The following is a 115,343-nucleotide window of genomic DNA, read 5'->3' as shown; positions in this document are numbered from 1 at the left end:
ACCGTCAGTACGCCAGGCATGGATCAATGGCTGGCGCGAAGGACGCGGCGACAACTGGGACGGTATGACCGGCACTGCGGGCATCCACAGACTCAACGAACTTCACGCGGTCGGATGAGGCGATTCAAAGACTTTCAGGCCTCTGTCGGGCCACCCACATGATTGACTGATTCACACCTGTACCATGCACGCCCGACCCGGGCGGCGGGCCAACGCCCAGGGGCTCTCTCGAGGAGCCCCTTTTTTTGCCTTCGATTCAGCGTACGGCCGGTGGCATTGCCGCAATGGCGTCCACCGATTCGCGAATCAGCGCAGGGCCCTTGTAGATGAAACCGGAATAGATCTGCACCAGACTGGCACCTGCGGCTATCTTCTCGGCGGCATGCCGGCCTTCAGTGATACCACCAGCGGCAATGATCGGCAGACGACCTGCCAGCTCACCGGCCAGCACCTTGACGATGTGCGTGCTTTTTTCCCGCACCGGCGCGCCCGACAGACCACCCGCTTCATCGCCATGCGGCAGCCCTTCCACGCCCTGGCGGCTGAGCGTGGTGTTGGTGGCAATCACCGCATCCATGCCCGACTCGATCAGTGCAGAGGCCACCAGCACGGTTTCTTCATCGCTCATGTCCGGGGCAATCTTGATCGCCAACGGCACGCGTTTGCCGTGCCGCTGCGTCAGTTCCTGCTGGCGCAGGCTCAGGGCCTGGAGCAGTTGCTTGAGCGAGTCACCGAACTGCAGACTGCGCAGCCCCGGCGTGTTGGGTGAGCTGACGTTGACGGTGACGTAGCTGGCGTGGGCATAGACCTTGTCCAGGCAGATCAGGTAATCGTCCACCGCACGCTCGACCGGCGTGTCGAAGTTCTTGCCGATATTGATGCCCAGAATGCCGCGATACTTTGCCGCCTGGACTCGGGACACCAGGTTATCGACGCCCAGATTGTTGAAGCCCATGCGATTGATGATCGCCTCGGCATGCGGCAGGCGGAAAATGCGCGGTTTGGGGTTGCCCGGCTGTGGACGTGGCGTCACAGTACCGATCTCGACGAAGCCGAAGCCCAGCTGCGCAAAGCCATCAATGGCTGCACCGTTTTTGTCCAGACCTGCTGCCAGCCCCACAGGGTTGGGAAATTCCAGCCCCATCACACTGACCGGCAACTTCGCCGGGGACTTGCTCAGCAGGCCATTGAGGCCCAGCCGCCCGCCTGCACCGATCAGGTCCAGCGAAAGGTCATGAGAGGTTTCCGGAGAAAGTTTGAACAGTAACTGGCGGGCCAGATTATACATGGCGGGATGGGCTCGTGAGCAGCTGAATTCAGGGTGGCGATTATAGACGCGTGCAGGCCTGTCAGGCGAGGCGCGAGACAAACTTGTTGCTCACTCTTCCCCGGCGATGGCATATGCCTTGCTTGAAACCGCTATCGGCACTCACTCCAACGGCGGAGCGGTGCATGGACAACGGCGTCGCTTCGACACTTGCATTGCAATGGGTCGGACGACGCCTTTTTTCTGGACGGACCTTTGATGAAGCACGCGCGATGAACGAACGAACCGGTAATGCGCTGGACTGGGTGGCCGGTAGTGACGCCCCGGAAATGAACAGCCTGGACGTGGGCTTCATGGCATTGACCGACTGCGCCCCGCTGGTGGTTGCGGCCACTCAGGGTTTCGCCCAGCCATACGGCCTGAGCCTGAACCTCGAGCGTCAGACCTCCTGGGCCGGGCTGCGCGACAGACTGGTCAGCGGGCAGTTGCAGGCGGCACACAGCCTGTATGGTCTGATCTATGCGGTGGAACTGGGCATCAGCGGTGGTCCGGCGACCGACATGGCCATCCTCATGGGACTCAACCAGAACGGCCAGTGCATCAACCTGTCCCGCGAGTTGCAGGAGGCGGGCGTGATCACTCCTGAAGCACTGGACAAACGCGCGCACCAAAGCGGATCAAGGCTGACCTTCGCGCAGACCTTCCCCACCGGCAACCACGCCATGTGGCTCTACTACTGGCTGGCCAGCCAAGGCATTCATCCGCTCGATGATGTGACCAGTGTCGTGGTGCCACCCACGCAAATGGCGCAACACCTGCAGGCTGGGCGCATCGACGGTTTCTGCGTCGGCGAACCCTGGGGCGCCAGCGCCGTTCAGCAGCAACTGGGCTTCACCATGGCGACCAGCCAGTCGATCTGGCCGGATCACCCGGGCAAGGTGCTGGGCTGTACCCGTGAGTTCGTCGAGCAGAACCCCAACACCGCCAGAGCGCTGATCATGGCCGTACTGGAAGCGAGCCGCTTCATCGAGGAAAGCGACCATAATCGGCGCAGCACCGCACAACTGCTCAGCGGTGCGGATTATCTGGATACCTCGCCGGACTGCATCGAGCCGCGCCTGCTTGGCCACTACAGCGACGGCCTCGGCAATCACTGGCAGGATCCGCATGCAGTCAGTTTCCATGATCAGGGGCAGGTCAATTATCCGTGGCTGTCCGACGGCATGTGGTTCATGACTCAGTTCCGGCGCTGGGGCCTGTTGCGTGAAGATCCTGACTACCTCGCTGTCGCCAGCCGTGTCCAGCAACTGGACCTGTATCGCCAGGCAGCTGATGCGCTGGGCATCGACGCCCCCACTGCAACCCTGCGCAGCAGTCAGTTGATCGATGGCAAGGTCTGGGACGGCAGCGACCCCGCAGGCTACGCGCGTAGCTTCAAGCTCCACTCGCTGGCCGACAACGCGCCCGCTGTGGCCAGTCGTTGACGGAGAACGTGACCATGCTGCGTATCCTGCTTATCAATGACACCGCAAAAAAGGTCGGTCGCCTAAAGTCAGCCTTGATAGAGGCCGGTTTCGAAGTGATCGATGAATCCGGCCTGATCATCGACCTGCCCGCACGCGTCGAAGCCGTGCGCCCGGACGTCATCCTGATCGACACCGAATCGCCAGGACGCGATGTAATGGAGCAAGTGGTGCTGGTCAGCCGTGACCAGCCGCGGCCCATCGTGATGTTCACCGACGAGCACGATCCGGGCGTGATGCGCCAGGCAATCAAGTCCGGGGTCAGTGCGTATATCGTCGAGGGTATCCAGGCCCAACGGTTGCAACCGATTCTGGACGTGGCGATGGCCCGTTTCGAGAGCGATCAGGCGCTGCGTGCGCAACTGCATGCCCGCGATCAGCAACTGGCCGAACGCAAGCGCATCGAGCTGGCCAAGGGGCTGCTGATGAAAATGAAGGATTGCAACGAGGAAGACGCGTACACCCTGATGCGGCGTCAGGCGATGAGTCGCCAGCAAAAGCTGATTCAGGTGGCCGAGCAAATTATCGCGATGAGCGAGTTGCTGGGGTAAACGAGCGAAGAACGCCTGCTCGCACAGGCGTTCTTCCGCTATCAGGTTAATGCGTGCAGTCGGTCAGCTCAGCACCACGTTCTTCATCGCGGGGATGTAGCCGTAGTCATACACTTCCTGCACAAACGAGCGATCGCCCTCCAGTAGAATCCTCACCGTCGGTGCCTCGGTACCGCCAATGCGGTAATCCTCGCCAGAGGTGGGTACGCTGTCGATGAACGAGGTCACCAGACCGTTCGGCATCACACAGTGCGAGTAAGTCTGAAATGGCTGTGCAGGCGGATTGCCCAACACCAGGCCGGAAGCGTTCATCGGCCGGTAAGGCCCGAACAAATGCTCGCCGACAAACCCGTAAACACCATCCGGACCCGTAACACCATCGGCATAAGTAAACTTGTGGCTGATGGTGAACAAGTAATACTTGCCGTCCTGAAAGACATAATGCGGGCGTTCAGTCTGATCATTGACGCCCACTGCGGTGACCAGCGGCGGAAGTATTTCCCACTCATCACCACTGAGGTCTTTCGCAACGGCCAGTCCGATACAGCCGACTTGAAATCTGGCACCGCCTGTTTCCTCATGACCTGGCGGAACAGGACCAAGTTCTGCGGTGCCTACTGTATGCGTGCCGCGTTCGCCGGCGACATTGCCTTCAAAAACCATGTACAACTTGCCATCATTGGGATCAATAAACGGACTGGGGTCGCGAAAGTTCCAGGTCGAGTTCTGCGCTTCGGTTTGGTAATATTTGCCGTCGGCCTCGAACAGTGTTTTCACCTCCGTAAAGTCTTTCAATTCCACGCCCTTGTCGGACGTCACAATACGGCCACGTACTTTGGCAATTGCCGCCCCCGGCGTTACACAGGTGTAGTACAGGTCGATATCGCCTTTATCATTCAACAGTACGGGTGTGCCCGCCCACTCCCGGGTGGTTGGCGACACACCTTCGGCCATTACCCGGCCACCGAAGATCCAGTCCTTTCCGGTGCGCGAGTACCAGTAGCACATTCGTGCCCGGCCATGACGATCTTCCCAGTCACGCTTGATGTCATAGCGGCCATTGGCACCGACATACTGCGGATCGTCGGGGTGGCGGTCAGCCGTCAGCGTGACGATCACCGACCAGCCGTTGACTGAAACCACGGTGCCGTCAAGCTCGCGCAACGGCATGGTGTCCCAGATGAATACGGTATCACTCATGACCGGAAAATCCGGGCTTACCAGAGGCTGCGTGGTAGTCGGATCATTTTCATTGACCTTCAGCGCATCAGCTCTGGACCAGATGGTGGGTGCGTAATTGATGTTACTCATGATGATGTCCTTTATTGGCGCCTGCAATGAAGCGCGAAGAGGAAGACAGCCCGGTCGGCGCGGCTGTATTGCCGGGAGGTACCCGGGATCGGTGTTTCAAGCCCTTGGGGGCAACTGAAAACCGGAAAAAGAGCGAGTAGCCGATTACTTTTTAAAAAGTAAACATTTATCGAAATTGACAGGCAATTTGCAATTACAGATCGCCGTAGTGAAGAGTAAATTCATTTCCTGATGGATGAGCCGTGTTAATCACGGTGCAATGAATGCTGTCAGAGATACCGGGCAATGTAAATTAAATATTGAGACTGGTGTTATCGTACAACTTCAATAAACAGAACATTAATAAATATTAACACTTATTGATCATCGCTATTAAGACCGTCATACCAGCACATCAAAACAGCATCACAGTGACAGTACCTAATACCAAAACTAGTGGCACATGAAATAATAATAACGCCATTGAACTTTAATAAAGTCTTCAGTAACCACGCTTGATCTCGCACTGTCAGGCTGCAGGCTGTCGCTCGCGGCGCGCCCTGTTTTACGGCGCTTTGCTGACGAGCGCCCGCTTCAAGGTCACTGACCGGCCCTCGCCTGCTTCCCGGGAATCACCCAAACCCGCTCGCAGCTTGCAGCTAACCGCTTGCAACGCCATTGGCCCATCTCTTGCTTTAGCAATCGCACGGTAGCCAACGGCGGCTATCACCTTTTACGACAAAGACGTCGCTCATCTCTTTCCGCTCACGTGGACAGAGAGGCGACGTTTTTTGCGTTTTGGCCCCGGCGACGGGGCCGGTGGAGTCGCCGTCATTCGGAATACTCCACCACAGCGTCTGGAATACCCGTGTCGCGGTCATGGCCCGACTGACTAACTAGCAGATGATGAGGTGTACACATGGATACAAGCTTCTGGAAGGCAGGCCATAAACCGACCCTGTTTGCGGCGTTTCTCTATTTCGACCTGAGTTTCATGGTCTGGTATCTGCTTGGCCCGCTGGCGGTGCAGATTGCCACTGACCTGCACCTGACCACTCAGCAACGTGGCCTGATGGTCGCCACGCCGATTCTGGCGGGTGCCGTGCTGCGCTTTTTCATGGGCCTGCTGGCGGACCAGCTGTCGCCCAAGACCGCTGGCATCATTGGCCAGGTGATTGTCATCGGCGCACTGCTGGCGGCCTGGCAACTGGGCATTCACACCTACGGTCAGGTACTGCTGCTGGGCCTGTTCCTGGGTATGGCCGGTGCTTCATTCGCCGTCGCGCTGCCCCTGGCGTCGCAATGGTATCCACCGCAGCACCAAGGCAAGGCGATGGGCATAGCCGGTGCGGGCAACTCGGGCACCGTACTGGCAGCATTGATCGCGCCGGTACTGGCCGCCAGTTTCGGCTGGGGCAACGTGTTCGGCCTGGCGCTGATCCCGCTGGTTCTGACCCTGATCGCTTTCACGCTTATGGCGCGCAACGCCCCGGAGCGCAGCAAGCCCAAATCCATGGCGGATTACCTCAAGGCGCTGGGTGATCGTGACAGCTGGTGGTTCATGTTTTTTTACAGCGTGACGTTCGGCGGCTTCATCGGCCTGGCCAGCGCCCTGCCCGGCTATTTCAACGACCAATATGGCTTGAGCCCGATTACTGCCGGTTACTACACCGCTGCCTGTGTCTTCGGCGGCAGCCTGATGCGCCCTCTCGGTGGCGCGCTGGCTGACCGCTTTGGCGGGATTCGCACATTGACCGTGATGTACGCCGTTGCGGCCATCGGTATCGCGGCGGTGGGTTTCAACCTGCCAAGTTCGTGGGCAGCACTGGCTCTGTTCGTTGCCGCGATGCTGGGCCTGGGTGCCGGTAATGGCGCAGTCTTTCAGCTGGTTCCGCAGCGTTTCCGCAAGGAAATCGGGGTCATGACCGGCCTGATCGGCATGGCCGGCGGCATCGGTGGCTTCCTGCTGGCAGCGGGTCTGGGCACCATCAAACAGAACACTGGCGATTACCAGTTGGGCCTGTGGCTGTTCGCAGGCCTGGCAGTGCTGGCCTGGTTCGGCCTGCTGAACGTCAAGCGTCGCTGGAGAACCACCTGGGGTTCGGCGGCTGTGACCGCGGCGCGAGTCTGAACCGCCGATGACGCTGCAACTGCAGTTCGCTCAATTCAGCGCCAGCGGACCGCGCGCAGAAAATCAGGATGCTCTGCGCCTGGTGACTCCGGCCCCGACACTGGCTGCCAGCAAGGGCTATCTGTTCGCCCTTGCCGACGGCGTCAGCCAGTGTGCCGATGGCGCACTGGCTGCGCAGTCCACGCTACAGGCGCTGGCGCTCGACTATTACGCCACGCCGGAAACCTGGGGCGTGGCCCAGTCTCTCGACCGCCTGCTGCTGGCGCAGAATCGCTGGCTGCTGGCCAACGGTTTGCTGACCACCCTCAGCGCTCTGGTGCTGCGCGGACGACGCTTCACCCTTGCCCATGTCGGTGACTGCCGGGCTTATCGCTGGCAGGCCGGTACGCTAAAGCGCATCAGTGAAGACCACGTCTGGGAACAGGCCGACATGCAGCATGTGCTCAAGCGCGCGCTGGGCCTGGACCAATACGTGGTCATGGACTATCTGGACGGCGAGCTGTGTGAAGGTGAGCGGCTGTTGCTGGTCAGCGACGGTATCTGGGCAACCCTTGGCGATGCAAGCATCCGCTCGATTCTGACTGAGCAGGACGACCTCGATTCGGCGGTGAAAACGCTGGTCAGCGCGGCACATCTGGCGGGCAGCCAGGACAATGCCAGCGCCCTGCTGATTCAGGTCGACAGCCTGGGCGAAGACGACCTGGGTGATACGCTGCTGCAATTGCAGCAATGGCCACTGCCACCCGCGCTCAAGGCGGGCCAGATTTTCGAAGGCTGGACGGTTGGCAATATCGCGGCGCAGTCGCGCCAGTCCATCCTTTATCGGGTGACCGATACCCACGGCCAACCGTGGCTGCTGAAAACCCTGCCCGCCAGCCGACATGACGAATCGGGTGCTGGCCAGGGGTTATTGCTTGAAGAGTGGTTTTTGCGCCGGGTTGCCGGGCGCTTCTTTCCCGAGGTCCATCCGTTGGCAGACCGTCAGCACCTGTATTACGTGATGCGCGAGTATTGCGGAAATACACTGGCCGAGGTTTTCACGCGCAACGGGCCGCTGCCGCTGGCTCAATGGCAGGACCTCGCCACCCGACTGTTGCGCGCTGCGGGCCTGCTGCATCGGCGCAACATCATTCATCGCGATATCAAACCGGAAAACCTGCTGCTGGCAGATGATGGCGAACTGCGCCTGCTGGATTTCGGCCTGGCTTACTGCCCGGGATTGTCAACTGGCAACGCTGACGACTTGCCCGGCACCCCGAGCTACATCGCCCCGGAAGCCTTCAACGGCGCTGAGCCGCATCCGCAGCAAGATCTGTATGCGGCAGGCGTCACGCTGTACTACCTGCTGACAGGCCACTACCCCTATGGCGAGATCGAAGCCTTTCAGCATCGCCGCTTCGGCACGCCGATCGCCGCCAGCCGTTATCGACCGGATCTGCCGCAATGGCTGAGCCAGAGTCTGGACAAGGCACTACAAGCCGACCCGCACCAGCGTTACGAAACCGCCGAGCAGTGGTTGCTGGAAATGGAGCAGGCCGAGCATCGCCCGGTGGTAGCAAAACCGCGCCCGTTGCTGGAACGCGAACCGCTCAAAGTCTGGCAAACGCTGGCACTGATCTCGATGCTGCTCAATCTCCTCCTGGTGATCTGGCTCATGAGCCATCACTGAACCAGACCGCCCTGCTTCTGTGCAGCACGCCTCAACGCAGTGCAGAAATAGCCTGAGGCATCGACCGAAATCCCCTTTACGCAAGTGAATGCGAGTTGGCACAGGCGCTGCATGGTCTTGTGCAGATCATTCATAACGCGTAGCCCTCAACGATGAAGGCTGCGCCTCCCGATAGAACGGGACCGGACAAAGGCGTCCCCGTCAGGCAACTGGCGGGACGCCTTTTTTTGTTTGCGCGAAACGTGTCGAGCACGCGCTGCAGTGACTCGGAGGCAAGATGAAAAAACTCAAACTGGTGATGATAGGCAACGGCATGGCCGGCGTGCGCACACTCGAAGAGTTGCTGAAACTGAGCGAAGACCTGTATGACATCACGGTCTTCGGTGCCGAGCCACACCCCAACTACAACCGCATCATGCTGTCCCCAGTGCTGGCAGGAGAACAGAATTTCGAAGACATCGTGCTCAACGATCTGGCCTGGTACGAAAGCAACGGTATCCAGTTGTTGCTGAACCGTCGCGTGGTGAAGATCGACCGCATCAAACGCGTGGTAATCGCCGATGACGGCACCCAGGCCTCTTACGAGCGCCTGCTGATCGCCACCGGCTCACGACCCTTTATTCTGCCGGTTCCCGGCAATACGCTGGAAGGCGTCATCGGCTACCGCGACATCGGCCACACCCGTCAGATGATCGATACCGCCGTCACACACAAACGCGCAGTGGTCATCGGCGGCGGCCTGCTCGGGCTCGAAGCTGCCAACGGCTTGAGCCTGCGCGGCATGCAGGTCACTGTGATTCACAACGGCCAGACGCTGCTGGAGCGCCAACTGGACAAAACCAGCGGGCTGATGCTGCAAGCCGCGCTGGAAAAGCGCGGCCTGGGTTTTCGCCTCAACGAACAGACCGAAGCCTTGCTCGGCGATGATCTGGGCCGCGTACGCGCGGTGCAATTCAAAAGCGGCGAGGTGATCGACACCGATCTGGTGGTCATGGCCGCAGGCATACGCCCCAACACCGAACTGGCCGAACAGGCTGGTCTGCCCTGCAACCGGGGCATTCTGGTCAACGATACCTTGCAGACCTACGACCCGCGCATCTATGCGATTGGCGAATGCGTCAGCCATCGCGGCATCGCTTACGGGCTGGTGGCGCCGCTGTTCGAGCAGGCCCGGGTGTGTGCCAATCACCTTGCCCAGTTGGGCTTTGCCCGTTATCCGGGGTCAGTGACCTCGACCAAGCTGAAAGTCACCGGCATCGACCTGTTTTCCGCCGGGGACTTTCTGGGTGCTGAAGGCACTGAAAGCATCACCCTCTCGGACCCCATCGGCGGTGTCTACAAAAAGCTGGTGATCAAGAACGACGTACTGGTCGGCGCCTGCCTTTATGGCGACACCGCGGACGGAAGCTGGTACTTGCAGCAGATCCGTGATGGCCAGGGCATTGATGCCATACGCAATCACCTGATGTTCGGCAAACCCGCCGCGCCAGAGGCCGCCTGCGCATGACCAACCTCGCCATTCGGACCACTCGGGTGACCGCGTCCACCTGCTGCTATTGCGGCGTTGGCTGCGGCGTGCTGATCGAGCATGACGGGCAGAATATCCTCGGCGTCAGCGGCGACCCGAAGCACCCGGCCAACTTCGGCAAGTTGTGCAGCAAAGGTTCAAGCCTGCACCTGACCGGGGACATCGAAGCGCGCGCACTGTATCCGGAACTACGCCTGAGCAAAGGCCTGGCACGCAGCGTCACCGATTGGGACACCGCGCTGGAGCACGCGGCCAACGTCTTCGCCGACAGCATCCGCGAGCACGGCCCCGACAGCGTCGCATTCTATATTTCCGGCCAGCTGCTGACCGAGGACTATTACGCGTTCAACAAGCTGGCCCGTGCACTGGTCGGCACCAACAATATCGACAGCAACTCACGGCTGTGCATGTCTTCGGCTGTGGCCGGCTACAAGCGCAGCCTGGGCGCCGACGCACCGCCTTGCAGCTATGAAGACATCGAACTGAGCGATTGCGTGATGATCGTCGGCAGCAACATGGCGTACGCGCACCCGATTCTGTTTCGTCGCCTGGAAGAAGCAAAAAGCCGTCGCCCGCAGATGAAACTCATCGTCATCGACCCACGGCGCACCGATACCTGCGAACTGGCGGACCTGCACCTGGCGATTCAGCCTGGCACCGACGTTGCGCTGTTTCACGGCATCCTCCATGTGCTGATCAGTGAAAGCCTGATTGATCCCGAGTTCATTGCCGCACACACACAGGGCTATGAGGCGCTGTCAGTGCTGGTACGAGATTACCCGCCTGAACGCGTAGCAAACCTCTGCGGCATTACCCAGGAACAGCTATACACCTGCGCCAGTTGGGTGGGTGAAGCTCCGGGCTTTCTGTCGCTGTGGTGCATGGGGCTGAATCAATCCACTGCGGGAAGCGCAAAAAACAGCGCACTGATCAACCTGCACCTGGCCACCGGGCAGATCGGCCGACCCGGTGCAGGCCCCTTTTCGCTTACCGGCCAACCCAATGCCATGGGCGGACGTGAAACCGGCAGCCTGTCCAACCTGCTGCCCGGCCATCGCGACGCAGCCAATTCCGAACACCGTGCGCAGGTTGCGCACTACTGGGGTGTCGACAGCCTGCCCGCCAAGCCCGGTTTGTCGGCCATCGAACTGTTCGAACAACTACAAAACGGTACGATCAAGGCTTTGTGGATTGCCTGTACCAACCCGGCACAATCACTGCCCGATCAGAACAGAATCCGACAGGCGCTGGAAACCTGCCCGTTCGTGGTGCTTCAGGAGGCCTTCAAGACCACCGAAACAGCACGCTATGCCGACCTGTTGCTGCCTGCCGCCAGCTGGGGCGAGAAAGAAGGCACGGTGACCAACTCGGAGCGGCGCATCTCCAATGTCCGCAAAGCCATTGCGCCCCCCGGCGAAGCGCGCTCCGACTGGGCAATCACTGTGGACTTCGCCCAGCGCCTGCAAAAGCGCCTGCAACCCGATGCACCTGCGCTGTTCGATTTCCACACACCCAAGGCCTTGTTCGATGAGTTCAAAGGCCTGACGGCCGGGCGGGATCTGGATATGTCCGGAATCGACCGCCAGCTCATCGACCTCCATGGCCCGCAGCAATGGCCCTTCCCTCGCGGTGCAAGCGTGGGCACGCCACGCCTGTATACCGATGGTATTTTCCCCACTGACTCGGGCCGTGCGCAGTTTTTATCCGAGCCTTACATCGCCGCCAAAGAGCTGCGCGATGCTGACTACCCACTGACACTCAACACCGGCAGGCTGCGCGATCAATGGCATGGCATGAGCCGCACCGGCACCGCTGCGCGGCTGTTCGGGCATGTCAGCGAAGCGCTGTTGAGCCTCAACCCTCAAGACATGCAACGTTATGACCTGCAACCTGGCGATCTGGTCAAGCTGATCAGCCGACGCGGCGAGCTGTTGTTGCCCGTCGGCGGCGATGACAGTGTTGCCTGCGGTCAGGCCTTCTTGCCGATGCACTGGGGCGACCGGTTTCTCAAGGGCGGCGTAAACGCTCTGACTCAGCCAGCCTTCGACCCGATCTCGAAACAACCGGAACTCAAGCATTCCGGGGTCAAAATCGAAAAAGCTCATCTGCCCTGGCAGTTTTTCGCCCTTATCGAGGGCAATGTGCAGCAGCAAATGGAAAGGCTGCGTCCCCTGTGCGACGTGTTTACCTACCTGAGCATGGGCCTTGCCGGACGCGAACGTCCTGCATTGATCATACGCGCCGCCAGCGCCGAAGCGCCTGATCCGATGCTGCTGCAGCACATTGACCAGGTACTGGGCCTCGATGAAGGGCCAGTCATGGCTTATGACGACCCCAAGCGCTCAATTGGTAAGCGGGTGCGTATCGACAACGGCCGAATTACTGCCATCCGCCTGGCCGGTGAAACGCTTGCCCGACACTGGCTGCAGGCTCTATGGCTGGAAGAACGCATTGATGCTTCGCTGCGGCGCTGGCTGCTGGCCCCGCTCAGTTGCGAGCCTGGCAAAGACTCGACGCAGGCCTTCGACAAGACCTTGTGCAACTGCATGAACGTCAGCCAGAGCGCAGTAAAGGAAGGTATCGAGCGCGGCCTGGACCTGAATCAACTCAAGACACAACTGGGTTGCGGGACCCAATGCGGTTCCTGCGTGCCTGAAATAAAAAGACTGATCAACACCGTGGCGGTTACCCAATGAGGAGTGCAGCATGAGCGCAAAAGTATGGCTGGTGGGCGCAGGTCCCGGTGACCCGGAACTACTGACCCTCAAGGCAGTGCGTGCCTTGCACGAAGCCGACGTGGTGCTGATAGATGATCTGGTCAATACCGCAGTGCTTGAGCACTGCCCGAATGCGCGAGTGATCGCGGTCGGCAAACGCGGCGGTTGCCGTTCAACGCCACAAGCGTTCATCCATCGCCTGATGCTGCGCTATGTACGTCAGGGCAAATGCGTTGTGCGCCTCAAGGGTGGCGATCCGTGCATCTTTGGCCGTGGCGGTGAAGAGGCGCAGTGGTTGCAGGAACGCGGCGTCGCGGTGGAACTGGTCAACGGGATCACGGCCGGGCTCGCCGGCGCAACACAATGCGGCATTTCGCTGACCCTGCGCGGCATAAGCCGTGGCGTGACACTGGTCACTGCCCATACCCAGGACGACAGCAGCCTCAACTGGCAGGCCCTTGCACAAGGCGGAACTACTCTGGTTGTTTACATGGGCGTGGCAAAGCTGGCGGAAATTCGCGAGAGCCTGCTGGCTGGCGGAATGAGTGGCGAAATGCCGGTGGCGATGATCGAGAATGCTTCGCTGCCCTGGCAGCGCGAGTGCCGCAGCACGTTGAACGCAATGCAGCGCGACGCCAGCGCTTTCGAGCTGAAGAGCCCTGCCATTCTGGTGATCGGCGCGGTTGCTGCGTGCAGCAATGAGCTGCTGAATGAAACGCTGATTGATCACGCACAGCTGAGCGCTGGCTGACCGTGCCTCCTGAGTAGCGTCTGCCTGAGCAAATCGCAGGCAAAGAAAAGCCCGGCCTGAGCCGGGCTTTTCAGTACAAGCGGCTAATTACTTAGCTTGAGCTTCTACTTCTGCTTCTACGCGACGGTTAACTGCGCGGCCAGCTTCAGTTGCGTTGTCAGCAACTGGGCGGGATTCGCCGTAACCAACCGAGTTTACGCGGCTAGCGCCAACACCGTACTGGTTAACCAGAACCTGTTTAACGGCGTTTGCACGACGCTCGGACAGTTTTTGGTTGTAAGCGTCAGGACCGACGGAGTCAGTGTGACCTTCAACAGTGGTGGTGGTCTGTGGGTACTGCTGCATGAAGTCAGCGAGGTTCTTGATGTCGCCGTAGCTGTTAGGCTTGACTACGGATTTGTCGAAATCGAACTTCACGTCCAGCTCAACACGAACGACTTCGGCAACTGCTGGGCAGCCATCAGCGTCAACGGTAACGTTGGCTGGGGTGTCCGGGCACTTGTCGACGTTGTCGCACACGCCGTCGTTGTCGCTGTCGGAGCACACTTCAGCTACTGGAGCTGGTGCTGCTTCGACTTTCTTGCTGCCGCCGCCGAAGTTTACACCGATACCGACGCTAGGCGCCCACTCGGTGTTGCCTTGGTCGATGTTGTACTGAGCTTCAACGCCTGCACGGGCATAGAAGTTGTCAGTGAAGTACAGCTTGGCGCCGCCGCCGATGTTGGCGAAGGTAGAACCGTCACGGCCGTTGCGAGCGTCTTGACCGATGCTTTGGTCAGAGAAACCGGCAGACAGGTAAGGACGCAGCATGTCGCCTGGGTTGTTGAAGTGGTACAGAGCGTCCAGAGCGGTGTTGGCGCCCTTGATGTTCTTGCCACTGTCGCTACGGACGTTGTGGACTTCGTCGTAGCCCAGACGCAGTTCAACATCGTCAGTCAGGAAGTAGCCAACGGAGCCGCCGAACAGGTTGCCGTCGTTTTTGAAGTTACGATCGCTGTCGTAGTATTCTTTCTTGGCGAAGCCTTCGATTTCGACCGCGCCTTGGCCTTGAGCCAGAGCGCCGAACGAAGTTGCGGCAACAATAGTACCAATGGCCAAGCCCAAGGTGTTTTTCAGTTTCATCCGTTAAATCCCCATCTGATGATTATTAAGCAGTCCCACACAGGGGGACAACTCAGCGGCGAGTCTACCAGACCTTGCCAGTTTGTTAGAGATATTTGCACCGTATTAAGTTTCGGCGATTCCCGCAAATTTCTCTCGTAATTTATCTAAAGCCCGCTTGTAACGCATTTTCGTTGCGCTCAAGCCCATGTGCATGATGTCAGCAATCTCCTGGAATTCAAGTTCTGCAACAAAACGCAGGACCAGAATCTCCCGATCGATCGGGTTCACATACACAAGCCAGCGATCAAGTCCGCCCCGCTCTTCAGGTTTGGGCGTCTTTTCTTCCGACGCTTCCTCAAGTGGATCCAGACTCAAAGCGTCCATCAAGCGACGCTTACGCCGTTCCTTTCTGTACTGCGTGATGCATTCATTGTAGGTGATGCTGTAAAGCCAGGTCTTAAATTTAGATTTACCTTCAAAATTTTTCAACCCATACAACACCTTAAGCATCACCTCCTGACAGACATCGTCAGCATCGCGATCGTTCCCTAAATAACGTGCGCAGACGTTAAAAAGTGTTCTCTGGTAACGACGCATCAATTCTTCATAAGCCCGCGTCACATTGAATAGCTCAACATGGGCGCGCGCGACCAGCTCCTCATCAGAGAGCTCGCGGGGATCGTAGCGCGTCGAAAACGGTTGAGGTTTATTCAAAACAAATCTTGCCGACAGTCAGGTCAGTGTCCGCCACGGCCTGTATCGGCAACCTGGCGGCATACATTAGCAGGTTAGCCGCTTAACGGCTGCTTACTCTCTGCTCGAGAAGGATGCGGTTGGAAAACGACACCAGCTCCCCCTCGTCTGTCAGCAACGTTGTCTTGACCGTACCGATTTCCTCGATCTGACCTTCCGTATCGCCCACCCGCACCTGCTGGCCCACCTGAAACAGCTCACGAACGTAAATTCCGGCGATGATCTGCCCGGCAATCTCCCGACTGCCGAGGCCCAGGGCAAGCGCCACTGTCAGACCAACGGTAATCAAGGCAATCACAATAACGTGGTTCAGCAGGTCGGTCTTGACCTCAAGCTGGCTGATCGCAACCGAAATACTGATGATGATGACCAGACCTTGAGCAATTCGTCCCAGGCCGGCGGAGTAGTCGATACCTACGCCTTCGGCTGCGCCGCGTACCAGCCCATTGACCAGTTGCGCCAGCAGCACGCCGACCAGCAAGACCAGCGCCGCACCAAATACCTTGGGCAGGTACAGCGCCAACATGTCCAGCGTAGCTGAAACCCGCTGCAGCCCCAGCGATTCGGCAGCCGAGACGAGGAAAATCAGTAATACAAACCAATACACGATCTTGCCGATCAGCGTTGAGATCGGCACCTTGACGCCGGCGCGGCCGATGATCTTGGTCAGACCTGTACCACCGACCAGACGATCCAGGCCCAGTTTGGCCAGCAGCTTGGAAAGCAGCGCGTCGAGCAGTTTGGCGACGACAAAACCCAGCAGCACCACAACAAGCGCGCCGAACAGGTTAGGGATGAAATTTGCGACTTTGGTCCACAATGCAGTCATTGCAGCAAGAAGGCTCTGGGTCCAGAGATTCAATTCCATGCTCAATCAGCCTTATCGATAGAACGGGCACCCGGAATGGTGCGGCGAGAAACAGGAGAGACGTGGGCAGAGCCGTTGTTCACGGCGATCATCAGTGCCTCTGACCAACGGCCCAGCAACCCGAACAACACACCGGCACCGACCTGGCGATTGGCGGTTTTCAGGACGCGTCCCAGACATGCGTCATCATCCCGGCTGGAGGATGAAGAATTGAGCATGTCGCGTAAAGATTCTTCAAACGGATCGTGCATCAGGCACCTCACGTAATGTCAGTCAAAGACGCGACGCGAAAACAACAAGTCACACACGCCCATCAAAAACCCGGACAAGCCCACGCTTATACCCAGCGCAATCGCTTGAATAGCCACCACTGCCCGACGGCCAGCGCGACAATCAGCGAGCACGCCACCAGAAAGCCGTATGAACTGTCAGAACCGGGTATGCCGCCAACATTGATACCCAGCAAACCGGTGAGAAAACTCATGGGCAGGAAGATACCGGTAATGATCCCGAAACGGTACATGGTGCGGTTCATGTGCTCGCGCAAGCGCCTGTCTTCGGACTCCAGCAACAGCCCTACCCGCTCACGGGTCAGCTCGAGCTCTTCCAGATAACGCGTCAGGCTGTTGTTCAGCTCATTCCAGTAATCGGCGTCGTCATGGGCGAACCACGACAGTTTGATCCGCGAGAGCTGGCCATAAATATCGCGCTGCGGCCCGAGAAACCGGCGCAGACCGGCTGCGCGTCGACGAATATGCAGCAGCTTGCCGTGCTCGGGACTGTACCGTTCGTCGGCGTCGGTCTTTTCTTCCTCTTCATCGACCGATTCGGTGAGTTCGCCGACCAGATCCTGGACCTTGTCGGTCAGGTATTGCGCCAGGTACAGGATCAGCTCCGAGGCACTGGTGGGGCCTTTACCCTGCCCCAGCATCTCGATCAGTTCCTCAGTGGCCCGCAGAGGACGCAGACGCAGCGAGATCACCCGCTGAGCAGCGGCAAAAATGCGCACCGAGACCATGTCTTCCGGTTCGGCACCGGGGTTGAGGTTCACCCCGCGCAGAAACAGCAGCAACTCTTGCTCCGGCAACGGCAGCAGGCGCGGCCGGGTGTTCTCTTCAAGCAGCAGGTCGCAGGCAAATTCGCTCAGACCACTACCGGTACGCAGCCAGGTATGGGTCTGCGGATGACTGCGATCCCAATGCAGCCACAGACTTTCCTGCGGCTGCAGCTCAAGGTCCTGCAACTCGGTTCGAGCGATGAAACGCGCCCCGCCTTTACCGTCCAACACAAGGGCATGAACCAGCCCCCACTGCGCGTTTGCTTCATCGAACATGGATATTTCGCTTATTCCGGCATGGTCAGGGGTGAAGGGGAAATGATGACGCCATTGTTGTCGGCATACAGATACTCTCCCGGACGGAAGGTCACGCCACCGAAGGTGACCAACACATTCAGGTCACCGATTCCGCGTTTCTCGGTTTTTTTCGGATGGCTGGCCAACGCCTGAACACCCAGGTCGGTCTGCGCGATGACGTCAACATCGCGGATGCAACCGTAAATCAACATGCCTTCCCAGCCGCTTCTGGCCGCTTTCTCTGCCAGCATGTCACCGAGCAAGGCACAACGCAGCGACCCACCACCGTCGACCACCAACACCTTGCCCTTGCCGTCGAGCTCGACCTGCTCCTTGACCAGCGAGTTGTCTTCGAAACATTTAACGGTGACGATCTGGCCGCCAAACGAATCGCGACCGCCAAAATTGCTGAACATCGGCTCCACGACCTGAATCAGGTCCGGATAGGCGTCACACAGATCGGGGGTGATGTAGTGCATAAGGTCAACTCCTGTCTCGCGAATGGTACGGATCGGCCTGATGAATCAGGCGCGACCGGCTGACGCTAACCATAGCGACTTTAACCGCTAACTGCCCACCGCCGCCTGAAACTCTACAACCTGTTCAGGAACAGACTGCCCGTTCAGCCACTCGATGACCCGCGGCCAGACTTGTTGCTGCGCGGCCTTGCTGACCAGCATGCGCACATGGTCGAAGTCTTCGTCAAAACCGTGCTCGCGCCCCAGGCAAAGAAACTGTTTGTGCTGCGCTGCGCCGATCTGATCAAACAGCGTGCGACAGGCCCACACCGGGTCCTGATGATCGCCAGCCGCAGCAACGGCCAGCACCGGCACCTGAACCTCCTTCAGCCCGGCCCACCAGTTGTTGTCGCGCTCGCCAAAACGCCCGAACAGCCCGTGCCAGCGCAGGCTTTCCAGCACCAGCCCTATTGGCTCGTCTTCCGGCCCACGCTTGAAACGCGGCCCTGAAACATGTTCGAAGGACCTGAGCAACAGCCGCGCGGACCATTGCAGCGGCGGAATTTTCAGCGGCCAGTACGTGCGGCTGACCTGACTGCCGAATAGCGCCACCGACGCTGCAGTGTGCGGCCCCAGGTACTGGCCGCCCAAGGCCGCCGCCAGGGTTGTGCCGCCCAGCGAGTGCCCCATCCAGTGCGGTATCTGACCACTTTGCTCACAGACAAAAGCGGCAATGGCGGGCACGTCGAAACGGGCATAGTCAGCCACACAATTGGCGCGGTAGTTCTGGTTGCGTGCCGACAAGCCGTGCCCGCGCATTTCCGGGATCCATACGTCATAACCGGCACGCGCGAGATACGGCCCCAGACCGATACCTTTGGGCGAATACCAGAAGCGCCGGTTGGAAAAACTGCCATGCAGCAGAATCACCGGGATGCCGCGCACGTCGGGCTGATCGACCAGCCCCAGTCGGGTCACCACCAGCTCGACGCTGGGGTCGGGGCTGTTGGCCGGCTTGAGACGGTAGACGTCCTCGACAAGGTCGCCGCGACGCTCGGCGCTGATCAAGGCAACGGGAAAAAGCTGGCTACTGCTTTGCATATCACTCTTTATCTGGCTTGACAGACGGTATGAAACAACGCGCTCCGGGGCTATCGCGGCACGCCATAAAAAAGGCGGCTTCCGAAGAAACCGCCTTTTTCAAACACCTGAACCAAATGACGGTTCAGGCCACCCTCGCGTCACACGAAGGCCGTGTCGCCTCAGACAGGTGCCTGCGCCTCGGCGAGGAAGAACCAGGTTTCCAGCACCGAATCAGGGTTGAGCGATACGCTCTCTATCCCTTGATCCATCAGCCAGCGCGCCAGATCCGGATGATCGGAAGGACCTTGTCCGCAGATGCCGATGTACTTGCCCGCCTTGTTGCACGCCTGAATGGCATTGGACAGCAACTTCTTGACCGCAGGGTTACGCTCGTCGAACAGGTGAGCAATCACGCCGGAGTCGCGATCAAGGCCAAGTGTCAGCTGGGTCAGGTCGTTCGAGCCGATGGAGAAACCGTCGAAATACTCGAGGAACTCTTCGGCCAGAATCGCATTGGACGGCAACTCGCACATCATGATGATGCGCAGGCCGTTTTCGCCACGTTTCAGGCCATTGGCGGCCAGCAGGTCGATGACCTGACTCGCCTCACCCAGCGTCCGGACGAATGGCACCATGATCTCGACGTTGGTCAGGCCCATATCTTCACGCACGCGCTTGAGCGCACGGCACTCCAGCTCGAAACAGTCGCGGAAGTTCTCGCTGATATAGCGCGACGCACCTCGAAAGCCCAGCATCGGGTTTTCTTCTTCAGGCTCGTATAGCTTGCCGCCGATCAGGTTGGCGTACTCGTTGGACTTGAAGTCCGAGAGGCGCACGATGACCTTTTTCGGCGTGAACGCGGCAGCCAGGGTGCTGATACCCTCGACCAGTTTGTCGACGTAGAAACCGACCGGGTCATGGTAACCGGCGATGCGCTTGTCGACACTTTCCTTGATTTCCGGTGGCAGCAGCGAATAGTTGAGTAGCGCCTTGGGATGCACGCCGATCATGCGGTTGATGATGAACTCCAGACGCGCAAGACCAACACCGGCGTTGGGTAACTGGGCGAAATCAAACGCACGATCCGGGTTGCCGACGTTCATCATGATCTTGAACGGCAGCTCGGGCATCGCATCGACCGAGTTGGTCTTGATGTCGAAACCCAGCTCGCCTTCAAAGATGTAGCCGGTGTCGCCCTCTGCGCAGGAGACCGTTACGCCCTGGCCATCCTGCAGCGTCTGAGTGGCGTTGCCACAACCGACCACTGCCGGAATGCCCAGCTCGCGCGCGATGATCGCGGCGTGGCAGGTACGACCGCCACGGTTGGTGACAATTGCGCTGGCGCGCTTCATGACCGGTTCCCAGTCAGGGTCGGTCATGTCAGACACCAGCACGTCACCAGGCTGGACCTTGTCCATCTCGGACACGTCCTTGATGATCCGCACCTTGCCCGCGCCGATGCGCTGGCCGATGGCACGACCTTCGACCAGCACCTTGCCGGTCTCCTTGAGCAGGTAACGTTCCATGACGTTGGCCGAGGCGCGGCTTTTCACGGTTTCCGGACGCGCCTGCACGATGTACAGTTTGCCGTCGTCACCGTCCTTGGCCCATTCGATATCCATCGGGCACTTGTAGTGCTTCTCGATGATCATTGCCTGTTTAGCCAGTTCCGAGACTTCGGCATCGGTCAGGCAGAAGCGCGCACGATCAGCAGGCTCTACGTCGATCACCTTGACCGAACGACCGGCCTTGGCTTCTTCGCCGTAAATCATCTTGATGGCCTTGCTGCCCAGATTGCGCCGCAGAATCGCCGGACGGCCGGCAGCCAGCGTGTCTTTATGCACGTAGAACTCGTCCGGGTTGACCGCGCCCTGCACAACCGTCTCGCCCAGGCCGTAGGCACCGGTAATGAACACCACATCGCGGAAACCGGATTCGGTGTCCAGAGTGAACATAACGCCCGCCGTTCCGGTTTCGGAGCGCACCATACGCTGCACTCCAGCCGACAGCGCGACCAGCTTGTGGTCGAAGCCCTGATGCACGCGATAGGAAATGGCACGGTCATTGAACAGCGAAGCGAAGACTTCCTTGGCAGCGCGGATAACGTTCTCGACACCGCGAATGTTCAGGAAAGTTTCCTGCTGGCCTGCGAACGAGGCATCCGGCAGGTCTTCAGCGGTCGCGGAAGAGCGCACCGCCACTGCCAGGTTCGGATTGCCGGCCGACAGCTCGGCAAATGCAGTACGAATCTGGGCGTTGAGCGTCTCGGGAAACTCGGCTTCCATGATCCACTGGCGAATCTGCGCACCGGTGCGGGCCAGGGCGTTGACGTCATCGACATCGAGCGCGTCCAGCGCCGCATGGATCTGATCGTTCAGACCGCTCAGCTCAAGAAAATCACGGTAAGCCTGGGCCGTAGTCGCGAAGCCGCCGGGCACTGAGACGCCAGCACCTGCGAGGTTGCTGATCATCTCGCCGAGGGACGAGTTTTTGCCCCCCACGTGCTCTACATCATGGACGCCGAGCTTATCGAGGGAAACTACGTACTCTACCAAGGTGATCTCTCCACTAACTGTGTTTGTTGTTGGGAAAAGCTCATTCACCCGAGCCACCGTTATGTGACCTCGGGCGTGTCTGGCCGGGCGCAGGCCCATGCCTTGAAACCGTGCCTTCAAAAAAGATGCACCTGCAGGCCCTCAGAGCCGGCAGGCACGCCTATGATAGCCAGAATTCGTCAACTGCTTAAGGCCTGGGTCAAAAATGAAACGATCTGCTTTCTTCATCTCGGACGGCACCGGTATCACCGCCGAAACCCTGGGCCAGAGCCTGTTGGCACAATTTGAAAACATTACATTCAACAAGTTCACCAGGCCCTATATCGACAGCGTCGAGAAAGCGCGGGCGATGGTACAACAAATCAATAATGCCGCCGACAAGGACGATGTGCGCCCGATCATCTTCGACACGATCGTCAATCAGGACATCCGCGAGATTCTGGCGACGTCCAACGGCTTCATGATCGACATCTTTTCGACCTTCCTTGCCCCGCTGGAGCAGGAGCTTAGTTCACACTCCTCCTATTCGGTGGGCAAATCGCACTCCATCGGGCATAACTCCAACTACATGGAGCGCATCGAGGCAGTCAACTTCGCGCTGGACAACGACGACGGCGCGCGGACGCATTATTACGACAAGGCCGACATCATCCTGGTTGGCGTGTCGCGCTGCGGCAAGACCCCGACCTGCCTGTACATGGCCATGCAATTCGGTATCCGGGCCGCCAACTACCCGCTGACCGAAGATGACATGGAGCGTCTGCAACTGCCTGCGGCACTCAAGGAACACCGCAGCAAACTGTTCGGCCTGACCATCGACCCGGACCGCCTCACCGCAATCCGTCACGAGCGCAAGCCAAACAGCCGCTATTCCAGTTACGCGCAGTGTGAATTCGAAGTGCGCGAGGTAGAGAGCCTGTTCCGCCGCGAGAACATTCCCAACATCAACTCCACGCACTTTTCGGTTGAAGAAATCTCTGCCAAGGTGCTGGTCGAAAAAGGTGTGGAGCGCCGCTTCAAATAACCATTGAAAGTAGCCGCATCAACTGATTTTTGCAGCTGACTGTTTCAGCCGTTTTGCTGTGGCACTCGCACCCAGCCTTCCATCAGCACTCTGGCGCTGCGGCTCATGAGGGCTTTGGTGACTTTCCAGTCACCGCCCTCCTGAACAGCCTGCGCGCCGACCCGCAATGTGCCGGAGGGATGACCGAAGCGCACCGCACTGCGCGCCTGTCCGCCAGCTGCCAGACTGACCAGCGTGCCCGGAATGGCGGCGGCAGTGCCGATGGCAACGGCAGCGGTGCCCATCATCGCGTGATGCAACTTGCCCATCGATACGGCACGCACCAGCAGATCGATATCCTTTGCCGCAACAGGTTTGCCACTCGATGACAGGTAATCGGCAGGCGCTGCTACAAAAGCCACCTTGGGTGTGTGCTGGCGCGTCGCGGCTTCAGCAATGCTACGAATCAGGCCCATGCGCACGGCACCGTGGGCGCGAATGGTTTCCAGATGGGCGAGCGCCTGCGGATCACCATTGATATCGCCCTGCAACTCGGTACCGCTGTAGCCGATATCGGCGGCGTTGACGAAAATTGTCGGGATACCCGCGTTGATCATGGTCGCTTTCAGGGTTCCGATACCGGGCACTTCAAGGTCGTCTACCAGGTTGCCGGTGGGAAACATCGAGCCACCTGCGCCCTCTTCGTCCGCTGCCGGATCAAGAAACTCCAGCGCCACCTCTGCGGCCGGAAAAGTCACGCCGTCCAGTTCGAAATCGCCGGTTTCCTGCACCTCGCCGTTGCTGACCGGCACATGGGCGATGATGGTCTTGCCAATATTGGCCTGCCAGATACGCACGATGACGACGCCGTTTTGCGGCACACGGCCAGCATCGAGCAGACCACTGGCAATAGCAAACGAGCCGACGGCCGCCGACAGGTTGCCGCAGTTGCCGCTCCAGTCGATGAAAGGCTTGTCGATGGACACCTGACCGAACAGGTAATCGACATCGTGATCGGCCTTGGTACTACGCGACACAATGACCGTTTTGCTGGTACTCGACGTCGCCCCGCCCATGCCGTCGATCTGCTTTTCATAGGGGTCTGGGCTGCCGATGACTCGCAGCAACAGTGCATCCCTGGCCGGACCGGGCGTTTGCGCGGCTTGTGGCAGATCATTCAGCCTGAAAAATACCCCTTTGCTGGTGCCTCCGCGCATGTACGTGGCGGGGATTCGGATCTGTGGTGGGTGAGCCATGAATTCGTTGTCCTGTTCAAAAAGCGCGCTGAGCGCTCAAAGTCGAACGCAGAGCGTCCAGAACGGCATGCCCACGCGGAGCATGGGCACGATAGTGTTTTTCCGCGCGCTTATCGTTCCTCACGCACCAGTCGTAGCCTCTAGAAAATCCTGGGCAAAGCGCTGCAACACGCCGCCAGCCTCATAGATGGAGAGTTCTTCGGCCGTGTCCAGACGGCACGTTACCGGCACTTCCACACGCTCACCGTTACGGCGCTGGATCACCAGCGTCAAGGTCGCGCGCGGTGTGCGCTGACCGACCACGTCGAATGTTTCGCTGCCGTCGATGCCCAGAGTCAGGCGGCTGGTGCCCGGTTTGAACTCAAGTGGCAGCACGCCCATGCCCACCAGGTTGGTGCGATGGATACGCTCGAAACCTTCTGCGGCAATGGCTTCAACGCCCGCCAGCCTGACGCCTTTGGCGGCCCAGTCACGGGAAGAACCCTGCCCGTAGTCGGCACCGGCAATGATGATCAACGGTTGCTTGCGGGCCATGTAGGTTTCAATGGCTTCCCACATGCGCGTAACCACGCCCTCGGGTTCGATCCGGGTCAGCGAGCCTTTCCTGACCTTGCCGTCGACCACCGCCATCTCATTGACCAGTTGCGGGTTGGCAAAGGTTGCGCGCTGGGCCGTCAAGTGGTCGCCCCGGTGGGTTGCGTAGGAGTTGAAATCCTCCTCCGGCAGGCCCATTTTCGCCAGATATTCGCCCGCAGCACTGTCCAGCATAATGGCGTTGGACGGTGACAAATGATCGGTGGTGATGTTGTCCGGCAGCACGGCCAGTGCGCGCATGCCCTTGAGCGTGCGCTCCCCGGCCAGCGCGCCTTCCCAATAGGGCGGGCGACGGATGTAAGTGCTCATCGGGCGCCAGTCATACAGCGGCTCGACTTTCGGCCCGGTGTGTTCTTCGATGGCGAACATCGGAATGTAGACCTGACGAAACTGCTCCGGCTTGACCGACGCCTGCACCACGGCATCAATCTCTTCATCGCTCGGCCAGATGTCCTTGAGGCGAATCTCTTTGCCATCGGCCATCCCGAGCACATCGTTTTCGATATCGAACCTGATGGTGCCGGCAATGGCATACGCCACCACCAGGGGCGGCGAAGCCAGAAAGGCCTGTTTGGCATAGGGGTGAATACGCCCGTCGAAATTACGGTTACCGGACAAGACCGCCGTGGCGTACAGGTCGCGGTCGATGATTTCCTGCTGGATCAGCGGATCGAGCGCGCCGGACATGCCATTGCAGGTGGTGCAGGCAAAAGCCACGACGCCAAAACCCAGTTGCTCCAGCTCCGAGGTCAGCCCTGCTGCGTCCAGGTATAGCGCCACGGTTTTCGAGCCGGGTGCCAGCGATGATTTCACCCACGGCTTGCGCAGCAGCCCCAGGCGGTTGGCGTTGCGTGCCAGCAGACCGGCGGCAATGACGTTGCGCGGGTTGCTGGTGTTGGTGCAACTGGTGATCGCCGCGATGATCACCGCGCCGTCGGGCATTTGCCCCGGCACCTCGTCCCATTGCCCGGCAATACCTCTGGCCGCCAGATCGGCGGTGGCAACCCGGGCATGAGGGTTGGAGGGCCCGGCCATGTTGCGCACCACACTGGACAGGTCGAAACTCAGCACCCGCTCGTAGTGCACCTCGCTGAGGCTGTCCGACCAAAGGCCAGTGTGCCGGGCATACAGCTCGACCAGTTTGACCTGCTCGTCCTCGCGCCCTGTCAAACGCAGGTAGTCGATGGTTTGCGAGTCAATGGAGAACATCGCCGCCGTCGCGCCGTATTCAGGCGCCATGTTGGAGATCGTCGCCCGGTCGCCCAGGGTCAGGCTCGACGCGCCTGCGCCATAGAACTCCAGGTAAGCGCCAACCACCTTCTGTTGGCGCAGGTATTCGGTCAGCGCGAGCACTACGTCGGTGGCGGTGATGCCTGGCTGGCGGCGCCCGGTCAGTTCGACACCAATGATGTCCGGCAGGCGCATCCACGAGGCGCGCCCCAGCATGACGTTTTCGGCCTCGAGGCCGCCAACGCCGATGGCAATCACGCCCAGCGCGTCGACATGTGGCGTGTGGCTGTCTGTTCCCACCAGCGTGTCGGGAAAGGCTACGCCGTCGAGCACCTGCACCACCGGCGACATTTTCTCCAGGTTGATCTGGTGCATGATGCCGTTGCCCGGCGGGATCACTTCGACGTTCTTGAACGCCTGTTTGGTCCAGTCAATGAAGTGAAAGCGGTCTTCGTTGCGACGGTCTTCGATGGCGCGGTTCTTTGCGAACGCCTGCGGGTCATTACCGTCGGATTCCACTGCCAGCGAATGGTCGACAATTAGCTGCACCGGCACCACCGGGTTTACCTGCGCAGGATCACCGCCCTGCGAGGCAATTGCATCGCGCAGGCCGGCAAGATCGACCAGTGCGGTCTGCCCCAGAATGTCGTGGCAGACCACCCGCGCAGGGAACCACGGAAAGTCCAGATCACGCTTGCGCTCGATGAGCTGGGTCAAAGAAGCACTCAAGGTCGCAGGATCACAGCGGCGCACCAGGTTCTCGGCCAGCACGCGCGAGGTATAGGGCAGCATGGCATAAGCGCCGGGCTTGAGCGCCTCGACCGCTGCGCGCGCATCGAAATAGTCCAGTCGGGTGCCAGGAAGCGTTTTGCGGAATTCACTGTTCATTGCGGGACTCGATCACGGAATGTTCGGAATGCGGGTGGGGAACTCGTCAGCGGTTCCCCTGCCCCCTTTTCAGCGCTGTTCGATGGGCACGAAGCTGCGCTGTTCGACACCGGTGTACTCGGCGCTCGGACGGATGATGCGATTGTTGGCGCGCTGTTCGAAAACGTGGGCGGCCCAGCCGGTCAGGCGCGAGCAGACGAAGATCGGTGTGAACAGCTTGGTCGGGATTCCCATGAAGTGGTACGCCGAGGCATGGTAGAAGTCGGCGTTGGGGAACAGTTTCTTCTGCTCCCACATGACCTTGTCGATGGCCTCGGAAACCGGGAACAGCACCGTATCGCCCACTTCGTCAGCGAGTTTCTTCGACCAGCCCTTGATCACCTCGTTGCGCGGGTCGGACTCCTTGTAGATCGCATGGCCAAAGCCCATGATCTTTTCCTTGCGTTCCAGCATGCCCAGCGTGCCTTTGGTGGCCTCTTCAGCCGAGGCGAAGCGCTGAATCATTTCCATTGCAGCCTCGTTGGCACCACCGTGCAGCGGGCCGCGCAAGGTGCCGATGGCTGCCGTGACGCAGGAATACAGGTCCGACAGCGTCGACGCGCAGACGCGGGCGGTGAAGGTCGAGGCATTGAATTCGTGCTCGGCATACAGAATCAGCGAGACGTCCATGACCTTGCGGTGCAGTTCGCTGGGCGCCTTGTCGAGCAACAGGTGCAGAAAATGCCCGCCGATGGAGTCTTCTGCGGAGGTGCAGTCGATACGCTTGCCGTCATGACTGAAGCGATACCAGTAGCACATGATCGCCGGGAACGCTGCGAGCAGACGGTCGGTTGAGTCGCGCTGCTGATCGAAGCTGCGCTCCGGCTCCAGGGTGCCGAGCATGGAGGCACCCGTGCGCATGACATCCATCGGGTGAGTGTCGGCGGGTATGCGTTCCAGCACTTCCTTCAAGGCCTGCGGCAGATCGCGCAGGCCCTTGAGTTTGTCCATATAGGCAGACAATTCGGCTTTATCAGGCAGTTCGCCGTACAGCAGCAGATAGGCAACTTCTTCAAAGCGAGCTTCGGCGGCCAGATCGCGCACATCATAGCCGCGATAGGTCAGCCCGGCACCGGCCATGCCCACCGTGGACAACGCCGTCTGCCCGGCCACCTGCCCGCGCAGTCCGGCACCACTCAATACTTTTGCTTCAGCCATGGTTCTCTCCAATTTTGTTTTTTTGATGTTGGACTGACTCTGGCTATCGTGCCAACGCCGGAGTGCTCATCGTTGTACACAAATCCGCTTTTGATTCTGGCCGAAGGCTGTGGGAGCGAACTTGTTCGCAAAAGGGCAGGTATGATCGCCAAAAATGCATAGCCTGAAACACCGAATTCGCGAACAAGTTCGCTCCCACGCCCTTCGGGCAGAAGCCTGAAGCCCTGATTAAGGGCTCCCCAATACTTTTTTATAGCGCTGAGCGCTGAAGCGTGGGAACGATAGTCAGATGTGCTTTTACCCTTTCTTCTGCGCAAACAGCGCGTCCAGTTTTTGCTCGAATGTGTGGTAGTCGATGGCGTCGTACAGTTCCATGCGCGTCTGCATGCTGTCGACCACGTTCTTCTGGGTGCCATCGCGACGGATTGCGCCATAAACATTTTCCGCAGCCTTGTTCATGGCACGGAAGGCAGAAAGCGGGTAAAGGACCAGCGACACGTCGGCCGCACGCAACTCATCGACGGTAAACAAGGGCGTAGCGCCAAATTCAGTGATATTGGCCAGGATCGGCACGCCTGCACGGTTGGCAAATTGCTTGTACATCGCCAGTTCGGTGATTGCCTCAGGAAACACCATGTCCGCGCCCGCTTCGATACAGGCCGCAGCACGCTCAAGTGCCGACTCCAGCCCCTCGACCGCCAGTGCATCGGTGCGCGCCATGATCACGAAACTGTCGTCAGTGCGTGCATCTACAGCGGCTTTGATCCGGTCGACCATTTCCTGCTGCGAGACAATTTCCTTGTTCGGGCGATGCCCACAGCGCTTGGCACCCACCTGATCCTCAATGTGAATCGCAGCAGCCCCGGCCTTGATCATCGAGCGCACGGTTCGCGCAACATTGAACGCCGAAGAACCGAAACCGGTGTCGACATCCACCAGCAGCGGCAGGTCGCAGACATCGGTGATACGGCGCACATCAATCAACACGTCTTCAAGACCGGTAATGCCCAGGTCCGGAATACCCAGTGAACCTGCTGCAACGCCGCCGCCAGAAAGGTAGATAGCCTTGAACCCGGCACGTTTTGCGAGCAGCGCATGATTGGCATTGATTGCGCCGACCACTTGCAACGGCTGTTCACTGGCGACCGCATCGCGGAAACGCTGGCCGGGAGTACTGTTGTTGTGACTCATTGTTCACCTCGGTCGGGAGCCGCCTGAAAGTGGCGCTCAATGTTGCGTCTGGATGCACCGATATGGCGGCGCATCAACAATTCAGCCAGCTCACCGTCGCGATCAGCGATGGCATCGAGAATGCGGTGGTGTTCGGCAAAGGCCTGACGAGGCCGGTTGGGCGTTGTGGAATACTGGATGCGGTACATGCGCACCAGTTGGTACAGCTCGCCACACAGCATCTGGCTGAGGGTACGATTGCCGCTGCCCTGAATGATCCGGTAATGGAAATCGAAATCACCCTCCTGCTGGTAATAGCCGATGCCCGCCTGAAATGCAGCATCGCGCTCATGGGTGTCAAGGACGCCCCGCAACTCATCGATCTCGGCCTGGGTCATGCGTTCGGCGGCCAGGCGACAGGCCATGCCTTCCAGAGACTCACGGATCTCATAAAGCTCTATGAGCTCGGCATGGCTGAGCGCGACGACCCGGGCGCCGACGTGCGGCACGCGCACCACCAGTCGCTGCCCTTCGAGCCGGTGAATGGCTTCACGCAACGGCCCACGACTGATGCCGTAGGTGCGAGCCAGTTCCGGTTCGGAGATCTTGCTACCAGGGGCAATCTCGCCTTTCACAATAGCGGATTGAATGCGTCGAAAAACGTTCTCGGAAAGGGTTTCCGAATCATCAACGACTGCCACTGCCTTCTCGACCGCATTCAGCATTGTCGACACCTTTAGTCTGTTAAGACGAAAATCTAGCCATAAACCGCAAATCAGTCAAAATAAAATAGGTGATTGTCGACAATATATCAAATGGACGTAAAAGCCTCCTGCAAGAAAACCTGAACAGACATACAGGTTGATCGCTGGCAGCGCCAAGGCTTCATGCTAGAATGCGCCGCGTCCGCACAGCACGCTCCGCACCGAAGCGGCGACTGCGAACTGCCCGCCCTATCACCCTCAGGTCAACTCTATTTGCGCCCTGACCCTGAAGTTGTTCGCTCATCGCGCCAGGATTTATGAGACTGACTAGACTGCCCACACTGCTCTGCCTGCTGTTCTTTTCCGGCCTGCTGCTGCCCAGCGTCAGCCTGGCCGCCAACAAGACAGTCTATGGCCTCAACGAATACGCCAGCCTCATTGAAATCGACGTCGAGATTGCCGCCAAACTGGATACGGGGGCCAAGACCGCTTCACTGAGCGCCCGCGATATCAAGCATTTCAAACGCAATGGCGAAAGCTGGGTGCGTTTCTATATAGCCAGCGACAGCAAGCATATACACCCCATAGAACGGCCTCTGGCCCGGGTCAGCAAGATCAAGCGTCGCGCCGACGACGTTGACCCGAATGAAGAAAACAAATACTCGTCACGTCCGGTGATCAACCTCGATATCTGTATGGGTGAAGCTTTACGCAACATCGAAGTGAACTTGACTGACCGAAGTGCTTTCCAATATCCGCTTTTGATCGGCTCCGAAGCGTTGAAACGCTTCGATGCGCTGGTCGATCCAAGTCTTAAATATGCGGCAGGGAAGCCCGTCTGCGCTTCCGTCGCTCAAAACGCAGAGTAAACCCATGCGCTCTCTTACACTCCATCTGAAGATCCTGATCACTGCCCTTGTAACCCTGGGCATCGCGATCACGGCCTATCAGATACTGGCGCTCGGCATACCCGTCACCGAAGACGAAACCGATGACCTGTGGAACATCGACGCCAAAGTCGAATTCATCGCCAATCCAAAGGATTCGGTGAAGGTCCAGATGTTCGTGCCGCCACTGGCCCACGACTACATCAGCCTCAATGAAAGCTTCATCTCGAACAATTACGGCGTCAGCGTCAACCGCGCTGACGGCAACCGCAAGGTCACCTGGTCTGCCCGTCGTGCCACCGGCAACCAGACGCTTTATTACCGCCTGGTACTGACCAAGCGCTACAGCGGTGAGAAACCCAAGGTCAAAGGGCCGATCTTTCGCGACAGCATGACCGTCGAAGGCCCCGAAAAAATTGCGGCCGAGGCACTGCTGGCCCCGATTCGCCAGCACTCTGCGGACGTGGAAACCTTCATTACCGAAGCCATCAAACGCGTCAACAACCTGAATGACGACAACGTCAAACTTCTGCTGGCGGGCGATACCTCAGCCTCCAACAAGGCCCGGATTACCGAGTTGCTGCTGTCGATTGCCCACGTACCACTGGAAAAGGCCCACACCATTCGCCTGGATGCCGAGCAGCAGACGCCGGAACTCTGGTTGCGCAGCTTCAATGGCAAGGAATGGCTGTACTTCAACCCGGACACTGGTGAAGCCGGTCTGCCGGATGATCGCCTGTTGTGGTGGACCGGTGAAGACGCCCTGGTCAGTGTCGAAGGGGGCAAGAAAGTGCAAGTCACGTTCAGCCTCAATAACAGTGAAATGAACGCCATGCGTCTCGCCAAACTGACCGACGCCAGCACAGACTCCGACTTCCTTGCCTATTCTCTCTACGGGCTGCCACTGCAAACCCAGCAGACCTTCATGGTCATGGTCATGATCCCGATTGGCGTACTGGTCATCCTGATCCTGCGCAACCTGATCGGCCTGCAGACACTGGGCACTTTCACGCCCGTGCTGATTGCCCTGGCGTTCCGCGAAACCCAACTGGGTTTCGGCATTATTCTGTTTACGGTGATCACCGCTCTGGGCTTGTCATTGCGCTCGTACCTGGAGCACCTGAAGTTGCAAATGCTGCCGCGCCTGTCGGTTGTACTGACCTTCGTTGTGGTGCTGATTGCGGCCATCAGCCTGTTCAGCCACAAGCTGGGGCTCGAACGCGGGCTTTCGGTAGCGCTGTTCCCGATGGTGATCCTGACCATGACCATTGAACGCCTGTCGATTACCTGGGAAGAGCGCGGCGGCAGCCACGCCATGAAAGTCGCGATCGGCACGCTGTTCGCGGCATCCTTGGCACACCTGATCATGAGCGTGCCGGAACTGACCTATTTCGTTTTCACCTTCCCGGCAGTGTTATTGATACTGGTCGGCTTCATGCTGGCGATGGGCAGATACCGTGGCTATCGCCTGACCGAACTGGTGCGCTTCAAGGCTTTTCTGAAAGAGGAAAAGACTAAATGATCGGCTGGTGGAAGACCTGGAAGGCGCTTGAGGCCCGCGGCATCATGGGCATCAATCGGCGTAACGCAGACTATGTACTCAAGTACAACAAGCGCAGCCTTTATCCGGTCGTCGATGACAAGATCATCACCAAGGAGCGGGCCATCGCGGCAGGCATTCACGTGCCGGAAATGTACGGAGTGATTTCCACGGAAAAGGAAATCGACCGGCTTGACGATATCATCGGCGCACACAGCGACTTCGTCATCAAGCCCGCCCAGGGCGCAGGCGGCGACGGCATCCTGGTCATCGCCGACCGTTTCGAGGAGCGTTTTCGCACCGTCTCGGGACGCATCATCAGCCACGCGGAAATCGAGCATCAGGTGTCCAGCATTCTCACTGGCCTTTATTCACTGGGCGGCCACCGTGACCGGGCGCTGATCGAATACCGGGTTGTTCCGGACCCGATCTTCAAAAGCATCAGTTATGAGGGCGTGCCGGACATCCGCGTCATCGTGCTGATGGGCTATCCGGTGATGGCCATGCTACGCCTCCCGACCCGCCAGTCAGGCGGCAAGGCCAACCTGCATCAGGGCGCGATTGGCGTCGGTGTGGACCTGGCCACCGGCGTCACCCTGCAAGGCACCTGGCTGAACAACATCATCAGCAAGCACCCGGACACCACCCATTCGGTAGACGGCGTGCAACTGCCCAACTGGGACGGTTTCATGAAGCTTGCCGCCGAGTGTTACGAGCTGTGTGGTCTGGGCTACATCGGTGTCGATATGGTGCTGGACCAGGACAAGGGCCCGCTGATTCTGGAACTCAATGCCCGTCCCGGCCTGAACATTCAGATCGCCAATGACAGTGGCCTGACCCACCGCACCCAGGCCGTCGAGGCGCGTCTGGAACAACTGGCTCTCGAAGGACGCCAGGAATCTGCGCAGGAGCGGGTCAGCTTTGTCCAGGAACTGTTCGGCCACGTGCCCGGCATCTGAACGGACATACCGCTAGGACTGCCGCATCGGCAAGGCTACAATCGCCAGCCGCGTTTCCAAGACCGATATTCGACGATGCCGATCTGCTCGATACACCCCCTGCCCTACAGCGCCGACCCGATCGCGTTCTTTGCGCGAATCCGCGAAGCGCCGGGCGCGGTGCTGCTCGACAGCGGCAGGCCGACCGCCGAGCGCGGCCGATATGACCTGCTCAGTGCATGGCCGCTGCAGGAACTGACCGTTGTCGATGACGAGAATGGGGCCGCCTATCTCCAGCGGTTGCGCGACAGTCTCAAGGCGCTCGGCACTGCGCAATTGCCTGAAGGGTGCAAACTGCCCTTCGCTGGCGGCCTGATCGGTTATCTGGGTTACGAGTTCGGTCGACGCCTGGAACCGCTGCCGGATCAAGCCGTCGACGACCTGCAACTGCCCGAAGCGCGCCTGGGGCTCTACGCCTGGGCGCTGATCAGTGATCATCAGGAGCAGACCAGTCAGCTGATTTTTCACCCTTCCCTGCACGCAAGCGAGCGCAAACGGCTGACTGATCTGTTCTCTGTCTATATCCCTGAGCCGCACACGGAGTTCCGCCTCAGCCAGCCGTTTCAGGCCAGCATCAGCGCGGATCACTATCGACAGGCTTTCGAACGTATTCAGGCCTACATCCAGGCGGGTGACTGTTATCAGGTCAACTTCGCGCAACGCTTTCAGGCGCAGTGTACGGGCGACCCGTGGGCCGCTTATTGTGCACTGCGAGCGGCTTGCCCGACGCCGTTCGCCGGTTACCTGAGCCTGCCGGGGCACGATGCAATCCTGAGCCTTTCTCCGGAACGCTTCGTGCGGGTCAGCGCCAGACAGGTCGAAACCCGCCCCATCAAAGGCACGCGGCCGCGCAGCCCGGACGCCACAGAGGATGCCGCGTTCGCCAACGAGCTGTTGGCCAGCGAGAAGGACCGCGCTGAAAACCTGATGATTGTCGACCTGCTGCGCAATGACCTGGGCCGCAGCTGTAAAATCGGTTCGGTAAAGGTCCCTGAGCTGTTCAGCCTGGAAAGCTACCCCAATGTGCATCATCTGGTGAGCAGCGTGACCGGGGAGCTGGCCGCTGGCAACGATGCACTGGACCTGATTGCGGGCAGCTTCCCTGGCGGCTCCATAACCGGCGCGCCGAAGATCCGCGCCATGCAGATCATTGACGAACTGGAACCGACCCGACGCAGCCTGTATTGCGGCTCGTTGATGTACCTGGACGTACGCGGCGAAATGGACAGTTCAATCGCCATCCGCAGCCTGCTGGTCAAGGATGGGCGCATTTCCTGTTGGGGCGGCGGCGGCATTGTGGCGGACTCGAGCTGCGAGGCTGAATATCAGGAAACCTTCACCAAGGTCCGCGTGCTGCTGGAAACGCTTGAGGCGCTCTGAGAGGCTGCGCGATACGCCTACCTCGCTCCGACTATGGTGCCAATGCTCCGCGTTGGCATGCCTTTCTGGACGCTCCGCGTCCGATCTTGCGCAGGAACCAGAAGTGTAAGCCCTGCGTCTAGAGCGCCAGATCCCGATTCGACGCCTTGATGAACTCTTTTTTCAGCTCATCAAAGGTATGCACCGCCGGAAACTGCGGAAACTCGCGGATCACGTTGTCGGGGGCATGGAACAGGATACCGGCATCGGCCTCGCCCAGCATGGTGGTGTCGTTGTAGGAGTCGCCCGCCGCAATGATCCGGTAGTACAGGCTTTTGAACGCCAGTACCGACTGACGCTTGGGATCTTTCTGACGCAATTGGTAACTGACGACACGGCCGGTTTCATCGGTGATCAGGCGATGACATAGCAGGGTCGGAAACCCCAATTGGCGCATCAGCGGCTGCGAGAACTCGTAAAAGGTGTCGGACAGAATCACTACTTGAAAACGCTCGCGCAACCAGTTGACGAACTCCACTGCACCTTCCAGCGGCTTGAGGGTGGCGATCACTTCCTGAATGTCCGACAGTTTCAGACCGTGCTCATCGAGAATACGCAGGCGCTGATTCATCAGGACGTCGTAGTCGGGAATGTCCCGAGTGGTTGCGCGCAGTGATTCGATACCGGTTTTTTCGGCAAAGGCGATCCATATTTCCGGGACAAGCACACCTTCCAGGTCCAGACAGGCAATTTCCACAGCGCACTCCTCAAGGCTTTGACTATCAACGCAGGCAGCACTCTAGCCTCTGGTAACGGCCACTGAACAGCGGATTTTGTTACCATTGCCGCCATCACGAGCGCTTAAGCGCCACTCTTGCATTTTAGGAAGCCGCCTGATGAGCCAACCTTTCGACGTCGCTGAACTGGCGACGACCTATGCGAACAAGTCTGCACAAGACATTCTGAAACTGGCCTTCGAACACTTCGGTGATGAACTATGGATCTCCTTCAGCGGCGCCGAAGACGTCGTGCTGGTAGACATGGCCTGGAAACTGAACAAAAACGTCAAGGTCTTCAGTCTCGACACCGGGCGCCTGCACCCGGAAACCTATCGCTTCATTGAACAGGTCCGTGACCACTACAAGATCGAGATCGAAATCATCTCGCCGGACCAGAGCAAGCTCGAACCCTTCGTCAAGGAAAAAGGCCTGTTCAGCTTTTACCGGGATGGTCATGGCGAATGCTGCGGCGTCCGCAAGATCGAACCGCTGCGCCGCAAACTGTCTGGCGTCACAGCCTGGGCCACCGGCCAGCGCCGCGACCAGAGCCCTGGCACACGCAGCGCCGTTGCCGCGCTGGAAATCGACAGCGCGTTCTCGACCGCCGAACGCACGCTGTACAAATTCAACCCGTTGGCGCAGATGAGCAGCGAAGAAATCTGGGGCTACATCCGCATGCTGGAACTGCCCTACAACAGCCTGCACGAGCGTGGTTTCATCAGCATCGGCTGCGAACCCTGCACCCGCCCGGTATTGCCGAACCAGCACGAACGCGAAGGTCGCTGGTGGTGGGAAGAAGCCACACAGAAGGAATGCGGGCTGCATGCAGGCAACCTGATAGCGCGCAACTGACGTTGCGAGCGGCAAGCCTCAAGCTGCGAGCCTCAAGTCAGAGCGCGTAAGGATCTGGCTCCGGCTTGTAGCCAAAAGCTTGCCGCTGCTACTAGTGCACCGGAAGTTCGACGTTGGCAAACAGCTCTTCCATTTCCTGTTTGTTGTGGCACTGAATCGCCTTGGCCATGACTTCGCGGGTCAGGTGCGGGGCGAACTTTTCGATGAAATCGCACATAAAGCCACGCAGGAAGGTGCCACGACGGAAAGCGATCTTGGTCACGCTGGACTCGAACAGGTCGCTGGCGTCCAGTACCACCAGATCGCTGTCGACTTCTTCGTCGACCGCCATCCTTGCAACAATGCCCACGCCCAGATTCAGTCTGACGTAGGTCTTGATCACGTCAGCATCCGCAGCCGTAAACACGACCTTGGGCACCAGTCCCCGATGACTGAACGCTTCATCGAGCTTGGAGCGGCCGGTAAAACCGAATACGTAAGTCACAATCGGGTACTCGGCCAGCAGCTCCAGGGTGAGCTTGGGCACCTTGGTCAACGGGTGGCCCTGTGGCACAACGACGCAACGGTTCCAGCGGTAGCACGGCATCATTACCAGATCGCTGAACTGCTCAAGCGCTTCGGTGGCAATAGCGAAATCGACCGTCCCGTCAGCGGCCATTTCGGCGATCTGCATTGGCGAGCCCTGATGCATGTGCAGGGCCACGTCAGGGTACTGCTTGATAAAATTACTGATAACCGACGGCAACGCATAACGCGCTTGGGTGTGAGTGGTTGCGATCGACAGTGTGCCCTTCTTCTCGTTGGAGAACTCCTGAGCAATCTGCTTGATGCTTTCGACCTTGCGCAGAATCTCGCCTGCGGTGGTGATGATCCGCTCGCCTGCGGGTGTCACGCGCGTCAGGTGCTTGCCGCTACGGGCGAAAACCTCGACGCCCAGCTCGTCTTCAAGCAGACGAATCTGCTTGCTGATGCCTGGCTGGGAGGTGTAAAGGCTCTGGGCCGTCGCAGAAACGTTGAGGTCGTGGTGCGCCACTTCCCAAATGTAGCGCAGTTGTTGGAGCTTCATATGTATCCCTCAAAGCAGATAAACCCTATGGGTATCAGCGACGGTATATAACTGGATTAATGGTGAGGCGAATAATTCTAGAACTTTTTATCACCTTTGTAAGGTGATCGCACGCTCGATTTCACTAAAACCACCAATTGAACCTTCCTTTCCCTACCCTCACTCCTTTTTCAACATCATCGGAACCATGTAGACCGGCACATCGGAAAATTGCAGGACCCTGGCAGCCGTTCGGCCTATCGATGTGCCCTCTTCTATCCTGCGGCTGTGACTGCCCACCACCAGTAAATCCACCTTCAGCTTGTGCGCCTGCTCGATAATCACACTGGCAGGTTCTCCCTGAACGACACGTATCGTACGGATCAGGGAGAGGTCCGCGTGGCCGTCCCCCAGCTCCTCACGAAACCCGTCGAGCACTCGCTGCTCTATGGCGTCCAGAAACGTATTGACCCCCTTGCCACGAAGTTCTTTCAACGCCTCCTCGCCGAGATGACTCTGCAGTACCGACTCGGCGAACAGGCCCATCGGCTCAACGACATGGATTACATACAGCCCTGCGTTGAACGTTCGAGCCAGCGCCAGCGCGTGCTGCGTTACATAAGGCGCGTACAGACCAAGGTCTGTGGCATACAGCATCGAACGAACCATACAACCTCCCGAACAACCGGAATGGCGGAGATTGACTCAGCGTAGCAGCGCATCATCGGCTGCGACGACGGACTTCTCAGCTGCCGTCGGCAAGCGGCGTTAATTCATTGCTGATGCCATGCGGAACATGTCCGGTTGCCACCACTTCACGCGCCTTTTCGCAGTGACCGGGCTGATCGTCGAAAAACACATCGGCGGCAAATGCTTCAAGAAAAGCCGACTTCTGCAAGCCGCCGAGAAACAACGACTCGTCGAGACGAATATCCCATTCGCGCAAGGTGCGGATCACCCGTTCATGTGCGGGTGCAGAGCGGGCCGTGACCAGCGCGGTACGAATCGGGCAGCTCGCGTCGGGAAACTCGCGCTGCAATTGGTAGAGCGCGGCGAGAAACGGCTTGAAGGGGCCGCCACGCAACGGCTCGCGCGCCGACTCACGCTCGCTGGCCTGAAAGGCAGCCAGGCCGCCGCTCTGGTAAACCCGCTCCGATTCGTCGGAAAACAACACGGCGTCACCGTCGAACGCGATACGCAGCTCGGCGCTGGCTGCACGTCGTGCACCGCCTGAAAGGATGGTCGCCGCAGCAAAACCGGCATCCAGTGCGCTGCGCACATCCTCGGCGTGGGTCGACAAAAACAGATGGCAGCCAAACGCCGCCAGATAAGGATAAGGACTGCGTCCGCCTGCAAAGGCAGCACGACTGATGTCCAGGCCGTAATGCTGGATCGAGTTGAAGACCCGCAAGCCGGTATCGGCGCTGTTGCGCGACACCAGCACCACTTCCACGCGCGCCTTGTCCAGGCTGGAATTGAGGCTCAGAAGTTTTTCAACCAATGGGAAAGCGTCGCCCTGTTCGAGAATCTCATCCTCGTGCTCAATCTGATACTTGCGGTAGGCTTCCACGCCGTCGGCCATATACACCTCGTGGCTGTCGCGAAGATCGAACAGCGCCCGCGATGAAATCGCCAGGACCAGCTTATGGCCATCAGCCTCTTTCATGAATCATTCCTCGTTTGCCGAGCGGTTGGCACGGTCAATAAATGCCAGTGCCTGATAAAGCGCCCGCACGCGGGGCATGTCAAACCCTGCGGCAAGCGCGGCTGCGAGGGGCCGGGCGTAAATGGCTTCAAGCTCCAGTGGCCGCTTCTCGACCAGGTCGTGATACATGCTGGGCCTGTAGTCCGGCATGCTCTGGGTCACGGTAAACAGATGCTGCGCGAACCCCGGCGGCAAGGCATGACCACAGGCCTGGGCACCCTGCACCACTTCATCCATCAGCGCCTGGATCAATGCCTGACTGTCAGGGTCGGTCATCAATTGGCTGGTACTGGTATGCAACAAAGCCGACAGACCGTTGTAGGGCACATTCCAGACCAGCTTCTGCCAGCGGGCCTGCTGCAGATTAGCCATGACAGGGGCGTCGATGCCGGCCGTCTTGAACAGCTCCGAGCAGGCTTCGACGACCGCCATGCGGCTCGCTTCGTCGCCTGCCGGGCCGCTGTGATAGCCGATACTGACCGCGCCGAAGGCTTCATGAGCGACGACGCCGGGCGCAACCCGGTTGACGCAGACGAAACATAGCCCGCCCAATATATGCAGGCTGTCGGGCAGCACGCTGCGCAACTGATCTTCGACGGCCAGACCGTTCTGCAGCAGCAACACTTTGGCGTCCGGCGCAGCAGCCTGGCTGATGATCGGACCCAGCGCGGCGTTGCCGGTGCTCTTGGTGCCAACCAGCAACCAGTCGCAAGGCGGCATGTCAGCCGCCGAGCGATAGGCTTGAACGGGCTTGAGATGCAAGTCGCCATGCACGGCACTACTGACCTGCAATCCCTCGCGCGCCACCGCCTCAAACTCGCTGCGCAGCAGAAAATGCACGTCGTATCCGGCACGCGCCAGCATCAGCCCGTAAAAGCCGCCAATGGCACCGGTACCTATAACGCCGACACGCGGACGACGGGAATCAACACTCATGACCTCTCCCTTGGCTGTCAGGTTACTTCTGGCCATACACTATCCGTCGCAGCGGATTGTCTTGCAATACAGCAGCGCGGCCCGGCGGGCAGTTACCCGTAACCTGCCCGATACCTCGTTTACTTATTGTCGAACAGCGCGATAACGCGCTAAGGTTCGGCTCCCCGCTGCGCTCAAACCTGCTGGGCACCGCCGCACGGGGTACCGTTGGCGGCCAGTACCCGCGACCTGATGAGTAACACGATGGCTGATTTACCGATTGACGACCTTAACGTTGCCTCCAACGAGACTCTGATCACCCCGGATCAGCTCAAGCGCGACATCCCTCTGACCGACGCCGCCCTGCACACCGTCAGCCAGGGCCGCGAGGTGATTCGCAACATCCTCGATGGCAATGATCACCGCCTGTTCATCGTGATCGGCCCCTGCTCGATCCACGACCTGAAGGCAGCCAAGGAATACGCCGAGCGCCTCAAGGCATTGGCGGCAGAAGTGTCCGACACGCTGTATCTGGTCATGCGCGTCTATTTCGAGAAGCCACGTACTACCGTGGGCTGGAAAGGCCTGATCAACGACCCGTACCTGGATGACTCGTTCAAGATCCAGGATGGCCTGCACATCGGTCGCCAGTTGCTGCTGGACCTGGCTGAAATGGGCTTGCCAACCGCCACCGAAGCACTGGACCCGATCTCCCCGCAATATCTGCAGGACCTGATCAGCTGGTCGGCCATTGGCGCGCGTACCACCGAATCCCAGACTCACCGCGAGATGGCTTCCGGCCTGTCGTCGGCAGTCGGCTTCAAGAACGGCACCGACGGCGGTCTGACCGTTGCCATCAACGCCTTGCAATCGGTCTCGAGCCCGCACCGCTTCCTCGGTATCAATCAGGAAGGTGGCGTATCGATCGTGACCACCAAGGGCAATGCCTACGGCCATGTCGTACTGCGCGGCGGCAATGGCAAACCCAACTATGATTCGGTCAGCGTCGCGCTGTGCGAACAGGCCCTTAACAAGTCCGGCATTCGCCCGAACATCATGGTCGACTGCAGCCACGCCAACTCCAACAAGGACCCGGCCCTGCAGCCGCTGGTGATGGAAAACGTCGCCAACCAGATTCTGGAAGGCAACGAATCGATCATTGGCCTGATGGTCGAGAGTCACTTGAACTGGGGCTGTCAGGCGATTCCGAAGGACCTGTCGGAATTGCAGTACGGCGTATCCATTACCGATGCCTGCATCGATTGGGAAAGCACTGAAAAAACCCTGCGCAGCATGCACGCGAAACTCAAGACTGTACTGCCCGCTCGCAAGCGCAAGTAACTGCCTGACTGATTAACCTGCAATAACGAAAACGCCGAGCATATGCTCGGCGTTTTTCATGCTGACGGTTAGTAAGCTCGATGTATCAGAGCTTGGCCGCCTGGGACTGCAGGTCATGCAGTTCCATGTATCGCTCGACGTAAGAGCAGGACGGTATGACGGAGTAGCCCATGCTGCCTGCATAGTCCAGGGCCTCCTTGGTCAGGGCGGCGGCTATACCACGTCCACGCAAGGCATCGGGCACAAAGGTCCGGTAGAAATCCAGCGTCTGCTTGCCGAGATCCATGTACGTCAGGTAGGCACGGTGGCCGTCGATAATGATTTCGAAATGGTGGCCGACTTCGTCATGGTGGATGGACAACGCCTCGCTCATCGCTACTCCTCGCGGGTCTTGGAATTTGACCCCTACCTTACCGGTCTTTTTCAGGCGAAGGAACATCTACGCCGCCCAGTGCCTGTTTTCGACACCGGTAAGAGCATTGCCGATCTCGACGCACATCACACTGAGATAGTAGGCACCATTACCGGATATGCTCAAGCGCAGTCGGATTAAAAACGCCTGGAAATGCTCCCGCACCGACCGACAGTCAAACATCTAAGGTTTTTGCAGATGTTCAAACGCGTTCTGCGGAACCGCCGATATGGAAAGGGGTCCAGTGAAAGTGGATAGTTTTTGTACAGAACGCTTGAGAAGTAACGCGGAACACTTTCAAAGCAGGGAATTTTAGCAGCTTCTTGCGCTGGGTCCGTTTACTTACTACAAACAATGGGTACTATGTACGCCGGTCGTTTTCTCATTTTCGAGAGATGACTAATTTGAACAAAATTCCTTGAAGGTGAACACGATGAACAACGTTCTGAAATTCTCTGCTCTGGCTCTGGCCGCAGTTCTGGCTACCGGTTGCAGCAGCGTATCCAAAGAAACCGAAGCTCGTCTGACAGCTACCGAAGACGCAGCAGCTCGTTCGCAAGCACGTGCCGACGAAGCCTACCGCAAGGCTGACGAAGCTCTGGCTGCTGCTCAAAAAGCTCAGCAAACTGCTGACGAAGCCAACGAGCGCGCTCTGCGCATGCTGGACAAAGCTAGCCGCAAGTAATAATCCCCCGGGATTATTGAAAGCCGATCCGGCAACGGGTCGGCTTTTTTTATGCCTGTTATCTGGCTGGGTGACTTTGTTATCCCAGACGCCGCTCGTTCCTCACGCTCCGCGTGGGAATGCAGTTCGTGACGCTCTGCGTCACACGGCGGTTCCGAGACATCAGTGATATATGTTTCTAGCTCAGGTCACCTTTGCGCCCTTACGGCGCCCTACTTTGAGGGACCAAAGTAGGCAAAGTCCTCGCTCCTGTTTCCGGCCCGACTTCGTCGGGTTCCTTCGCCCTGTCACTGATCCGGGGGTCGCCGCAACGGGCCATCCATGGCCCGGTGCGGCTAGCCTGGCGTCCTGCCAGGCTACCCCCGGATCAGCGCCAGGACTCAGCCGTCACTAAGGTCGCACTCTGCGTCGTCAGTGCCATCGCGGTTGAAAAGCACTGCTCTGGCAGCGGCTGCGCGTAAGGCGTGGATGTTGTGCGGCAGCACAGATGTGACGCGGAGCGTCACGAGTTGCGTGTCTACGCGGAGCGTAGGCACGATGGTCATTCGCCTGATTTCGCAGAACCGTTGTGTAAGGCATAGCATTGGCGCGCGAACAGGTTGGACTACTGAAAAATCACAGGCTCTTCAGCACTCGCAGGCGCTTTGCCCGGTTCTGCGATTTCCACCGGCATGCCGTCTTCGGCCGCAACTACATCGCGTACTACGTCCCAGTTCATGCGCAGGTTGTTGGCCAGGTCGTCACGTTTGAGCAGCGCATTGATGACCGCAGTGTGCTTGTCGACAACCGACGGGTTGCCCAGATCATCTACCGGTGTGTGTGCTTCAAGGTAAACCTTGCCGCCACTGATGCCAAATTTGTAGGGCTCGCTGATGATTCGCACGGTCGTACCGACCGGAGCCATGTCGGCCAGTTCCAGCACATTATTGTTGTACATGCGGAAACAGCCATGACTGGTGCGCATGCCAATACCGAACTTCTTGTTCGAACCGTGGATCAGGTAGCCGGAAAGCCCAAGACCGAATTTGAACGGCCCCAGCGGGTTATCCGGACCGGCAGGCACTACGTCAGGCAGCGGATCACCGTCGGCAGCATGCTCGGCCTTGATCGAGGCAGGTGGCGTCCAGGTCGGGTTTGGCGTCTTGGCCGTTACCTTGGTCACCCCGATGGGCGAACCCCAGCCTTCACGACCGACACCCAGCGGATAGGTGTGCACGACATTCTGCCCTTTGGGGTAGTAATACATGCGGTATTCGGCAAGGTTGATGACAATCCCTTCGCGCGGGCCCGGCGGCAGAATGAAGCGGGTCGGCAGCACGATGTCCTTGCCTGCACCCGGCAACCAGGGGTCAACACCAGGATTGGCCGCGATCATTTCCAGATAACCCAGATCGTATTTTGTGCCCAGATCGGCAAAGGTGTCCTCGTATTTGGCCTTGATGACCTGCACCTGGCCCACGATGTCCTCGCCGGGCGGCGGCAACGGAAATTCCAGAGCATGGACAGAGCTCGCCGCGCACAGAGCAGCAAGCGACAGACAGCGGGTAACGGCTGGTATGCGCGACAACATCCGGGAAGATCCTTCGGGTAACGACTAAAGAGATGGAAACAGGACCTGAAGTGTACACCGGCCCTTGCAGGATCGGGGATATCTGCGGTTGGCCTTCAGGCAGTCATGACAGCTAGAGCTCAGGCCAGATCGGGTTCATGCCCCTGCGCTGCGCATCCATGATGGCCTTGCACAGCGGGCACAGGCGCTCATCGCGCATGGCTTGCAGTTCGACGGCGCGCATCTGCGGCTGGGCAGGCAACAACGTGCCACACAACGTCCGGTCGATCGAGCCGCCCAGCTCCAATTGGCGAGCAATCAGATGGACGCGCACTTCCTGACAGGCGAACAGATCCAGCTGCTCATGGGGCTCAAGCATTTGATAGGCATACAGGGACCAGGCGGGACGCGGCATGGGGGGCTCCAGATCGGGGGCGCCACATTAGCCGAAAGCCCCCGTCCGGGAAAGCCTCAAAGCAGCGGTTTCAGGCTCGGCCAGACATTTTCCAGCAACTTGCCCTGAGCAGCCGCCGCCGGATGCAGACCATCAGCCTGCATCAGTTCGGGCACTCCGCCCACACCTTCCAGAAAGAAGGGCACAAACGGGACTTTTTTCTGCTCGGCCAGGTTGCTGTAAACCTCTTTGAACGCGTTGGTGTAACGCGGCCCGTAGTTGGGCGGTATCTGCATACCCAGCAGCAACACTTTCGCACCGGCTGCCCGAGAGCTGTCGATCATCGATGAAAGGTTTTGTTGCAATTGAGCGGGCTGCTGGCCACGCAGTCCGTCGTTGCCACCCAATTCGAGAATAACCAGTTCCGGCTTATGCTCTGCAAGCAGCGCAGGCAAACGCGCCAGGCCCCCGGCACTGGTGTCGCCACTGATCGACGCATTGACCACCTTGTCGTCGAATCCCTCCTTGCTCAGACGCTGCTCCAGCAGGCTGACCCACCCCACGCGGGTATCCAGTCCGAAAGCCGCACTGATACTATCCCCAACGATCAATACCGTGCCCGCCAACGCGCCCTGTGACAGCAGCAGTAACCCCAGGCCAGCACTTAAAAACAACGCACGCATCGGATTCTCCATGAGTGAAAGTATTCTCAGTGCCCAAAGCCTCAGCAAAGTAGTCCCCAGCACCGAAGGTGACCTGACCATCCTGCACGAACTCTCCCTGGAACTAAACAAGGGCGACACACTGGCCATCGTCGGTGCATCCGGTTCAGGCAAATCCACCCTGCTCGGCTTGCTTGCCGGGCTTGACCTGCCCAGCTCCGGTTCGGTCATCCTCTCGGGCCGCAATCTCAGCGAGCTGGATGAAGACCAGCGCGCCAGAGTACGCGCCGAGCACGTCGGTTTTGTATTTCAGTCATTCCAGTTGCTCGACAGCCTCAATGCGCTGGAAAACGTCATGCTGCCGATGGAGCTTGAAGGCCGCAAGGACGCCCGCGAAAAGGCTCGCGACCTGCTGGAGCGCGTAGGCCTTGGCCAGCGCCTGACCCACACACCGCGTCAGTTGTCCGGAGGCGAACAACAACGTGTCGCCATCGCCCGCGCGTTTGCCGCCGACCCGGACGTACTGTTTGCCGACGAACCCACCGGCAACCTGGACAGCCACACTGGCGAGCGTATCAGCGACCTGCTGTTCGAACTGAACAAGGAGCGCAACACCACGCTGGTGCTGGTGACTCACGATGAGCGTCTGGCGCATCGCTGCCGCCGCCTGATCCGTCTTGAAGGGGGCCGACTGGTCGCCCCGCTGGAGCCTTGATGGCACGTTTGCCTTTTGCCCGTCTGCTAAGCCTCGCCGCCCGCCAACTGCTGCGCGATGCACGCGCCGGAGAGTTGCGGGTGTTGTTCTTTGCCCTTCTGGTAGCCGTGGCTGCCAGCACCGCCATCGGTTATTTCGGCGCGCGCCTGAACGGCGCAATGCTGTTGCGGGCAACCGAGTTTCTTGGCGCTGATCTGATTCTGGAGGGTTCCAGCCCGGCGCGCGCCGAGCAGGTCGAGGAAGGCAAGCGCCTGCAACTCAAGCATGCGCAGATCGTGATCTTTTCCAGCGTGATCGCCACCGATGCCGGTATCCAACTGTCCAGCATCAAGGCAGTGGATGACGCTTACCCACTGCGCGGCGAGCTTAAAAGCGCTGCGGACCTGTATCAGACCGAGCAGGCTGGCAGCGGCCCCAGGCCCGGTGAAGCCTGGGCCGAAGCGCGACTGTTTCCAGCCGTTGATCTGAAGGTCGGTGATGATATCGACGTCGGCTCGAAAACCCTGAAACTGACTCGGGTACTGACGTACGAGCCAGACCGTGCGGGCAACTTCTACAGCCTGACCCCGAGGGTGATGATCAATCTCCAGGATCTCGCCGCTACCGGCGTAGTGCAACCGGGCAGCCGAGTCAGCTACCGGGAAATGTGGAGCGGCCCGCCCGAAGCGCTGGCCGCCTACCGTAAAGCCATCGAGCCGACTCTGGAACCGCATCAGGAAATCAAGGACGCCCACGATGGCAGTCAGCAGATTGGTGGCGCGCTGGGCAAGGCTGAACGTTATCTGAATATGGCGAGCCTGGTGGCCGTACTGCTGGCGGGCGTTGCCGTGGCGCTTTCGGCATCCAGGTTTGCCGCACGGCGCTTCGATGCCAGCGCCCTGCTGCGCTGTCTGGGCCTGTCACGCGGCGAGACCATGACCCTGTTCAGCCTGCAACTGGCGATCATCGGCCTGCTGGCCAGCCTGAGCGGCGCGCTGCTGGGCTGGCTGGCGCAATTGGGGTTATTTGCACTGCTGCAAAATCTATTGCCGGCCGCGGTACCTCCGGGCGGCCTTTTGCCTGCGTTGGCAGGCATGGGCACCGGGCTGGTGGCGTTGGCCGGTTTCGCCCTGCCACCGCTGGCAGCACTGGGTCGCGTGCCGCCGCTGCGCGTGCTGCGCCGTGACATGCTGCCGATCCCCGCCAGCTCATGGCTGGTGTATGGCGCGGCGCTGTTCGCGCTGGGCCTGATCATGTGGCGCCTGAGCCTGGACCTGGTGCTGACCTTTGCCCTGTTGGGCGGTGGCGTCGTCGCCGCGCTGATACTGGGCAGCCTGTTGCTGCTGGCGCTTAACAGCCTGCGCCGCCTGCTGGCCGGTGCGTCGCTGCCCTGGCGGCTGGGCCTGGGGCAACTGCTGCGTTACCCGCTGGCCGCTGCCGGTCAATCTCTGGCCTTCGGCCTGATCCTGCTGTCGATGGGTTTGATCGCGCTGCTGCGCGGTGAACTGCTCGACACCTGGCAAAACCAGCTGCCCAAGGACGCACCAAACTATTTCGTGCTCAATGTGTTGCCATCAGAGAAAGAAAACTTCGCCCAGACCCTGAGCAAGCTGTCCACCCACTCGGCTCCGCTCTACCCAGTAGTGCCGGGACGTCTGACCAGCATCAACGGTGAACCGGTGGGCAACTTCGTGACCAAGGACTCGCGTGGTGAGAACGCCACTCGCCGCGACCTTAGCCTGACCTGGGCCGCCGATTTGCCCGAAGGCAATACCCTGACTGCCGGTAACTGGTGGAAGGCGCTGCCGGCCTCAGGCCAGAGCGACGCGACGCCCGGGGTATCGATCGAGACCAAGCTGGCCGAGAGCCTGAAGATCAAGCTGGGCGACCGCCTGAGCTTCATTGTCGGTGGCCTTACGCGTGAAGCCGTAGTCACCAGCCTGAGGGACGTGAACTGGGATACCTTCCAGCCCAACTTCTTCATGATCTTCCAGCCTGGCACCCTGGCTGATTTGCCCACCACTTACCTGACCAGTTTCTACTTGCCGCCTGGCCAGGATAAACAGATTGTCGAGCTGTCGCGGGCCTACCCGTCGATCAGTATTCTGGGAGTGGAGGCCTTGCTGGCGCAGGTGCGCAGTATTCTTGATCAGGTCACGCTGGCCGTGCAATTCGTGCTGCTGTTTGTTCTGGCGGCCGGTATTGCCGTGCTGTTCTCCGGGTTGCAGGCGACCCTGGACGAACGCATCCGTCAGGGCGCGCTGCTGCGTGCACTCGGCGCAGAGCGGGCACTGCTGATCAACTCACGGCGCATCGAATTCGGTTTGCTGGGGGCTGCCAGCGGCGTGCTGGCGGCGCTGGGCTGTGAGCTGGTGAGCTTCGTGCTGTACCGCTACGCCTTCTCACTGGAATGGCAGCCGCATCCGTGGCTATTGCTGCTGCCGGTAATCGGTGCCCTACTGGTGGGTGGCGCTGGCGTATTCGGCACACGCCGCGCACTGAACGTCAGCCCGTTGACCGTACTGCGCGAGGGTTGAGGGCGACTGGCCGGACCACGACGCTGTGCGTCCGGCCTCACTTCTCGTAATCAATGGAATTCACGAACCACAGTTTTTCGCCTTCCGGCGTGTTGACCAGCACCTCATCGCCCTCTTCCTTCTTCAACAAGGCGCGCGCCATGGGCGAGTCGATGGAAATGTAATCGTTGCGCCCGTAGATCTCGTCATACCCGACAATGCGAAATTTCTTGAGGTCGCCCGCTTCGTTCTCGATCTCGACCCAGGCACCGAAGAACACTCGCCCTTCCTGCTCCGGCGAATACTGGACGACACGCATGTCTTCAAGGCGCTTGCGCAGGTAGCGCACGCGCCGGTCGATCTCGCGCAGCAGTTTCTTGTTGTACTGGTAATCCGCGTTCTCGCTGCGATCACCCAACGACGCTGCCCAGGCGACCTTTTGAGTAATGTCAGGCCGGTGCTCTCGCCACAGGTAATCGAGTTCTTTCTTCAGGGCTTCATGCCCGCCCCTGGTGATGATCTTTGTACTCAAGACGTTTCTCCAGCCCTGCAAAAATCAGTTCGACAGGCATAAAAAAGTCAGCGACGCGCCACCTCATGCTGGATGCAGCCGTCGTAATACACCTTGCTGACAGCATCAGGCTTCAAACGCGACTCGCTGTCGTAGGTCTGCTCGGTGATACGCAATGCCATGGGTCGCATCCACTGTTTGGCGAACTTGCGCGCCTGCAGCTTTTGCCGCGCCCCGTAACGGGTAACGCCTGACAGCTTGGAAGCCTGCGCACCACCGGCAATGGTCGAGCCCCAGCGACAAAGATAACGCTCGTTCTCCGTCGCGTTTCTGGCCTGAACGGAAAAAGCCAGCCCGGAAAGCGTCAGGCACGCCAGAGCACAATAGACCAAACGCATGCGAAAACCACCTAATCCTTTGATAAGGCGGCGATTTTGCCTGTCAGTTCACAGGCTGGGGGCCAGCAATATGCCTTCTATGCCAATTGAATACGTCCGCCGTTTCAACCCAGCGTAATCAGGCCCTGACGGGCTATACGCGTCAGCTCACAAATGAGCTGCTCGACGTCGTCAGCCTGCGGCGATTGCACCACCGCCAGGTCGAACTCATCGTTGCCAAAGTGGCTCAACGACGAGTTCGTATCGACAAACTGAATTAGAAACGCACAGTTACCAGCGCCCCGACGAGGCCAGCCATCGAGATAGCGCAATAGCGTAGGCTGATGAGAGCCGCTCAGAAGGATTTTCGGGTTCTTGCGTGACAAGACCGTGCTTATAGGGGAAAGACGAATGAGGGGGCGCAGGTTGTTCATGGTTATATCTCTGCCTCGCAAGATCCGCTGGGCAGCGGTGAGAGGCAACACCGAACCAACGTTTTAGCGGTATTTCGACAAGACCTGAGCCTTGCCAGGCGCCCCGCAAGTAGTTGTTAAATCGGCGCTTGAGCACGCATCCTAGAGAAACGCCCCATTCATTGTCAATCGTCATCCGTGACGCGAGCCTGCAAACGCACAAGGCCCGCCAGAAGCGGGCCTTGCAGGACAAGCATAGCCGGTTATCGGGAGATGACGCGGTCCAGCGACAACTTGCCTGCACCTTCAATAAGCACTGCCAGAGCGCCGCCGAGCAACGCCAGCGCATACTCATAACCGTTATTGGCCATGAAGAAACCGTTATGGATATGCACGGTAAAGATCGCTACCAGCAACAACAGGATCACCACTACCGCAGCCGGACGAGCCAGCAGCCCCAACAGCAGGCCCAGACCGCCAAAGAACTCGGCGCTGCCAGACATCAGCGCCATCAGATAACCCGGTGTCAGGCCCAGGCCTTCCATGTACTGCGCAGTGCCTTCCAGGCCATAACCGCCGAAGGCCCCGAACAGCTTCTGACTACCGTGAGCGATAAAGGCAATACCGACAATAACGCGCAACAGGGTAAGGCCGTAACCGGCGCGAGTGCTGAGAACCGATTTGATCATTGTGTTCATGTGGGTAATTTCCGGGATTGATTAAGTGAACGTGGCGCCATCATAATCAAATTTACTTATGTGAAAACCGCAAATAACAGCACGTAACAATCCAATAAATCGATGATTAGCGTTTTACGGCGGTTTTCGGCCCACTCTTTTCCAGCGAGTCTCGCTCGCGATCAAATGCCAGGTAATACTTGTTCACGCTGTTGACGAACGCGACGACGTTGGCACCGCCCTGCTCCATTGCCACGCGCTCGGTCTGGAAAAACCACTGATCTGGATTGAGCCCCCGCCGCCGCGCTTCCTCGCGCATGCCTTGCACACGCTCCGGCCCCAGGTTGTAGGCGGCCATCACAAACGCCATACGCTCGCGCTCGTTGACTCGGCTGCTGGAGAAATACTTGCGCTGGATCAGCGCCATGTAACGCGAACCTGCACGGACGTTGTCGTCAGCGCTTTGAATGCTCGGCACCCCGACGCTTTTTGCCGCCGACGGAGTGATCTGCAACAGCCCTGTCGCGCCGCCACTGCCCTTGGCCGCCGGGTCGAGCTTCGACTCCTTGAACGCCAGGGCAGCGAGGTCCAGCCAGTCCATACCCTGCGCATCGGCGTGGCGTTGCAGCATCGGACGCAGTTGCTCAAGACGTTGCAGGTTGTTGCGTACCAGCGGGTTGTTGACCTTGTAGGTGTTTTTGTAAGCCTTGGCGAGCACCTGATCCTGCTGAGCCGAAGGTTTATAGCCTTTGAGGAAATCATCGACACTGGCCCGCAGCTGGGTTGCGTTGTCGCGTACAAACCAGCTGATGTCGCCGTGGGTCTGCAAGGTAAGGCCGCGCTCGATACGCAGCTTGGGCATGATCTTCGCCCAACGCTCGGCAATAGGCTGCTCGACCAGTGTCATCGGGTAAATACCGGCCTGGACCATCTCCAGCACATCTTCGACTGCCAGGCTAGGGTCGACCCATTCGATCTTGGCCAGCGGCAGCTTGCGCAGCTCCAGTTGCCGATTGACCTGATGCAGGGCCTCGTCGGCCGCGCTGCCGGTGGGCAGGCTCAGTGTATGTCCCGACAGTTGCTCCACACGCCGTACGTTGCGCTGGCCACGCGTGCCGACCAGCACCAGAGGCACATCATGAATGATCGGCGCACTGGCCTGAACACCTTTGGCTTCGCTGACATCAAGCAGTTCGCCAGGCGCGATCATATCGCCTTCGCCGCGCTGCAACGCTGTCAGTAACTGGTTCTTGGCCTTGGGTATGACTTTGAGTGTGACCTTCTGAGCGCCGCGCGAATGGCTGTTGAGGTACTGTTCGAAGGCTTGCAGGCGATGATATTCGATGCCGATTTCCTGACCCTTGACGTCACCGGAGCTGTTGCGGCTTTGATTGACCAGCACGCGCAGCACCTTGCTGCTGCGAATGGCAGGCAGATCGCGCACCTGCGCGTTGTGCTGCACGGCCTGTGGGCCAGTCTGACGAGCAGAAACCTGCAGCGGCAGCAGCGCCAACAGACACATAAAAGACACAAGCGCGGATCGGATCATTCACTTCCCCAGGGCAACGCCGGAAAAAAAACAGGAAAAAGGAAATCTTGAGGTCACGCAGCAGCATCGAACAGCGAAGGAAATCGTTGAACCATCCGGCTCAATCGCTTGAATACCCAGCGTTTTCTTATTGTGGCCGGAGCTCTGGTATGCTCGACAGCCTTCAGCTGGAGGTAGCACCATGCAACTCATCGACATCGGCGTCAATCTGACCAACGCAAGCTTCGCCTCGCAACGACAGGCGGTACTCGATCGCGCCTATGCCGCACGCGTCGAGCAACTGGTGGTGACCGGCACCAGCGTCGAGGGCAGCGAACACGCCTTGCAGCTGTGTCACGAACTGGATGAAAGCGCGCAACGCCTGTTCTGCACGGCAGGCATCCACCCGCACTCGGCGAGCGATTGGACCGGTGACACCGAGAAACAGTTGCATGCGCTGCTCAAGGAAAATCGCGTTCGCGCCGTGGGTGAATGCGGCCTGGATTTCAATCGCGACTTCTCGCCTCGTCCGCAGCAGGAAAAGGTTCTTGAAGCGCACCTGGCCATGGCGGTGGAACTGCAATTGCCGGTGTTTCTGCATGAACGTGACGCCAACCAGCGCCTACTGGAGATTCTGCGTGACTACCGCGACCGTCTGCCGGCTGCGGTGGTGCACTGCTTTACTGGCGAACGCGCCGCGCTGTTCAGTTATCTGGACCTCGACCTGCACATCGGTATCACCGGCTGGATCTGCGATGAGCGACGCGGCACGCATCTGCACCCGCTGGTGGGCAATATTCCTCGCGGCCGGCTGATGCTGGAAAGCGATGCGCCTTATCTTCTGCCACGCAGCCTGCGCCCGAAGCCGAAAAATGGCCGCAACGAACCCGCTTACCTACCGGAAGTCTTGCGCGAAGTGGCTTTGCATCGAGGCGAAAGCCAGGAAGATCTCGCCCGTCACAGCACGGCCTGCGCGCGTGAGTTTTTCGATTTACCCACACTGGAACAGATAACCGGCGAAAATCTGCAGCTTCCTTGACCCGCATCAAGGGTCTCTTTGATGGCTGAGGCATCGTGATGGCATCTTGCTGCTACCTCACACGACCATCAAAGAAGACCGCTCATGGGCTCATGGCTTGGCAACCTGTCACTGAAATATAAATTCTGGGCCGTGAATGCGGTCGCCTTCGTCACAACCCTGTTGCTGGTGCTTTACGCCATGCAAGCAGAACAGCAGGCACGAGTAGATACGTCACGTCAGGCAGCGCAAGCTCAGGCCCGCTTGCTGGCCGCGTGGCCTGCCGACGCAGTGCTGCCCGCCAGTGATACGTTGCTGACTTACAACAAAGGTCAGACACCGACCTTCAATACCCTCGCGCTGCCGGAACTGGCTGACGCCCGCGACTGGGTTGCGCTGAATAAACCAGCCAACGACAGACTGCTGAGCGGTGCGCAGATCTTCACCCGTAGCACCGGCCAGCAGGTCGCGGTGCTGGCTTTTGCTCCGACCTTCCTGCAGGTATTTCAAGATCGCTTCAGCCATTACGCAGCCGCGGTTTTCGTGCTGATGCTGTTGATGCTCTGCGCCTCGCAACTGCTGATCCGTTTTCTGCTCAGCCAGCTCAACGCGCTCAAGGATGTGATGCTGCACGTCGAAAAAAGCGGCGATCTGGCGGCCCGCGTGCCTAACCGCAGTGACGATGAGGTCGGGCAGATGGCCAAGGCGTTCAATGCCATGCAGGCCGGGTATCAGCGGGTGGTCAATACAGTTTCGCAAACCGCAGGCCGACTCGATCAGGGTGCCGCGCATCTGGCTGCGGGCATGAAGGATGTGCGCCAGGGCATGCTCGGTCAGCAAAGCGAAACCGATCAGGTAGCCACGGCAATCAACGAGATGACCGCCACGGTCCATCACATTGCCCAGCACGCCACGGCCACACGCGACCAGTCGCAGACCGCCGACGCGTTGGCGGGCAGTGGCAAGGAAGTGGTCGACCGCGTGCAGGTATCCATCGCCGGGCTCTCCAGCGGCGTGCAACAGACCGCCGAAATGATCCAGCGCATGGCCCAGGACAGCCAGAAGATCAACGGCGTGGTCAACGTGATCCACAGCATTGCCGAACAGACCAACCTGCTGGCCCTGAATGCCGCCATCGAAGCCGCACGCGCCGGGGAAATGGGTCGCGGCTTTGCCGTGGTAGCCGACGAAGTGCGCAATCTGGCCAAACGGGTGCAGACCTCGACCGATGAAATCACCACAATGGTTTCGACCCTGCAAAGCGGCACCCGCGATGCGGTGGATTTCATGCAGGAAAGCTCGTACAAGGCCGATGAATGCGTGCAGCAGGCCAAGGAAGCGGGCGAAGCGCTGGCGGCCATTGCCGGTGCCGTGGCACAGATGCGCGAAAGCAATACGCAGATTGCCGTCGCCGCGCAGCAGCAAAGTCAGGTGGCCGAGGAAATGAACCGTGCGGTGGTGAGTATCCGCGATGTCACCGAACGCACGGTGGTGCAGACCGTGGACTCGGCCAGCACCAGTGACGAACTCGCCACGCTGGCGGGCGAGCTGAATGCTGCGATCGGCCAGCTCAAGTTGTAACAGACTATCGCGGCGATAGACACGCTTGAATCGTCAGCGATCGGCAGGCGGGCCTATGCTTCAGGCATTGAACGGCGCTTTACGCGTTGCCCTGAACAAGCGCTAACCTTAAGAGGACCGCCGCATGAACAAGCCACTTTCCGATCTGCAGCTCAATCAATGGCGTGACAGCAACGACAATCAGGAGCACTCGGCCAGCCTGGCCATGTACCTGATTGCCGTACCATTGTTCATTCTGGCGGCCCTGCTGATACTCAACGGCCTGTTCTCCGAGAGCCTGCCATCGATTGCCATCGGTGTGATCGGCCTGCTGGCTGCGCTGGGTTTTCAGCGCAAGGACGCCGCCCGCTCCGCCCGGAAATATTGACCTGCCTTGTCAGTCAGCCAAACACCGTCACCGTCTGGCGGCTGATTGCGATCAGTTCGCCGTCGGGGCTCCACAACGCTGCTGCGGTGTGACCATAGCCATCCCGGGCGTGTTCGATGACTGCGCGATAACTGCACCATTGCAGCGTATCGAGCAATGGCTGTGGCTGGACGAATTCGATGGTCCAGGTCAGCGAACTGCCCGGTGCGGGCTTGTTGAGGTGCGGCAATACCGCAGGCGGCCAGGTGTCGACCAGCGCCAGAATATGGGCCTCGCTCATGGGGCTGGCATGCGCCTCATCACGAAAACGCACATGACCACCAATTGCCGGTGACGGGGTATTGCTGAATGGCATGCCGCCCAGCGCCCAACGAATGTCCATGAAACGCAAGTAGTCGGGCATCACGCCCTTGGCAAAAGGCAGCTCCGGGCATTGTTCTACCGGCTTGAGCACTGGCGCGGCCTCTGCTGCAACCGCAATCATCGACTCACGGGGTGCGCCGAAGCTGCCTTGTATCAGGGTCATCACCTGACCGTTCTGCATGGCGCGCCCCGACACCTGACTGACAGCCTTGCCGTGACGCAGAATTTCAACGTCAAAGGCAATCGGTACGCCCGGCTCGGCCGGCCCGACAAAGGTAATCGCCAGCGAGCGAACCGGGCGCCCTTCCGGCACCTCGGCACGCATCGCTTCATAGGTCAGCGCCGCCATCAACCCGCCAAAGCAGGCGCGCCCCTGGGACCATTCGGCAGGGATCGTGACAGCACGCGGGTCGCGACGCACCGCATCGATCAATTCGGAAAAGGTCATGCTTACTCCAGCAAGTCGACACACAAGTGGATGGATGATAACCATCCTCTTAGTCAACGACATGCCGCATATTGGCCATTATTGCGGCCTGAATGACCTATTTCATAAAAAAGCCACTGCCTTAGAAACAGGCCTTGGCCAGCCGCTTGAGCGACGCCTCGGCCTTGCGCTCGGCACGCACGATGCCGATCTGCCAACCCGCAATGCACGGCGCCAGATCCGGCTGCTCTGCAGCCTGCGCCAGCCATTGCAAATGATCATGCCAGTCGCCCAGCTCGCCTTGTGCGGCCTTGAGCCGGGCCTGCATGTTTTTCGGCTGGTGGCTGAGTTCCGGGTACGCTTCGGCGGCGTAACGCACGCGTTTGATCAACAGGCGCAGGTCATGCCGATCATGCCCAGGCTCGGCGATGGCCACACGTAGCTTGCTCCATTGTTTGTCCATACGCTTTTCGATGGTCTTGCGCAGGCCGCGCAACATTCCCTGACGCTGTTGCAAACGCAGTAGCTCCGGGAATTGGTCGATCAGCTTGAGCAGGCGGCTCAGTTCAGGCGACGTCGCAACCCTGGGGCAGGCATTTCCCAAGTACTGGTTGCGCTTGAAAGCGGCCTCGTTCAGGCCCTGCTCTTCGAGAAACGCGGCGAGCACCTGCATGTCACGCAAAGGCGTGGTCAGTTGCCCTACCGCTTTTGCGGCCTCTTCCAGTTCTGCGGCAGCCGGGTTTTCCCGCAGGGGCCGCAGTACGCTACGCAGACGACGCACGGTGGTACGCAAATCATGCAGCGCTTCGCTGTCCGTCGAAACCGCAAGGCGTGCCTGGCACGCGAGCAATTTGACATCCAGCGCCAGCACCTCGGCCACCAGATGATCCACCATTGAAGACATGCAATTCCCCTTCGACACACTCATTCATGAATGCCTGTCCCTGACGGCTGACAACCTCCATGGCAGACGACGACGCAACGTGCTCAATGCATGCCTCAAGCGGCTGGCCGAAGCAAGCCGCCCGGCATAGCGCTGCGCCTGAAATTCGCGGATGAAAGCTTCGATGGCCTCGGCATGCTGCGGAAAATACAGCACCGCTCTGCGGCAGAATGCGTCAGCGCCTTCACCCGGCATACGACGCAGACCATGACGGGCGAGCAAGCGTTCAAATGCGTTGAACACCCGCAGTTGCGAGTCGCTTTCGCGCTTCCACGGTTTGAACAGCCATAACGCCACCAGCCCCAGTGAAAACAGGGTCCCCAGGACGAAAACCGGTGCCTGAAACCCTGAAAACCAACGGCCGAGAATTTGTAACTGCTGTTGTCCCTGATAGCCCAGCACCCAGCGCTGCCAGCCATAGTTGAGGTTATCCCAGCTCAGGCGTATGGCGTTGACCCAAGGCACATTGCGATAGCGTAACGCTGAGTAGGGCGAGTCCTGCAGAAAGGCTTCGTCTGCTGCCAGCGCTTGCTCCAAGCCCTGTTCGATACGCTGCGGTGCAACTGCTGCGGTGGGGTCGACACTGCGCCAGCCGATACCCGGCTGCCAGTATTCGACCCAAGCATGCGCGTCGAACTGGCGCACGGTCAGGTAGTGCCCGTCGGGGTTCAGTTCGCCGCCTTGATACCCGGCCACGACACGCGCCGGAATACCCGCAGCGCGCAGCACAAAAGTCATTGCGCCGGCGTAGTGGGCGCAAAAACCCTGACGACTCGCAAACAGAAACTCATCAATGCTGTCATTGCCCAACGGTGCGGGCTTGAGGGTGTAGTGAAACGGCTGGTCGCTGAAATAACCCAGCATCGCGGCGACCATCGCATCCGCCGTAGTGTAGCGACGGCGCAGTTCAGCCGCCCACTGCCGGGCCTGATCATTCCCCTTGGCGGGCAATTGCAGGTTTTGGCGCTGGACCTGTTCGCTGGATTGCGGGTCGCGAATACTCAGCGGCCAGGAATTGACGGCATATAACAGCGATTGCTCGACGGGACGCCGGCGTTGCAGGCGGAAGTCGCTCATCTGCCGAACGTCCGGCAACGTGGTCTCGGCCACGTCGAGGCTCGGCAACCAGGGCCGACCGCTGGCTTCCATGACAATGCTGTAAGCCAGTGGATCGCCGCGCTTTTCCCACTGCGGGATCTGCACGGTCTGGGCACGTGCCGACTGTGACCAGCGCCGCCCATCGAACTGCTCAAGGGTCAGACCGCGCCAGTACAACTGATTACGCGCCGGTATCGGCCCTTCAAAACTGGCCCGAAATACCAGTGCCGGCGACTTGCTCAGCTCGGCCATGTCGCCCGGTGCCATGTTGTCGGACAGCCCAGTGACGCCCTTGTTGCTCGGTTGCGGCAACGACCAAAGCGGGTCCAGACGTGGAAAAAACAGAAACAGCACAAGCATCAACGGCACAGCCTGCGCCATCAGCTTGAACGCCAGCTTGAGCGTATCGGTTGATCTGCCAGCCAGATCCGCGTGCTGCAGACCAATCAACGCGGCCAGCAGCGCGCCGATCGGCAGCAGGCTGAAAAGCGCCCATAGCAGGTTGTCTTCAAACAGATAGCCGACCGCCACGCAAAAGAAACCGAGGAAGATCAGCACCCGAGCGTCGCGATGGTTGTTCATTTCCAGCATTTTCAGAACGAATGCCGCAACCAGTAAAGCCGCACCGGCGTCCAGCCCGACAAGGCTGCCACGCGCCAGATATACGCCACCGGCAGTGCCCACCAGCAACCCTGACTTAATCCATGTGCCGGGCAGCCGCGCGCGCATCCGGAACACCTGAACCCGCCAGCATGTGCAGCCCAGCCACAGAAGCGTGATCGATACCGGCACGTGCAGCGCGAACGGCAACACGACCAATGCCTGCGCCAATAGCAGCCAGGTAAGGCTGACACGCGGAATGGGTGCGGCTGCGAGCGCCTTATTCTTGTCACTCATGATCGATGACCATAAAGCGCCAAAGCGCGCAGGCAGGCTTCACGGTGCGCATCACCGCTGTCGACCGTGGACAGAAAACCTGGCAGGCGCAAGGCAAACGGCTGACGACGCTGGGACAGCTCCAGTACCCAATAACACAGGCGCGACAAACGCTCCTCGATATCGCCGCCCAGCGCCATGAAGTCCAGGCACAGATCGTGGCCGCTCAAATCAGTGAAATCCTTGACCAGCAACCCCTGACCACGGGAGTAGGCTTTCCAGTGCAGACGACTGAGGTTATCGCCCGGCTGGTAGCTGCGCAGCCCCTGATAATCATCGACACCGGCACCCTGAGTGGCCTGACCGTCGTCCTCGGCGTGGGGCTGCACGCCTTTTAGCAGCGGCATGGCACCCGACAGTGGCCGCGGATAGATCAAGGCGCTCTGCTCCAGATCCAGCCAGCTCCAGGCGCGGAAAATGCCCAGCGGAAACACACTCTCGACCCGCAGCCTTGGCGCATGCAGCCAGCCGCGCTTTTCGGCAGGCAGGGTCAGTTCCACATCGGTCAGCCCGCGAGGCAGTACATCGCCGGATTGCAGAGCTGTCGCAGTCCAACCCACGCCCAAGGCGTGGTGGGCCTGGCTGGCACTTTCCAGGCGCAGGCGCAATTGCACCGGTTCGCCGACAAACACTGAACGCGCCACACCCGCACTGAGAATCAGGCCGCTGACGTTGCGATACGTGTGCAAAATGGCCAGCACGCCAATCGACAACAACAGAAAGGTCAGCCCGTAGGCCAGGCTGTTTTGATAATTGATCGCCACCAGCAGCATGAGCACGATCACGACCGCAAAGGTCATGCCGGTGCGCGTCGGCATGATGAAGATGCGTCGATGGTCGAGCGTGATGCGTGACGCCGGAGGAATTCGTCTTGCCAGCCAGCGTTGCCAAAACGGTTTGAGCGGCTCGATCAAAGCACCGGCACCTCGCGCAATAACCACTGCACCAGCGCCCCGCCGCCATGCCCGGTCGGGTCGCTGCGCTCGCGCAGCCGATGGCCGACCACCGACGGCAATACCGCCTGCACATCCTCGGGAATGACGTAATCACGCCCCAGCAACATCGCCCAGGCCCGCGCTGCGGCCAGAATCGCCAGGCTCGCCCTGGGCGACAGTCCATAGGCGAATTGCGGCTGGCTGCGGGTTGCCTCGACCAGTCGCAGCACATAGTCGACCAGCGCATCGCTGGCCCGCAACTGCCGCGCATGCGCTTGCAACTGGCCAAGCATGGCGTGGTCCAGAATCGGCTGCAGGCGCGGTAAAAGTTCGCGGCGTGACTCGCCAAGCAGCAGCGCTTTCTCCGCCGCTCTCGCCGGATAGCCCATGGAGATGCGCATCAGGAACCTGTCCAACTGAGACTCGGGCAAGGCAAAGGTGCCACCGGAACTGAACGGGTTCTGAGTCGCAATCACGAAGAATGGATCGGGCAACAGACGTGTCGCGCCCTCGATGGAGACCTGCCCTTCTTCCATGGCTTCCAGCAACGCGCTCTGGCTCTTGGGCGTGGCGCGGTTGATTTCGTCGGCCAGCACCAGTTCGGCGAAGATCGGCCCGGGATGAAAGGTGAATTGCCCGCTGTCCCGATCAAATACCGAAGTCCCCAGGATGTCACCCGGTAGCAGGTCGGACGTGAACTGAATGCGCTGATAACTCAGGCCCAGAATTTTCGCCAGCGCATGGCTGAGCGTGGTCTTGCCCATCCCCGGCAAGTCTTCGATCAGCAAATGCCCGCCGCCGATCAGGCAGGTCATCGCCAGCCGTACCTGCACTTCCTTGCCCAGTACCACTTCATTGATGGCGCTCAGGCATGCATCGAGTTTTCTACCCATCGAAAGCCCCTTCCGGCAACTGCTTAATGACTGTGGGACTGCAAGCGATGCTAGTGTCCGAACACTTTAAGATGAGCGTAGGCCGTTTCGCTAGAGTCGGTAGGGATTTGATGTGATGCGAGCATACGGAGCGAGAGGTATCTGGACAAACACTGTGCGGAACGGGCGACGGTTCGCTAGTCCGCGAAGGCGATGTTGAGAGCGATATATCTCCTGCGAATTTAAGGCCCTTTTCGCGGACAAGTCCGCTCCCACGACTTGAACTATCGTAAGACGCTCCGCGTAAGCATGCCGTTTGCGGCTTTTGATTATCGTGCGACGCTCCGCGTCGGCATGCCGTTCTGGACGCTCTGCGTCCACGATGGCATGTACAACGCGGTGCAGGCTCAGCTATCAACGGCCAGCGCGGGACTCGCGGATGTAGAAGCGGGCTTTTTCGGCTTTTTCGGTGCAGCCTTCAAATGCTTCGAACTGTTGCTGGGTCTTGGCACCGGTCAGCAGCGACAGGGCCTTGGAGTAACTGACGGTGCCGGCGAAGCCTTCGGCCTTGGCCAGATCAAGCTCGTGCCAGGCAGCGTCTATCTGGGTGGCGCAGCTGTCTCGATACCCGGTCTTGCCAGCGCAACCTGCAAGAACCAAGACAAGCAATGGCAGACAGATAAAGGCTTTCATGGGGGTGTTACCTCAGGAGTGAATATGGAGTGTGCGGCTTTGACGGTTCGATGCAGTAAAAGTGCCTTGCCACGGGGGTATGGTCGCTTTTTTCATCTAGTGGTCGGCCAGCAGACGATACCCTATTCCAGGCTCGGTGAGGATGAACCTCGGGGCGGTCGGATCGTCTGCCAGTTTCTGACGCAAATGCCCGACCACAATGCGCAGGTAGTGGCTGTCATCGGTGTGGGTAGGCCCCCAGATATCCTTGAGCAACTGCTGCTGGGTAATGACCCGCCCAGGGTGGCGTGCCAACTGCGCCAGCACCGCGTATTCCTTGCGGGTCAGCGCCACTTCCTGACCATCGAGCAGCACCCGGCGATAGGCCAGGTCGACGGTCAGCGGACCGAATTGAAGGGCCGACTCCGGCTTGTCGCTACCGGAAACCTGCCTGAGCAGCGCTCTGATTCTGGCCAGAAACTCCTGAATGCCGAACGGTTTGGTCACGTAGTCGTTGGCCCCGGCGTCCAGCGCCTGGACTTTCTGTGCTTCGCTGGCGCGTACCGAAAGCACCAGTACCGGCACCGCTGACCACTCGCGAAACTCGCTGAGCACTTGCTGACCGTCCATGTCCGGCAAGCCAAGATCAAGCACCAGCAAATCCGGCTTGTTCAATGCCGCCTGGGTCAGGCCATCCCCGCCGGTGGCCGCTTCGAGCACCTTGTAGCCCTGAGACACCAGACTGATGCGCAAAAATTTGCGAATCTGCGGCTCGTCATCGATGACCAGAATGGTCGCCGCCTGGCTCAAGCTGACTCCTCCATTTCCACATCGGGCTGCGCCTGCAACGGCAGGAACAAGGTGATGCGCGTACCCTGCCCGTCAATGCCTTCCTCGACGCTGAGACGTCCACCATGCGCGCCAATCATGCCCTGACAGATCGCCAGCCCCAGGCCCGTGCCCTGCCCGCCCCGATCACCGCGGGCTGCGGTATAGAACATGTCGAAAATCTTCGCCCGTTCATCCTCCGGAATGCCCGGCCCTTCATCACTGACCGAGAAGAACAGCTCACTGTCGAGCACACCCGCCGCCACCTGCAAGCGCCCGTCGACAGGTGAAAAGCGTGCAGCATTTTCCAGCACATTGACCAGCGCCTGCTCGATCAGCGCCGCATGCACGTACAGCAATGGCAGCTCGCCGGTCACCTGGGTGCTGACCTGCAAGGGTGCCAGCACGGCGCGCAGCCGGTTGAGCGCACTGCCGACGATATCGGCAGGCGACACCCAGTCTCGTGCAAGTTTCAGCGCGCCATGCCCCAGGCGCGTCATGTCCAGCAGGTTCTGGATATACCGATCCAGACGTTCGGCTTCGTCGCGTGTACCTTCCAGCAGCTCGCGGCGATCCTCCAGCGGGATGGCTTCGCCCAGCGCCAGCAGGCTGTCGATGCTGCCGCGCATGGACGTCAGTGGCGTGCGCAAGTCGTGGGACACAGAGGCCAGCAAGGCGCTGCGCAATTGCTCGGTTTCACCATGCAGACGCGCGGCTTCAAGCTCTTGCGCCAGTTGTGCGCGAGCCAGCGCCTGCGCCAGCGGCTGAGTCAGCGCCGCCAGCAGACGCCGGTGTTGCGCGGTGAACGACTGGCCTTCACGCGCACTGACACCCAGCAGGGCCAGTGGCCCTTCTTCCGCGGTAATCGGCCACCACCACCAGCGCCCGGACGGTAGCGTGCCGGTGCCGCTGCCAGCCGGTTGATCGTGCTGCCAGGCCCAGTCGGCGGCGGCACGTTCGGCTTCCGAGAAGGTCAGCGGCCCACCAGTCTCAACAACCAAACCGCCCTGACCGTCACGATCAACCAGGCACAGATACAATTCCTTCCAGCCGGAAAAATGCTGTTCGGCGGCATTGAGCACCGCTTTGCGATCCGTGGCAGCGGTCATCTTGCGCGACAGGTCGAGCAGTTCGCTGGTCTGTTCCTGAGTATCACGCAACGCCTGCAACTGCCTGCGCTGGCGCGCCGCGAGCTTGCCGGTCAGCGCCGACATCAGCAGGAAGAACAGCAGCGTCAGCACGTCTTCTTCGCGCTGGATGTTCAGGGAAAAACTCGGTGGAATGAACAGAAAGTCATAGGCCAGAAATGACAGCCCGGCACACGCCAGCGCCGGTCCCATGCTGCTGCGCACCGCAACCAGTAACACCGCCGCGAGAAAGATCAGGGAAATGTTGGGCAGCGCCAGCACGCCCGACACACCCCAGGCGACCAGACTGGCAAGCAGCGTGGCCACAAAGGCCAGGCCGTAATCGAACCACACCACTTCGCGCGCCGGGCGTGCGCGGGGCGGTTGATCGGGTAGCTCTTCACTGTCGTCGAGCACCGAGATTTCCAACCCGTGCCCTTCACGCAGCAAACGTGCGGCAACGCCGCCGCCAAACACCCGGCGACGCCAGTGCCGACGCGACTGGCCGACCAGCACCACGCTGGCACGCCGTTCGATGGCATGCTGCACCAGTGTTCTGGCAACCTCTCCGGCACGTAATGAAACCGCCTCGCCACCCAGCCGCTCGGCCAGTTGCTGAGCGCTTTGCAGGCGCGCGCGGGACTGCTCGTCGAGGGTTTGCCCGTCGTCCACATGCACGGCGCTCCACGGCAGGTGGCGACGCTGAGCAACCCGACTGGCGTGACGCACCAGGCGCTCGGCATGGGTATCACCGTCGATGCCCACCAGCATCCGCCCACGAACTGCCGGAGCCGACTGGCCCAATTGCCGGTAGCCCTGCGCCAGATCGTTATCGACCTGCGCCGCAGCGGTCTGCATGGCCATTTCGCGCAGCGCAGTGAGATTGGTTTGCGTGAAGAAAGCGTCGATGGCCGCGCGCGCCTGCTCAGGCACGTACACCTTGCCGTCGCGCAGGCGCTCCAGCAGTTCGCGCGGCGGCAGGTCGATCAGCACCAGGTCGAAAGCTTCCTGCAACACCCAGTCCGGCAGCGTTTCACGCACCTGCACCCCGGTGATACCGCGCACCTGATCATTAAGGCTTTCCAGGTGCTGGACGTTGACCGTGGTGTAGACGTCGATGCCGGCAGCGAGCAGTTCCTGAATGTCCTGCCAACGCTTGGTATGCCGACTGCCGGGCGCATTGGTGTGCGCCAGCTCGTCAACCAGCACCAAAGCCGGTGCCGCCTTGAGCAAGGCATCAAGGTCCATTTCTTCGAGGGTCATGCCGCGGTATTCGGTGCGCAGCAAGGGCTGTTGCGGCACGCCATTGAGCAGCGCTTCGGTTTCCGCACGGCCGTGGGTTTCCACCACGCCCGCCACGACCCTGACGCCCTGACGCAACTGCGCATGGGCCGCCTGAAGCATGGCGTAGGTTTTGCCCACGCCCGGCGCGGCGCCGAGAAAAACCTTCAGCCGCCCGCGCCCTTCGCGGGGCAGCTGGGCCAGCAGTGCATCAGCTCGACCGGAATCACTCACCTTGGTTACCACCCCTCTCTAATCATCTACAGCTTAGTGAATCTGCTGCGAACACGGCGCACTTTGTTACAACTGCGCGTTGCGCGGTGCAGACGGTAACTGATTCAGGCTCATATTCAAGGCCAATACGTTGACCACGGGCGGGCCTATCAGCGGACGTTGCGTGTTGGCGTCGATCAGCGCCTGTACTTTCTCCAGCGGCAACTGGCGCGCCGCGGCAACGCGACCGGCCTGCCAGGCAATGGCTTCAGGCGAGAGATGCGGGTCCAGACCGCTGCCGGACGTGGTCAGCAAGGCCAGTGGCACCGGTTCCTGCGAGGCATTGGCCAGTTTCGCAACGTCCTCTTTCACGCGTGTCACCAGTGCCGGGTTGCTCGGCGCGAAGTTGCTCGCGCCACTGGCTACCGTCGCAAACGCGCCTGCCGAAGGACGCGACTGAAACCACTCATCACCCGTAAACGACTGGGCGATGAGTGCCGAGCCGCGCACTTTGCCCGCCGCGTCGTACACCAGGCTGCCATTGGCCTGCGCCGGAAACGCCACTTGCGCAACCCCGGTGACTACCAGTGGATAGGCCACGCCGGTGATCAGGCTCATCAACACGATCAGGCTCAAGGCCGGACGCAATACATTGGACATCTGCACATCCTCAATCAGGTGAGGCTGCACGCCGACCGGCGTGCAGCACAGGCTTCAAACAAGGCCGAGTGCGACCAGCAGCATGTCGATCAACTTGATGCCGAGAAACGGCACAACGATGCCGCCCAGGCCATAGATCAGCAGGTTGCGACGCAACAGATGCGCCGCGCTGGCGGCCTGAACCCGCACGCCACGCAGGGCCAGCGGGATGAGCACAACGATGATCAGCGCGTTGAAGACGATGGCCGAGACAATCGCACTTTGCGGGCTGGCCAGTTGCATGACGTTGAGCACGCCCAGTTGCGGATAAATCGAGGCAAACAGCGCAGGCAGCACGGCGAAGTACTTGGCCACGTCATTGGCAATCGAAAATGTCGTCAGCGCACCGCGTGTGACCAGCAATTCCTTGCCGATCTGCACCACGTCCAGCAGCTTGGTAGGGTCGCTGTCGAGGTCAACCATGTTGGCCGCTTCACGCGCGGCCTGGGTGCCATCGTTCATCGCCATACCGACGTCCGCCTGCGCCAGTGCGGGCGCATCGTTGGCACCGTCGCCGCACATCGCCACCAGTCGGCCTTCGCCCTGCTCCTGACGAATCCGCTCCAGCTTTTTCTCTGGCGTGGCTTCGGCCAGCACATCATCGACACCCGCTTCAGCGGCAATGGCTGCAGCAGTCAGTGGGTTGTCGCCAGTCACCATCACCGTGCGAATCCCCAGCTTGCGCAACTCCTCGAAGCGCTCGCGAATACCCGGCTTGACCACGTCCTTGAGATGAATCGCACCCAACAAGCGACCGTTGGCGCAGACCAGCAGCGGCGTGCCGCCGGTCTTGGCAATCTTGTCGACTTCCCGCGCCAGGGCAGGCGGCAGGTCGCTACGCTGCATGTTGATAAAGGCCAGCAGCGAATCCACCGCGCCCTTGCGGTACACATGGCCCTGATAATCCACACCGGACAGACGTGTATCGGCGCTAAACGGTACAGCGGTTACCGAACTCAGGGTGGGCTCGTTCATCGGGTGCAGGTTGCGCAGGAACTCGACGATGGATTTGCCTTCCGCCGTATCGTCGGCCAGCGAGGCCAGCAAGGCGCCCTCGCCCAGTTCCTTCGGGGTCACGCCGGGTGCTGCGTAAACGGCAGCGCAGCGGCGATTGCCGAAGGTGATGGTGCCGGTCTTGTCCAGCAACAGCACATGCACATCGCCCGCAGCTTCCACGGCGCGACCGGACTTGGCGATCACGTTGAGGCGCACCAGCCGGTCCATGCCGGCAATACCGATGGCCGACAGCAGGCCGCCAATGGTGGTCGGGATCAGGGTGACCAGGAGTGCTACCAGAAACACCAGCGGCAGGCTGCCCCCGGCAAAGTGGGCGAACGGCTGCAAGGTGATGACCACCAGCAGAAAGATCAGGGTCAGGCCGATCAGCAGAATATCCAGCGCGACTTCGTTAGGGGTCTTCTGCCGCTTGGCACCTTCCACCAGCGCAATCATGCGGTCCAGCGTCGATTCGCCGGGGTTGGTGCTGATGCGTATCAGCAGCCAGTCGGACACCAGTCGGGTGTTGCCGGTGACGGCCGAGCGGTCGCCGCCGGATTCACGAATCACCGGGGCTGACTCGCCGGTAATCGCAGCCTCGTTGACCGCCGCGATGCCTTCGATGACTTCGCCGTCGCCAGGGATCATTTCCCCGGCGTCGACACGCACCACATCGCCCTTGCGCAACTCGCTGGCGTTGATGGTGCGCAGGCTGCCATTCTCATCGCGAATGCGCGCCTTGAGCCCTTCGCTGCCGGCCTTGAGACTGTCGGCGCGGGCCTTGCCACGACCTTCGGCCAGCGCTTCGGCGAAGTTGGCGAACAGCACGGTGAACCACAACCACAGGGCGATCTGCACGCAGACCGAAGTTGGCACCTGCGGGTTGGGGATGACGCACAGCACGGTGGTCAGAATGGCAGTCAGTTCCACCACCAGCATCACTGGCGAACGCTTGAGCTGGCGCGGGTCGAGCTTGACGAACGCCTGCACTAGCGCCGGACGCCACAGGGCAGCGATGCCGGTCTTGGCTGACTCGCTGGCGGCCTGAGGCTCGGCAGTTTTTACAGCATCACGTCTTGAAAAATCAGTAGTGCTCATGATCGGTTCCTCAGAAACCCAGGCTCAGGTGTTCGGCAATCGGCCCCAGTGCCAGGGTCGGCAGGAAGGTCAAACCACCCACCAGCAAAATGGTGACGGTCAGCAGAGTGACAAACAGCAGGCCGTGGGTCGGGAAGCTGTTCAGACCCTGTGGTGCGGTTTTCTTCATGGCCAGGCTGCCAGCCAGTGCCAGCACCGGCAGGATGTAACCAAAGCGGCCAATGAAGATCGCCAGGCTAAGCATCAGGTTGTGGAACACGGTGTTGGCACTGAAACCGCCGAACGCCGAGCCGTTGTTGGCCGTGGCCGAGGTGTAGGCGTACAGCAACTGGCTGAAACCGTGCGGGCCGGGGTTGCTGACCGCACCGGCCGGGCCAGGCAGGCTGGCAGCAATCGCGCCCAGCACCAGCACGCCGACCGGCATCACCAGCAAGGTGGCGACCAGCAGCCGCACTTCCTGCGCTTGCAGCTTCTTGCCGAGGTATTCCGGCGTGCGGCCAATCATCAGGCCGGAGAGAAATACCGCAATCAGTACGTTCAGCAGCATGCCGTTAAGGCCCACACCCACGCCGCCGAAAATCACTTCACCGACCATCATGTTGACCAGCGCAACCATGCCGGTCAGAGGGTTGAGGCTGTCGTGCATACCGTTGACCGAACCGTTGGAGGCCGCAGTGGTAGCGACTGACCACAGCACCGTGCCGGTGGTGCCGAAGCGGGTTTCCTTGCCTTCCAGCGGTGCGGTCTGCTCGACACCGGCGATGTTCAGGGCCGGGTTGGGCTGGTACTCGGCCCACAGCGACACCGCGCCGCCGATCAACAGCAGTGCCAGCATGCAGCCAAGAATCGCGCGGCTCTGGCGCATGTCCTTGACGTAGTGGCCAAAGGTGAACACCAGCGCTGCCGGGATCAGCAGGATCGACACCAGTTCGAACAGGTTGCTCCACGCCGTCGGGTTCTCGAACGGGTGCGCCGAGTTGACGCCGAAGAAGCCACCACCGTTGGTGCCCAGCTGCTTGATCGATATCTGGCTGGCCGCAGGGCCCATCGGCAGGCTTTGATCCGCGCCTTGCAGGGTCAGCGCATCAATGTAATGACCGAAATTCTGCGGCACGCCCTGCCAGACCAGAAACACGGCCAGCACGATACTGATCGGCAACAGCCCATAGAGCGTGGCGCGGGTCATGTCGGCCCAAAAGTTACCGAGGCTCTGCGACGAGCGACGGCTGATACCGCGACATAGCGCGACCAGCACGGCGAGACCGGTGGCAGCGCTGACGAAGTTCTGCACGGTCAGGCCGACCATCTGGCTCAGGTAGCTGAGCGACGCTTCGCCGCTGTAGGCCTGCCAGTTGGTGTTGGTGATAAAGCTCATCGCCGTGTTGAAGGCCAGCGACCACTCCATGCCCGGCAATTGCTGCGGGTTGAGCGGCAGCATGCCTTGCAGCATGAGGATGGCGAACAGCACGACAAAGCCCGCAAGGTTGAACGCCAGCAAGGCCCACATGTATTGCTGCCAGGATTGCTCGGTTTTCGGGTCGACGCCGGAAATTCGGTAGCAGGCCCGCTCGACCGGCCCCAGCACCGGGCTCAGCCAGGTGCGCTCGCCTTCCATGACCCGATAATAGAAACGCCCCAACCAAGGCGCGGGTGCCAGCAGCAGGACCAGAAAGGCCAGGATCAACAGATAATCGTAACTGTGCATGATCACTCCTGACTCTGATCGGCGCGCAACAGCGCCACCAGCAGATAGATGAACAGCCCGACTCCCATCAGCAGCGAGATACCATCCATAACGCTCATTGAAATTTCCCCCATCAGGCAACACCGATACGGCACAGGCCGCGTGGGGAGATTGTCCGCAGGCGGGGTGTAAAGGCGCGAGATCGACAGGCTGGCCGGGGCGTAAAGAAGCTGTAAAAAAGCGCTACAGCCTTGACGGCGCAAGGCCTTCGCGGACCTCCAGCGCTGTCATTTATGTCAGGTTCGCGTTGGGGATTGCGGGGGTATCGTGGTGCGGCGATCTTCAGGAAAAGGACTTCACCATGCTTCGCGACAACGGAAAACCACCCGGCACCACGCCGCCCTCCCACACCACACCCGCCACTGTCCAGTTGACCGTCAAGGAACGACAAGTCCTGGAATGGGTGGCGATCGGCAAATCCGCGTGGGAGATATCCCGTATTCAAGGGTGCACGGAAGCGACCGTGCACTTTCATACCAGCAATATCCGCCGCAAGTTCGGGGTGACGTCATTGAAGGCGGCGCTGGTGATGGCGATCAGGCAGGGGGTTATTTTGGTGGAGTGAAGTATTTAAAACCGGTGCACCCCACAGGAGGTAATCTCCTGCGTTGTGCACTTGGATTGCGGATCAGCACTTATATTTATTAGTCTTAGTCGAAGCTATATCTATCCTTAGGTTTTCCAGGCAGGTACCGGTCCAATCCTACTTTTCCAGGAGCCGGATTTGGACGCCTTATGTTCTCTACGGTGGGAATTTTTTTAAGCTCTTTTCTGGCAAATGATAAATCTTTTTTAATCACAGAACGCGCATGAGCAGTCATTCCGGTTTTACCCATATTCTTCTGCATGTATCCTAATGCTTCGACAGCGTTGACTTCTTTGTCAGTAAGAAATTTTGCTGTTTTAAGCTTGTAATCACTTATGGCAGAATCAATTCTACTGCGATAACTTTTGGTAGTCTCAAGCAATCTAGCTGCGTCTTTTTGCCTGATGGTTTTTAATGCTGTTACGCTTTTACTACCACGAGAGGTAAGTAGTTCGGGGATTTTTGCGACACCGGGGGATTTAGTCGTCAAAGTAGGACTCTTCTTTAAAGCTCGGAACAACAGTTTGAATGGAGTAAATATCCCAAAGTGCCCCGACGGATCCACCCTGTTCACCGGATCGCCCTCGACATACGCATACCCATTCACCCCACCCTCGCCAAACGGACTCCAGCTATCGGGACTGTTGAAGCGCATCAACACCGGGCTGTAGGCCCGATAACCATTCCCCAGCATTTGCCAGCCGCTATCCGCCTCGGCCAGTTCGCCATTGAACCCCAGTTTACCGAGTGGTGGAGCTTCACCGCTGGCATGGCCGTAGGCCGTATACCTCCTCCGGTTGATCCCGTCGCCACCCACCTCGCCCAGCACACTGTCGCTGCCATCGGTGGCAAGCAGCAGCGTGTGATCACTCTGCTGTTCGGCCAGCAGGTAGTCGTCGCCACGCATGAAGGTGCTCTGGACATGGCTGCCAAGTTGATTGGCCAGCCCTGCGTCGCTATAGAAACGCAGGTCTCTGTCGTCGCCACGGGTCTCCCCGGTCAGTTGGTCCTGGGGGTCATACTGGTAATGAATGCCGGCCGAGGGCGTGCCTACTTCGATCAGGCGGCCGAGGGGATCGTATTTAAGCGTGCGCCCGGCTTCGTCGGTTTTGAGGTTGCCGTCCAGGTCGTACTCAAGTTTGATTTCAGACGGGTAGTATTTATCATTACTGTTCGTCACCCGGCTCAACTGCACCGGGTCGTCACCTTCGTAAAAATACCTGGCATTGTTGCTCTCGACATTGCTGTTGTCGTCGCTGCCGTCATTGAAGCGGGTCGTGACGACCGTCAGGTTGTTCGCGCCATCGAAAGTGAAAGCCTGCGCGCGGAGGGTCCTGCCATAGGGGTCCACTGGCCGCTGAGTTCCCGTGCATTGGTATTGACCCAGGCGACCGGACGTATCGTAAAGGTAGGTTTCGTCACGGAGTGTTTCCGTGCCTTGGCGCAGGGTACGCTGGACCATGTTATCCACATCATCATAGACCTGAACCATCTGTTGCTCGACTCCGTCGAGGTCAAACGTACGCTTTACTTCCCGACCCAGATCATCATATTCAAGGCTGATCGCGACGGTTCTCTCGCGGCTGCCGTCGGTCTTGTCGGTGGTGGTGATTTTTGCGAGGCGACCAAAGACAGTGTCGTAGTCGAACGTTGAATAGACCTCACCCAGCGAGGTTTCGTAAAGACGACCGCAGCTGTCATAGCGATTGACCTGCTCCTGTCCCAGTACGTCGGTGTAAGACAGCAGCAGGCCCAATCGGCTGTAGCTGTAGAACATGTCGTAGGTCTTGCCTGCCGAGGTGCGCTTCTCGCTTTTCAGCGAGCCGGTACTGTAATACTCGCGATCCAGTATCTCGCCCTGCTCCGAGGAATGAAGCAGACGAGCATTCTGCTTATCGTAACTGTAATCGGCAGCCAAACCCGGCTCCGCAGTCCGGACAGACCCGGACTCTTTCAGCGGATCAACTTCGCAGGTGATTTCAGGTTCAGGCACAGCTTCGGACTGCACCCTGCGCCACGGCTCATCGCCCACCTGGGGCTTGTATTCGTAGTCGATTTTCCGCTTGCTGGGCAGGGTTATCGTTTTGGGCTGCAGCAGACCGGGGTCGTAAACAAACGTACGTTTACGCCCCCCGGTTACAGAGCTGACCAGACGATCCAGCCCATCGAACTCCTGCTCTCCCAACACAATGCTTTTGTCGTTGTGCTCGATGCCGATACTGACGGGCAAGTCTTCGCTGCTGTAGCCAGCATAGCTGCGACGCACGATGGCCCTGCTTGGCAATTTGGACTCGATCACCCGATCAAAGACGTCGTAAACAGAGGTGGTGTGCCGCTCGCCGCCCGCTTCCCCGACAATTTCCTCGACACGGCGGCCAAGGCCGTCGTAATGGTACTGGCTCAGACTGACCGAGTTTTCAGCCTGATCCTTTCGCTCGCTGCGGGTCGGCTGTTCGAACAGGTTCATCCAGGTCTCGGTGAACTCGCTTTTACCGCCACCGTTGCCTTCGATCCAGCTACGTTGAATCGGGCCCTGCGATTGCGCCGTACCAATAGGGTCGGTCTCTTCGAACGTCTTGACGCCATCCGGCCCGGTGACGCAGCGCTGCTTGCCCCAATCGTCGTATTCGAAGACGCTCTTGAGCGCCAGATCCTGCTGGCCCAGCCAGTCAAACTCGGTCTCACTGCCCATAAGCCCCCACGCATCGTAAACAGCCTCGTAGGTCTGTCGGGGCTTATCGGCGCGTGCAGGATTATCTGCGTCATCCCGTTCCTCACGGACGACTCGGTTGAGGCCATCGAAGTGGCTGCAGGTTTTTACCCCTTTGACGTCGATGAGCGTCTGCATGGCCTGATCAGTCGCGTTGGCACATAGCTGATACTCGTAACTTCTGGTCGCGTTGTAGGTTTCATCATTTGGCGCCACGGTTTCACTCAGCACACGTCGCAGGCTGTCGTAGACATAACTAATTTCCACGTTGTTGTCGTCGCGATTGAGCAAGGGTTCGCCATCGAGCAGAGAATCCTCCAGCGTAATGACCTTCTTCGCGCCATCGAAGCCGGTTACGGTCTGTACGGTTTGCAGCACTGTCGCGGCATAACGGCTGCTCTCAGGGACGCTTTCGGGAGTGTTCTCGGGAGCACTTTCAGTGGTGTTCTTGAGGAGGCGCACAGGAATGCTGTAGGCGTACGCTGTGCTGGTCACCTTCCCACCCATGAACACTTGCTGCAATTTGAGCCGACCGTGCAGGACTGCATTGTTCGGCTCATCGAAGTATTCGTAGGTCGTGCGTTGCTGTTCCTGCTCACCGTCAGTAGCCTGCATCAGTAACGTCTCGCTTTGCGGTGCAAACCATTTCTGTAGCTGGCCGCCACCCACTGCTGGCAACGCAAGGTAGCGATAGCGGGTGATCAGGACCGGTGCCTTGCCGTAGCCGGATATCGCCGGGGTGACCTTGCTGCTTTTCATCCAGCGGACGAAGCCTTCAGGGTCCTTCGGGCATCCGTCCTCGCCGTCGGCCAGATACCACTCACTGGCCTCGACCACACCGTTGGCCTGAGTCTGAGTGAGCAGATTACCGTGCTCGTCATACGTGCTGCTGACAGTCTCACTGCGCGGCACACTGCCGTCTGACGACAGCCGCCAGGTGGTCTGGACCTCTTTGGGCAGCTGACAGTAGGCAAGCTGAGTCGAAAAGGGTTCTCCCGGCTTGATGTAGTAACGAGTGTCCACCTGCATGACGCTAAGGTTCTTGCGCGTGGTTTCTCGAGTGAGCAGGTGAAACTGGTTGAAGGTTCGTTCGATGCTGCGCTCGGCATCAGCCTTGCCCGCGACCTCGACACGCAATGTTTCGGTCGACGAGTACTCGTATAGCTCCGCCCCGCGGTACAGATACAGATTGTCCAGACCATTGTCTTCCCAGGCGATATCCAGCCCTGCGCCCAGAAAATTGTGCTCGCGCCCGGAGCTGTCCTTGTAAGTGTAATAAACGTCCATTTGCGCCTGCCCCACGCCGGGCGTCGTGCGATGGCGCGTGACTCTGGGGAGAGGCGCGCGTTCCGCCCTCTTAGGAAACTGATGGCCGCTGTCGGTATAAAAGATATCTTCCCGGCCGCCAGCGGGTGTTTCCACCGCCGTCATGCATAAATGCTCACGGATCGTGTTGTATACAAAACGCCAGGAGGCAGCATTGTCGGTCGGCAATTCGATACGGTTGACACGGTGATCCGATCCACCCAGCACCATCACGAATGTCGCATCCGGTTCCTCGCCAGCGATCATCCGCAACGTTACCGACGTTTCGTCGCGGCTGATGCCGAGCAGGAGCTGATCCGAGTCATCCTTGATTTCGCTGAGCATTTGATGCCCGCCGAAAGAAGCGTAATCCAGCGTGATACTGTGACCTTCAGGGGCAAATACGCGCACCGGCAGCGCGACTCTGTTGGTGCCGCTGCCGCGCATTTCGAGCTGCTCCACCAGACCGGACTTGTGCATCACCCGGTAGTGATTATCGTCCTCCTTGTACAAGTGAAAGCTGTCGATTTTCTTTTCCGACATCAGCATCTGGCCGTTGCCGGTTTGATCGACCTTGAATGTCTCGCCGCTGCTCAGCGATACGATCTGCTTACCCGGATCGTACTGCGACAATTGCAGGTTCCAGCCAAGACCAAAGCCGCTGTCCTGACGGTTGAGAGGATTATAGTTGAGTGCCAGTGGCATGCCCGGGCCACGCAACCCGTTGGTTTTGACATCGGGCAGGGTGATCGCCACTGTGTATTGCCCGGTGCGGGGGTCAACGCCGCTCTGTACATAACTGAGGAAGTTGAACGCGTTGGAGTGTACTGAAGTCGATGCTGTCATGTTCCATGAACCTCGAACTTTATGTATTAAGATAACCGCCGCCCACGGGGCAACGGTTAAGCAGGTCTGACAAGTCCAGTTGTACTAACAGCTAATCCGATACATCGACACGCACGCAGGACAACTTGCCTTTTATATTTTCATCACCGTCATACGCCTTGATCACAACAACGCCGCGACTGACGATGGTGTCGACCGGTTTGCTTCTGAGCTGGTCGATGGATATCCAGGGTGTTGTAAGGGGGTCGATATAAGTCTCGAGCCCAAATACCCAGCCTCCCGAATCATTACAATCTCTGGATTCCAGGTATATCTTCATGGCCGAGCGCACATTATCCAGCTTGATAAAACTCATCTCATCGTTCGTGCACCCATGATCTTCTTTGTTGAGATAAACCGTGTCGTCCTTGGCGGTAAAGTTGCAGTTCTTGCCTCCGCCATCAGCGTTTGCTGCGAGCATGATCAGTCGAACCGCCTGTGCCGGGGGCTTTGGCACCGGGCTGTGGGACGGGACGAGCGTACAGCCTGTCAAACCCGCAAGCACTACACAGGCAAAGGTTTTACTTAGCGCATTCATAATAATAATGACTCCCTGTCGGTGTGTGGCATCAATGCCTTATTCGGGCTTCTATACCGAATAGAGGGTATGCATGAGACGGTTGCGCCTGCCGACGCCGGTGGCCAGAAAACCGATTCGTCGTTTATGGGCATTGCCCTGCTTATCGAGCAACAGGACTACTATTTCCCCCATCAATTTGTCGCGTGAGTCACCTACCGGGATATATTTAAGGCCCCGGAGGCGGTGCAGGCTGATGACCAGTTTGCCGGTCTCGAATAAGGACATCTTGACGTCAATGTCCAACGTGTGGACATCCCCCATCACGTCCTGGAGCGCTTCGTCAAAGTTCACCTTGCTTACATCACCGATAACCGCAGGGTCGTCGAAAATAAAACCCGTCCAGCTGAACATTTTTTCTTCTTCCAGCTCGCTCTCCCAGAGAATGATCGACGTATTGATCCCGTCACCGTCAGGCTTGGAGGGCAGAAACTTCAGTGTCTCGAAATTCACCCATTGCTGGGTTTCGGGGTTAATGACAGTCAGCGTCCAGTAATCAGTGGTCTCGAACTGGTAATCGAAATGCACATCTTCCCCAAAGTCCGGAGCCCCACTCGACGGCGGATCAACCGGAGGATCTCCGCCATCCCCATGTGCACGCCGCGGAATGAAGGTGTAACTGCGGGCATCGAACCTGGGCAAGTTTCGCGGGGTGATTTCAACCTTGCTGTTGATCTCTTCAACCATCAAAGAGGTCCACCACTTGGCGTTGTCATCCTGAAATTTCGCGTGGAAGACTTTGACGAAACCCGATACCGCCCGGCTGTGCAGGAAGAAGTACTGCGTGATTGTCCGTGACGCATCCAGGCCCGATTCAGCAGCCAAGACGCCGGCCCCGGATAGCTCGAAGCGGTTATATTGACTGCGCACGCGCCACGTTTGGCCATCCCCCTCGGGTATGCCTTCGAGATGGGAGAGTACTGACTCGATACATTGATTGGATTCATCGTCTACCAGACGCATGGAGGCCCTTTCGGTGGGACTCAGCTCGTACTCGATGTTGTTGTGCGGCCTTATCTGGGTCTTGATCTGCAGCCTGAGTTGCTGATAACCGTTGGGGTACAGATTGCCTGTATTACCGTAAGGCGGTGACGAGCCAGGAACCGTGACGATAAACATCGACATTTCTTGCCAACTTTCTTCATCGATGACTTCGGATAATTCGATGACGCTATAGCCGTACGCCATAACCACCCCCTTGCTCAGCACTTCACAGCTCACCACGCTACTGGCGACAAACGCCTGATCGGGCGGCATGAAAAGCCCCTGCTGATCAACAGTGCCTAGCCCACCCGCCACTTTCCAGCGTCGCTCAAACCCAAGCAGCAGTGCGCTGTCATCGTGTAACTGCACCGCTACCTTTGGCCGTGCTCTGGGTACGAAAGCTGGCTCGATACGCAGCGTTTGCTGCCCTTTGGCAATAAGCACCGTAGCGATGCCACGGTCATTACCCAACGCCTGTATCTGTTGCACCGCCAGTGCTCTTTTTCCGGACCTGGCATCCGGACTGAAGAGCGCGCCCTTGTCGACCGTACTCAAACTGCCAAGCTCAGTGCCCAACAGCGCCCAGCTCACCGGGCTGCCGTCAAGCGTCGAAGCCGCCAGCGAGACCGGTTGCAGCGCATCCCCCCCTGGCACTACCGTTACACTTGGCGCCAACTCCATGCTGCGTGATACCACACCCACCAGCGCCGAGACTTTGACGACAGCGCCTGACTCTTCATACGTGGCTGTGATCACCACGCGCAACGCGTCATGGCCAATCGCCTCAAGCCCCGGCGCCGTGTAAACACCGCTGGAAGAGATGCTGCCGCTTCCCGCAGCCAGGTGGCTTTTAATGCTTAACGCACTCCAGCTGGTGGCCGGTATTTCTTCGCCTTGCGGGTTGTGCAGGGCAAATCGCTGAGTCTGCCCGGCCTTCAGGGTCGAAAACAGGGGTGTAATGCTGGCCTGTGTCGAACGAAGGCTGCCAAACAACAGCAGGTCATGTGGACGGTATTGCTCAAGTGGTTCGAATACGCGTCCACCGGTGAACTTCAGGCAGTCCGCCACGTGCAGACGTTCACGCTCGATCATCGACTGAGTCTCTTGCGAGAGCATCAGCACCGTGCCGTAGGTTGGCTGACCGTCTTCCCCACGATCATCAGGTATCGGATAAACGAAATCATCTGTCGGTGCAAACACGCCTTCAGCGTCGCCATCCTGCGCGTGCATGAACAGCACAAGCGCGCCATCACCGGTAGTAGTGTCCATACGCGCATCGCTTGAACGCGGCGCAGCGCGGGTAACAAGCCGCAAGCTGGCTGGCGTCTGAACATGATAGCGATTGAGCTGTGCCTGCAGCACAGAGAAAACCCGGCGATGAAGTGCAATCTGCTTGAACTCCTCAGCAAAGAAATCTGCCAGCCGCAGATTGATCACATCATCGAGGCCCCCCAGATTACAGGCAATGTCAACCCCGTCGGCCAGATCGAGCAGCACATGCCCCTCATCACCCACGAAGAGGTCAACAGTCATTGCCAGCCTGAAGCCCATAGGCTCGCTGATGATGGAGCTGCCGGACACGGTGGTTGCACTCCCCTCCGGCTGATGCAAGCCGCTGTAACGGCCAGACACCATGTTCATCGTGACGAGGACACTGCCGGAGCCCGGCGAGTCAGGCAGAAACGACAGGACCGGCACGCCCAGCTCGACCTGTTTCAGACGAACAGTGTCGCCTTGTCGCTCATCCACCACGATGTCGCCGGTGAACAACGGCAAGAAGGCCAGCTCCTGATAGCGCTCGATGTATTGTTGCTCTATATGCCGGTTGAGCTCGCTGCGACTGACCGCCGCGACGGCTCCCCAGCCTTGGGTCAAGGTACCTGCACCCGCTCGCTGCACAATACCGCTCAATGAACGGGGCATTGCATTAGCCGCCGTGCCCCCCGCTGTCCCGGTCAGTGCCTGCAACACACCGGAGGAACCACTCAATGGCAGCGGCAGAATCAAGTGCCCGGCCATTGTGCCCAAAGCGTCGTCTTCAAATTCTGCAAACACGACAACGTAGCGTTCGGGTGCTTCGGCATCACAGCTGTACACGCCAGTGGCGTCTATAGAGCCCGGCCCATCAAGACTCCAGGTGACTTGAAGGTCATGACCATTGACGACGACTTTCAGCTCGGCACGCTGATCATTGACGCTGACAAGCGTGATGAACAGCATCGGTGAGTGGCGAAGAACCAGAACCTGAATTGACTGGGTGTGCTGATCGTCGCTGACCGTTATTGTGTCGAGGACATAGGTATTCCCTGCCCCCCCTGCACCGGCGACGTAAAACTTCTCATGCGGTGCATCGACGCCGTCCTCAAGCGTCCCGCTTTCTCCGGCTACCGGATCGACCACCGTCCATTTCAGGGGAGTTGCACGCGAACTGCGTGCTGAAAGCGCTATCCGTTCACCGTAATTACACACCTGAATCAACGGGCTGACGCTGACGCTGCTGGTGAGCACCGTCAACACTGCGGTACTCTCATGCTCCGACACCGGGTCAATAGCCTTGATCAGTACACGCTGAAAACCCTGCCTTGCGGGCAGCGTTGCGGGAGCCGTATACCGGCCCTGCATATCGATTTTTCCCAGTCCTTCAGCATCGCCACCCAAAGGATCTTCCAGAGACCAGGCGATGTCCGCCCGCGCAGGCCGGGTGGTCAATTGCAGCTCTTCGCCTATACCGATCAGTGCCTGGTGCCCGGCGATACTGAACGTGGACGCACCGGGATCGATACGACCGAACACGGCCAGGTCATAAGGTAGACGCTTGAGTACGGGTTGCAAAACTTGCTCGTCAGGCAATAACCAGCCGCCCAGAAAACGCTCGGCGCCGGTAGCATCCAGAGTTTTGCTCAACCCTTGAAGCACAGCGTGTTTGACGGTGTAGGCCACGAAGCCGTTGACCTGCTCCAGCTCCCTGACACTCAGGTTGTCCAGCGTTCCTGGAACGGCGCTGACCTCATGATCGAACAGGTAAGGTGTATAAAGATGCCCTTCCACTGCTTGATCATCTGACTCACCTTCCAGCAGATGAAACTCATGCTTGAGGCTGATGTTGAAGGTAGCGTTGTGCGATTGCCATTCATCGCTGTCCAGCGCTCTGTAGCGAAAACCCAGCGTGCAGGGAAATTCCCAGGTCTGCGTGGTCTGGGCGTACTCGAAGTCAATGGTCAGGGGATGCTCGGCGTTGAAGGCCTGAACGTTGAAGGATTCCGATTCAAAGACGAATTCCGCGCTGCGATATTCTCCAGCCGGAACTTCAAACGTGCCGGCCTGAGCGACCATCTGCTTCAGTGGTTTATCGTTTGGAACGTTGTAGCTGAATTCAGACGCTTGCAGCATCTGTATCGCCGCATGACCAAAGGCAGCACGGTGCAGTGCGTGAGAGGAAAACACGGCGGTCGCCGAATACGAATGCTGAGTATCGTTGGGAATCAGGTAACGGAAGTCGGAGTCGCCACCCGGAATCCCGCCCGACACGCCGTATTGCATGGTCGTGAACAGCAGCAACGCGCCTTTTTTATGGACTGATACAGCATTGGGGCTTTCAAGCTGTGATCGCACATCAATTCTACGTACATTGAGCAATTCGTTGCTCTGCTCGTTGAAAATACCCAGCCTGAACTGCTGCTCCTGATTTTCCGGGTTGCTGAACCAATCCTGAAAAAAGTCGCCGATCTTCTCTCGTTCGGTAGAATGGCCCGGAAAATCCAGTGAAAGGTTTTTAGCCAGACCAAGGTCCACCACCAGATCCGCGCTTTGACTGCTCATTTCCAGATCGAAATCCAGGCCCGGCGCATTCAGTGGGTCGTAGGCTGCGATTCTGTGAACATTGTGCTGCCCTAGAGCGTTCTCTACCACGGTATGCAAACCGGCGATAACCGGAATGCGCCAAGCCAGCAGCGAATTCTCCAGAACGCTGTGCTTGAACGACAAGGTTGGTGCCCCGAGAACACAGCCCGAGAAAAAATGGGAATCAATCGTATTGGGAATCGTGATACTTCCGTCCGGCACCGGACGCGACATTCCCTGAGCCAGACTCTGTTGGTAAACATGGTCGAGGAGCTCGTTGACCTTGTCGCCATCCAGAGCAATGATCGCGTCCCAGCCTCTGAGACGCGTGTTATCTTTCATCCATGCCAACAGACTTTCCGCTGAATAACCAGCCATGACATCACCTCCTGTGATGTTGATATAGATAAGACCGATGTGCCTTGGGTCAGGACGCCGGTACTTCTTTGCCCTTCATCAATTCCAGCTCCGTGGCAAACCCGTCCACCGGTAGCGGCAATATGATATGCCCCTCAATGACGTCAAAGACTGAATGATCGGCCTCGGCAAAAATAAGCACAAACCGGTCAGTCGACGATATGTCGGGGGTGTACAAGCCGTCACTGATGCTCCCGCTCCCGGCGCCTATTCTCCACTCGACGCCGGCCGGCGTAGCGCCATCGGCAAACGCTTGCAGTTGAACCTGATCGGCACGAATGGTCACAACGTCCACGGGCTTGCCGACCTTCGCAACCTCCAGAACTTCCGAAACCTCCACGGTTCTTACGACTTTCACGGTTAACAGTGGGATTTGATGCTTTACCAGCACCCACGACGAAACACTCGCCTGCCCACTGGTCACGACTATCTGATCCAATAGGTAGGTTTTGCCGGACACCTGCTGCGCCGCGACGTAACGGTGATCACCATCAGCCAGTTGGCTGGGCTCCAGGACACCGCTTTCGCCGGGAACCGGATCCTTGAGCGACCAGTGCATTTCTTCTGTGCCGAGCGAGCCTGCCTCGAGCTCCACAATCTGCCCGGCGTCACACACCTGAATCAACGGATTGAGGGTGATCGGGTTGGTCACGATCGTAACCAGCGCCGAACTCTGATAGTTGGAGTTCATGTCAGTGGCCGTCACCCGAACACGTGTGAACGGAAACTCGGTTGCCGAGCTTTCTGGCGCGTAATACCGGCCGGCACCATTGATGGCACCGTAGTTCTGCGTATGACCATCCAGACGTTCGACACCCCACGTCACACTCAATCCCAGCGGTTGAGTGGTGAAGGTGGTGGAACTGTCGACTACCATCAGATGCTCCGCCGGGCTGACGACAAAGTCTGCCCCGGAACTATTGATGCGCCCGAAGGCGGCTATGTCTCTGGGCGCACGCAGTACATCAGGCACAATGGCTTCGTTGAAATTGAGATTGATACTGTCCCGGATGAACGAACTGATCGGCACACGGGTAGCGAGTTTGCCCTTTAGTACGGCCCTGATCCCGGACTCGAACGGATGAGTGTCCAGACTCTTGAAATTCGCCTTTACTATCTCTATCAACACCTGTAATTCGACGCTCAATGGTGGTGGATCCAAATCTCCGAAAGCCGGTTCACCGCTGGTGGTATTTATCGTGAGGCTGGGGGTCAGAACGAGGTCGTTGTTTTCTTCGGCGAAGGTATAAATGCACCGTACATCGACCGTGATGACCTTGGTCATGACCAGTACCGTCTTGCCTAGCAACGTAAGCACAACGCTGGGTATAGCTTTGGGCTTCCAGGTCAATGCCACCGTGCCATCGCAAATGAGTTCCACTGACAAAGGCGTGCTCTCCAACGCCTCAAGCCAGGTCTCGGGTTTGTAAACATTTGCCATGACTGGCACGCGATCGATTTCAACCTCAACATCCCGGCTGCTCGACTCGGACGTCTTCAATCTGCCCGACTTGGCCGTCGCCTTGACCAGTCGGCCGGAGCCATCATGAACAAGTTCGAAATCCACGTCTGCAATAACCGAAGCAATGGTCTTGGTCACCTCGCCGATGAACAGTGCCGCCTTGAACGTACGCTCAGCACTGAACAAAACTGTTGCTGAGTAATCTTTCCCGACATCATCCGGTATCAGGTATTGGTACTCTACCGGGATGTCGCCGTCTTCCTGACTGCCTTCCAGACGAATGAACACCAGCACGGCCCCGTCGCCATAGTTGGCGGCATGCGGGTCGAGAGGTGCTGCAGGATTGGTCTGGGTGCGCAGTTTGAAAGACTGAGGGTGCATCAGATCATTGCTGCCACGCTTGATCACGCCAAGCGTCCATATGCGCTCATCGTCCGGCAAATCATTGAACAGGGCTTTGAAAAAATCTCCGCCGAGTGCCCGGTCAGCCCTGTCAGCCGCGAAGGTAAGAATGAAATTGTCACTGTCCTTGAGGTCGAGCCGCACCCGGCCATCGCTCTCGATATTGCCCGGGACCATTTCCAGCGCGAGATCCAGTGTCAGCTTCGGACCTTGCAGCGCATCGATATGGATAACCCTGTAGGCTTCCCAATTATCGACGTTATTCTTCATCGTCAATTGGGTTCCGCCCAGAATCGAACAGGTCAATGTCGCATGAGAATAACCGAGGTTATCGTTCGAGAAGGCCAGTCTGGGCGCATCCAGAATAAAATTGTGAATACATTCTTTAAACCCGTCGCTCAGTATCACCTCTCCGCTCACAGGCTTTATACAGGTGTCCGACGAAAAACGCGCAACATACTCCTGAAGCAACAGGTTATTCACCTCGCCTCGGGCCATTGCAGCGATGGAGTCCCAACCCCACATAACATTGTTAGCGGGGTCTTTCATCCACTCGGTCAGGTGGTTCAGCGTGTTATTGGCCATAGGGTTGCGTCCTTGCATGTGTGGGGTCATACCAGTGGCTGTTGCGTCCTGCGCCAGCCCGCCGGCCTGTAAAGAATGACCGTCCAGTACCTCGAAATCGATAGACGGAAACTGTGTGTAAGTCGCCCCGTCATCAAAGCTGACTTCAACCGCCACGGTGTTGGTCAGTTCGTTTCTCTTCAGACTCTCCAGAAAGTCCCTCGGGATGATCACCGACACCTGCTTGGATTGGTATTCCGCCTCACTGAGCGGTTCGGCTGCGCCGGTACGTAGCCCGAGCGCTTGTGGCGAACCCGATTGTGACAAGCCAATGGCCTTGATTCGTACCCGTTGCCCGGGTGCCATATAGGGCCAGGATGCGAGGTCCAGACCCGCACCTTCTGACGGCACAAGGTCGAGGTAAAGCTTGGTATCGGTAATGCGTGGTCGCATGATCTGGATAACCGGCCAAACACCGACAAGGCCTCTGACTTCCAGTTCGAATACTGGCGAAGTGCCTGACTGCGACAGCGAAACGACCTTGTAATACACATCTACCCACTTGCCCATATTGGCCGGAACCGCCGTGGACGGGATGATGAACAGGCGCGGATCGTCTGGTGAAGGATCAGCGATAAAGCTGCCCGTGCTTGTATTGCCATCCCAGTGCATCTGTACCGTGGAATCGTCACCGATGAAAGCATTGTCCGGTATGCGAATTTTCACCCCGCTCTGCAGCCACGAGGCATTGATATAGCCCTTTACTCCCCATTCTCCAGAGCTCTCGATCGTGGCGTGGTCGATAACGGGCACAGGAAGATCGAGCGCAAGACTCAGCATGACCTTGCGCGGCAACGAGCTGGCGGCATGGCCTGGTCGCGCGTACTGATACACCAGCTCGATTTCCTTGCCGTTATTGGCGCAAAGCCAGGCATTCGCCAGCGAGAACTGCAGTACGCCACTGTCGAGATTGGATATGTCGGCCCTCAGGGTCTGCACCAGCATATTGCCGCTGGAAACGTAAACCACGACATCGTCATCGATCTGCATGCCCGAAGGATCGATCAGCAGGGTGATGCCGCCAGGAAAGGCTTCCGGATCCAGTGAGCCACCGTTGAAATCCTTGATCCTCAATGCCGGCAATAACGCCGCTGACGGTGCGACGATGGCCAGTGACTGGGTGACTGAATCCGTTATCAATGTGGAATCGGCATACTCGATGCGGTAGCTCATCAGCGCGACGCCATTTGCAATTGGAAAAAATACGCTAGTGGTTATCGACCACCGCAAAGGCTGGCCCACCTCGTCCCCAGTCAATAACCGGGACTCGACCCAAGGGTCCGAGGGGCAGCCGTCGTCGAAATAAAGATCCAGTGTGAGGATCACTTTGTCGCCCTCGCGCATGGCCAGATACGGCGGCGTCACGATCGACACCTGATTGACGCCCCACAGCAGGTCGGGATCAAGCTTCAGATCGTGAGACTCCTTGCATTGCGGCACCCCCAGCCCGGCAGCCGTTGGTGGACGTTTGCCAACATAGAAAAACAGGCGCTGGGATTCCTCGATGCTGCCTTCGACTATGTACGAGTAAAACACCCAGCCATTGTCAAGCCTCGTCAGCAACGGGTTATTGATCTTCAGCAGCATGCCTTCAGGCTCCAGGTCCCCGACCTCGACAAGTTCGCCGACATAGTCCTCCACTGCGCCCAAGGCGCTGCAACCTCGCCAGTTGGGCATGAACCAATCACCTTTTTCGATACCTGGATAGTTGATCCAGGTGAGCAGGTCGGCGCCGCCCAACTGATCCAGGTCGAGGTAATTCCCGGGCTGCTGCAGGTCGGGCACCTTGGGGGCGGGAAAATCCAGCGCCATGAGTGAGACTCCTTTCTCGTTTCCGCCTGAATGGGTGTATCGCAAGGGTTGACCTTGCAAATGCGGATAGGACTTTTTTACGCCGGTGCCCACCAGTTGCCCACTAGCACTACTGCTAGGTTGTTGCCCGGGTTCGGACTGTTAGGGTTAGGCAAGACCTCCAGCCACACGGACGCCTCAGGGAGTTCAGGCTTGGGGGGCGTCAATGAACAGAGCGCAAGGACTGCACAATCGTCAGACACCGCAGCGCTTGTCCCGCATCAATCATCGAGGTCCGCTCCATGGCTGCTTCTACTTCCGTGCACTCCAACGCGTTCAATTTCATGAGTTGTCTGAAAAGCGGCGTTGACCCGCGCACCGGGCTGTACAACATATCGATCAGCATGCCCGAACTGCAAAGCAATGACCTGCGCGGACCAGGGTTCCGACTCGACCTGTCCTACAGTCAGCTAAATACGCTGGACAGCGGCTATGGCATGGGCTGGAATCTACAGGTTTCACAATACAACCCTGCCACTCAGATCCTGTCCCTCAGCACAGGCGAGACCTTCCTGGTCGACGGCACCGGCAGCAACGGCCTACGGACGATGACCGAGAAGAAAATTGACACCTTCCACTTCTACAAGCAGGACGATACGTCCTACCGGGTGGTGCACAAATCAGGTCTGGTGGAAATCCTCGAGTTGCACATCAGCGGCAATAAAAGAATGGCCTGGGCGGTGAAAATCATCGCGCCGTCCGGGCACAGCATCACGCTCAAGCACAAGCTGTTCAAAAGCAGCACCTACATGCTTGCTTCGATCACTGACGACCTGGGTCAGACGCTGTTGGAAATTGCACGCAGCGACGATTTCGTCGAGCTGAAACTGCATCCGTATGAGGGCATTGGCGGTGCTCCACTGGCGCGCTTTTTGATGACCCTCGTCGGCACCGACAGACGCGTATCGCGCATCACCCTGCCCACCGAGAATAATGCGTCATGGCGCTTTGAATATACCCTGGAGAACGACCATCAATGGTGCGTGAAGCATGTAGAGACACCGTCTGGAAGCAGCGAAGATGTTTACTACGAGGATGAAGGCCATGCGTTTCCATACAGCGCCGGTCGCCCGCCCCTACCCAGAGTGACCAAGCACGTCATCGATCCCGGCCTCGGTCAGGCAAAGGTCGATGTGCGATATACCTATAATGACGGCCAGCAACACTCACGAAATTTTCTCGGTGCAGAGCTGCGCATCGTCTGGGAAGACGACGGCCTGGACAACCTTTACAAAACCTTGCAGGACTACAACTATGTCTGTACCGAAAGCCTGTGGGTCGACAGCAAGGCCGTGCGCAGCATAGAGCGGACCTTCAACCGCTTTCACTTGCAGACCCTTGAAGTCACCACCCAAAACAACAACCAGCAAACGGTCGCGACCGCCTACAACATTCTGCCGGGCGAGCGTTACTCCATGCAGCCCAACAATTGTCAGCTACCCAGCGAAGTCACCACCCGTTGGCAACGGCTGGACGAGCCTGAGCGGACGCGCACAGAAACCGTCACCTATACCTATGACCTTTACGGCAATCCGCTGGTGCATACACGCGCCGACGGGATCCAAGAAGTCAGCAGTTGGTACCCGGCCGGCGGTGGCGACGGTTGCCCGGCCGATGCGGAAGGGTTTGTCTCCCGACTGAAAGAAAAAGTGGTCGAACCCGCGCCATCGTCGCAGTCCGGGGCCCCTACCCTGTCCACACGTTATCGCTACAGTACGCTGCCTGCACTGACGGGCAGCGAGTTACCCGACTGGATCGTGCCGGAAACCGAAACACTGCTGCAGCTTGAAAGCGGTGGAACCTCTGTGGAGTTGCAAAAGATCCTGCTGGAGCACATCAACCAGCCGGACGCGCCTTTCCAGCATGGTCGGATCGCGAAAAATATCGAGTCCGTGAACGGAAAGGACACCGTTACCGTCTACGAGTACAGCCACGCCAGCATCAGTCACAGCGACAGCAACAGCACCAATAGCAGCAGCCGCAAGAAAAAGGGTAAGGGCAAGATCAGGATCAAGATCAAAGGCAAGGGCAAAGACCGGATCAAGATCAAGATCAAGATCAAGGGCAACAACAAGGGCAACAGCAAGGGCAACAGCAAACACTTGCAGGTCCCGGTACAGCTGATAGAGATCACCACTATCGGCTTCGACAACACTCGCATAAGCAAGCAGCAACAGCAGTCGTTGTTGACCGGCCAGGTGCTGCTGATCCTGGAAGAAGGCGTGGAGATCCGCTATGTCTATGACGCGCTCAACCGGCTGACCAAAGAAACGATCGCACCGAATTCAAGTGCTGGCTATGAAGCCAGTCGCGAGTACGAGTACACCCTGTGTTCCGATACGGGACAGTGCGCAGAACAAGTGCTGACCGACGCCCGCAAGGTCAAGACCCGCTCTGTCATGGATGGCCTGGGCCGGGTAATACTCGAGGAACGGGACCACATCGACAGCAATGATCTGCAAGCAATGTGCATGATCCATAAAACGCAGTACAACGCCTGGAACAATGTGCAATACGAAACGGATTACGACTGGTTCGACAACCAGCAACTGTTCGCTATGCGAAACACCTACACCTACGACGACTGGAACCAGCAATCTGTCATTGCCTCGGATCACGGCATGCAGACTCACCAGTACCACGACCCCATCGGCAGTAAAGAACATAACGGTCCTGTTCAGAAGACCTGGGTGCAAAGCGGTGACGCAGAACCTCTGATCAGTGGTCGTAGCGAGACCTGGCTGAACATGTTCGGCAAACCGGACAAGATCAAGAGCCAGGACGCAGCAGGAAAAGATCTGGGCTCACAAACCTTTCTCTACGACGGAATTGGACGCTGCACGGAACAGACCGATGCGTCAGACCACAAAACGCAGTTCAGTTATGACGCCTGGTCGCGCATGGTCAGCACACGCTTGCCCGATAGCAGCGAGGCACATCGTGAGTATGAACCGTTCAGCACCACCGAGCTGCCGACCAGCCTGAACGTGATTCATCCGGACGGTATTACCAAAACCGCGGCAGGCAAACAGACGTTCGACGGGCTCGGGCGTCTGACACTGGCCCAGGCAGGGCAACGTATCGAGCATTACGAGTATGAGGACGGTCACCGGCAGATCAAAACCCGCAAAACGGCCAAGGGTGATGACATTAGCTACACCTACAACCTGGCACTCACCGATCAGATCGTCTCCAGTGTCTCCAGTACTGCACCGGATGACGCTGCCCGTTTCGAGTATGACAACGTCAGTGCCCGCCTGATCTCTGCCACCAATAAGCAGGGCAAGCGCACTTACGCTTATGACGCGCATAACCAGCTGACCAAAGAGACCTGGGAAGATCTGCAAGGCCGGACCTGGCAAACCCTTCATCGGACATCCTTGCAGGGCCGTGCGATGTATCGCACCGATGTCGAACAAAAAGACGTCAAAAACCCGGTTAAAGGTGTAGTCAAAGGCCGGAGCAAAGGCGGCGTCAAAAACAGTGTCAAAGGCGTTGAAACGATTTACCGGTATGACACGTTCGGCCGACTCGAAAGTGCCGTTCAGGGCAACGTGGAGGTGACCACCCGTTATGACACACTGGGTCAGCCCTGCGAGATGACGACCCATGACACAGTAGCCGGAACCAGCCTGGTAAACCGTATTGAATATGACGACCAGGGACAGGAAGTTCTCAGAACGCAGAATGCCGGCAATCACCCTGTACGTACGCTGACACAGCAATGGCAACCCGACGGGCTCATGCAAAGCCGTCATTTGCAGGAAGCGGGCAACCCGCTGCTGCTGGAAGAGTTCCAGTATGACGCTCGAGGTCGTCTGAGCGGCGTCGCCTATTCAGGCAGTAACCGGCCAGTGCACGCATCCGGCAAAGCGATCATCAACCAGAGGTTCATCTTCGACGAGCTGGACAACATGACCCTGACCACTACCAGATTTGACGACGTCAGCAATGAGGCCTGCTTCAGCACTGAGACGGCCATTTTCCGCTATGGCAAAGAAGGGGACCCCGATTCCAGGGACCGATGCCAGTTACTCGGCATCACCTACCTGCCTCCACGGGACACACCGCCCCCGACGTTCAGCTATGACGCCAACGGCAATCAGTCCGCTGACGAGCATGGCAACCTGTTGTACTACGACAGTGAAAGCCGCCTTGTACGGACGGACAAACCGACAGGTGAGCCGATCAACACATACGCTTACGACAGCAATGATCATCTGGCCACCACCCGCAATGGCAGTGACAGCGAAATACTGCGTTTTTATCAGGGCCAGCAGTTGAGCAGCACGGTGCAGGACGACCGACGAACTCAGTTTCTGCACATTGACGAGCAACCCATAGGCCAGCAGACCATCGGAGAACCTGCCGAAACCCTGCTGTTGCTGACGGATGCGAACCAGAGCGTTATTGGTGAGTTCCAGCAGGACACGTTGCGAACAGCTGTCTACAGCGCCTACGGAGAACGCCACAGCGATGACGCGCTGCTCAGCGTCGCTGGGTTCAACGGCGAGGTATGCGAAAAAGACACGGGCTGGTATCTGCTGGGCAATGGCTACAGAGCCTACAACCCCGGCATGATGCGTTTTCACAGCCCCGATTCCTTGAGCCCCTTTGGCGCAGGTGGGGTCAACCCCTATACCTATTGCCTGGGCAACCCCATTGCCTGGCGCGACCCCACCGGGCATGACGCCAGCTCCCAGAGCGGCAGGCTGCGACGGCCCGATGAGGATGCGATACCGGCAGAGATGCGGGGTGACCTGGGCCTATGGACCTGGGTCTCGCTCGCGGCTGGCGTAGTGTTCACGCTACTCAGTTACTACGCGACAGTTACCACGTTTGGAATAGCCACCCCCGTCACGGCCCCTATAGCATTTCTAGGCTTATCGATGACCTCATACGCGGGCGCCAGCATTACAACCGCAGTGTTGGCGACAGGAACCTTTATCAGTGCTGCATCAACGGCTGCCAGTACTTATGGTGCGGTGACGGGAAACACCAAAGCCATGCAAGCAGGGCAATACCTCGGCTATATCGGGGCCGCTGTAGAGATCAGTGGGGGGATATTGAGACATACGCTTAAAAGAGCGGTCCATGCTGCGGTCCACGTTGGGGACGATGTAACTAAGCCGGTATTGACGGGCAGACTATTCAGGTTTTTGAACAGGTCGAAGTCCACGTCTGAGGATGGGGCTGCTCCAACGAATCCAGCGAATTCAGGCGCAGGTAACTTAGCAGAGAATACGTTGATTCCAAGAGCGGTCGGGAAGTCAAAGCCTGTGCCACCGCGACCCAACCCGCGGCCAATGACAGGCCCTTACGCCAGGCGCGACCAGCAATTGGTAACTAATGAAGCATCACCCAGCAGCCCTTCATGGCTGGCACGAAGCACAGCTTTTACAAAACAGCTTGGCAAATTAGGACAGAACGTATACATGCTTATATACGAGATTCGCAGGTGAGAGAACCGAACTTCCCGCCGCCGATAAAAAGCCCATCGCTGTCGGCGGCATTTCAGTCAACGCCTGTATTTCCATACCGTTACATTTGCCCCTTCGGATTCTCTGCCCGAACAGACAAGCACAGCCCCATGAAAAACCCGGAACAACGTAAAACTCAAGATTTTAAATGTATGACACTAATTTAGGAAATGTCCTACACCTCCCGCCACTAACCAAAGCCCGCCAGAGACTTCGCAACTAACGCACCTGCTGTAAACTCCCGCCCCGTCATGACGTACAACACAAACCGTCTCTCAAGACACCATAAATAGTTACATTTCCACTCTTGTAACGTTAATACTTATAAGGTTTTTATCGTGAATAAAATGCTATCCGTATTAGGCCTTGCTCTGGCAACCACACTGACCGGCACTGTCGCATCCGCCAACTCCGGCACCATCCGTTTCGAAGGCAAGATAACCTCCACCACCTGCCCTATCGAAGTGGTCAATCCGGGCGATGGCTCTGCCGGCAACCTGGTTAACATGGGCTCTATCGAGGCCAGCCGCTTCACCGGCATCGGTGACGAACTGTCTGGCAAGAGCTTTGCCCTGCGCGTCAATGACAACGGCAACTGTGGCCTGGCGAGTGGTAACTTGAATACGGCCAAAGTCACCTTCACCGGTGATGCGGACAGCAGCGGCGACTACTTCGACGTCACCCCTACTGCCGACGGGGCAAAGGGCGTTGCGATTGTCATCAAGGACCAGACCGGGGTCTCGATCAAACCAGGCGACATGTCGGCGCCTTACACACTGGTCGAAGGTGGTGTCACCGACATGGTGTTCAACGCCTACTACCGTTCGACAGCAGCTACCGTTGAAGCCGGTGCTGCCTCGGCGGATGTCCAGTTTGTTGTCGCGATTAACTGATACATCGACCCACTCGCTCACTGTGTAAGGATCAATAGTCTTTTCACGTGAAGCATCTTCAATACGTTCAGGTCCGTTTCGGATCTGAACGTACAAGGTAACTTTTCATGATGTGCCAACAGTCTTTTAAAAGACCTGCCCTCGCGGGGTGCACGATATTATTCATGTGCGCAGCCTATATACCTGCCAGCCAGGCAGCACTGACCGTCAACGCAACGCGCATAGTATTCGATGGCGACAAGCGCAGTACGTCGGTGGTCATATCCAATCCAAGTGATCGGCCGTTCGCGGTACAGACCTGGGTAAATACGGAGGCAGACGACACTGTCACCGTCGTTCCATTCGCACCTTCGCCGCCACTTTTTCGCCTTAATCCGGGCAAGGAACAACACGTACAGATCAATGGCCTGCCCCAGGACCTGCCCTCCGATCGTGAATCATTGTTCTACTTCAACGTGCAGGAAATACCTCAGGCCAACTCTTCGCAAGGCAATGTACTGAATATTGCCCTGCGTACCCGTATCAAACTGTTTTATCGCCCGGCTCTGCTGACTGACAACCCCACTGCCCGCCTCAAGGACCTGCAATGGTCGGTCCGGCAGATTGCCGGCAAGGCAGAGCTGACCGCCATGAATCCGACCCCCTTTCATGTGTCGTTCATTCGCCTCGACGTCTCCGGCGGTGGCAGGACTGAAAAGGTCAGTGAAGTCGCCATGCTTGGCCCGTTCAGCTCTCGCCATTACAAGCTCAACGAAACGAAAGCGGTACCGGGCCTTCAGGTGGTGTTTGCCGCGATCAACGATTACGGCGGCTACAGCCAGCCGCTGACAGCTACGGCCACGCTGACTGACTGAAACAGCGCAAGCCCGCTTCATCCCAGGACATTGAACATGACCCTATTACCCGATTCCGGGTTCATACCAGTGCGCCTGCGCTTTATGCAGGTGCTGATTGTGTGCGGCAGCGTTACCGTTGTACTGGAGCCGACCAGAGCGGCAACCGCCGTCAATTTCCAGCCCGGCTTCCTGCGTCAGGGCCAGGACTATGACAGTGCAGCCGCGGCCAGCGTGCTGAACCATTTGTCAGCTGTCGAGAGCCTCGGGCCAGGCGAGCATTGGGTAGAAATCCACGTCAATATGCGCTATTTCGGCCAACGTCAGATCCGTTTCGATGCCGACCCACAAGGCAACGGCCTGCTACCCTGCCTGTCGCCGGAGTTGCTGGAGCAGATCGGCGTACGTTTCGGCAGTCTGGCCGACCCGGCCTTGTTGCAAGTCGCCTGTGTCGCGCTGGGGCAACTGATTCCGGACGCCAGGGTCGTACTGGACGGCGGCAGACTGCAACTGTCGATCTCAATACCGCAGATCGCCATGCGCCGCGATGCCAACGGGCGAGTGGACCCGGCGCTTTGGGATTACGGCATCAACGCCGCCTTCATCAATTACCAGACCTCGGCGCAACAGACGACCCACAGGGAGACAGGCACCAGCAGCAGCGCAGACCTGTACCTCAACACCGGTATCAACCTGGGATCATGGCGATTGCGCAGCAATCAAAGCGTGCGTCAGGATGCACAGGGACATCGCGAGTGGACCAGAGCCTATGCCTATGCACAGCGCGACCTGCCCGGCACGCACGCTAACCTGACCCTGGGTGAAACCTACACCGGCGGCGATGTCTTCCGGAGCGTGCCGATCAAGGGCGGGTTGATCAAAACCGATCAGGAGATGCTCCCCGATTCCCTGCAGGGTTACGCACCGGTGATTCGTGGCGTTGCGCAAAGCAGGGCCAAACTGGAAGTGCTGCGCAACGGATACCCGATCTACTCCACATATGTCAGTGCCGGCCCCTATGAAATAGATGACCTGAACACGGCGGGCAGCGGCGAACTGGAGATCGTGCTGACCGAGGCCGATGGTCAGGTACGGCGCTTTACCCAACCTTACTCGACCATGAGTAACCTGTTGCGCGAAGGCGCCTGGAAATACAGCGCCGCCCTGGGCCGCTTCAACGGTGCCTACGCCACCGAGCATCCCTGGCTGTGGCAAGGAACGCTGGCCGTTGGAACAGGCTGGAACTCGACACTTTATGGCGGACTTATAACCAGCGACTTCTACCACGCCGCTGCACTGGGCGTGTCACGGGACATGGGCACGCTGGGGGCGATGGCATTCGATGTGACCCGGTCAAGCGCCAGCATCGACCAACCCGGTCAGTCCAGCGCGCAAGGCATGAGTTACGCCATCAAGTATGGCAAGGCGTTCACTACCCAGACCAATCTGCGCTTCGCAGGTTATCGCTACTCCACCGAAGGCTATCGGGATTTCGACGAAGCCGTCAGTCAGCGCAGCAACGACGCTACGTTCACAGGCAGCCGCCGAAGCCGCCTGGAAGCTTCGGTTCATCAGAGAATCGGCTTACGCAGCAACGCTGGTCTGACGCTGTCGCAACAGGATTACTGGGGCAGCGATATCGAACAGCGACAATTTCAATTCAATTTCAACACCCATCGTGCCGGGATCACCTATAACTTCTACGCCTCACAGTCACTGAGCGCAGCCAGTAGTAGCCGCGGCAACGACCGGCAGTTCGGCCTGAGCATCTCGATGCCCCTCGACACCGGCCATTCGAGCAATGCCACATTCGACCTGCAAAGCAGCGCCAATCGCCACAGTCAACGGGGCAGCCTGAGCGGCAGCCTCTATGAAAACCGCGTCAACTATCACGCCAGTCTGAGCAACGATGACGGCAAGCAGCAAAGTGCAGGCCTTGCGGCCGGCTATCAGGCGCCCTTCGCCAGCCTCGGCGCCGGTGTGACCCAAGGCAATGATTATCGAAGTGCATCAGTCAACGCCAGTGGTGCCTTGTTGCTGCATGCGGACGGCATCGAGTTCGGCCCGAATCTGGGCGACACCATCGCCCTGATCGAAGTACCCGATACACCCGGCGTTGGCATACAGAACGCTACCGGTGTCAGGACCAATAGTCGCGGCTACGCATTGATGCCCTATCTGCGTCCCTACCGCCATAACCCGATCACCTTGCAAACCGACCGACTGGGGCCCGAGGTGGAAATCGATAACGCCAGTAGTCAAGTAGTACCTGCCAGGGGTGCCGTGATCAAGACCACTTTCGCTGCGCGCACGGTGACACGCCTGATCATCAATGCAACCACTGACGGTGGCAAACCGTTGCCATTCGGTGCCCAGGTGAGCGATGCGCAGGGCAACATTCTGGGCATCGCAGGTCAGGGCGGGCAGATTTTGCTGTCCACCGGCATGCAGGCACAAACCCTCGATGTCCGTTGGGGTGAGAAAAGCGACCCTCAGTGTCATCTGCACATAGACCCCGCCGGCATGCCTCTGGCCAAGGGCTACCGAATGCAAGACATGAAGTGTGCCCAGTGACATCAGGTCTGAGCCATCCGCGACATTGTTATTTCAGGAATCCCCCCATGAACTCTGCATTGAACGCCCTGCTCCCCAGTCTGATCCTGTTGGGGACCAGCTATAGTGCTGCGGCTTATTCCGACGTACCGGATGACATACCGAGCAACGATTGCTATTGGATTTCCCCACCGGGAATAAAAGATTACCGGCGCGACATCGGCACGCTCTACGTCCCGAAAGACGCCCCAGTGGGCACCTTTATCGGTAGCATCGATATGCTTCAAGCCACGCCAGACAAGGCAGGTCTGGAGGCGGCCTGCAGAAATGACGGCACGGCTCTTCTGGAATTCAATGCAACGGCTACGGTTCCGATATTTCCTGGCACGCTGGAGCCGATAAACGGGGAAGACCTCACAGGCAAGATACTGCAAACCAATATTCCGGGCGTCGGAGTGCGGATAAGACTGGGGTATCCGTATGACAGGAACTGCAGCAATTGCTTCACGCCTGTAGGAGGAAGCGCCTCCGTTCCGTTCATCGGCCTCAACGACCACCAGAAAATGCTCACGAGCCTGCCTTTGGTTCATTTGCACAACTATGTAACGCTGGTCAAGACCGGACCGATCCCCTCCGGCCCCAATGTGCTCAATGGCAGCGAACTGTTCTCCGGAAGCGTGACAACGCTTGGCAGGATCATGAAGTACGGGCTAACCGGCACGATACTTCAGGCACAGTGCAGCGTTGGTGCAGATCCGGTCAGTGCCGACCCGGTGCAGTTGGGTGAGTGGGACAGCGCGGACTTCACCGGTCCCGGCTTCACCACACCGGCGGTGCCCTTCAGTATTGCGTTGAGTAACTGCGAGACCTACATGGACGCAGGCTTCGTGGCAACGGCGCATATCCAGCTCGATGGTGTCGAAGGCTCTGTTCCCGAGGGCGCTGTCGGCAGCGGGGTTTTTACCCTGACCAGCGACTCGGACGCCAAGGGCATGGGGATTCAGATTCTCAAAGGTGATGGAGTCACGCCCATGGAGCTGCAGACCGAAGTGCCAATGATGGTGATCACACCCGGTAACGTTGTGCTGAACTTTTACGCCCGCTTCTACCAGACACAGGCCAGCAGCGCGATCCGGCCGGGCAAGGCCAAAGGGGCCCTCAGCTTCACGATGACCTACAAGTAGCAATGCGCCGTGGACTGCCAACCTGGCGGTCCATGACCTCCTCAGGGGTACAACATTGGTCTGAGCGAAGGGAAAGACTGCCAGGAGAGCGTCTGGTCGAAACTCACACGCACCCGGACATCCAGCTGAGTGTCGATATTAAATGCCTTCAAATCCGTTTTGCTGATAACACCGGCGTCGATTCTATCGGCCACCCGCGGCACCGGGTATTCATCCAGAACGTTAACGATCAACAACTCATCATCAGCACCGCTGACACCACGCACATCAATGGTGATGAACTGATCAGTGCCCATGAATGACCAACTGTCGAGCGTGAACTGTGCGTAGCCTCCCTCGGGAATGTCCTGCAGGCTCAGAATCGCTCCGGAGACCTTGTCACACTGCACGACTGGAAAGCCTGTCATCCCCAGAATAGTCAGAGTATGCCGGTCCGAAAGATAAGGTGGGTCGGCGCTATTTTCGAACACCTCGTAGTACACCGGGATCGACTTGCCGAAATGCTGGGCAATCTGAGTGGAAGGCACGTTGAACAGCCTCGAGTCTGCTACCTCCGTAAGAAAGGAACCCACACTACCGGGCTCGGCCCACTGAACGCGGACGGTGTCACCGGGAGCAATCACGGCATTCTCGGGTATCGATACCACTGCGCCCCGATAAGCATTTACCGGATCGAGCGTACTGGCGCTTGGCCGGCCTGTGGCCTTCTGAACCAGCGGGGGTGGCAGCACACGGGGTGCTGGCTGAGCGCACACCAGCAGCGAAACAGCCAGCGCACGGGGCCCGGCATTCCCCGAGCGATCCTTCAGCCTGTAGGACACATAACGCATGCCGTCGCCACTCTCTAGAACCATTTGCTTGTCGAAGGCAATACTAATCGTGCTACCGATGTCGGACGCTTCAAGCGTCAGGGTTCCGGTGTGCTCCGAGCCCGTCAGCGTACTGCTCCAGTACCAGATAACGAGATCCCCGGGGCTCGGCGAAAAATACGCGGGCACTTCGGCCAGCACGGTGTCGTCATGAGTGTTCAGCCAGGCCGCGGTAAGACCGTCGCTGACGATTTCCTGCGGAAAAATCAGCGCCTCTTCGTCTGCGAATACCGGTGCCGTTTTATCAATGACAAAGGCCAGTGTTTCGGATTCAGTCAGCATCTGGTTCGCGGTCTGGACGCTATAACGGAGTCGATGCCGGCCTTCGCCAAGGTGTTGCTGCGCGATCATGATGAACAGATCGTCAGGCTGTACAGGTCCGGTCCAGACCTTCTCGTCCAGCAGCACGTCATTCCAGTACACGCGCAGATACTCAGGGTAGTCCAGGCTGGGCCCGGAGTTTTGCCACATGGGAAAATCGACCCGCAACGGCACGAGCCAGGCACTGCTGGGAAGCAGATTGGGTTCGCCGCCGGGTACGTCAGGGAGGAGTTCGGCGATCAAGGGCGGCGCAAGCAGCACGCTCTTGCGCCATGAAGCCGGCCAGAAAAGGATTCTGATCCGTTCGATCCACTTTGAAATGACAGACATGAGCCGGGCCTCCAGCACGAGAAAGCGGTGGCCGACCCGTTTGCCGACCGCCATGCCTGTCAGTTAACACCCTGTTTTTTTTTGCGGATACTGGCACAAGTGATAGGACCGTTGGCGCATCAGCGCCAGTCGCTTCACTGTCACTACCAGCTGTAACGCAAGCCTGCACTGGCACCCCACGGCTGTTCGATGGCATCGCTGTTGCTGTAATCGAAATCAGCATGCAGCTGCAGGTTGTCAGATAGCGACACCGAAACGCCCGCACCCAATTCGCCACGGGAACCAGAGAGGTCGTTATTGAACATGTTGTCGTTGACCTTGACCTCGTTCCTGTTGACGAATTCGTGAGCCACGGCAACCCGCACGTAAGGTTGTAGCGTACGCCCCTTGCCCACATCAAAACTGCGCCCCGCCGTCGTACCGACCTTGCCGAGCAGCGACCGGCTGCGGTCACCTTCAGCATGCATACCGTTATCCAGTGCATAGTCCTTGCCCTGAACGACCAGGCCCGCCAGTTGGGTATAGGGTTCGAGAAAATAACCGTTGTCCAGTTTGATGTGCCGCCCCAGCTCCAGTGACGCGCCAACCCCCAGATTGTCGTAGTTGCCGCGCGTGCGGGAACCATCGCTGAGATTGACTCTGGCCTTGTTTTTGAACTGATTGAGTTTGATCACGCCATCGACGTAGTAGCCGCTCTCGCTGTCCAGCCAAGTGCTGTAAGCGCCCAGCGAGTAGCTGTCGACCTTGCCACTGGCACCGTGATCCAGGCTGAGGTCGGACGTGCTCTGTCCGATCATGACACCCGCCAGCCATTGCCCCGACCCCACAGGCAGCTTGCCATCTGCGCCAAGAGCAACACCGCTCTGAACCTGCTGATATCCGAAGCCCGAGGCGTCGGCGACATTGAATTTGTTGCCGTAGGTACGCATCCAGCCACCGGAACGGGCCTGGTCCATGCGCAACTCACCCATGCGCGAACGTAACGTGCTCAACTCTCCGTACCAGACAGTCGGTGCGGTATTGAACAACGCCATGACAGTCTGTGCGCCCGGGCTGATGGTTCGGGTGGCGGTGTCCAGATACCAGTCGTTTGCGCCATGCTTGATCAGGTCATAGGACCATGCCCCCAGATCCACGGCGCCGCCTGCCAGGGAAAAACTGGCATCGCCGGCTGCGGCATGTACTACGTGCAGAGAGGTGTCACTGAGAGGATCGGTACCGGTGCTGCCGATAAGCAAGGAATGGCTGCCGGTTGCATTGCCGGTGATATCCAGAAAGTCTGTGGCCGCGCCGCCGAAATCCACGTCCATCATGAACGTGCCGCTCCCTGACAGGCTTGCAAGTGACAAGGTGTAAAACGAGGCCGCGTCACCAAACCTGACCGACCCGCCATTCATGGAAACGTTACCCACCTGGCTGTTTTCGACCATCGTCCACTGCCCCCCGCTGGCAAGCGAAAAACTGGCGACGTTCTGCAGACGTCCGGTCAGGGTTGCATTGTTTTGTAATACCAGGCCAGCAGTACTGCCTGCGTCAGCGAATATGTCGCCCAGCAATTGACTGTTGTCGACGGTCATATTGGCTGTAGAACCGTTGATCAGCTCCAGTATCTTGCCGTTGCCGCCGGTCAGCGTGGAGCCATTTTTGACGAAAATAGTGGCAGTGGCAGGCGCCCCGGTGGGCGTTCCGACAATCAGTGCCGAATCCGTGACACCTTCGACCCGGGTCCCTTCCAGGGTCAATAGATTGCTCGAGGGCACGCCGGGGTCGGCACGCATACGGATCCCATATTGCTGCCCGGTGATGGTGCTGTCGGACGCCTTCACAGTGGAGTCAAACATCTCCACGCCTCTGCCGTTGGTGCCCGTGGCCGTTACTGCGCTGTGCTCCAGTGTCAGATTGGCGAGCGAGCCGGCATTAACGCCACGATTGGTTGCCGTGATCGTGCTGCCGATAACCGTTGCCGTGGAGCCAACCAGTTGCGCAGTGTTATTGCCCATCCCCATACCATCCGCGCCACCCGTCAGCTGGCTTCCGGTAATCAAGGCATTTGCCCCGGTCAACGAGACTGCTGTGCCGGTAGCCGCGCTGACCTGACTGCCATTGAGTGTCAGCTGCGCGCCGGTGACTGTAGATATTTGCAGGGTGGTCGCGCCATTGGCGGTCAGCACCCCATTGCTGCCCACCCGATAGCTGTCCAGCGGGGTCGTGGCCTCAATGGTCACGGGGCCATTGACAGAGGTTTGCGCAAAGACAGAACTGCTGGACAGGAAGGGGGAGAGAAACGCCATGATCTTTAGTGTTCGTGAGAGCGGAAGCAGCGCGAATGGAGCATTCATTATGGTGTATTACCTGAATGAAACGGCGTTGAACCCCGTGGTCTTTGCCCGAACCTGGCCACGAGAAAGAGGCCGGAAGATTACGGGGATCAAACTGAATGCTCTGTAGGACGTATCCTATGTAAATGTAGGGAGGTTCTGGTATTGAGGCTCTGCCAGTCGTTAATTTACGGGGAGGTACCGGTAAGCGTAGGCAAAATGCCCCCATACGCACAGCTTCATTAAACTGTTTGGGAGCAACCTGGGCCGGCGCAATAACTGAAAACACGGCGCGCAGAGGATCGCAGGCACCTTCTGCCTGTGATCCGTCTTTAAAGCCCCCTACACGATAGGACACGATCCATTTGCCCAGTACATACCCACCTCGGCAGTGGTTTCCAGTGAGGTAATGGTGGAGCCCTTCAGAGTGAACGAATACTTGATCTTCCCGCGCGCGTTTCTGCCATGACCAGCAGGGTCATAAGTGGGCAGAAGATGTATCTCGTATGGCGTGACCAGCCAAGTAAAGCCCGTGACTGGATAATCGTCCCCCAACACAATATTTTCGGTCTTTGCGGCACCTGAAATAGGCGTATCGTCTTTCGGATCCTGCGGAAAAGCGTTCCAGTACAGAGTGACGGTATCGCCTGCCGCCAGATAGTTCGATAGATCAGGAACGACCACCCGCACACCTGGCTCTCCTGAGGATGGATTGGCAGGATCCTTATAGAGCGAGGTGCAATTCAGCCATCCGCCTGAACTGGTACCTTCAAAGACCGGGGCATCGGGAGTGATGACCACAGCACTCACGTCGACCCGCGTATCCGGCGATTGTTGCGAATTCTCTGAGTCGGCGGCACGAATGCTGTAATGAACCGGCAAATCAGGGCGATTACCTTCAAATTCGATATAACTCCAGGGTATTTTGACCTCGCGCTCATTTCCGGCCGCATCAGTGTCTGCCACGGTGTATTGCACCTCAGGCACATGGCTTGCGCCCCAGTAGAAATCTACAACTTCGCCCGGCAGAAGCGGGTCATAAAGTTTGAATCTGACACTGGCATCCTTCTTATCGTCCGACGGCTTCAAGACATTCAGCTCGTTGGAAACTTCGCCGTAGACCTCGACCGGTAACAACTGATCGTTGATTGGATCAGGCCAGTCAGGATCAGGAAAGGGATCAGGTCCGATAGTGGAGAAATTGACATTGACACTGATGCTTTTCACTTCGGACGGAACAACGCCACGCAGGACTCGATAACTCACTGTAGTCGGCTGATCACCGCCAGTCGCTTGAACGTACTGATCACGCAACACCGTGTCAGGAACCCTGACCGAAAACGGAAACTGCGGGACCTCTCCCATGTATTCAGGCCACAGTACTGCTGTACCCCAGGTAACCTCGATACGATCGGTAGGCTTCCAGTTATCGAACGACTCGATCTGCACCTCGACGCCCATTCGTGCGTCAGGCAGGTTGATCAGATTATCCGGAGGCGACGCCAGTGGCACCAGCGGGTCCTTCAGATTGTCGGGCAGCAGACCCAACGCTACTTCTATGCGCTTGTAGTTGGAAAGCGGACTGCGGTTGGTCGCTTTGTCCACCAGAAAGTAAGCGACATAGTAGGCCTCATCCTTGGAGTCGCCAATTATATCAACCGGGAATGTCACCTTATTACCCGTCGCGCTGGCCACGTCAACGACATCGACAGGAGCCGGCAGATCTGCGGGCTCGTCGGGAAACGGAGTGCCAACCCAATAGAACGCTACCTTGTCGCCGGGTTTCCAGTCGTCGTAGTCAGGCAACGTGCCGACAATACCGCCCGGATTGTCATCCAGAAACGCCTGGGTCAACTGATCTGTGTTCAGACTCATCTGCCCGGGCTCAACATGCCCGCCGGGCGGCGTGGTATCGACGATCAGCTTGAGCAGCGGGCTGACAGTCTCCTGGTCGTTCGGCTGCCTGATCCGATAGCGAAGACTGTAAACACCGTCTGCCGGTTTGGGGAATCCAGGCGAAAGGGTGGCCAGCGGAATGTTGATCAGCTTCGGAAAGGTGCCAACGGCCACTGGCGCAGTGACCGTATCTGTAAACACTTCCACGAATCCGTCGTCAGCCGGTACTTCACCCACTGCCCAATCGATGAAAAAGGTATCGGATGCGCCATCCTCAGTGACCAACTGCGCCCACTGGGCGAGAGTAACGTCAAGAAATGTACCGAGCAAAACGTCCTTGTTCAACGTCCCGTCCGTCGGGTCCACGATGTTGGCCACTTGCGCCACTGCGAGCTCTGCCTTGAGGTCCATACCCCGCAGACTGCGCGCCAGCCTGTACGCGATGCGCGCCGCCTGGCTTTGTTCAGGTGTCAGTGTTGTTTTCGAATCGACCATAATCAGCACTCCTTTGCTACCGATTGCCGCCCCCCTCCCTTCACAGGAGCCCCGCGGCAGGTTGATGTGTGAAAAGCTCTCTCGATGAGCGCTTCTCTTTCAGCACACAGGTCATCCGGACCTGCGCTCCATCTGATTAAACGGCAGTTACCTGAGACGGGATACTGTCAGAACTACCAGTAGCCAGTAGCAGGGGCGAGCCGGAAAGCACATTCGACAGTTTTTGTATCAGGCCGGATACATTTCTGAAATGCCCTCGACATTCGATCACGTCACCCTTCCGCCGCAACTCCCGGCGAAGTAGCATGAGGAGCAGCGTTGATCTTCAACAGCGGCCAGACAACGGCGGCACACGCAGGCGACAGACGCACTATGCAAGCACTTCCCGACACCCCCCTGGATGCCACATCGACCGAACAACGCTGGAGCGTTCGCGCGCTGATTGTCGATGACGATGTGGCCATTCGCGAACTGCTCTGCGATTACCTGACGCGCTTCAATATCAACGCTCGTGGCGTCACCGACGGCACGCAGATGCGTCAGGCATTGACCGATGAAACCTTCGACGTGGTGGTGCTCGACCTGATGCTGCCCGGTGAAGACGGCCTGTCGCTGTGCCGCTGGCTGCGCAGCACCTCGGACATCCCGATTCTGATGCTGACCGCCCGCTGCGAACCGACTGACCGGATCATTGGTCTGGAACTGGGTGCCGACGATTACATGGCCAAGCCGTTCGAGCCGCGCGAGCTGGTCGCGCGTATTCAGACCATTCTGCGCCGGGTACGCGACGAACGCAGCGATCAGCGCACCACCATTCGCTTTGACGCCTGGCGGCTGAACAGCGTGCTGCGTCAATTGACAGCCGCCGACGGTCTGGTGGTGCCGTTGTCCAACGCCGAGTTCCGTCTGCTGCGCGTATTTCTCGAACGGCCGCACCGGGTGCTTAGCCGTGAACAGTTGCTGGACGCCGCCCGAGGCCGATCGATCGAGGCGTTCGACCGCAGCATCGATTTGCTCGTCTCGCGTTTGCGTCAGAAGCTCGGCGACGATCCGAAGAACCCGCAGTTGATCAAGACTGTGCGCGGTGAAGGCTATTTGTTCGATGCCAGGGAGCTGGGTTGATCCGCCGGTTCGACACGCTGTTTGCGCGCCTTTTCGGGGGCGCACTGCTGGCTATTCTGCTGGCGCATTTACTGGCTTTCATCTGGTTCACCCAATACGGCATGCGCCCTCCACCTGATGACCGCCCAGACGCGCAGCATTCGCAGGATGATCAAGGGCGACGTCATCGACCGCCACCGGGTGGCCCGCTGGTGCTGCTGTTCTTTCAGTTCGTCACCCTCATTGTTGCTGCATGGTATGGCGCCAAGGCACTGAGCCGCCCGGTACAGCGCCTGAGCGAGGCCGCCGAGCGCCTCAGTGAAGACCTGGACAGCCCGCCCCTTGAAATAAGCGGCCCGCAGGAAGCACGCCAGGCTGCGCAGACCTTCAACCTCATGCAGCGCAAGATCCGCGAACAGATGCAGCAGCGCGGGCGCATGCTGGCTGCGGTATCCCATGACCTGCGCACGCCCCTTTCGCGGCTCAAACTGCGTGTTGAACAGATCGAAGAGCCAAGGCTGCATGGCCAGATGACTCAGGACCTCAACGACATGATCAGCATGCTCGACGCCACGCTCGCCTACCTCAATGAGCATCGGCGCAGCGAAGCGTTGCAGCACTTCGACCTGCAGGCGCTGATCGAATCCCAGGCCGAGAATGCGCAGGACAATGGCGATGATGTGCAGTACCAAGGCCAGTGCAAGCCGCTCAGAACACAACCGATGGCACTGCGTTCGTGCCTGCAGAACCTGGTCGACAACGCGCTTCGCTATGCCGGTAGCGTCCATATCGTGATCGAGGACAGCGCCGAACGCGTACGCATATCGGTCGTTGATCACGGACCGGGCATTGCCCCTGAATTTCACGAAGCGGTGTTTGAGCCGTTCTATCGCCTGGAAGGTTCGCGCAACCGCAACTCCGGCGGTATCGGCATGGGCATGAGCATCGCCCGTGAGGCTGCGCGAAGAATCGGCGGCGAGCTGACGCTTGCGCAAACACCGGGTGGCGGCCTGACCGCGATACTGAATCTGCCGCGCCTGTGACACATTCTGTATCACACCGCGTACAAAGCTTAAATCTCCAGGACAACTGACGCCCCGAGGCTGCAAAAGCCGGTACACCGCTACCGGACACATTTATCTCAGGGGAGTGAGACTCATGATCAACGGGATCAGCAGCAGCTTTTCCAGCTACACCAGCTCGACCAGTGCCACCGCCAGCACCAACAGCAAGAAGTTTCAGGAAGAGTTGCTGGCAAAACTGGACACCGATGGCGACGGCAGCATCGGCAAGGATGAGCTGAGCTCGGCCTTGTCGTCGAACAGCAAGGACGGCATTACTGTCAGCCTGAGCAAGGCGTTCAGCGATCTGGACAGCAATGACGATGACAGCCTGGATGCCGATGAGCTGGCCGCCATGACACCGCCACCGCCGCCGCCCATGCAGTCGGTCGATGAGCAGGCAGAAGACCTGCTCGGCTCGCTGGACAGCGATGGCGATGGCGCGATCAGCAGCGACGAGCTGACCACCGGCCTGAGCAATGCGGGCAGCACGGCGAACAGCAACCAGGTGTTCGATGCACTGGACACTGACGAAGACGGCACAGTCAGCCTTGAAGAGCTGGTCGCCGGTATGCAACCGCAACAGCCCCCTGCCGGTATGCCGCCCGCGCAAATGAGCACCTCCGGCAGCACTGACAGCGCCAGCCTGTTCAGTACCCTCGACAGCGATAGCAACGACAGTATCAGCGCTTCCGAGTTGTCGGCCGCGTTGAAACAGAGTGACAACACCATTGATCAGGGCAACACCAACCAGATTGCGACTCAGGCCTTGAACAAGATGATCGCCGCACTCAGCGAAAAATATGACACCCAGAGCAGTAAGCCAGTCGGTAAGTACCTGAACACCGCTGCGTAAAGCGAGGCTCCGCCGCCCGTCCTGGTGCGGCGGAAACTTTCGCCGTCAGCGGCTGCTGCGGGCACGCTCGCTGCCGACCCAGTCGGTCAGCAGGCTATAGGCTACCGCCAGCAGGGTCGGGCCGATGAACAGGCCGATGAAGCCGAACGCCAGCAATCCGCCGAACACACCCAACAAGACAATCACCAGCGGCAGATTGCCGCCCCTGCTGATCAGGTATGGCTTGAGCACGTTGTCCACGCCACTGATGATGAACATCCCCCAGATGCCCAGAAATATCGCCATGCCGTACTCGCCCTGCCAGACCAGCCAGGCAGTGGCAGGCAGCCAGACCAGCGGCGGGCCCATCGGGATCAGACTGAACAGAAAAGTCAGAATACCCAGCACCAACGCGCCGGGAATGCCCGCGATCAGGAAGCCGATCAGCGCCAGTACCGCCTGGGCCGCTGCCGTACCGATGACCCCGTTGACCACGCGTTGCACCGTGCCAGCGACCAGATCCAGATAATACTGGGCGCGCTCCCCGATCAGGCGCTCCAGCAGGCTGAGCACGAATGCGGCCAGGCGCGGACCGTCCCTGTAAAAGAAGAAGGCGAAGACGATGCTCAGGGTCAGTTCCAGAATCCCGCTGCCAATCTGCGCACTGCGTGCCAGCACCCAGTTACCGACCTGCCCCAGATGCGGTTTGAGCGTCGCCATGAACGCCGCGCCTTGCTGATCGATGGTGGTCCACAGCGCTACCAGTCGTTCGCCCACCAGCGGAATACCCGCCAGCCACTGCGGTGGATCGGGCAAGCCGTCGACCTGAATATCCTTGATCAGGCCTGTAGCGTCACGCACATGGTCGGCGAGATTGAAGCCCAGCCATACCAGCGGCGCCGCGACCAGCAGCATCCAGCACAGGCACATCACCAGCGCGGCCAACGACTCACGGCCCTTGAACCAGCGGGTCAGCAAACGCATCAGCGGCCAGCTGGCAAACGCCAGCACCGCGCCCCAGATCAGTGCCGACCAGAAAGGTGCCATCACCCAGAGGCAGGCACCGAATAGCGCGAGCAGCAGAATCTGCACCAGTAAACGATCATTGTTGAACATGCGGCATCCACGAATAGGCTCGGAGGTCACGAGCATAAGGCTGAACAAGGCTGACGTCAGCCATTGTTCGCCATAACCTTACGCATCAGGGTTAGCGGATGACCTCGATCACCAGCCCCTGGCTATCGGCAGCGCCCGCTTCCAGACGCGCAGCGCGCACGCCCTTGGCCACCAGAGCGTCGCGCCATGCACTTGCACTCGGGCCGGAGACGGTTGCGCGCAGCGTGCTGTCCAGATTCAGACCGCGGGAAATCAGCGTGACCCAAGCTTCCTGTGGCTCGCCACCCAGCTTGGGCAATACCAGCTTGCCCGTGCTTTTCAGTTGGCGCAGCAATGTCGCCGAGGTTGGCAGCAGTTCACCCAGCGGCGCAGCCGATTCAAACTGCTCAACATGCAGGTACGCCCGACGGTTACCACGAGTGATGCTGTATAGCGCGACGAGGGTTTCACTCCGGGGCTCGGCCAGACGCAACAACAAGTAGGCCTGCCGGTCGTCCGCACCATACAGCTTGGCATTACCAAACACCTCGTTGGCCCACAGACTGCTTTCTCCGCAATCACGCGCCTGACACCAGAACAGCAATTCTGCACCCTGCTGCTGCAAGGCTTCACGAGCGGCGGTAAAGGCGTCGTCGGATGCATGTTCGGCAGGCAGTTGATAGGTAACCGACGTCAGAGTGCCGCGTGCACTGATCTGGCCGTCGAAACGCAACTGACCGCTGATCTTGCGGATCGAGCCCATCGGATAGACACGCTCAAGCTCGGCGGCAGGACGATAGTCTACGATTTCGGTATCGGTCAGACGGGGCAAAATCTCCAGATCACGACTGCCCAGCGCATCGGCAGCGAAAAGGACAGCGCTGAACAGCGACATGCACAACGCCGCAACGGGAACACTTGATAAACGCATGAGTGCTCTCATCGGCAGGCAAGCAGGGGGCGAGAATAAAAAAGATCGCCGACAAGGCGGTCGCGAGAGGCTGCGGATTGATCCATCACGGTTGACTCCTGTTTCAACCCGCCCAGCGTCGGCAGTTGCCGGTCTCAAGTCAAGAAGCAGCGAAAAAGCGATTGATACAGTGTGCAACAGAAAGTGCTCCGTGCTCATCGTTCAGGTGCAAATGATGCCCACCGGCCAGCCGTTCGACGTCAAAGGGTAGCGCTGACAGCAGCTCCTGCCTTTGCGCCAGCATGCCATCGGAGGCAACCACCAATTGCGTCGGGCAACGAATGCCGTGAACGAACGCCATGGCCTGTTGATCCGTGAAGCGTATTGCGGAGGGTAAGGTCAGGCGGCTGTCGCTGCGCCAGGTGTAACCGCCCGGCACCGGCATCAAACCCCGCTGAGCCAGCAGCTCGGCCGCCTCGCGACTGACCGCCACCACGCCTTTCATCCGCGCCTGAATGGCTCGATCCTGATCCTGATAAACCGGTTTTTTCTTGTTCGCCAGTTCGAGTTGCGCCTGCATGGCGGCACCCATTCGCTCGGCGGCGGATTCGGCCTTGCCCGTCAATGGCAGCAGACCGTCGATCAGCGCCAGGCGCGTGACCCGCTCGGGTAGCGAGCTTGCCAGCAACACAGAGATGATCGCGCCCAGCGAGTGCCCCAACAGGGCAAAGCGCTGCCAGCCAAGTTGCTCGGCGACGCGCAGCACGTCGAATGCATAATCAGCCAGTGTATAGGACGAGCCTGCCGGTCGGTGATCAGAATGACCGTGCCCCGCCAGGTCCAGCGCCACGACCTGTAGCCCCTCAAGACGTGGTGCGAGCCGGGCGAAACTGTTGGCGTTGTCGAGCCAGCCGTGCAGCGCGATAACCGGCTGACCGTCCTTGGGGCCGTACAGATGAGCCGCCAGCTCGATATGCCCCAGGCTCAGGCGCACTTCCTCCACCGCAAGCGTCATGCACTGGCCCTGGAGGCGCTGCGGGCGTTCCAGCGAGCAAATAGCGTCTTGAGCAGCAACGCCGTTTCATACGGTCGTTCAAGTGGAAACATGTGCCCTCCGGGCATGGACAGGTATTCGCCTTCGCGCATGCGTCGGGCAAGGTAACCATGATGAGGCATGATCACCCGGCTGTGTTGGCCACGCACCATGGCCAGCGGTACCTTGAGCTGCCGCGATGGTATTGGGCTGGTGTGAGGAATGCTGCGGTAAATACTGATTTCCGTCGCCGGGTCAAAGCGCAGACGCAACTGCTCGCCATCCTGCTGCAGGCCGTGTTCAAGGTAAGCGGTCAGGCAGTCGGGATCGAAACGGCGAAACAGGGTCTTGCTGGCAAAATAGGTGCGGGCTGCGTCCAGATCGGCAAATGCCTCGCGACGGCCCAGTGTGCGGCCCGCTGGCGTGATGCGGTCAATGAAACCCAGACGTTTGGCTGCGCGGATGAACAACTGATCAGCCAGACCCAGCACCGGCGAATCCAGCATCACCACGCCACGATAAAGTTGCGGACAGCGCAGCGCGGCATGCAGGTGCAGAACCCCGCCCAGCGAGTGCCCCACACCCCATACCGGGCCGGGCTGCTCACGCAGATGATGGATCAGCTCATCGACCAGGTTCAGCCAGTTGTCATCCACCGGAAAGCGCGGGTCGTGAGCATGCTGATCAAGGTGCATGACGGCATATTCCGGTGCCAGCGCGCAGAACAGCTTTCCATAGGTAGCCGATGGAAAACCGTTGGCGTGAGCGAAGAACACGGGCTGCGACATACCGATACTTCCAGAGGCCGTACGAGCCGCAATTGTGCGCAGCCGCTTCAAGCAACAGCAATGACTGGAACTGCCATCGCAGATGGCACTCCGGCCATCCACAAATCAGGCGCATGAACTCAGCGGGCAGGCGGCTCCTGGCCATGTGGCACAACCGCCACGGTCAGACGCGATATGCAGCTGAGCTTGCCTTCTTCGGTGCTGATGCGGATGTCCCATACATGGGTGGTGCGGCCGATGTGCACGGGACGTACAACACCGGTTACACGTCCGGTACGCACGCCGCGCAGATGGTTGGCGTTGACCTCGAGCCCGACGCAAAAATACTTGCTCGGGTCGACAATCAGGTAGCTGGCCATCGACCCCAGAGACTCGGCCAGCACCACGGATGCACCGCCATGCAGCAGCCCGAAAGGCTGATGGGTACGCTGATCGACGACCATGCTGGCCGTCAGGGAATCGTCCGTGAACGATTCGAAGCGGATATCCAGCACCTCGCCAATAGTGCTTTTCTGAGCCGCCATAAGGGCTTCGATATCAGGAGCCTGACGCCATACACTCATGTTAAATCCTTTTTCAAAGTGGGCCGCGTTCGCGGTGGTTCATTACTCGAACAGACCGTTTCAAACGTGTCGAACGCTGTTGAGCTGCATTGCGCCAGCCAGCACGAACTCGCCTTCCAGCTCGGCCAGACTGGCGGTACTCATAGGCTCGGCCTGCTGCGGACTGCCGTGAGCCATTACGCCGATCAATTCGCCCACCAAGGGTTGATGACTGACCAGCAGCACTTCATCGACGCCCAGCTTGTCCAGCTGGAGCAACACCTCACGCGGGCTGCTGTCCGGCGTCAGCCAGGGCACCGTCACGACCGGGTCATTGACCCCCAGCGACTGACGTACCAGCTCGGCAGTCTGCTGTGCACGAACATAGGGGCTGGCGATGATCCGCTGCACCGACTTGTCACTCAGGTGCAGTGCACTTTTGAGCACTTCTTCACGCCCGTGTGCCGTAAGCTCGCGTTCGGCATCACTGCGCGCCCGCGACTGCGCTTCGCCGTGACGCAATACCCAGACCTTCACAGTTTTGGCTCTTCGTCACGCACCGGATGCGGCGCTGGCGGAACATGATGAGCCGCCTCGCCTTCAGGGGCGCGCGGCGCTGGCCAGTCGGCGAAGGGCCAGGGCTTATGGTCGCTGTGAAACGTCCCGAAACGACCAATCTGGGCCAGGTACTGGCTGACACTGTCGCCGAAATTCATCAGGCCGCCATTCGGTGCGCCATAGATAAGGCGATAAACCAATTGCACCAGCACTACGCCCGCCAGAATGATCTGTGCAACGTGCCATACACCCAGAAACAGCAGCATCCATAGAATGCGCAGCAGGATCGATTCGTTATGCTGGATTTTCGACTCGTTCAAGACGTTCTCCCTGATCGGAATGAGTTCAATTAAAGCCGGTAATCGAAATGAAATCGACGTCCGTCTTGGGCTCGGCACGCATCAACGCCTCGATGACCTGACTGAGCGTACGGCCTTCAAAAAGAATCGCATGCAGCCCGGCGACCAACGGCATATAGACCTGAACCTCCTGCGCTTTGACCTTGAGCACCTTGAGCGTGTTCACGCCCTCGGCTACTTCGCCCAGACGAGTGACCGCCTCCTCCAGCGTCAGCCCCTGGCCCAGCGCAAACCCGACCTGATAATTGCGACTTTTGGGTGAGGAGCAGGTGACGATCAGATCGCCCACCCCGGCCAGGCCGAGAAAGGTCATCGGGTTGGCACCCTGACTGACCGCAAAACGGGTCATTTCGGCCAGCGCCCGGGTGATCAGCATGCTCTTGGTGTTTTCGCCCATGTCCAGCGCTACGGCCATGCCAGCGATAATTGCGTAGACGTTCTTCAATGCCCCACCCAGCTCTACACCAAACCGGTCGTTGCTGGCATAGACCCGAAAAGTACGACCATGCAGCGCGGCCTGGACCTGCTGACACAGCGCCTCGTCTTCGCTGGCAACCACGGTGGCGGTCAACGCATGCTCGGCGATCTCCCGGGCCAGGTTGGGCCCGGACAATACGCCGATACGCGCCTGGGGAACGATCTCTTCGAGGATCTGGCTCATCAATTTGAAGCTCTGCGCTTCAATACCTTTGGTCAGGCTGACCAGCATCTTGCCGTTCAGGCGCTCGACATGGGGCGAGAGTACCGCGCGCAGTGCGCTTGAAGGCAGAGCGACGAAAATCAGCTCGCAGGCCTCAAGCGTGGCGGTGATGTCGGTTACCGGCTCGACTTCGGGCCGAACCTTGACGCCCTTGAGGTAACGGGGGTTCTCACGGTTGACGCGAATCGCCTGCGCCTGCTCCGGATCACGCATCCACTGGAGAACCTGATGGCCGTTCTCGGCCAGCAGATTTGCAATGGCAGTGCCGAAGCTGCCACCACCAAGAACCGCGACTGGTTGCTGTGTGGTCATAAAACTATCCATCCAGAGCCATGCAAGTGGCGATGCCAGCATTATACGGAGCGCCGCGGTATCGGCCAGCAACAAAGCTGATCTGTCGAGCATGCAGGGCGGCATGCGACAACAAGTTCGCTGGAAACGCGCGCTATCTCGGTTAACATGCGTGCACAGCATGAATTATCGAGACACCCGGCACTGCGCTGCACAGCCGGACCGGGTCGCGACCAACGGGCGAACAGGCATGGACGCATCAATCGAGTCACCAGCGCAAAGCATTGCGCGCAAGGCACGCAGCCGATGAAATTTCGGCACTGGGATATCAATACCCGCACTCAGATCATCAGCCTGGGCCCTGCCCTGTTGTTGACGGCTCTGCTGATCAGTTTTTTCACCTTCGTGCGTATTCAGGACTTGCGTCAGGAGCTCAATCACACCGGGCAGCTCATCGCCAATCAATTGGCCATGGCCGTCGAACCGGGTGTGGCGACAGGCGATATCGATGGGTTGAAGGCGTTGATGCGCGCCACCCTGTCCATGCCCAGCGTTCGCTATGTAGAGATTCAGGACAGCTCCAATACGGCCATGATCTACATAGATCAGCCCCGCGAAAACGAGCAGTTGGTACGGCAGATGGAAATATTCCAGGCCTCCGTCTACCCACAGCGCGCAAAGGCTAACAGTCACCCCGCCACGTCGCCCAAAGGCAATCGCCAGGCACCTGAAAATACGTCGCAGAGCTATCTGGGACGAGTATTGGTCGGGATGTCCAATGAAGCCTTCAGTCGACGGCAACAGGAAATATTGCTCAAGGCCGGTGTTCTGGCGCTGGGCGCGTTGCTGTTCGCTTTTTTGCTGGCCCGCGGCCTGGCCTTGAGCCTGTCAAGACCCGTCAAGGAAATGGGCGAAGCCCTCAAGGCGATTCAGCAGGGCGACTACCATGTGCCCCTGCCGGTCAGCGACGATGCCGAGTTAGGCGCACTGGCGCGGCACATCAACAATCTGGCAGAGAACCTGCACCGCACCAGCCTTGAACAGCAGCGCTCGGTGGCGCAGTTGATCCAGACACGTGAGGAAGCCGAACAGGCCAACCGCGCCAAGTCGGATTTTCTGGCAATGATGAGTCACGAGTTGCGAACCCCCATGAACGGCGTACTGGGCATGCTGCAACTGATGGAAACCACGCGCATGACCGCTGAGCAAAGCGAGTATGCGACGCTGGCGACCGAGTCAACCGAGCACCTGCTACGGGTCATCAACGACATTCTCGATTTTTCCCGCATTGAACGCGATGCCCTGCAAATGGAAGGCATAGCGTTCAATCTGGCCGAACTGGTCAGTGCCTCGACCCACGCGTTCAACCACAGCGCGCTGCAACGCGAGCTGCTACTGGAACTGCATATTCAGCCTGGACTGGACACAGTGACCGTCACAGGCGACCCGACCCGGATCAGGCAGATCCTGGTGAATCTGATCGGCAACGCACTTAAATTTACCGAGCAAGGCAAGGTCAGCGTTGTCGCCCAATGGGCGATGCTCGACAATGACCAACTGCACTTTACCTGTGCAGTGCATGACAGCGGCATTGGTATCGACGCCGAGCGACTGGAGTCGATGTTCGATGCGTTCAAACAGGCCGACAGCTCGATTTCCAGGCGCTACGGCGGCACGGGGTTGGGACTGCCGATTGCCCGTACCCTTGCCGAACGCATGGGCGGTACATTGCGTGCCGAGAGCCAGGAGGGTTCGGGCTCTGTGTTCACGCTGCAAATCCCGCTGCCCGTTTCACGCGATGTTTCAGTGGATATCGCCAAGCCGCTGTCTGTACTCGATGCACATGGCAAGGAGCGCAGCATATTGCTGGTCGAGGACAACCCGGTGAATCGCACCGTGGTGCAGGCCATGTTGCGTAATCTGGGCTGCGAAGTCGACGTGGCGGTGGACGGCGCCGAAGCGGTGATGAAGGCAAGTGCGGGAAACCACGCACTGATTCTCATGGATTGCCGACTGCCGGTCATGGACGGCTATGAAGCCACACGTCGAATCAGGCAACTTTCCGGCCTGGAACGAATCCCAATCATTGCCCTGACTGCCAATGCACTGCAGGGTGATCGGGACGCGTGTTTACAGGCAGGTATGGATGATTACCTGGCTAAACCTTTCAAACACGCTGATTTACAGCAGCTTTTACACCGCTGGCTGCCCTTTGACGCACCTGTGACTGGCGATAAATGTTAAATTGCGGCAGTCTTGGCACGCAAATCAGCCAGCAAAATCGGCTGAATGACAAAATTCAGTGAACAGGTGTACCTTGATTTCCACCTGAGCTGTGACTTTCATTACAACGCAACAGTCTATGAGTAGGCTGCCGGACAGGGTCCTGGCGAATTGGTACGACAGGACCAGCGTTCTAGCCAGTGACGCCACAACCTGCCGCACGAGATTATTGAGGAGCTCGCATGACCAAACAACACGCCTTTACCCGGGAAGACCTGCTGCGCTGCAGTCGTGGCGAGCTGTTCGGCCCAGGTAATGCGCAACTGCCCGCCCCCAACATGCTGATGGTCGATCGCATCACACACATCAGCGACGAAGGTGGCAAGTTCAGCAAGGGTGAATTGGTCGCCGAACTGGATATCAACCCGGACCTGTGGTTTTTTGCCTGCCACTTTGAAGGTGATCCGGTGATGCCTGGATGCCTGGGCCTTGACGCCATGTGGCAACTGGTTGGTTTCTATCTTGGCTGGCAGGGCAACCCCGGCCGTGGCCGCGCCCTGGGCTCGGGCGAGGTGAAGTTTTTCGGTCAGGTGCTGCCTACCGCCAAAAAAGTCACCTACAACATTCATATCAAGCGCGTCCTGAAAGGCAAACTGAACCTGGCCATCGCCGACGGTTCAGTGAGTGTCGACGGTCGTGAAATCTATACCGCCGAAGGCCTTCGGGTCGGCGTGTTTACTTCCACTGAAAATTTCTAAGGGTACTCGCATGCGCCGCGTCGTTATCACTGGTCTGGGTATTGTTTCCTGCTTGGGCAATGACAAAGAGACCGTCACCGCTAACCTGCGTGCTAACCGCCCTGGCATCCGCTTCAACCCGGAATATGCCGAAATGGGTCTGCGCAGCCAGGTTTCCGGCTCCATCGACCTGAATCTGGAAGAGCTGATCGATCGCAAGATCTTTCGCTTCGTCGGTCATGCGGCAGCTTATGCCTACCTGGCGATGAAAGACGCAATCACTGATTCGGGTCTTACCGAGGAACAGGTTTCCAACGTGCGTACCGGCCTGATCGCTGGCAGCGGCGGCGCATCGACCCTGAACCAGATGGAAGCGCTGGATACCCTGCGCGAAAAAGGCGTCAAGCGCGTCGGCCCTTACCGTGTCACGCGGACCATGGGCAGCACCGTTTCGGCCTGCCTGGCCACGCCGTTCAAGATCAAGGGCGTGAACTACTCCATTTCGTCCGCCTGCGCCACCAGCGCTCACTGCATCGGCAACGCTGTCGAGCAGATCCAGCTGGGCAAACAGGACATCGTCTTTGCCGGTGGCGGCGAAGAAGAGCACTGGAGCCAGTCGTTCCTGTTCGACGCAATGGGCGCACTGTCCACTCAGTACAACGAGACGCCGGAAAAAGCCTCCCGCGCTTACGACGCCAAGCGTGACGGTTTCGTCATTGCCGGTGGCGGCGGCATGGTCGTTGTCGAAGAGCTGGAACACGCTCTGGCACGCGGCGCGAAAATCTATGCCGAAATCGTCGGCTACGGTGCTACATCCGACGGCTATGACATGGTTGCGCCAAGCGGTGAAGGTGCAATTCGCTGCATGCAGATGGCCCTGGGTGATATCAACTCCGGCGACATTGACTACATCAACACCCACGGCACCTCGACTCCGGTCGGCGACGCCAAGGAAATGGAAGGTGTGCGCGAAGTATTCGGCGCCAAAGCTCCGGCGATCAGCTCCACCAAGAGCCTGTCGGGCCACTCCCTGGGTGCCGCCGGTGTTCACGAAGCGATCTATTGCCTGCTGATGATGGAAAACAACTTCATCGCAGGCTCGGCGAACATCGACGAACTGGACCCGGTAGTTGCCGACATGCCGATCCTGCTCAAGACGCGTGAAGATGCGAAGCTTGACCTGGTCATGAGCAACAGCTTCGGTTTCGGTGGCACCAACGCTACGCTGGTGTTGAAGCGCTGGGCAGGCAAGTAATACTGCTTTTGCGACAAACAAAAAGGCGCCTTTCGAGGCGCCTTTTTTTATGAGTCGGGCAAAGTAGCTAGTGTTCTCCGGCATGCCCAGGCGGAGAATGGGCACGATGATGCTCTCCGGTGTACCTACAATCTTCAGAACACCTCTCGTTCCTCACGCTCCAGCGTGGGAATGCAGTTCACGACGCTCTGCGTCGCAAGAGGACGCAGAGCGTCCAGACCGGCATGCCCATGCGGAGCATGGGCACGATGATGCTCTGCGGTGTGCCTGCAGGAACGATAAATCTTCAGAACACCGCTCGTTCCTCACGCTCCAGCGTGGGAATGCAGTTCACGACGCTCTGCGTCGCAAGAGGACGC

General features: G+C 58.8%; 88 protein-coding genes and 1 pseudogene (1 of these 89 running past the window's edge). 33 read left to right on the top strand and 56 right to left on the bottom strand.

The window, feature by feature from the left end:
• Positions 1-118: the 3' portion of a ribosome modulation factor gene (rmf, locus tag RYA97_RS25410; protein ID WP_002553055.1), read on the top strand. 98 nt of this gene lie to the left of the window's left edge; 118 of the gene's 216 nt are visible here — the last part of the coding sequence; its start codon lies off the left edge, out of view; the stop codon is at positions 116-118.
• A 138-nt stretch (positions 119-256) separates the two neighbouring features.
• On the opposite strand, the gene RYA97_RS25405 is transcribed toward rmf, so the two are convergent.
• On the bottom strand, positions 257-1,288 hold the full coding sequence (locus RYA97_RS25405; RefSeq protein WP_057413574.1) for a quinone-dependent dihydroorotate dehydrogenase: 1,032 nt from the start codon (positions 1,286-1,288) through the stop codon (positions 257-259).
• 251 nt (positions 1,289-1,539) lie between these two features.
• Between RYA97_RS25405 and RYA97_RS25400 the strand changes: the two genes are divergently transcribed.
• Positions 1,540-2,751 carry a CmpA/NrtA family ABC transporter substrate-binding protein gene (locus RYA97_RS25400; RefSeq protein WP_005779839.1) on the top strand — a complete coding sequence of 404 codons (1,212 nt, stop codon included), beginning with the start codon at positions 1,540-1,542 and terminating at the stop codon, positions 2,749-2,751.
• A gap of 14 nt (positions 2,752-2,765) precedes the next feature.
• Entirely contained in the window at positions 2,766-3,341 is a 576-nt protein-coding gene (locus tag RYA97_RS25395) for an ANTAR domain-containing response regulator (protein WP_016980861.1), read from the top strand.
• A gap of 63 nt (positions 3,342-3,404) precedes the next feature.
• Here RYA97_RS25395 and RYA97_RS25390 read toward each other — a convergent pair whose 3' ends face one another.
• Positions 3,405-4,652, bottom strand: a complete 1,248-nt coding sequence (locus tag RYA97_RS25390) for a glycoside hydrolase family 68 protein (protein ID WP_016980862.1) — start codon at positions 4,650-4,652, stop codon at positions 3,405-3,407.
• A gap of 898 nt (positions 4,653-5,550) precedes the next feature.
• Here RYA97_RS25390 and RYA97_RS25385 point away from each other — a divergent pair.
• The 5 genes and pseudogenes from RYA97_RS25385 to cobA all read left to right on the top strand — a co-directional run bounded on the left by RYA97_RS25385 (position 5,551) and on the right by cobA (position 13,427).
• Entirely contained in the window at positions 5,551-6,762 is a 1,212-nt protein-coding gene (locus RYA97_RS25385) for a nitrate/nitrite transporter (RefSeq protein WP_002553050.1), read from the top strand.
• Between the two features lie 7 nt (positions 6,763-6,769).
• The gene (locus RYA97_RS25380; protein ID WP_046832689.1) at positions 6,770-8,431 is read left to right on the top strand and encodes a bifunctional protein-serine/threonine kinase/phosphatase; all 1,662 of its coding nucleotides are present in this window, start codon (positions 6,770-6,772) and stop codon (positions 8,429-8,431) included.
• Positions 8,432-8,708: 277 nt separating this feature from the next.
• A pseudogene (locus tag RYA97_RS25375) lies at positions 8,709-9,914 on the top strand (NAD(P)/FAD-dependent oxidoreductase); the annotation flags it as partial.
• Positions 9,915-9,934: 20 nt separating this feature from the next.
• Positions 9,935-12,655, top strand: a complete 2,721-nt coding sequence (locus RYA97_RS25370; protein WP_316893310.1) for a molybdopterin-dependent oxidoreductase — start codon at positions 9,935-9,937, stop codon at positions 12,653-12,655.
• 10 nt (positions 12,656-12,665) lie between these two features.
• Positions 12,666-13,427 carry a uroporphyrinogen-III C-methyltransferase gene (cobA, locus tag RYA97_RS25365; RefSeq protein WP_005746075.1) on the top strand — a complete coding sequence of 254 codons (762 nt, stop codon included), beginning with the start codon at positions 12,666-12,668 and terminating at the stop codon, positions 13,425-13,427.
• Positions 13,428-13,514: 87 nt separating this feature from the next.
• Here cobA and RYA97_RS25360 read toward each other — a convergent pair whose 3' ends face one another.
• The 8 genes from RYA97_RS25360 to ppsA form a co-directional block, all read right to left on the bottom strand.
• Complete coding sequence (locus RYA97_RS25360; protein WP_002553044.1) at positions 13,515-14,549, bottom strand: OmpA family protein; 1,035 nt, start codon at positions 14,547-14,549, stop codon at positions 13,515-13,517.
• Between the two features lie 105 nt (positions 14,550-14,654).
• Complete coding sequence (gene sigX / locus RYA97_RS25355) at positions 14,655-15,245, bottom strand: RNA polymerase sigma factor SigX (RefSeq protein ID WP_002553043.1); 591 nt, start codon at positions 15,243-15,245, stop codon at positions 14,655-14,657.
• An 82-nt stretch (positions 15,246-15,327) separates the two neighbouring features.
• Positions 15,328-16,152 carry a mechanosensitive ion channel family protein gene (locus RYA97_RS25350; RefSeq protein WP_002553042.1) on the bottom strand — a complete coding sequence of 275 codons (825 nt, stop codon included), beginning with the start codon at positions 16,150-16,152 and terminating at the stop codon, positions 15,328-15,330.
• Between the two features lie 2 nt (positions 16,153-16,154).
• Positions 16,155-16,403 (bottom strand): hypothetical protein, encoded by a 249-nt coding sequence (locus tag RYA97_RS25345; protein WP_002553041.1) that lies wholly within the window; start codon positions 16,401-16,403, stop codon positions 16,155-16,157.
• A gap of 86 nt (positions 16,404-16,489) precedes the next feature.
• The gene (locus tag RYA97_RS25340) at positions 16,490-17,485 is read right to left on the bottom strand and encodes a zinc transporter ZntB (RefSeq protein ID WP_002553040.1); all 996 of its coding nucleotides are present in this window, start codon (positions 17,483-17,485) and stop codon (positions 16,490-16,492) included.
• Between the two features lie 11 nt (positions 17,486-17,496).
• On the bottom strand, positions 17,497-17,985 hold the full coding sequence (gene rraA / locus RYA97_RS25335; RefSeq protein ID WP_004659258.1) for a ribonuclease E activity regulator RraA: 489 nt from the start codon (positions 17,983-17,985) through the stop codon (positions 17,497-17,499).
• 87 nt (positions 17,986-18,072) lie between these two features.
• Entirely contained in the window at positions 18,073-19,065 is a 993-nt protein-coding gene (locus RYA97_RS25330) for an alpha/beta fold hydrolase (protein WP_002553038.1), read from the bottom strand.
• Between the two features lie 161 nt (positions 19,066-19,226).
• Positions 19,227-21,602, bottom strand: a complete 2,376-nt coding sequence (gene ppsA / locus RYA97_RS25325; protein ID WP_046835258.1) for a phosphoenolpyruvate synthase — start codon at positions 21,600-21,602, stop codon at positions 19,227-19,229.
• Between the two features lie 205 nt (positions 21,603-21,807).
• Here ppsA and RYA97_RS25320 point away from each other — a divergent pair, with 205 nt between their 5' ends.
• Positions 21,808-22,626 (top strand): pyruvate, water dikinase regulatory protein, encoded by an 819-nt coding sequence (locus RYA97_RS25320; RefSeq protein WP_002553036.1) that lies wholly within the window; start codon positions 21,808-21,810, stop codon positions 22,624-22,626.
• 44 nt (positions 22,627-22,670) lie between these two features.
• Here the strand turns inward: RYA97_RS25320 and prpF are convergent, their stop codons facing one another.
• From prpF to RYA97_RS25295, 5 genes are all read right to left on the bottom strand, one after another.
• Positions 22,671-23,861 carry a 2-methylaconitate cis-trans isomerase PrpF gene (gene prpF, locus RYA97_RS25315; protein WP_005746080.1) on the bottom strand — a complete coding sequence of 397 codons (1,191 nt, stop codon included), beginning with the start codon at positions 23,859-23,861 and terminating at the stop codon, positions 22,671-22,673.
• Positions 23,862-23,981: 120 nt separating this feature from the next.
• Entirely contained in the window at positions 23,982-26,573 is a 2,592-nt protein-coding gene (acnD, locus tag RYA97_RS25310) for a Fe/S-dependent 2-methylisocitrate dehydratase AcnD (RefSeq protein ID WP_046835257.1), read from the bottom strand.
• Positions 26,574-26,642: 69 nt separating this feature from the next.
• A complete protein-coding gene (prpC, locus tag RYA97_RS25305) occupies positions 26,643-27,770 on the bottom strand; it encodes a 2-methylcitrate synthase (RefSeq protein ID WP_004659242.1) in 1,128 nt (375 codons plus the stop codon).
• A 297-nt stretch (positions 27,771-28,067) separates the two neighbouring features.
• Positions 28,068-28,961: a methylisocitrate lyase gene (prpB, locus tag RYA97_RS25300; protein ID WP_316893308.1), complete on the bottom strand. Its 894-nt coding sequence runs from the start codon at positions 28,959-28,961 to the stop codon at positions 28,068-28,070.
• Positions 28,958-29,665, bottom strand: a complete 708-nt coding sequence (locus tag RYA97_RS25295) for a GntR family transcriptional regulator (protein ID WP_316893306.1) — start codon at positions 29,663-29,665, stop codon at positions 28,958-28,960. Before RYA97_RS25295 ends, prpB begins: the two co-directional genes overlap by 4 nt.
• Positions 29,666-29,961: 296 nt before the next feature.
• Here RYA97_RS25295 and RYA97_RS25290 point away from each other — a divergent pair, with 296 nt between their 5' ends.
• The 4 genes from RYA97_RS25290 (at position 29,962) to pabB (ending at position 34,449) form a co-directional block, all read left to right on the top strand.
• Entirely contained in the window at positions 29,962-30,513 is a 552-nt protein-coding gene (locus RYA97_RS25290) for an ATP-dependent zinc protease (RefSeq protein ID WP_004664760.1), read from the top strand.
• A gap of 4 nt (positions 30,514-30,517) precedes the next feature.
• Positions 30,518-32,053: an inactive transglutaminase family protein gene (locus RYA97_RS25285; protein ID WP_004659234.1), complete on the top strand. Its 1,536-nt coding sequence runs from the start codon at positions 30,518-30,520 to the stop codon at positions 32,051-32,053.
• Positions 32,053-33,030: an alpha-L-glutamate ligase-like protein gene (locus tag RYA97_RS25280; protein WP_161794680.1), complete on the top strand. Its 978-nt coding sequence runs from the start codon at positions 32,053-32,055 to the stop codon at positions 33,028-33,030. The genes RYA97_RS25285 and RYA97_RS25280 overlap by 1 nt, the downstream gene beginning before the upstream one ends.
• Before the next feature lie 75 nt (positions 33,031-33,105).
• Entirely contained in the window at positions 33,106-34,449 is a 1,344-nt protein-coding gene (gene pabB / locus RYA97_RS25275) for an aminodeoxychorismate synthase component I (RefSeq protein WP_117140381.1), read from the top strand.
• A 118-nt stretch (positions 34,450-34,567) separates the two neighbouring features.
• Here pabB and thrH read toward each other — a convergent pair whose 3' ends face one another.
• Positions 34,568-35,185: a bifunctional phosphoserine phosphatase/homoserine phosphotransferase ThrH gene (gene thrH, locus RYA97_RS25270; protein ID WP_002553026.1), complete on the bottom strand. Its 618-nt coding sequence runs from the start codon at positions 35,183-35,185 to the stop codon at positions 34,568-34,570.
• 139 nt (positions 35,186-35,324) lie between these two features.
• Here thrH and RYA97_RS25265 point away from each other — a divergent pair, with 139 nt between their 5' ends.
• The gene (locus RYA97_RS25265) at positions 35,325-36,059 is read left to right on the top strand and encodes a phosphoadenylyl-sulfate reductase (protein WP_002553025.1); all 735 of its coding nucleotides are present in this window, start codon (positions 35,325-35,327) and stop codon (positions 36,057-36,059) included.
• Positions 36,060-36,150: 91 nt separating this feature from the next.
• On the opposite strand, the gene cysB is transcribed toward RYA97_RS25265, so the two are convergent.
• The 4 genes from cysB to RYA97_RS25245 form a co-directional block, all read right to left on the bottom strand.
• Entirely contained in the window at positions 36,151-37,125 is a 975-nt protein-coding gene (cysB, locus tag RYA97_RS25260; RefSeq protein WP_002553024.1) for an HTH-type transcriptional regulator CysB, read from the bottom strand.
• A 159-nt stretch (positions 37,126-37,284) separates the two neighbouring features.
• Positions 37,285-37,773 (bottom strand): universal stress protein, encoded by a 489-nt coding sequence (locus RYA97_RS25255; protein ID WP_005779877.1) that lies wholly within the window; start codon positions 37,771-37,773, stop codon positions 37,285-37,287.
• A gap of 76 nt (positions 37,774-37,849) precedes the next feature.
• Complete coding sequence (locus RYA97_RS25250) at positions 37,850-38,770, bottom strand: 5'-nucleotidase (protein WP_316886820.1); 921 nt, start codon at positions 38,768-38,770, stop codon at positions 37,850-37,852.
• A gap of 3 nt (positions 38,771-38,773) precedes the next feature.
• The gene (locus RYA97_RS25245; RefSeq protein WP_316893305.1) at positions 38,774-39,745 is read right to left on the bottom strand and encodes a putative 2-dehydropantoate 2-reductase; all 972 of its coding nucleotides are present in this window, start codon (positions 39,743-39,745) and stop codon (positions 38,774-38,776) included.
• 243 nt (positions 39,746-39,988) lie between these two features.
• On the opposite strand from RYA97_RS25245, the gene RYA97_RS25240 reads away from it, so the two are divergent.
• On the top strand, positions 39,989-41,065 hold the full coding sequence (locus RYA97_RS25240) for a 3-deoxy-7-phosphoheptulonate synthase (protein WP_005746092.1): 1,077 nt from the start codon (positions 39,989-39,991) through the stop codon (positions 41,063-41,065).
• A gap of 85 nt (positions 41,066-41,150) precedes the next feature.
• On the opposite strand, the gene RYA97_RS25235 is transcribed toward RYA97_RS25240, so the two are convergent.
• On the bottom strand, positions 41,151-41,438 hold the full coding sequence (locus tag RYA97_RS25235) for a GNAT family N-acetyltransferase (RefSeq protein ID WP_002553019.1): 288 nt from the start codon (positions 41,436-41,438) through the stop codon (positions 41,151-41,153).
• Between the two features lie 472 nt (positions 41,439-41,910).
• Here RYA97_RS25235 and oprI point away from each other — a divergent pair, with 472 nt between their 5' ends.
• Positions 41,911-42,162 (top strand): outer membrane lipoprotei OprI, encoded by a 252-nt coding sequence (gene oprI / locus RYA97_RS25230; RefSeq protein WP_002553018.1) that lies wholly within the window; start codon positions 41,911-41,913, stop codon positions 42,160-42,162.
• A gap of 604 nt (positions 42,163-42,766) precedes the next feature.
• Here oprI and RYA97_RS25225 read toward each other — a convergent pair.
• The 3 genes from RYA97_RS25225 to RYA97_RS25215 form a co-directional block, all read right to left on the bottom strand.
• Positions 42,767-43,732, bottom strand: a complete 966-nt coding sequence (locus tag RYA97_RS25225) for a L,D-transpeptidase family protein (protein ID WP_002553017.1) — start codon at positions 43,730-43,732, stop codon at positions 42,767-42,769.
• 112 nt (positions 43,733-43,844) lie between these two features.
• Positions 43,845-44,126 (bottom strand): hypothetical protein, encoded by a 282-nt coding sequence (locus RYA97_RS25220; protein WP_002553016.1) that lies wholly within the window; start codon positions 44,124-44,126, stop codon positions 43,845-43,847.
• 56 nt (positions 44,127-44,182) lie between these two features.
• Entirely contained in the window at positions 44,183-44,788 is a 606-nt protein-coding gene (locus tag RYA97_RS25215; protein WP_057404358.1) for an arylesterase, read from the bottom strand.
• A 10-nt stretch (positions 44,789-44,798) separates the two neighbouring features.
• On the opposite strand from RYA97_RS25215, the gene RYA97_RS25210 reads away from it, so the two are divergent.
• A complete protein-coding gene (locus tag RYA97_RS25210) occupies positions 44,799-45,482 on the top strand; it encodes an ABC transporter ATP-binding protein (protein WP_004664748.1) in 684 nt (227 codons plus the stop codon).
• Positions 45,482-47,998, top strand: a complete 2,517-nt coding sequence (locus tag RYA97_RS25205; RefSeq protein WP_117140246.1) for an ABC transporter permease — start codon at positions 45,482-45,484, stop codon at positions 47,996-47,998. Before RYA97_RS25210 ends, RYA97_RS25205 begins: the two co-directional genes overlap by 1 nt.
• Before the next feature lie 37 nt (positions 47,999-48,035).
• Here the strand turns inward: RYA97_RS25205 and greB are convergent, their stop codons facing one another.
• The 5 genes from greB to RYA97_RS25180 form a co-directional block, all read right to left on the bottom strand.
• Positions 48,036-48,509, bottom strand: a complete 474-nt coding sequence (gene greB, locus RYA97_RS25200) for a transcription elongation factor GreB (RefSeq protein ID WP_002553012.1) — start codon at positions 48,507-48,509, stop codon at positions 48,036-48,038.
• Between the two features lie 47 nt (positions 48,510-48,556).
• A complete protein-coding gene (locus tag RYA97_RS25195) occupies positions 48,557-48,886 on the bottom strand; it encodes a hypothetical protein (protein WP_002553011.1) in 330 nt (109 codons plus the stop codon).
• A gap of 104 nt (positions 48,887-48,990) precedes the next feature.
• On the bottom strand, positions 48,991-49,299 hold the full coding sequence (locus RYA97_RS25190; protein ID WP_005746096.1) for a hypothetical protein: 309 nt from the start codon (positions 49,297-49,299) through the stop codon (positions 48,991-48,993).
• A 242-nt stretch (positions 49,300-49,541) separates the two neighbouring features.
• Positions 49,542-49,976 (bottom strand): DoxX family protein, encoded by a 435-nt coding sequence (locus RYA97_RS25185; protein ID WP_117139853.1) that lies wholly within the window; start codon positions 49,974-49,976, stop codon positions 49,542-49,544.
• 106 nt (positions 49,977-50,082) lie between these two features.
• Positions 50,083-51,504 carry a transglycosylase SLT domain-containing protein gene (locus RYA97_RS25180; RefSeq protein ID WP_117139854.1) on the bottom strand — a complete coding sequence of 474 codons (1,422 nt, stop codon included), beginning with the start codon at positions 51,502-51,504 and terminating at the stop codon, positions 50,083-50,085.
• Between the two features lie 181 nt (positions 51,505-51,685).
• Between RYA97_RS25180 and RYA97_RS25175 the strand changes: the two genes are divergently transcribed.
• From RYA97_RS25175 to RYA97_RS25165, 3 genes are all read left to right on the top strand, one after another.
• On the top strand, positions 51,686-52,522 hold the full coding sequence (locus RYA97_RS25175) for a TatD family hydrolase (protein ID WP_117139855.1): 837 nt from the start codon (positions 51,686-51,688) through the stop codon (positions 52,520-52,522).
• Positions 52,523-52,606: 84 nt separating this feature from the next.
• Positions 52,607-54,082, top strand: a complete 1,476-nt coding sequence (locus RYA97_RS25170; RefSeq protein WP_016981045.1) for a methyl-accepting chemotaxis protein — start codon at positions 52,607-52,609, stop codon at positions 54,080-54,082.
• Between the two features lie 124 nt (positions 54,083-54,206).
• Complete coding sequence (locus RYA97_RS25165; RefSeq protein WP_016981044.1) at positions 54,207-54,449, top strand: hypothetical protein; 243 nt, start codon at positions 54,207-54,209, stop codon at positions 54,447-54,449.
• Between the two features lie 13 nt (positions 54,450-54,462).
• On the opposite strand, the gene RYA97_RS25160 is transcribed toward RYA97_RS25165, so the two are convergent.
• The 12 genes from RYA97_RS25160 to kdpF form a co-directional block, all read right to left on the bottom strand.
• Positions 54,463-55,260: an acyl-CoA thioesterase gene (locus RYA97_RS25160; protein ID WP_005746099.1), complete on the bottom strand. Its 798-nt coding sequence runs from the start codon at positions 55,258-55,260 to the stop codon at positions 54,463-54,465.
• Positions 55,261-55,381: 121 nt separating this feature from the next.
• Entirely contained in the window at positions 55,382-56,143 is a 762-nt protein-coding gene (locus RYA97_RS25155; RefSeq protein WP_016981042.1) for a CHAD domain-containing protein, read from the bottom strand.
• Between the two features lie 24 nt (positions 56,144-56,167).
• On the bottom strand, positions 56,168-58,177 hold the full coding sequence (locus tag RYA97_RS25150; RefSeq protein WP_316893302.1) for a DUF3488 and transglutaminase-like domain-containing protein: 2,010 nt from the start codon (positions 58,175-58,177) through the stop codon (positions 56,168-56,170).
• The gene (locus RYA97_RS25145; protein WP_039847526.1) at positions 58,174-59,157 is read right to left on the bottom strand and encodes a DUF58 domain-containing protein; all 984 of its coding nucleotides are present in this window, start codon (positions 59,155-59,157) and stop codon (positions 58,174-58,176) included. Before RYA97_RS25145 ends, RYA97_RS25150 begins: the two co-directional genes overlap by 4 nt.
• Positions 59,127-60,044 (bottom strand): AAA family ATPase, encoded by a 918-nt coding sequence (locus RYA97_RS25140; RefSeq protein WP_002553000.1) that lies wholly within the window; start codon positions 60,042-60,044, stop codon positions 59,127-59,129. The genes RYA97_RS25145 and RYA97_RS25140 overlap by 31 nt, the downstream gene beginning before the upstream one ends.
• A gap of 393 nt (positions 60,045-60,437) precedes the next feature.
• Positions 60,438-60,716 carry a hypothetical protein gene (locus RYA97_RS25135; RefSeq protein WP_002552999.1) on the bottom strand — a complete coding sequence of 93 codons (279 nt, stop codon included), beginning with the start codon at positions 60,714-60,716 and terminating at the stop codon, positions 60,438-60,440.
• 96 nt (positions 60,717-60,812) lie between these two features.
• The gene (locus tag RYA97_RS25130) at positions 60,813-61,505 is read right to left on the bottom strand and encodes a response regulator (protein ID WP_004664726.1); all 693 of its coding nucleotides are present in this window, start codon (positions 61,503-61,505) and stop codon (positions 60,813-60,815) included.
• Positions 61,502-64,165: a sensor histidine kinase gene (locus tag RYA97_RS25125; RefSeq protein ID WP_046832708.1), complete on the bottom strand. Its 2,664-nt coding sequence runs from the start codon at positions 64,163-64,165 to the stop codon at positions 61,502-61,504. Before RYA97_RS25125 ends, RYA97_RS25130 begins: the two co-directional genes overlap by 4 nt.
• A 66-nt stretch (positions 64,166-64,231) precedes the next feature.
• A complete protein-coding gene (kdpC, locus tag RYA97_RS25120; RefSeq protein WP_004664723.1) occupies positions 64,232-64,804 on the bottom strand; it encodes a potassium-transporting ATPase subunit KdpC in 573 nt (190 codons plus the stop codon).
• Positions 64,805-64,858: 54 nt separating this feature from the next.
• Positions 64,859-66,937, bottom strand: a complete 2,079-nt coding sequence (gene kdpB / locus RYA97_RS25115) for a potassium-transporting ATPase subunit KdpB (protein WP_005779898.1) — start codon at positions 66,935-66,937, stop codon at positions 64,859-64,861.
• A 10-nt stretch (positions 66,938-66,947) separates the two neighbouring features.
• Positions 66,948-68,642 carry a potassium-transporting ATPase subunit KdpA gene (kdpA, locus tag RYA97_RS25110; RefSeq protein ID WP_316886793.1) on the bottom strand — a complete coding sequence of 565 codons (1,695 nt, stop codon included), beginning with the start codon at positions 68,640-68,642 and terminating at the stop codon, positions 66,948-66,950.
• 2 nt (positions 68,643-68,644) lie between these two features.
• Positions 68,645-68,740 carry a K(+)-transporting ATPase subunit F gene (gene kdpF, locus RYA97_RS25105; protein WP_003406089.1) on the bottom strand — a complete coding sequence of 32 codons (96 nt, stop codon included), beginning with the start codon at positions 68,738-68,740 and terminating at the stop codon, positions 68,645-68,647.
• Positions 68,741-68,982: 242 nt separating this feature from the next.
• On the opposite strand from kdpF, the gene RYA97_RS25100 reads away from it, so the two are divergent.
• The gene (locus RYA97_RS25100) at positions 68,983-69,246 is read left to right on the top strand and encodes a helix-turn-helix domain-containing protein (RefSeq protein WP_004659166.1); all 264 of its coding nucleotides are present in this window, start codon (positions 68,983-68,985) and stop codon (positions 69,244-69,246) included.
• A gap of 85 nt (positions 69,247-69,331) precedes the next feature.
• Here the strand turns inward: RYA97_RS25100 and RYA97_RS25095 are convergent, their stop codons facing one another.
• The 4 genes from RYA97_RS25095 to RYA97_RS25080 all read right to left on the bottom strand — a co-directional run bounded on the left by RYA97_RS25095 (position 69,332) and on the right by RYA97_RS25080 (position 84,285).
• Positions 69,332-74,128, bottom strand: a complete 4,797-nt coding sequence (locus RYA97_RS25095) for an RHS repeat-associated core domain-containing protein (RefSeq protein ID WP_316893300.1) — start codon at positions 74,126-74,128, stop codon at positions 69,332-69,334.
• A gap of 91 nt (positions 74,129-74,219) precedes the next feature.
• Positions 74,220-74,705 (bottom strand): hypothetical protein, encoded by a 486-nt coding sequence (locus RYA97_RS25090; RefSeq protein WP_005753400.1) that lies wholly within the window; start codon positions 74,703-74,705, stop codon positions 74,220-74,222.
• A gap of 51 nt (positions 74,706-74,756) precedes the next feature.
• The gene (locus RYA97_RS25085) at positions 74,757-79,946 is read right to left on the bottom strand and encodes an imidazole glycerol phosphate synthase (RefSeq protein WP_316893298.1); all 5,190 of its coding nucleotides are present in this window, start codon (positions 79,944-79,946) and stop codon (positions 74,757-74,759) included.
• 49 nt (positions 79,947-79,995) lie between these two features.
• A complete protein-coding gene (locus tag RYA97_RS25080) occupies positions 79,996-84,285 on the bottom strand; it encodes a hypothetical protein (protein WP_316893296.1) in 4,290 nt (1,429 codons plus the stop codon).
• 281 nt (positions 84,286-84,566) lie between these two features.
• Between RYA97_RS25080 and RYA97_RS25075 the strand changes: the two genes are divergently transcribed.
• From RYA97_RS25075 to RYA97_RS25055, 5 genes are all read left to right on the top strand, one after another.
• The gene (locus RYA97_RS25075) at positions 84,567-89,786 is read left to right on the top strand and encodes an RHS repeat-associated core domain-containing protein (RefSeq protein ID WP_316893295.1); all 5,220 of its coding nucleotides are present in this window, start codon (positions 84,567-84,569) and stop codon (positions 89,784-89,786) included.
• Positions 89,787-90,142: 356 nt separating this feature from the next.
• Positions 90,143-90,697: a fimbrial protein gene (locus RYA97_RS25070; protein ID WP_029240880.1), complete on the top strand. Its 555-nt coding sequence runs from the start codon at positions 90,143-90,145 to the stop codon at positions 90,695-90,697.
• A 107-nt stretch (positions 90,698-90,804) separates the two neighbouring features.
• Positions 90,805-91,551 (top strand): molecular chaperone, encoded by a 747-nt coding sequence (locus RYA97_RS25065; protein WP_031594897.1) that lies wholly within the window; start codon positions 90,805-90,807, stop codon positions 91,549-91,551.
• Between the two features lie 36 nt (positions 91,552-91,587).
• The gene (locus tag RYA97_RS25060) at positions 91,588-94,104 is read left to right on the top strand and encodes a fimbria/pilus outer membrane usher protein (protein ID WP_010200754.1); all 2,517 of its coding nucleotides are present in this window, start codon (positions 91,588-91,590) and stop codon (positions 94,102-94,104) included.
• A gap of 47 nt (positions 94,105-94,151) precedes the next feature.
• A complete protein-coding gene (locus tag RYA97_RS25055; protein ID WP_005745277.1) occupies positions 94,152-95,267 on the top strand; it encodes a fimbrial protein in 1,116 nt (371 codons plus the stop codon).
• Positions 95,268-95,308: 41 nt separating this feature from the next.
• Here RYA97_RS25055 and RYA97_RS25050 read toward each other — a convergent pair whose 3' ends face one another.
• The 3 genes from RYA97_RS25050 to RYA97_RS25040 all read right to left on the bottom strand — a co-directional run bounded on the left by RYA97_RS25050 (position 95,309) and on the right by RYA97_RS25040 (position 101,496).
• On the bottom strand, positions 95,309-96,841 hold the full coding sequence (locus RYA97_RS25050; RefSeq protein WP_117139864.1) for a hypothetical protein: 1,533 nt from the start codon (positions 96,839-96,841) through the stop codon (positions 95,309-95,311).
• Positions 96,842-96,930: 89 nt separating this feature from the next.
• Positions 96,931-99,126, bottom strand: a complete 2,196-nt coding sequence (locus RYA97_RS25045) for an autotransporter outer membrane beta-barrel domain-containing protein (RefSeq protein ID WP_081003807.1) — start codon at positions 99,124-99,126, stop codon at positions 96,931-96,933.
• Between the two features lie 321 nt (positions 99,127-99,447).
• Positions 99,448-101,496: a hypothetical protein gene (locus RYA97_RS25040; protein WP_117139865.1), complete on the bottom strand. Its 2,049-nt coding sequence runs from the start codon at positions 101,494-101,496 to the stop codon at positions 99,448-99,450.
• A gap of 372 nt (positions 101,497-101,868) precedes the next feature.
• Here RYA97_RS25040 and RYA97_RS25035 point away from each other — a divergent pair, with 372 nt between their 5' ends.
• From RYA97_RS25035 to xopAW, 3 genes are all read left to right on the top strand, one after another.
• Positions 101,869-102,618, top strand: a complete 750-nt coding sequence (locus RYA97_RS25035; RefSeq protein WP_004661894.1) for a response regulator — start codon at positions 101,869-101,871, stop codon at positions 102,616-102,618.
• Complete coding sequence (locus RYA97_RS25030) at positions 102,615-103,640, top strand: sensor histidine kinase (protein ID WP_117139866.1); 1,026 nt, start codon at positions 102,615-102,617, stop codon at positions 103,638-103,640. Before RYA97_RS25035 ends, RYA97_RS25030 begins: the two co-directional genes overlap by 4 nt.
• Before the next feature lie 115 nt (positions 103,641-103,755).
• Complete coding sequence (xopAW, locus tag RYA97_RS25025; RefSeq protein ID WP_005745270.1) at positions 103,756-104,514, top strand: EF-hand domain-containing protein; 759 nt, start codon at positions 103,756-103,758, stop codon at positions 104,512-104,514.
• A 45-nt stretch (positions 104,515-104,559) separates the two neighbouring features.
• Here xopAW and RYA97_RS25020 read toward each other — a convergent pair whose 3' ends face one another.
• From RYA97_RS25020 to RYA97_RS24985, 8 genes are all read right to left on the bottom strand, one after another.
• The gene (locus RYA97_RS25020) at positions 104,560-105,609 is read right to left on the bottom strand and encodes an AI-2E family transporter (protein WP_005745269.1); all 1,050 of its coding nucleotides are present in this window, start codon (positions 105,607-105,609) and stop codon (positions 104,560-104,562) included.
• A 91-nt stretch (positions 105,610-105,700) separates the two neighbouring features.
• Positions 105,701-106,519 carry a DUF4892 domain-containing protein gene (locus tag RYA97_RS25015; protein ID WP_198661929.1) on the bottom strand — a complete coding sequence of 273 codons (819 nt, stop codon included), beginning with the start codon at positions 106,517-106,519 and terminating at the stop codon, positions 105,701-105,703.
• 139 nt (positions 106,520-106,658) lie between these two features.
• A complete protein-coding gene (locus tag RYA97_RS25010; protein WP_005779928.1) occupies positions 106,659-107,513 on the bottom strand; it encodes an alpha/beta fold hydrolase in 855 nt (284 codons plus the stop codon).
• A complete protein-coding gene (locus tag RYA97_RS25005) occupies positions 107,510-108,319 on the bottom strand; it encodes an alpha/beta fold hydrolase (protein ID WP_005745265.1) in 810 nt (269 codons plus the stop codon). The genes RYA97_RS25010 and RYA97_RS25005 overlap by 4 nt, the downstream gene beginning before the upstream one ends.
• A gap of 119 nt (positions 108,320-108,438) precedes the next feature.
• Positions 108,439-108,882 (bottom strand): hotdog fold thioesterase, encoded by a 444-nt coding sequence (locus tag RYA97_RS25000; protein ID WP_005745264.1) that lies wholly within the window; start codon positions 108,880-108,882, stop codon positions 108,439-108,441.
• A 60-nt stretch (positions 108,883-108,942) separates the two neighbouring features.
• Positions 108,943-109,398, bottom strand: a complete 456-nt coding sequence (sixA, locus tag RYA97_RS24995; RefSeq protein WP_005745263.1) for a phosphohistidine phosphatase SixA — start codon at positions 109,396-109,398, stop codon at positions 108,943-108,945.
• Positions 109,395-109,739: a DUF4389 domain-containing protein gene (locus RYA97_RS24990; RefSeq protein WP_004658921.1), complete on the bottom strand. Its 345-nt coding sequence runs from the start codon at positions 109,737-109,739 to the stop codon at positions 109,395-109,397. The genes sixA and RYA97_RS24990 overlap by 4 nt, the downstream gene beginning before the upstream one ends.
• 25 nt (positions 109,740-109,764) lie before the next feature.
• On the bottom strand, positions 109,765-110,790 hold the full coding sequence (locus tag RYA97_RS24985) for an NAD(P)H-dependent glycerol-3-phosphate dehydrogenase (protein WP_005745262.1): 1,026 nt from the start codon (positions 110,788-110,790) through the stop codon (positions 109,765-109,767).
• Between the two features lie 285 nt (positions 110,791-111,075).
• Between RYA97_RS24985 and RYA97_RS24980 the strand changes: the two genes are divergently transcribed.
• The 3 genes from RYA97_RS24980 (at position 111,076) to fabB (ending at position 114,984) form a co-directional block, all read left to right on the top strand.
• On the top strand, positions 111,076-113,013 hold the full coding sequence (locus RYA97_RS24980; RefSeq protein WP_005745261.1) for an ATP-binding protein: 1,938 nt from the start codon (positions 111,076-111,078) through the stop codon (positions 113,011-113,013).
• 221 nt (positions 113,014-113,234) lie between these two features.
• Complete coding sequence (gene fabA, locus RYA97_RS24975; protein WP_002552989.1) at positions 113,235-113,750, top strand: 3-hydroxyacyl-[acyl-carrier-protein] dehydratase FabA; 516 nt, start codon at positions 113,235-113,237, stop codon at positions 113,748-113,750.
• Positions 113,751-113,760: 10 nt separating this feature from the next.
• On the top strand, positions 113,761-114,984 hold the full coding sequence (gene fabB, locus RYA97_RS24970; protein WP_002552988.1) for a beta-ketoacyl-ACP synthase I: 1,224 nt from the start codon (positions 113,761-113,763) through the stop codon (positions 114,982-114,984).
• Positions 114,985-115,343: the final 359 nt, after the last annotated feature.

Source organism: Pseudomonas syringae group sp. 26L6, from assembly GCF_032587815.1.
Classification (GTDB): domain Bacteria; phylum Pseudomonadota; class Gammaproteobacteria; order Pseudomonadales; family Pseudomonadaceae; genus Aquipseudomonas; species Aquipseudomonas amygdali.
Note: the sequence above shows the minus strand (reverse complement) of the source record. Positions and strands in the feature narration are given on the sequence as shown.

Coding starts and splice junctions, on each gene's coding strand:
- RYA97_RS25405 (WP_057413574.1), bottom strand. CDS start 1,288: ATGTATAATCTGGCCCGCCAGTTACTGTTCAAACTTTCTCCGGAAACC.
- RYA97_RS25400 (WP_005779839.1), top strand. CDS start 1,540: ATGAACGAACGAACCGGTAATGCGCTGGACTGGGTGGCCGGTAGTGAC.
- RYA97_RS25395 (WP_016980861.1), top strand. CDS start 2,766: ATGCTGCGTATCCTGCTTATCAATGACACCGCAAAAAAGGTCGGTCGC.
- RYA97_RS25390 (WP_016980862.1), bottom strand. CDS start 4,652: ATGAGTAACATCAATTACGCACCCACCATCTGGTCCAGAGCTGATGCG.
- RYA97_RS25385 (WP_002553050.1), top strand. CDS start 5,551: ATGGATACAAGCTTCTGGAAGGCAGGCCATAAACCGACCCTGTTTGCG.
- RYA97_RS25380 (WP_046832689.1), top strand. CDS start 6,770: ATGACGCTGCAACTGCAGTTCGCTCAATTCAGCGCCAGCGGACCGCGC.
- RYA97_RS25370 (WP_316893310.1), top strand. CDS start 9,935: ATGACCAACCTCGCCATTCGGACCACTCGGGTGACCGCGTCCACCTGC.
- cobA (WP_005746075.1), top strand. CDS start 12,666: ATGAGCGCAAAAGTATGGCTGGTGGGCGCAGGTCCCGGTGACCCGGAA.
- RYA97_RS25360 (WP_002553044.1), bottom strand. CDS start 14,549: ATGAAACTGAAAAACACCTTGGGCTTGGCCATTGGTACTATTGTTGCC.
- RYA97_RS25350 (WP_002553042.1), bottom strand. CDS start 16,152: ATGGAATTGAATCTCTGGACCCAGAGCCTTCTTGCTGCAATGACTGCA.
- RYA97_RS25345 (WP_002553041.1), bottom strand. CDS start 16,403: ATGCACGATCCGTTTGAAGAATCTTTACGCGACATGCTCAATTCTTCA.
- RYA97_RS25340 (WP_002553040.1), bottom strand. CDS start 17,485: ATGTTCGATGAAGCAAACGCGCAGTGGGGGCTGGTTCATGCCCTTGTG.
- rraA (WP_004659258.1), bottom strand. CDS start 17,985: ATGCACTACATCACCCCCGATCTGTGTGACGCCTATCCGGACCTGATT.
- RYA97_RS25330 (WP_002553038.1), bottom strand. CDS start 19,065: ATGCAAAGCAGTAGCCAGCTTTTTCCCGTTGCCTTGATCAGCGCCGAG.
- RYA97_RS25320 (WP_002553036.1), top strand. CDS start 21,808: ATGAAACGATCTGCTTTCTTCATCTCGGACGGCACCGGTATCACCGCC.
- prpF (WP_005746080.1), bottom strand. CDS start 23,861: ATGGCTCACCCACCACAGATCCGAATCCCCGCCACGTACATGCGCGGA.
- acnD (WP_046835257.1), bottom strand. CDS start 26,573: ATGAACAGTGAATTCCGCAAAACGCTTCCTGGCACCCGACTGGACTAT.
- prpC (WP_004659242.1), bottom strand. CDS start 27,770: ATGGCTGAAGCAAAAGTATTGAGTGGTGCCGGACTGCGCGGGCAGGTG.
- prpB (WP_316893308.1), bottom strand. CDS start 28,961: ATGAGTCACAACAACAGTACTCCCGGCCAGCGTTTCCGCGATGCGGTC.
- RYA97_RS25295 (WP_316893306.1), bottom strand. CDS start 29,665: ATGCTGAATGCGGTCGAGAAGGCAGTGGCAGTCGTTGATGATTCGGAA.
- RYA97_RS25290 (WP_004664760.1), top strand. CDS start 29,962: ATGAGACTGACTAGACTGCCCACACTGCTCTGCCTGCTGTTCTTTTCC.
- RYA97_RS25285 (WP_004659234.1), top strand. CDS start 30,518: ATGCGCTCTCTTACACTCCATCTGAAGATCCTGATCACTGCCCTTGTA.
- pabB (WP_117140381.1), top strand. CDS start 33,106: ATGCCGATCTGCTCGATACACCCCCTGCCCTACAGCGCCGACCCGATC.
- RYA97_RS25265 (WP_002553025.1), top strand. CDS start 35,325: ATGAGCCAACCTTTCGACGTCGCTGAACTGGCGACGACCTATGCGAAC.
- cysB (WP_002553024.1), bottom strand. CDS start 37,125: ATGAAGCTCCAACAACTGCGCTACATTTGGGAAGTGGCGCACCACGAC.
- RYA97_RS25255 (WP_005779877.1), bottom strand. CDS start 37,773: ATGGTTCGTTCGATGCTGTATGCCACAGACCTTGGTCTGTACGCGCCT.
- RYA97_RS25250 (WP_316886820.1), bottom strand. CDS start 38,770: ATGAAAGAGGCTGATGGCCATAAGCTGGTCCTGGCGATTTCATCGCGG.
- RYA97_RS25245 (WP_316893305.1), bottom strand. CDS start 39,745: ATGAGTGTTGATTCCCGTCGTCCGCGTGTCGGCGTTATAGGTACCGGT.
- RYA97_RS25240 (WP_005746092.1), top strand. CDS start 39,989: ATGGCTGATTTACCGATTGACGACCTTAACGTTGCCTCCAACGAGACT.
- RYA97_RS25235 (WP_002553019.1), bottom strand. CDS start 41,438: ATGAGCGAGGCGTTGTCCATCCACCATGACGAAGTCGGCCACCATTTC.
- oprI (WP_002553018.1), top strand. CDS start 41,911: ATGAACAACGTTCTGAAATTCTCTGCTCTGGCTCTGGCCGCAGTTCTG.
- RYA97_RS25225 (WP_002553017.1), bottom strand. CDS start 43,732: ATGTTGTCGCGCATACCAGCCGTTACCCGCTGTCTGTCGCTTGCTGCT.
- RYA97_RS25220 (WP_002553016.1), bottom strand. CDS start 44,126: ATGCCGCGTCCCGCCTGGTCCCTGTATGCCTATCAAATGCTTGAGCCC.
- RYA97_RS25215 (WP_057404358.1), bottom strand. CDS start 44,788: ATGCGTGCGTTGTTTTTAAGTGCTGGCCTGGGGTTACTGCTGCTGTCA.
- RYA97_RS25210 (WP_004664748.1), top strand. CDS start 44,799: ATGAGTGAAAGTATTCTCAGTGCCCAAAGCCTCAGCAAAGTAGTCCCC.
- RYA97_RS25205 (WP_117140246.1), top strand. CDS start 45,482: ATGGCACGTTTGCCTTTTGCCCGTCTGCTAAGCCTCGCCGCCCGCCAA.
- RYA97_RS25195 (WP_002553011.1), bottom strand. CDS start 48,886: ATGCGTTTGGTCTATTGTGCTCTGGCGTGCCTGACGCTTTCCGGGCTG.
- RYA97_RS25190 (WP_005746096.1), bottom strand. CDS start 49,299: ATGAACAACCTGCGCCCCCTCATTCGTCTTTCCCCTATAAGCACGGTC.
- RYA97_RS25185 (WP_117139853.1), bottom strand. CDS start 49,976: ATGAACACAATGATCAAATCGGTTCTCAGCACTCGCGCCGGTTACGGC.
- RYA97_RS25180 (WP_117139854.1), bottom strand. CDS start 51,504: ATGATCCGATCCGCGCTTGTGTCTTTTATGTGTCTGTTGGCGCTGCTG.
- RYA97_RS25175 (WP_117139855.1), top strand. CDS start 51,686: ATGCAACTCATCGACATCGGCGTCAATCTGACCAACGCAAGCTTCGCC.
- RYA97_RS25170 (WP_016981045.1), top strand. CDS start 52,607: ATGGGCTCATGGCTTGGCAACCTGTCACTGAAATATAAATTCTGGGCC.
- RYA97_RS25165 (WP_016981044.1), top strand. CDS start 54,207: ATGAACAAGCCACTTTCCGATCTGCAGCTCAATCAATGGCGTGACAGC.
- RYA97_RS25160 (WP_005746099.1), bottom strand. CDS start 55,260: ATGACCTTTTCCGAATTGATCGATGCGGTGCGTCGCGACCCGCGTGCT.
- RYA97_RS25155 (WP_016981042.1), bottom strand. CDS start 56,143: ATGTCTTCAATGGTGGATCATCTGGTGGCCGAGGTGCTGGCGCTGGAT.
- RYA97_RS25150 (WP_316893302.1), bottom strand. CDS start 58,177: ATGAGTGACAAGAATAAGGCGCTCGCAGCCGCACCCATTCCGCGTGTC.
- RYA97_RS25140 (WP_002553000.1), bottom strand. CDS start 60,044: ATGGGTAGAAAACTCGATGCATGCCTGAGCGCCATCAATGAAGTGGTA.
- RYA97_RS25135 (WP_002552999.1), bottom strand. CDS start 60,716: ATGAAAGCCTTTATCTGTCTGCCATTGCTTGTCTTGGTTCTTGCAGGT.
- kdpC (WP_004664723.1), bottom strand. CDS start 64,804: ATGTCCAATGTATTGCGTCCGGCCTTGAGCCTGATCGTGTTGATGAGC.
- kdpB (WP_005779898.1), bottom strand. CDS start 66,937: ATGAGCACTACTGATTTTTCAAGACGTGATGCTGTAAAAACTGCCGAG.
- kdpA (WP_316886793.1), bottom strand. CDS start 68,642: ATGCACAGTTACGATTATCTGTTGATCCTGGCCTTTCTGGTCCTGCTG.
- kdpF (WP_003406089.1), bottom strand. CDS start 68,740: ATGAGCGTTATGGATGGTATCTCGCTGCTGATGGGAGTCGGGCTGTTC.
- RYA97_RS25100 (WP_004659166.1), top strand. CDS start 68,983: ATGCTTCGCGACAACGGAAAACCACCCGGCACCACGCCGCCCTCCCAC.
- RYA97_RS25095 (WP_316893300.1), bottom strand. CDS start 74,128: ATGACAGCATCGACTTCAGTACACTCCAACGCGTTCAACTTCCTCAGT.
- RYA97_RS25090 (WP_005753400.1), bottom strand. CDS start 74,705: ATGAATGCGCTAAGTAAAACCTTTGCCTGTGTAGTGCTTGCGGGTTTG.
- RYA97_RS25085 (WP_316893298.1), bottom strand. CDS start 79,946: ATGGCTGGTTATTCAGCGGAAAGTCTGTTGGCATGGATGAAAGATAAC.
- RYA97_RS25080 (WP_316893296.1), bottom strand. CDS start 84,285: ATGGCGCTGGATTTTCCCGCCCCCAAGGTGCCCGACCTGCAGCAGCCC.
- RYA97_RS25075 (WP_316893295.1), top strand. CDS start 84,567: ATGGCTGCTTCTACTTCCGTGCACTCCAACGCGTTCAATTTCATGAGT.
- RYA97_RS25065 (WP_031594897.1), top strand. CDS start 90,805: ATGATGTGCCAACAGTCTTTTAAAAGACCTGCCCTCGCGGGGTGCACG.
- RYA97_RS25060 (WP_010200754.1), top strand. CDS start 91,588: ATGACCCTATTACCCGATTCCGGGTTCATACCAGTGCGCCTGCGCTTT.
- RYA97_RS25055 (WP_005745277.1), top strand. CDS start 94,152: ATGAACTCTGCATTGAACGCCCTGCTCCCCAGTCTGATCCTGTTGGGG.
- RYA97_RS25050 (WP_117139864.1), bottom strand. CDS start 96,841: ATGGCGGTCGGCAAACGGGTCGGCCACCGCTTTCTCGTGCTGGAGGCC.
- RYA97_RS25045 (WP_081003807.1), bottom strand. CDS start 99,126: ATGAATGCTCCATTCGCGCTGCTTCCGCTCTCACGAACACTAAAGATC.
- RYA97_RS25040 (WP_117139865.1), bottom strand. CDS start 101,496: ATGGTCGATTCGAAAACAACACTGACACCTGAACAAAGCCAGGCGGCG.
- RYA97_RS25035 (WP_004661894.1), top strand. CDS start 101,869: ATGCAAGCACTTCCCGACACCCCCCTGGATGCCACATCGACCGAACAA.
- xopAW (WP_005745270.1), top strand. CDS start 103,756: ATGATCAACGGGATCAGCAGCAGCTTTTCCAGCTACACCAGCTCGACC.
- RYA97_RS25020 (WP_005745269.1), bottom strand. CDS start 105,609: ATGTTCAACAATGATCGTTTACTGGTGCAGATTCTGCTGCTCGCGCTA.
- RYA97_RS25015 (WP_198661929.1), bottom strand. CDS start 106,519: ATGCGTTTATCAAGTGTTCCCGTTGCGGCGTTGTGCATGTCGCTGTTC.
- RYA97_RS25010 (WP_005779928.1), bottom strand. CDS start 107,513: ATGACGCTTGCGGTGGAGGAAGTGCGCCTGAGCCTGGGGCATATCGAG.
- RYA97_RS25005 (WP_005745265.1), bottom strand. CDS start 108,319: ATGTCGCAGCCCGTGTTCTTCGCTCACGCCAACGGTTTTCCATCGGCT.
- RYA97_RS25000 (WP_005745264.1), bottom strand. CDS start 108,882: ATGAGTGTATGGCGTCAGGCTCCTGATATCGAAGCCCTTATGGCGGCT.
- RYA97_RS24985 (WP_005745262.1), bottom strand. CDS start 110,790: ATGACCACACAGCAACCAGTCGCGGTTCTTGGTGGTGGCAGCTTCGGC.
- RYA97_RS24980 (WP_005745261.1), top strand. CDS start 111,076: ATGAAATTTCGGCACTGGGATATCAATACCCGCACTCAGATCATCAGC.
- fabA (WP_002552989.1), top strand. CDS start 113,235: ATGACCAAACAACACGCCTTTACCCGGGAAGACCTGCTGCGCTGCAGT.
- fabB (WP_002552988.1), top strand. CDS start 113,761: ATGCGCCGCGTCGTTATCACTGGTCTGGGTATTGTTTCCTGCTTGGGC.